122 protein-coding genes, 1 tRNA gene and 1 riboswitch (2 of these 124 running past the window's edge) are annotated in these 110,711 nt (G+C 68.2%); of the genes, 61 read left to right on the top strand and 62 right to left on the bottom strand.

The window, feature by feature from the left end; genetic code table 11:
- Positions 1-432, top strand: the end of a protein-coding gene (locus tag ACWGE0_RS10795) for an FAD-dependent monooxygenase (protein WP_452260678.1). Its footprint begins 657 nt before the window's first position; only the last 432 of its 1,089 coding nucleotides appear in the window; its start codon lies beyond the left edge, outside the window; its stop codon occupies positions 430-432.
- Here the strand turns inward: ACWGE0_RS10795 and ACWGE0_RS10800 are convergent.
- Positions 426-1,988 carry a DUF6461 domain-containing protein gene (locus ACWGE0_RS10800; protein WP_452260679.1) on the bottom strand — a complete coding sequence of 521 codons (1,563 nt, stop codon included), beginning with the start codon at positions 1,986-1,988 and terminating at the stop codon, positions 426-428. The two genes, ACWGE0_RS10795 and ACWGE0_RS10800, sit on opposite strands and share 7 nt — an antisense overlap.
- 90 nt (positions 1,989-2,078) lie before the next feature.
- A riboswitch (adenosylcobalamin-variant (AdoCbl-variant) riboswitch) is annotated at positions 2,079-2,150 on the top strand.
- Between the two features lie 47 nt (positions 2,151-2,197).
- On the opposite strand from ACWGE0_RS10800, the gene ACWGE0_RS10805 reads away from it, so the two are divergent.
- Genes ACWGE0_RS10805 through ACWGE0_RS10830 form a run of 6 tightly spaced genes read left to right on the top strand, consistent with a single transcriptional unit; the run spans position 2,198 to position 7,934 of the window.
- The gene (locus ACWGE0_RS10805) at positions 2,198-3,394 is read left to right on the top strand and encodes an LPXTG cell wall anchor domain-containing protein (RefSeq protein WP_452260680.1); all 1,197 of its coding nucleotides are present in this window, start codon (positions 2,198-2,200) and stop codon (positions 3,392-3,394) included.
- Positions 3,394-3,810, top strand: a complete 417-nt coding sequence (locus tag ACWGE0_RS10810) for a hypothetical protein (protein WP_452260681.1) — start codon at positions 3,394-3,396, stop codon at positions 3,808-3,810. Before ACWGE0_RS10805 ends, ACWGE0_RS10810 begins: the two co-directional genes overlap by 1 nt.
- Positions 3,807-4,580 (top strand): hypothetical protein, encoded by a 774-nt coding sequence (locus ACWGE0_RS10815; RefSeq protein ID WP_452260682.1) that lies wholly within the window; start codon positions 3,807-3,809, stop codon positions 4,578-4,580. Before ACWGE0_RS10810 ends, ACWGE0_RS10815 begins: the two co-directional genes overlap by 4 nt.
- Positions 4,577-5,608 carry a CbiQ family ECF transporter T component gene (locus ACWGE0_RS10820; RefSeq protein WP_452260683.1) on the top strand — a complete coding sequence of 344 codons (1,032 nt, stop codon included), beginning with the start codon at positions 4,577-4,579 and terminating at the stop codon, positions 5,606-5,608. Before ACWGE0_RS10815 ends, ACWGE0_RS10820 begins: the two co-directional genes overlap by 4 nt.
- A complete protein-coding gene (locus ACWGE0_RS10825; RefSeq protein ID WP_452260684.1) occupies positions 5,605-7,161 on the top strand; it encodes an ABC transporter ATP-binding protein in 1,557 nt (518 codons plus the stop codon). The genes ACWGE0_RS10820 and ACWGE0_RS10825 overlap by 4 nt, the downstream gene beginning before the upstream one ends.
- Positions 7,158-7,934, top strand: coding sequence for an ECF transporter S component (locus ACWGE0_RS10830; protein WP_452260685.1), 777 nt, complete (start codon positions 7,158-7,160; stop codon positions 7,932-7,934). The genes ACWGE0_RS10825 and ACWGE0_RS10830 overlap by 4 nt, the downstream gene beginning before the upstream one ends.
- Here the strand turns inward: ACWGE0_RS10830 and ACWGE0_RS10835 are convergent.
- Entirely contained in the window at positions 7,919-8,281 is a 363-nt protein-coding gene (locus ACWGE0_RS10835) for a cupredoxin domain-containing protein (RefSeq protein ID WP_452260686.1), read from the bottom strand. The two genes, ACWGE0_RS10830 and ACWGE0_RS10835, sit on opposite strands and share 16 nt — an antisense overlap.
- Positions 8,282-8,460: 179 nt before the next feature.
- On the opposite strand from ACWGE0_RS10835, the gene ACWGE0_RS10840 reads away from it, so the two are divergent.
- The 3 genes from ACWGE0_RS10840 to surE all read left to right on the top strand — a co-directional run bounded on the left by ACWGE0_RS10840 (position 8,461) and on the right by surE (position 11,885).
- Positions 8,461-10,161, top strand: coding sequence for a family 20 glycosylhydrolase (locus ACWGE0_RS10840; protein WP_452260842.1), 1,701 nt, complete (start codon positions 8,461-8,463; stop codon positions 10,159-10,161).
- 97 nt (positions 10,162-10,258) lie between these two features.
- The gene (locus ACWGE0_RS10845) at positions 10,259-11,125 is read left to right on the top strand and encodes a 1-phosphofructokinase family hexose kinase (RefSeq protein ID WP_452260687.1); all 867 of its coding nucleotides are present in this window, start codon (positions 10,259-10,261) and stop codon (positions 11,123-11,125) included.
- A gap of 4 nt (positions 11,126-11,129) precedes the next feature.
- Positions 11,130-11,885, top strand: a complete 756-nt coding sequence (gene surE / locus ACWGE0_RS10850) for a 5'/3'-nucleotidase SurE (RefSeq protein ID WP_452260688.1) — start codon at positions 11,130-11,132, stop codon at positions 11,883-11,885.
- Here the strand turns inward: surE and ACWGE0_RS10855 are convergent.
- The 6 genes from ACWGE0_RS10855 to ACWGE0_RS10880 all read right to left on the bottom strand — a co-directional run bounded on the left by ACWGE0_RS10855 (position 11,848) and on the right by ACWGE0_RS10880 (position 15,827).
- Entirely contained in the window at positions 11,848-12,177 is a 330-nt protein-coding gene (locus tag ACWGE0_RS10855; protein WP_452260689.1) for a hypothetical protein, read from the bottom strand. The genes surE and ACWGE0_RS10855 overlap by 38 nt on opposite strands.
- 6 nt (positions 12,178-12,183) lie before the next feature.
- Entirely contained in the window at positions 12,184-12,579 is a 396-nt protein-coding gene (locus tag ACWGE0_RS10860) for a DUF5313 family protein (RefSeq protein WP_452260690.1), read from the bottom strand.
- Complete coding sequence (locus ACWGE0_RS10865; RefSeq protein WP_452260691.1) at positions 12,576-13,025, bottom strand: MarR family winged helix-turn-helix transcriptional regulator; 450 nt, start codon at positions 13,023-13,025, stop codon at positions 12,576-12,578. The genes ACWGE0_RS10860 and ACWGE0_RS10865 overlap by 4 nt, the downstream gene beginning before the upstream one ends.
- Positions 13,026-13,086: 61 nt before the next feature.
- Positions 13,087-13,911: an alpha/beta fold hydrolase gene (locus ACWGE0_RS10870; RefSeq protein WP_452260692.1), complete on the bottom strand. Its 825-nt coding sequence runs from the start codon at positions 13,909-13,911 to the stop codon at positions 13,087-13,089.
- Positions 13,912-13,920: 9 nt separating this feature from the next.
- A complete protein-coding gene (locus ACWGE0_RS10875) occupies positions 13,921-15,252 on the bottom strand; it encodes an FAD-binding oxidoreductase (protein ID WP_452260693.1) in 1,332 nt (443 codons plus the stop codon).
- Complete coding sequence (locus tag ACWGE0_RS10880) at positions 15,249-15,827, bottom strand: TetR/AcrR family transcriptional regulator (RefSeq protein ID WP_452260694.1); 579 nt, start codon at positions 15,825-15,827, stop codon at positions 15,249-15,251. Before ACWGE0_RS10880 ends, ACWGE0_RS10875 begins: the two co-directional genes overlap by 4 nt.
- Before the next feature lie 93 nt (positions 15,828-15,920).
- Here ACWGE0_RS10880 and ACWGE0_RS10885 point away from each other — a divergent pair, with 93 nt between their 5' ends.
- Positions 15,921-16,280 (top strand): glycosyltransferase family 2 protein, encoded by a 360-nt coding sequence (locus ACWGE0_RS10885; RefSeq protein ID WP_452260695.1) that lies wholly within the window; start codon positions 15,921-15,923, stop codon positions 16,278-16,280.
- Positions 16,281-16,385: 105 nt separating this feature from the next.
- On the opposite strand, the gene ACWGE0_RS10890 is transcribed toward ACWGE0_RS10885, so the two are convergent.
- From ACWGE0_RS10890 to ACWGE0_RS10910, 5 genes are all read right to left on the bottom strand, one after another.
- Complete coding sequence (locus tag ACWGE0_RS10890) at positions 16,386-17,465, bottom strand: aminotransferase-like domain-containing protein (RefSeq protein WP_452260696.1); 1,080 nt, start codon at positions 17,463-17,465, stop codon at positions 16,386-16,388.
- 30 nt (positions 17,466-17,495) lie between these two features.
- Positions 17,496-18,692 (bottom strand): PI-PLC domain-containing protein, encoded by a 1,197-nt coding sequence (locus ACWGE0_RS10895; RefSeq protein ID WP_452260697.1) that lies wholly within the window; start codon positions 18,690-18,692, stop codon positions 17,496-17,498.
- 273 nt (positions 18,693-18,965) lie between these two features.
- The gene (locus ACWGE0_RS10900) at positions 18,966-19,202 is read right to left on the bottom strand and encodes a hypothetical protein (protein ID WP_452260698.1); all 237 of its coding nucleotides are present in this window, start codon (positions 19,200-19,202) and stop codon (positions 18,966-18,968) included.
- A 22-nt stretch (positions 19,203-19,224) separates the two neighbouring features.
- The gene (locus ACWGE0_RS10905; RefSeq protein WP_452260699.1) at positions 19,225-19,437 is read right to left on the bottom strand and encodes a hypothetical protein; all 213 of its coding nucleotides are present in this window, start codon (positions 19,435-19,437) and stop codon (positions 19,225-19,227) included.
- Between the two features lie 229 nt (positions 19,438-19,666).
- Positions 19,667-19,870 (bottom strand): cold-shock protein, encoded by a 204-nt coding sequence (locus ACWGE0_RS10910; RefSeq protein ID WP_045310287.1) that lies wholly within the window; start codon positions 19,868-19,870, stop codon positions 19,667-19,669.
- A 138-nt stretch (positions 19,871-20,008) separates the two neighbouring features.
- On the opposite strand from ACWGE0_RS10910, the gene ACWGE0_RS10915 reads away from it, so the two are divergent.
- From ACWGE0_RS10915 to ACWGE0_RS10945, 7 genes are all read left to right on the top strand, one after another.
- Entirely contained in the window at positions 20,009-21,109 is a 1,101-nt protein-coding gene (locus tag ACWGE0_RS10915; protein ID WP_452260700.1) for an acyl-CoA dehydrogenase family protein, read from the top strand.
- Complete coding sequence (locus ACWGE0_RS10920) at positions 21,109-22,110, top strand: s-methyl-5-thioribose-1-phosphate isomerase (protein ID WP_452260701.1); 1,002 nt, start codon at positions 21,109-21,111, stop codon at positions 22,108-22,110. Before ACWGE0_RS10915 ends, ACWGE0_RS10920 begins: the two co-directional genes overlap by 1 nt.
- On the top strand, positions 22,107-22,763 hold the full coding sequence (mtnC, locus tag ACWGE0_RS10925; protein ID WP_452260702.1) for an acireductone synthase: 657 nt from the start codon (positions 22,107-22,109) through the stop codon (positions 22,761-22,763). Before ACWGE0_RS10920 ends, mtnC begins: the two co-directional genes overlap by 4 nt.
- The gene (gene mtnB, locus ACWGE0_RS10930) at positions 22,760-23,356 is read left to right on the top strand and encodes a methylthioribulose 1-phosphate dehydratase (protein WP_452260703.1); all 597 of its coding nucleotides are present in this window, start codon (positions 22,760-22,762) and stop codon (positions 23,354-23,356) included. The genes mtnC and mtnB overlap by 4 nt, the downstream gene beginning before the upstream one ends.
- A complete protein-coding gene (locus tag ACWGE0_RS10935; protein ID WP_452260704.1) occupies positions 23,353-23,916 on the top strand; it encodes a 1,2-dihydroxy-3-keto-5-methylthiopentene dioxygenase in 564 nt (187 codons plus the stop codon). The genes mtnB and ACWGE0_RS10935 overlap by 4 nt, the downstream gene beginning before the upstream one ends.
- A 111-nt stretch (positions 23,917-24,027) precedes the next feature.
- On the top strand, positions 24,028-24,705 hold the full coding sequence (locus tag ACWGE0_RS10940) for a polysaccharide lyase family 7 protein (protein WP_452260705.1): 678 nt from the start codon (positions 24,028-24,030) through the stop codon (positions 24,703-24,705).
- An 89-nt stretch (positions 24,706-24,794) separates the two neighbouring features.
- Positions 24,795-25,442, top strand: a complete 648-nt coding sequence (locus tag ACWGE0_RS10945; RefSeq protein WP_452260706.1) for a hypothetical protein — start codon at positions 24,795-24,797, stop codon at positions 25,440-25,442.
- Here the strand turns inward: ACWGE0_RS10945 and ACWGE0_RS10950 are convergent, their stop codons facing one another.
- Positions 25,443-26,456, bottom strand: a complete 1,014-nt coding sequence (locus ACWGE0_RS10950; RefSeq protein ID WP_452260707.1) for a hypothetical protein — start codon at positions 26,454-26,456, stop codon at positions 25,443-25,445.
- Between the two features lie 123 nt (positions 26,457-26,579).
- Here ACWGE0_RS10950 and ACWGE0_RS10955 point away from each other — a divergent pair, with 123 nt between their 5' ends.
- Genes ACWGE0_RS10955 through ACWGE0_RS10965 form a run of 3 tightly spaced genes read left to right on the top strand, consistent with a single transcriptional unit; the run spans position 26,580 to position 29,130 of the window.
- Complete coding sequence (locus ACWGE0_RS10955; RefSeq protein WP_452260708.1) at positions 26,580-27,320, top strand: FadR/GntR family transcriptional regulator; 741 nt, start codon at positions 26,580-26,582, stop codon at positions 27,318-27,320.
- A gap of 4 nt (positions 27,321-27,324) precedes the next feature.
- A complete protein-coding gene (locus ACWGE0_RS10960) occupies positions 27,325-28,260 on the top strand; it encodes an asparaginase (protein WP_452260709.1) in 936 nt (311 codons plus the stop codon).
- A gap of 60 nt (positions 28,261-28,320) precedes the next feature.
- Positions 28,321-29,130: a helix-turn-helix domain-containing protein gene (locus ACWGE0_RS10965; RefSeq protein WP_452260710.1), complete on the top strand. Its 810-nt coding sequence runs from the start codon at positions 28,321-28,323 to the stop codon at positions 29,128-29,130.
- 61 nt (positions 29,131-29,191) lie between these two features.
- Here ACWGE0_RS10965 and ACWGE0_RS10970 read toward each other — a convergent pair whose 3' ends face one another.
- The 16 genes from ACWGE0_RS10970 to ACWGE0_RS11045 form a co-directional block, all read right to left on the bottom strand.
- Positions 29,192-29,737: a hypothetical protein gene (locus ACWGE0_RS10970; RefSeq protein WP_452260711.1), complete on the bottom strand. Its 546-nt coding sequence runs from the start codon at positions 29,735-29,737 to the stop codon at positions 29,192-29,194.
- A 51-nt stretch (positions 29,738-29,788) separates the two neighbouring features.
- Positions 29,789-30,454: a response regulator transcription factor gene (locus tag ACWGE0_RS10975; RefSeq protein ID WP_319967854.1), complete on the bottom strand. Its 666-nt coding sequence runs from the start codon at positions 30,452-30,454 to the stop codon at positions 29,789-29,791.
- Between the two features lie 11 nt (positions 30,455-30,465).
- The gene (locus ACWGE0_RS10980) at positions 30,466-32,277 is read right to left on the bottom strand and encodes a sensor histidine kinase (protein WP_452260712.1); all 1,812 of its coding nucleotides are present in this window, start codon (positions 32,275-32,277) and stop codon (positions 30,466-30,468) included.
- A 41-nt stretch (positions 32,278-32,318) separates the two neighbouring features.
- Positions 32,319-32,543, bottom strand: coding sequence for a hypothetical protein (locus tag ACWGE0_RS10985; RefSeq protein WP_452260713.1), 225 nt, complete (start codon positions 32,541-32,543; stop codon positions 32,319-32,321).
- A gap of 119 nt (positions 32,544-32,662) precedes the next feature.
- Positions 32,663-33,652: a zinc-dependent alcohol dehydrogenase family protein gene (locus ACWGE0_RS10990; RefSeq protein ID WP_452260714.1), complete on the bottom strand. Its 990-nt coding sequence runs from the start codon at positions 33,650-33,652 to the stop codon at positions 32,663-32,665.
- Positions 33,649-34,449: a carbohydrate ABC transporter permease gene (locus ACWGE0_RS10995; RefSeq protein ID WP_452260715.1), complete on the bottom strand. Its 801-nt coding sequence runs from the start codon at positions 34,447-34,449 to the stop codon at positions 33,649-33,651. Before ACWGE0_RS10995 ends, ACWGE0_RS10990 begins: the two co-directional genes overlap by 4 nt.
- Positions 34,446-35,375, bottom strand: a complete 930-nt coding sequence (locus ACWGE0_RS11000) for a carbohydrate ABC transporter permease (RefSeq protein ID WP_452260716.1) — start codon at positions 35,373-35,375, stop codon at positions 34,446-34,448. The genes ACWGE0_RS10995 and ACWGE0_RS11000 overlap by 4 nt, the downstream gene beginning before the upstream one ends.
- Before the next feature lies 1 nt (position 35,376).
- Positions 35,377-36,726, bottom strand: coding sequence for an ABC transporter substrate-binding protein (locus tag ACWGE0_RS11005; RefSeq protein ID WP_452260717.1), 1,350 nt, complete (start codon positions 36,724-36,726; stop codon positions 35,377-35,379).
- A gap of 120 nt (positions 36,727-36,846) precedes the next feature.
- Positions 36,847-37,608 (bottom strand): DeoR/GlpR family DNA-binding transcription regulator, encoded by a 762-nt coding sequence (locus ACWGE0_RS11010; RefSeq protein ID WP_452260718.1) that lies wholly within the window; start codon positions 37,606-37,608, stop codon positions 36,847-36,849.
- A 288-nt stretch (positions 37,609-37,896) separates the two neighbouring features.
- The gene (locus ACWGE0_RS11015; protein WP_452260719.1) at positions 37,897-39,384 is read right to left on the bottom strand and encodes a glycoside hydrolase family 13 protein; all 1,488 of its coding nucleotides are present in this window, start codon (positions 39,382-39,384) and stop codon (positions 37,897-37,899) included.
- A gap of 11 nt (positions 39,385-39,395) precedes the next feature.
- Complete coding sequence (locus ACWGE0_RS11020; RefSeq protein ID WP_452260720.1) at positions 39,396-40,229, bottom strand: carbohydrate ABC transporter permease; 834 nt, start codon at positions 40,227-40,229, stop codon at positions 39,396-39,398.
- Positions 40,226-41,083 (bottom strand): carbohydrate ABC transporter permease, encoded by an 858-nt coding sequence (locus tag ACWGE0_RS11025; RefSeq protein WP_452260721.1) that lies wholly within the window; start codon positions 41,081-41,083, stop codon positions 40,226-40,228. The genes ACWGE0_RS11020 and ACWGE0_RS11025 overlap by 4 nt, the downstream gene beginning before the upstream one ends.
- Entirely contained in the window at positions 41,084-42,421 is a 1,338-nt protein-coding gene (locus tag ACWGE0_RS11030; protein ID WP_452260722.1) for an ABC transporter substrate-binding protein, read from the bottom strand. It abuts the gene before it with no gap.
- A 110-nt stretch (positions 42,422-42,531) separates the two neighbouring features.
- Positions 42,532-43,515 carry a LacI family DNA-binding transcriptional regulator gene (locus ACWGE0_RS11035; protein WP_452260723.1) on the bottom strand — a complete coding sequence of 328 codons (984 nt, stop codon included), beginning with the start codon at positions 43,513-43,515 and terminating at the stop codon, positions 42,532-42,534.
- 210 nt (positions 43,516-43,725) lie between these two features.
- Entirely contained in the window at positions 43,726-44,835 is a 1,110-nt protein-coding gene (locus ACWGE0_RS11040) for a hypothetical protein (RefSeq protein ID WP_452260724.1), read from the bottom strand.
- 126 nt (positions 44,836-44,961) lie between these two features.
- Entirely contained in the window at positions 44,962-45,759 is a 798-nt protein-coding gene (locus ACWGE0_RS11045) for a FadR/GntR family transcriptional regulator (RefSeq protein ID WP_452260725.1), read from the bottom strand.
- A 156-nt stretch (positions 45,760-45,915) separates the two neighbouring features.
- Between ACWGE0_RS11045 and ACWGE0_RS11050 the strand changes: the two genes are divergently transcribed.
- From ACWGE0_RS11050 to ACWGE0_RS11065, 4 genes are all read left to right on the top strand, one after another.
- On the top strand, positions 45,916-46,068 hold the full coding sequence (locus ACWGE0_RS11050; protein WP_452260726.1) for a hypothetical protein: 153 nt from the start codon (positions 45,916-45,918) through the stop codon (positions 46,066-46,068).
- 193 nt (positions 46,069-46,261) lie between these two features.
- Positions 46,262-47,482 (top strand): aKG-HExxH-type peptide beta-hydroxylase, encoded by a 1,221-nt coding sequence (locus ACWGE0_RS11055; protein ID WP_452260727.1) that lies wholly within the window; start codon positions 46,262-46,264, stop codon positions 47,480-47,482.
- A gap of 574 nt (positions 47,483-48,056) precedes the next feature.
- Positions 48,057-48,245: a hypothetical protein gene (locus ACWGE0_RS11060; RefSeq protein WP_452260728.1), complete on the top strand. Its 189-nt coding sequence runs from the start codon at positions 48,057-48,059 to the stop codon at positions 48,243-48,245.
- 186 nt (positions 48,246-48,431) lie between these two features.
- Positions 48,432-49,145 carry an LPXTG cell wall anchor domain-containing protein gene (locus ACWGE0_RS11065; RefSeq protein WP_452260729.1) on the top strand — a complete coding sequence of 238 codons (714 nt, stop codon included), beginning with the start codon at positions 48,432-48,434 and terminating at the stop codon, positions 49,143-49,145.
- On the opposite strand, the gene ACWGE0_RS11070 is transcribed toward ACWGE0_RS11065, so the two are convergent.
- The gene (locus ACWGE0_RS11070) at positions 49,142-49,933 is read right to left on the bottom strand and encodes a phosphotransferase family protein (protein ID WP_452260730.1); all 792 of its coding nucleotides are present in this window, start codon (positions 49,931-49,933) and stop codon (positions 49,142-49,144) included. The two genes, ACWGE0_RS11065 and ACWGE0_RS11070, sit on opposite strands and share 4 nt — an antisense overlap.
- 16 nt (positions 49,934-49,949) lie before the next feature.
- Positions 49,950-50,456 (bottom strand): DUF305 domain-containing protein, encoded by a 507-nt coding sequence (locus ACWGE0_RS11075; protein ID WP_452260843.1) that lies wholly within the window; start codon positions 50,454-50,456, stop codon positions 49,950-49,952.
- Positions 50,457-50,600: 144 nt separating this feature from the next.
- Between ACWGE0_RS11075 and ctaD the strand changes: the two genes are divergently transcribed.
- The 8 genes from ctaD (at position 50,601) to ACWGE0_RS11115 (ending at position 57,819) form a co-directional block, all read left to right on the top strand.
- Entirely contained in the window at positions 50,601-52,391 is a 1,791-nt protein-coding gene (gene ctaD, locus ACWGE0_RS11080) for an aa3-type cytochrome oxidase subunit I (protein WP_452260731.1), read from the top strand.
- Between the two features lie 81 nt (positions 52,392-52,472).
- Positions 52,473-53,687 (top strand): phosphoserine phosphatase SerB, encoded by a 1,215-nt coding sequence (gene serB, locus ACWGE0_RS11085; protein ID WP_452260732.1) that lies wholly within the window; start codon positions 52,473-52,475, stop codon positions 53,685-53,687.
- A complete protein-coding gene (locus ACWGE0_RS11090; RefSeq protein ID WP_452260733.1) occupies positions 53,687-54,364 on the top strand; it encodes a peptidyl-tRNA hydrolase in 678 nt (225 codons plus the stop codon). Before serB ends, ACWGE0_RS11090 begins: the two co-directional genes overlap by 1 nt.
- A 30-nt stretch (positions 54,365-54,394) precedes the next feature.
- On the top strand, positions 54,395-55,774 hold the full coding sequence (locus ACWGE0_RS11095; RefSeq protein ID WP_452260734.1) for a phospholipase D-like domain-containing protein: 1,380 nt from the start codon (positions 54,395-54,397) through the stop codon (positions 55,772-55,774).
- A 22-nt stretch (positions 55,775-55,796) separates the two neighbouring features.
- Entirely contained in the window at positions 55,797-56,375 is a 579-nt protein-coding gene (locus tag ACWGE0_RS11100) for a hypothetical protein (protein WP_452260735.1), read from the top strand.
- Between the two features lie 179 nt (positions 56,376-56,554).
- The gene (locus tag ACWGE0_RS11105; protein WP_452260736.1) at positions 56,555-56,860 is read left to right on the top strand and encodes a helix-turn-helix transcriptional regulator; all 306 of its coding nucleotides are present in this window, start codon (positions 56,555-56,557) and stop codon (positions 56,858-56,860) included.
- Entirely contained in the window at positions 56,857-57,156 is a 300-nt protein-coding gene (locus tag ACWGE0_RS11110; protein WP_452260737.1) for a hypothetical protein, read from the top strand. The genes ACWGE0_RS11105 and ACWGE0_RS11110 overlap by 4 nt, the downstream gene beginning before the upstream one ends.
- A 48-nt stretch (positions 57,157-57,204) precedes the next feature.
- Complete coding sequence (locus ACWGE0_RS11115; RefSeq protein WP_452260738.1) at positions 57,205-57,819, top strand: hypothetical protein; 615 nt, start codon at positions 57,205-57,207, stop codon at positions 57,817-57,819.
- On the opposite strand, the gene ACWGE0_RS11120 is transcribed toward ACWGE0_RS11115, so the two are convergent.
- The 6 genes from ACWGE0_RS11120 to xrtP form a co-directional block, all read right to left on the bottom strand.
- Positions 57,770-59,707, bottom strand: a complete 1,938-nt coding sequence (locus tag ACWGE0_RS11120; protein ID WP_452260844.1) for an ATP-dependent DNA helicase — start codon at positions 59,705-59,707, stop codon at positions 57,770-57,772. The genes ACWGE0_RS11115 and ACWGE0_RS11120 overlap by 50 nt on opposite strands.
- 488 nt (positions 59,708-60,195) lie before the next feature.
- Positions 60,196-60,984: a TIGR04222 domain-containing membrane protein gene (locus tag ACWGE0_RS11125; RefSeq protein WP_452260739.1), complete on the bottom strand. Its 789-nt coding sequence runs from the start codon at positions 60,982-60,984 to the stop codon at positions 60,196-60,198.
- A 22-nt stretch (positions 60,985-61,006) separates the two neighbouring features.
- Positions 61,007-61,669 (bottom strand): nucleotidyltransferase domain-containing protein, encoded by a 663-nt coding sequence (locus ACWGE0_RS11130; RefSeq protein ID WP_452260740.1) that lies wholly within the window; start codon positions 61,667-61,669, stop codon positions 61,007-61,009.
- Positions 61,670-61,679: 10 nt separating this feature from the next.
- A complete protein-coding gene (locus tag ACWGE0_RS11135; RefSeq protein ID WP_452260741.1) occupies positions 61,680-62,252 on the bottom strand; it encodes a biotin transporter BioY in 573 nt (190 codons plus the stop codon).
- Positions 62,253-62,337: 85 nt separating this feature from the next.
- The gene (locus ACWGE0_RS11140) at positions 62,338-63,660 is read right to left on the bottom strand and encodes a glycosyltransferase (protein WP_452260845.1); all 1,323 of its coding nucleotides are present in this window, start codon (positions 63,658-63,660) and stop codon (positions 62,338-62,340) included.
- Between the two features lie 44 nt (positions 63,661-63,704).
- Positions 63,705-64,223 carry an exosortase P gene (xrtP, locus tag ACWGE0_RS11145; protein WP_452260742.1) on the bottom strand — a complete coding sequence of 173 codons (519 nt, stop codon included), beginning with the start codon at positions 64,221-64,223 and terminating at the stop codon, positions 63,705-63,707.
- Between the two features lie 295 nt (positions 64,224-64,518).
- Between xrtP and ACWGE0_RS11150 the strand changes: the two genes are divergently transcribed.
- The 4 genes from ACWGE0_RS11150 (at position 64,519) to ACWGE0_RS11165 (ending at position 67,549) form a co-directional block, all read left to right on the top strand.
- Positions 64,519-65,283: a choice-of-anchor P family protein gene (locus tag ACWGE0_RS11150; protein WP_452260743.1), complete on the top strand. Its 765-nt coding sequence runs from the start codon at positions 64,519-64,521 to the stop codon at positions 65,281-65,283.
- A gap of 16 nt (positions 65,284-65,299) precedes the next feature.
- A complete protein-coding gene (locus ACWGE0_RS11155) occupies positions 65,300-65,503 on the top strand; it encodes an LPXTG cell wall anchor domain-containing protein (protein WP_452260744.1) in 204 nt (67 codons plus the stop codon).
- A 66-nt stretch (positions 65,504-65,569) separates the two neighbouring features.
- A complete protein-coding gene (gene wecB, locus ACWGE0_RS11160; RefSeq protein WP_452260745.1) occupies positions 65,570-66,742 on the top strand; it encodes a non-hydrolyzing UDP-N-acetylglucosamine 2-epimerase in 1,173 nt (390 codons plus the stop codon).
- A 150-nt stretch (positions 66,743-66,892) separates the two neighbouring features.
- Positions 66,893-67,549 carry a hypothetical protein gene (locus ACWGE0_RS11165; protein ID WP_452260746.1) on the top strand — a complete coding sequence of 219 codons (657 nt, stop codon included), beginning with the start codon at positions 66,893-66,895 and terminating at the stop codon, positions 67,547-67,549.
- Here ACWGE0_RS11165 and ACWGE0_RS11170 read toward each other — a convergent pair.
- Together ACWGE0_RS11170 and ACWGE0_RS11175 are read right to left on the bottom strand one after the other, a co-directional pair.
- Positions 67,546-68,085 carry an isochorismatase family protein gene (locus ACWGE0_RS11170; protein ID WP_452260747.1) on the bottom strand — a complete coding sequence of 180 codons (540 nt, stop codon included), beginning with the start codon at positions 68,083-68,085 and terminating at the stop codon, positions 67,546-67,548. The genes ACWGE0_RS11165 and ACWGE0_RS11170 overlap by 4 nt on opposite strands.
- Position 68,086: 1 nt before the next feature.
- Positions 68,087-69,370 carry a nicotinate phosphoribosyltransferase gene (locus ACWGE0_RS11175; protein ID WP_452260748.1) on the bottom strand — a complete coding sequence of 428 codons (1,284 nt, stop codon included), beginning with the start codon at positions 69,368-69,370 and terminating at the stop codon, positions 68,087-68,089.
- A 79-nt stretch (positions 69,371-69,449) separates the two neighbouring features.
- On the opposite strand from ACWGE0_RS11175, the gene clpS reads away from it, so the two are divergent.
- Genes clpS through ACWGE0_RS11195 form a run of 4 tightly spaced genes read left to right on the top strand, consistent with a single transcriptional unit; the run spans position 69,450 to position 71,528 of the window.
- Positions 69,450-69,749: an ATP-dependent Clp protease adapter ClpS gene (clpS, locus tag ACWGE0_RS11180; RefSeq protein WP_319967814.1), complete on the top strand. Its 300-nt coding sequence runs from the start codon at positions 69,450-69,452 to the stop codon at positions 69,747-69,749.
- Complete coding sequence (locus tag ACWGE0_RS11185; RefSeq protein WP_452260749.1) at positions 69,746-70,303, top strand: DUF2017 domain-containing protein; 558 nt, start codon at positions 69,746-69,748, stop codon at positions 70,301-70,303. Before clpS ends, ACWGE0_RS11185 begins: the two co-directional genes overlap by 4 nt.
- Positions 70,300-71,211 (top strand): P1 family peptidase, encoded by a 912-nt coding sequence (locus tag ACWGE0_RS11190; protein WP_452260750.1) that lies wholly within the window; start codon positions 70,300-70,302, stop codon positions 71,209-71,211. The genes ACWGE0_RS11185 and ACWGE0_RS11190 overlap by 4 nt, the downstream gene beginning before the upstream one ends.
- A gap of 17 nt (positions 71,212-71,228) precedes the next feature.
- Positions 71,229-71,528, top strand: a complete 300-nt coding sequence (locus tag ACWGE0_RS11195) for a hypothetical protein (protein WP_319967811.1) — start codon at positions 71,229-71,231, stop codon at positions 71,526-71,528.
- Here the strand turns inward: ACWGE0_RS11195 and ACWGE0_RS11200 are convergent.
- Genes ACWGE0_RS11200 through ACWGE0_RS11210 form a run of 3 tightly spaced genes read right to left on the bottom strand, consistent with a single transcriptional unit; the run spans position 71,512 to position 72,594 of the window.
- On the bottom strand, positions 71,512-71,931 hold the full coding sequence (locus tag ACWGE0_RS11200) for an SRPBCC family protein (RefSeq protein ID WP_452260751.1): 420 nt from the start codon (positions 71,929-71,931) through the stop codon (positions 71,512-71,514). The two genes, ACWGE0_RS11195 and ACWGE0_RS11200, sit on opposite strands and share 17 nt — an antisense overlap.
- On the bottom strand, positions 71,931-72,428 hold the full coding sequence (locus ACWGE0_RS11205) for an SRPBCC family protein (protein WP_452260752.1): 498 nt from the start codon (positions 72,426-72,428) through the stop codon (positions 71,931-71,933). The genes ACWGE0_RS11200 and ACWGE0_RS11205 overlap by 1 nt, the downstream gene beginning before the upstream one ends.
- Entirely contained in the window at positions 72,421-72,594 is a 174-nt protein-coding gene (locus ACWGE0_RS11210) for a hypothetical protein (RefSeq protein ID WP_452260753.1), read from the bottom strand. Before ACWGE0_RS11210 ends, ACWGE0_RS11205 begins: the two co-directional genes overlap by 8 nt.
- 284 nt (positions 72,595-72,878) lie before the next feature.
- Between ACWGE0_RS11210 and ACWGE0_RS11215 the strand changes: the two genes are divergently transcribed.
- Genes ACWGE0_RS11215 through ACWGE0_RS11225 form a run of 3 tightly spaced genes read left to right on the top strand, consistent with a single transcriptional unit; the run spans position 72,879 to position 74,547 of the window.
- The gene (locus ACWGE0_RS11215; RefSeq protein WP_086661214.1) at positions 72,879-73,289 is read left to right on the top strand and encodes a Mov34/MPN/PAD-1 family protein; all 411 of its coding nucleotides are present in this window, start codon (positions 72,879-72,881) and stop codon (positions 73,287-73,289) included.
- Positions 73,290-73,316: 27 nt separating this feature from the next.
- Positions 73,317-73,589, top strand: coding sequence for a MoaD/ThiS family protein (locus tag ACWGE0_RS11220; RefSeq protein ID WP_319967807.1), 273 nt, complete (start codon positions 73,317-73,319; stop codon positions 73,587-73,589).
- 7 nt (positions 73,590-73,596) lie between these two features.
- On the top strand, positions 73,597-74,547 hold the full coding sequence (locus ACWGE0_RS11225; protein ID WP_452260754.1) for a PLP-dependent cysteine synthase family protein: 951 nt from the start codon (positions 73,597-73,599) through the stop codon (positions 74,545-74,547).
- A gap of 133 nt (positions 74,548-74,680) precedes the next feature.
- Here ACWGE0_RS11225 and ACWGE0_RS11230 read toward each other — a convergent pair whose 3' ends face one another.
- Complete coding sequence (locus ACWGE0_RS11230) at positions 74,681-75,541, bottom strand: SMP-30/gluconolactonase/LRE family protein (RefSeq protein ID WP_452260755.1); 861 nt, start codon at positions 75,539-75,541, stop codon at positions 74,681-74,683.
- A 32-nt stretch (positions 75,542-75,573) separates the two neighbouring features.
- Here ACWGE0_RS11230 and ACWGE0_RS11235 point away from each other — a divergent pair, with 32 nt between their 5' ends.
- From ACWGE0_RS11235 to ACWGE0_RS11250, 4 genes are read left to right on the top strand one after another with little or no spacing between them, the layout of a single operon-like run.
- The gene (locus ACWGE0_RS11235; protein ID WP_452260756.1) at positions 75,574-76,185 is read left to right on the top strand and encodes a rhomboid family intramembrane serine protease; all 612 of its coding nucleotides are present in this window, start codon (positions 75,574-75,576) and stop codon (positions 76,183-76,185) included.
- 11 nt (positions 76,186-76,196) lie between these two features.
- Complete coding sequence (gene murI, locus ACWGE0_RS11240; RefSeq protein ID WP_452260846.1) at positions 76,197-76,946, top strand: glutamate racemase; 750 nt, start codon at positions 76,197-76,199, stop codon at positions 76,944-76,946.
- A 1-nt stretch (position 76,947) separates the two neighbouring features.
- Complete coding sequence (locus tag ACWGE0_RS11245) at positions 76,948-77,715, top strand: MBL fold metallo-hydrolase (RefSeq protein WP_452260757.1); 768 nt, start codon at positions 76,948-76,950, stop codon at positions 77,713-77,715.
- Complete coding sequence (locus ACWGE0_RS11250) at positions 77,712-78,128, top strand: OsmC family protein (RefSeq protein WP_452260758.1); 417 nt, start codon at positions 77,712-77,714, stop codon at positions 78,126-78,128. Before ACWGE0_RS11245 ends, ACWGE0_RS11250 begins: the two co-directional genes overlap by 4 nt.
- Here the strand turns inward: ACWGE0_RS11250 and ACWGE0_RS11255 are convergent.
- On the bottom strand, positions 78,086-78,580 hold the full coding sequence (locus ACWGE0_RS11255; protein WP_452260759.1) for a DUF2231 domain-containing protein: 495 nt from the start codon (positions 78,578-78,580) through the stop codon (positions 78,086-78,088). The genes ACWGE0_RS11250 and ACWGE0_RS11255 overlap by 43 nt on opposite strands.
- 49 nt (positions 78,581-78,629) lie before the next feature.
- Here ACWGE0_RS11255 and rph point away from each other — a divergent pair, with 49 nt between their 5' ends.
- Complete coding sequence (gene rph / locus ACWGE0_RS11260; protein ID WP_166047800.1) at positions 78,630-79,394, top strand: ribonuclease PH; 765 nt, start codon at positions 78,630-78,632, stop codon at positions 79,392-79,394.
- Entirely contained in the window at positions 79,391-79,990 is a 600-nt protein-coding gene (rdgB, locus tag ACWGE0_RS11265; protein ID WP_319967800.1) for an RdgB/HAM1 family non-canonical purine NTP pyrophosphatase, read from the top strand. Before rph ends, rdgB begins: the two co-directional genes overlap by 4 nt.
- Here rdgB and ACWGE0_RS11270 read toward each other — a convergent pair.
- The 6 genes from ACWGE0_RS11270 to ACWGE0_RS11295 form a co-directional block, all read right to left on the bottom strand.
- Positions 79,987-82,860 (bottom strand): NACHT domain-containing protein, encoded by a 2,874-nt coding sequence (locus tag ACWGE0_RS11270; RefSeq protein WP_452260760.1) that lies wholly within the window; start codon positions 82,858-82,860, stop codon positions 79,987-79,989. The genes rdgB and ACWGE0_RS11270 overlap by 4 nt on opposite strands.
- A 10-nt stretch (positions 82,861-82,870) precedes the next feature.
- The gene (locus tag ACWGE0_RS11275; RefSeq protein ID WP_452260761.1) at positions 82,871-83,209 is read right to left on the bottom strand and encodes a DMT family transporter; all 339 of its coding nucleotides are present in this window, start codon (positions 83,207-83,209) and stop codon (positions 82,871-82,873) included.
- A gap of 288 nt (positions 83,210-83,497) precedes the next feature.
- A complete protein-coding gene (gene bcp / locus ACWGE0_RS11280) occupies positions 83,498-83,965 on the bottom strand; it encodes a thioredoxin-dependent thiol peroxidase (RefSeq protein WP_452260762.1) in 468 nt (155 codons plus the stop codon).
- A gap of 22 nt (positions 83,966-83,987) precedes the next feature.
- On the bottom strand, positions 83,988-84,515 hold the full coding sequence (locus tag ACWGE0_RS11285) for a hypothetical protein (protein WP_452260763.1): 528 nt from the start codon (positions 84,513-84,515) through the stop codon (positions 83,988-83,990).
- 336 nt (positions 84,516-84,851) lie between these two features.
- The gene (locus ACWGE0_RS11290; RefSeq protein ID WP_452260764.1) at positions 84,852-85,880 is read right to left on the bottom strand and encodes an LLM class flavin-dependent oxidoreductase; all 1,029 of its coding nucleotides are present in this window, start codon (positions 85,878-85,880) and stop codon (positions 84,852-84,854) included.
- Between the two features lie 7 nt (positions 85,881-85,887).
- Complete coding sequence (locus ACWGE0_RS11295; protein ID WP_452260765.1) at positions 85,888-86,640, bottom strand: hypothetical protein; 753 nt, start codon at positions 86,638-86,640, stop codon at positions 85,888-85,890.
- 94 nt (positions 86,641-86,734) lie between these two features.
- On the opposite strand from ACWGE0_RS11295, the gene ACWGE0_RS11300 reads away from it, so the two are divergent.
- Genes ACWGE0_RS11300 through ACWGE0_RS11310 form a run of 3 tightly spaced genes read left to right on the top strand, consistent with a single transcriptional unit; the run spans position 86,735 to position 89,316 of the window.
- Positions 86,735-87,781, top strand: coding sequence for an NAD(P)-binding domain-containing protein (locus ACWGE0_RS11300; protein ID WP_452260766.1), 1,047 nt, complete (start codon positions 86,735-86,737; stop codon positions 87,779-87,781).
- A gap of 27 nt (positions 87,782-87,808) precedes the next feature.
- Entirely contained in the window at positions 87,809-88,915 is a 1,107-nt protein-coding gene (locus ACWGE0_RS11305; RefSeq protein ID WP_452260767.1) for a hypothetical protein, read from the top strand.
- Positions 88,912-89,316: a hypothetical protein gene (locus ACWGE0_RS11310; protein ID WP_452260768.1), complete on the top strand. Its 405-nt coding sequence runs from the start codon at positions 88,912-88,914 to the stop codon at positions 89,314-89,316. The genes ACWGE0_RS11305 and ACWGE0_RS11310 overlap by 4 nt, the downstream gene beginning before the upstream one ends.
- A 601-nt stretch (positions 89,317-89,917) precedes the next feature.
- Here ACWGE0_RS11310 and ACWGE0_RS11315 read toward each other — a convergent pair.
- The gene (locus ACWGE0_RS11315; RefSeq protein ID WP_452260769.1) at positions 89,918-90,538 is read right to left on the bottom strand and encodes a DedA family protein; all 621 of its coding nucleotides are present in this window, start codon (positions 90,536-90,538) and stop codon (positions 89,918-89,920) included.
- Positions 90,539-90,633: 95 nt separating this feature from the next.
- The gene (locus ACWGE0_RS11320; protein ID WP_452260770.1) at positions 90,634-93,246 is read right to left on the bottom strand and encodes a glycoside hydrolase family 97 catalytic domain-containing protein; all 2,613 of its coding nucleotides are present in this window, start codon (positions 93,244-93,246) and stop codon (positions 90,634-90,636) included.
- 127 nt (positions 93,247-93,373) lie between these two features.
- Here ACWGE0_RS11320 and ACWGE0_RS11325 point away from each other — a divergent pair, with 127 nt between their 5' ends.
- Entirely contained in the window at positions 93,374-94,480 is a 1,107-nt protein-coding gene (locus ACWGE0_RS11325; protein WP_452260771.1) for an ATP-binding protein, read from the top strand.
- 129 nt (positions 94,481-94,609) lie between these two features.
- Here the strand turns inward: ACWGE0_RS11325 and ACWGE0_RS11330 are convergent.
- Positions 94,610-94,683 (bottom strand) — tRNA-Leu (locus ACWGE0_RS11330).
- 120 nt (positions 94,684-94,803) lie between these two features.
- Between ACWGE0_RS11330 and ACWGE0_RS11335 the strand changes: the two genes are divergently transcribed.
- Positions 94,804-95,025 carry a DUF3618 domain-containing protein gene (locus ACWGE0_RS11335; protein WP_030469566.1) on the top strand — a complete coding sequence of 74 codons (222 nt, stop codon included), beginning with the start codon at positions 94,804-94,806 and terminating at the stop codon, positions 95,023-95,025.
- Here ACWGE0_RS11335 and ACWGE0_RS11340 read toward each other — a convergent pair.
- A complete protein-coding gene (locus ACWGE0_RS11340) occupies positions 95,022-95,636 on the bottom strand; it encodes a TetR/AcrR family transcriptional regulator (RefSeq protein ID WP_319967788.1) in 615 nt (204 codons plus the stop codon). The genes ACWGE0_RS11335 and ACWGE0_RS11340 overlap by 4 nt on opposite strands.
- A gap of 355 nt (positions 95,637-95,991) precedes the next feature.
- Between ACWGE0_RS11340 and ACWGE0_RS11345 the strand changes: the two genes are divergently transcribed.
- The 3 genes from ACWGE0_RS11345 (at position 95,992) to ACWGE0_RS11355 (ending at position 100,522) form a co-directional block, all read left to right on the top strand.
- Positions 95,992-98,151, top strand: coding sequence for a glycosyl hydrolase family 95 catalytic domain-containing protein (locus tag ACWGE0_RS11345; protein ID WP_452260772.1), 2,160 nt, complete (start codon positions 95,992-95,994; stop codon positions 98,149-98,151).
- A 20-nt stretch (positions 98,152-98,171) separates the two neighbouring features.
- Positions 98,172-99,812 (top strand): NPCBM/NEW2 domain-containing protein, encoded by a 1,641-nt coding sequence (locus ACWGE0_RS11350; RefSeq protein WP_452260773.1) that lies wholly within the window; start codon positions 98,172-98,174, stop codon positions 99,810-99,812.
- 62 nt (positions 99,813-99,874) lie between these two features.
- Positions 99,875-100,522: a hypothetical protein gene (locus tag ACWGE0_RS11355; RefSeq protein ID WP_452260774.1), complete on the top strand. Its 648-nt coding sequence runs from the start codon at positions 99,875-99,877 to the stop codon at positions 100,520-100,522.
- On the opposite strand, the gene ACWGE0_RS11360 is transcribed toward ACWGE0_RS11355, so the two are convergent.
- Complete coding sequence (locus ACWGE0_RS11360) at positions 100,494-101,255, bottom strand: class I SAM-dependent methyltransferase (protein WP_452260775.1); 762 nt, start codon at positions 101,253-101,255, stop codon at positions 100,494-100,496. The two genes, ACWGE0_RS11355 and ACWGE0_RS11360, sit on opposite strands and share 29 nt — an antisense overlap.
- Before the next feature lie 402 nt (positions 101,256-101,657).
- Between ACWGE0_RS11360 and ACWGE0_RS11365 the strand changes: the two genes are divergently transcribed.
- Entirely contained in the window at positions 101,658-102,641 is a 984-nt protein-coding gene (locus ACWGE0_RS11365; protein ID WP_452260776.1) for an RNA-guided endonuclease InsQ/TnpB family protein, read from the top strand.
- A gap of 92 nt (positions 102,642-102,733) precedes the next feature.
- On the opposite strand, the gene ACWGE0_RS11370 is transcribed toward ACWGE0_RS11365, so the two are convergent.
- Positions 102,734-103,858, bottom strand: coding sequence for a carboxylesterase family protein (locus ACWGE0_RS11370; protein ID WP_452260777.1), 1,125 nt, complete (start codon positions 103,856-103,858; stop codon positions 102,734-102,736).
- Positions 103,859-103,968: 110 nt separating this feature from the next.
- On the opposite strand from ACWGE0_RS11370, the gene ACWGE0_RS11375 reads away from it, so the two are divergent.
- Positions 103,969-105,003 (top strand): zinc-dependent alcohol dehydrogenase family protein, encoded by a 1,035-nt coding sequence (locus tag ACWGE0_RS11375; RefSeq protein WP_452260778.1) that lies wholly within the window; start codon positions 103,969-103,971, stop codon positions 105,001-105,003.
- Here ACWGE0_RS11375 and ACWGE0_RS11380 read toward each other — a convergent pair.
- Entirely contained in the window at positions 104,987-106,474 is a 1,488-nt protein-coding gene (locus ACWGE0_RS11380) for a flavin-containing monooxygenase (protein WP_452260779.1), read from the bottom strand. The two genes, ACWGE0_RS11375 and ACWGE0_RS11380, sit on opposite strands and share 17 nt — an antisense overlap.
- Positions 106,475-106,589: 115 nt before the next feature.
- Here ACWGE0_RS11380 and ACWGE0_RS11385 point away from each other — a divergent pair, with 115 nt between their 5' ends.
- Positions 106,590-107,174 (top strand): TetR/AcrR family transcriptional regulator, encoded by a 585-nt coding sequence (locus tag ACWGE0_RS11385; protein ID WP_452260847.1) that lies wholly within the window; start codon positions 106,590-106,592, stop codon positions 107,172-107,174.
- Here the strand turns inward: ACWGE0_RS11385 and ACWGE0_RS11390 are convergent.
- The 4 genes from ACWGE0_RS11390 to ACWGE0_RS11405 all read right to left on the bottom strand — a co-directional run.
- A complete protein-coding gene (locus tag ACWGE0_RS11390) occupies positions 107,140-107,847 on the bottom strand; it encodes a type 1 glutamine amidotransferase (protein ID WP_452260780.1) in 708 nt (235 codons plus the stop codon). The two genes, ACWGE0_RS11385 and ACWGE0_RS11390, sit on opposite strands and share 35 nt — an antisense overlap.
- On the bottom strand, positions 107,840-109,087 hold the full coding sequence (locus tag ACWGE0_RS11395) for a MurT ligase domain-containing protein (protein ID WP_452260781.1): 1,248 nt from the start codon (positions 109,085-109,087) through the stop codon (positions 107,840-107,842). Before ACWGE0_RS11395 ends, ACWGE0_RS11390 begins: the two co-directional genes overlap by 8 nt.
- A gap of 275 nt (positions 109,088-109,362) precedes the next feature.
- Positions 109,363-109,848 carry a helix-turn-helix domain-containing protein gene (locus ACWGE0_RS11400; RefSeq protein WP_452260782.1) on the bottom strand — a complete coding sequence of 162 codons (486 nt, stop codon included), beginning with the start codon at positions 109,846-109,848 and terminating at the stop codon, positions 109,363-109,365.
- Positions 109,849-109,962: 114 nt separating this feature from the next.
- Positions 109,963-110,711 carry the end of an LCP family glycopolymer transferase gene (locus tag ACWGE0_RS11405; RefSeq protein WP_452260783.1) on the bottom strand. It continues 1,036 nt past the right edge of the window, so only the last 749 of its 1,785 coding nucleotides appear in the window; its start codon lies beyond the right edge, outside the window; its stop codon occupies positions 109,963-109,965.

Here is a 110,711-nt window from a genome sequence, read left to right on the forward strand (position 1 = left end):
GGCGAGGTCTCGTTCGACTACCGCGACGTCGACGCACAACGGGCGTTGCTCGCCGAGAAGTTCGCCGACGCCGGCTGGGCGTGGCCGACCGCGCTGAAGCACATGTGGGAGGCGCCAGACTTCCACTTCGACTCGATGAGCCAGATCCGGATGGACTCCTGGTCGCGCGGCAACGTCGTGCTGCTGGGTGACGCCGGCTACTGCGGTTCGCCGTTGTCCGGTCAGGGCACCAGCATGGCGTTGGTGGGCGCTTACGTGCTCGCCGGCGAACTCCGCGACGATCCTTCCACGGCTTTCCAGCGCTACGAGGAGATCCTGCGGCCGTACGTGACGGCCAACCAGGACATGGCGCTGCGCAACCAGGAGCGGGGCGGCGCACCGGGCGACGACTTCGCCGAGGTGGTGAACAGCCTCAGTCTTCCCAGCTACTGATACATGTCCTGGATCGCGGCGGTGAGATCGTCCTCCGGAAGCACCCTGCCGGTGAAGCGGGTGACCGCCGTGATCCCCTTCGCGTTGGTGTGCCGCCAGTCGTCGAAGTCGAGTCCGTCGAGTGCGGCGGCGACCTCCGGGTCGTCGCCGAAGTCGGCTTCCTCCCACGGTTCCTCGGACGAGATCAGCTGCCCGTCGCGGGCGAACGACAGCCGCCTGACGGCGTTGACGTTCCAGAAGAGGCTGGCCGCCTTTCCGTTGCGGGACAAGCGTTCCAGCACTTCTCGTTGGGAGCCGACGTAGTTGTTGCACTCCACCACCACGGTTCCGCCGTCGATCTCCACGGCGATGGAGTCCTCTTCGAAGTCGTCGACCACGTCGTCGACGTCGAGACCGTTGACGACGGTGACGGTCGCTGCCTCACCGAGCAGCGCGGGCAGCCACCGCAGCCCGGCCTCCGGCGGGATCCTGACCTCGGGGGCGGGTTCACCGCGCAGGAGATGGCCGACGCGATCCGTCTTCTTGCGCACCAACGGTTCTGAGTGGGGCTCCGGCCAGATCAACAGCTCGTAGCGTTCCTCGTCGTCCCCGTCCCGTCCACGTGCGTGCACCCGGACGCGGAACTCGCCCGGCCACGGCGGCATTCCGCCATGACCGAGCCGAGCGTCACCCTCCTCGGCCGTGAAGCTCGTCTCGGCCACCTCGTCCCAGTGCCCGATCTCCTCCTCACCGGGGACGTCGAGCACCACCCGGACGGACACCGGCACCGTGCCTTCCTCTATCCCGGTGCGCACCGCGAACCCGGTGCTGATCGCTGCCACGAGTCCGGTGGCCCCGAAGTCCGCATTGTCGAGACTCGGCTGTTCCACGAACACGAACTCGTGGCCGAACACCGGAACGTTCGTCGGCCAGGACGAGCCGATGTACTCGGCCCTCCGCTTCTCCAGCACCGCCTGCTCGTACGCGGGAGGCTTCGGGATCGACGGCAACAGCAGCGCGGTCACGCCGATCGCGACACCGATGATCCCCACCGGGTCGGTCGCGGTCGGCGTGCCGATCGCCCGCAGCACCGCCGCCGACACCGCCACGGCCAGTGCGAGATGCGCTGCGCCGTGCTTGGCGATGATCGAGGCCTCGTCTCCGCTCACCTCACCGAGGTCGAGCAGCCCCGCCATCGACCGCACGTGTTCGGTGACCAGTTCGGTCGCGCCGCGGTGGACCGCCGTGATCATGGAGACCGGTGTCTTGAGCGCGCTCTGGTCGTTGGACGAGATGAGCGAGAAGAGGCTGCCGTCCGGGAGCGGCTGCAGGCCGGCCACCACCGTCGCCGGCGCCGTCAGCGTCAGCCCGGCCACGCCCAGCTCCAGCGCGCCGAGCAACCGCTCCGCGGTCAGCCTCGCGAAGTCGTCGAGCGCTCGCTGGACGGGCGTGCCGTAGTCGGGGCGACCGGTCCACTGGCGCGGTTCGTACCTGCCCAGTTCGGCGGCTGGAGCGGCCGGGATGAGCGCCTCGATCGACGGTACCGCGGCCATGATCATGTTTTCGAATTCCCCCACACCGCGATTGTGCCGGTGGATGGCCCAGCTCACAGCCATTTGACTCGGATTGATCCCTCCCGCACGATCCTGGGTTGACAACAGCATCCGCACGCCGCGGGGGAAGCCGGTGAAATTCCGGCACTGACCCGCAACGGTGATAGTCCGACTGCCCGTGGCGCGCGGTAGCTCCACCAACCCCGTCGAGGACCGCGGGGCAGGGAGGCGTAGTGAGACGGACATCCGTGCTGGTCGCGATCATCGCGGCCGTGCTCGTGGCGACACCGCAGGCGCAGGCCACTGAAGACACCGCGGCCGCGCCTTCTGCCGGTACGTGGCTGACCGGCCAGTTCATCGGCGGCGACCACCTGCTCAAGGGCCCTGATCTCGTCGATCCCGGGCTGACCGCGGACGGCGTGTACGCGCTGGCGGCGGCCGGGGTCGGCAAGTCCACCGCCACCAAGGCCGCTGCCTGGCTGGCTCAGCCCGAGCAGCTGGCGTTCCTGGTCGGAGACGGTGAGGCCGAGTCGTACGTCGGTGGCCTGGTGAAGCTGGCGCTGGTGGCGCAGACGCTCGGCACCGATCCGCACAAGTTCGCGGGCGTCGACCTGCTGAAGCGGCTTTCGGTGCTGCAGGAGGAGTCGGGCCGGTACCGCGACAAGACCGATCCCGAGTGGGACCAGACCAACGCGTTCACGCAGGCGTTGGCGATCATCGTGCTGAAGCGCGCTGCTCTGCCGTTCGACAAGGGGCTGGCGTACCAGGTTTCCACGCAGTGCCCGGACGGCGGGTTCCCGATCGCGTTCGGGCAGCCGACGTGCAAGTCCGATGTGGACGGAACGGCGATGGTGCTGCAGGCACTGCTGGCCGTGGGTGAGAAGTCCGCGTCACCGAAGGCGTTGGCCTGGCTCGTGGCGCAGCAGAAGGCGGACGGCGGGTTCCCGTCGGCGACGGCAGGGTCGAACTCCAACAGCACCGGACTCGCGGTCGGCGCACTGGTCGCCGGTGGCCGGGCAGAGTCGGCGGACAAGGCCGTGGCGTACCTGAAGTCGCTGCAGGTCGGATGTGCCGGACCGGAGGCGCAACGCGGTGCGGTCGCCTACGACAGCGCGGGTTTCGAGCTGTACCCGGCGGTGCGCGCGACCACCCAGGCGATGCTCGGCCTGGCTCGGGTGAGCCTCGCCGACGTCTCGGCGTCGTCGGCTTCCGCTGGTGTGCCGGCGATCGACTGCACGACCATTCCTTCTCCTTCGCCAACTCCGTCGCCCACCGTGCCCGCTCCTGCCGGCCCCAAGGCTCCGGCCGATCCGCCGCTCGCCGTCACGGGTCCCGACAACGCCGTGCCGCTGACCCTGTTCGGTTCCTTCGCGGTGCTCGCCGGTGCCGTCCTGCTCGTCGTTTCACGTCGTCGGAAGGTTGGTGCCTGATGCGCCGCATGCTTGCCGTCCTCGCCCTGCTCGCGAGCACGTTCGTGGTCACGTCTCCCGCCGCCTCCGCCGTTCCCTGCGCGGGTGTGAAGGTGGTGGTGGACTTCGCCGCGCTGGGCGGCGGCGTCCAGACCGGATGCACCACGACCGACCCGGCCACCGGCCTCCAGGCGCTGACCGACGCGAGCTTCACGTACTCGTTCGTGCCGCGTCAGCCCGGTTTCGTGTGCCGGATCAACCTGCTGCCGAACCCGTGCACCGCGCCCACGACCAGCGCGTACTGGTCGTACTGGCACGCCACGCCCGGCGGCACCTGGACCTACAGCACCTCGGGCGCCGGCAGCTACAACCCGGAGCCGGGCACCGTCGAGGGCTGGGCGTTCGGCGCGGGCGTCGCCCCGGCAGCCACTCCGTGAAAAGGCTTTTCGTCGCGCTGGCACTGGTAGCCGCGTTCGTACCGGTGCCGGCGCACGCGGCGGGCTGTGACGGCGTGACGGTCGTCGTGGACTATCGCGGTCTCGGGGGAGGCGTGCAACAGGGTTGTGCGTCGGGTAGTCCGTCGTCGGGGGTGGCGGCGCTGACGGCGGCCGGGTTCGGCTACACCTACGCATCCCGGCAGCAGGGTTTTGTCTGCCGCATCAACGGAAAGCCCGGCGCGGACGCGGACAAGTGCGTCAACACCTCGCCCGCCACGGCCTACTGGTCGTACTGGCACGCGCCCGCCGGTGGTTCCTGGACGTACAGCAACCAGGGCGCGGCGACCTACGTGCCGGCCCGTGGAACCGTTGAGGGCTGGGCGTTCGGTGCGGGAGAACAGCCCGGCATCGCACCGCCCGCTGCTCCGGCACCTCAGCCTCAGCCGCCCGCGCCGCAACCGCCGCCGGTGGGGCAACCTCCGGCCCAGCAACCGCCTGCGGTGACAACAACTACCACTGCACCGCCCAGTTCTTCGGCAGCTGCAACGTCGTCTTCGGTGGCGGCTCCTTCTTCGACACCTTCATCGGCCGTGTCGTCGTCGGTGGCGGCGGGGGAGATGTCGGCGGCTGTGGAGGAGAAGGCGCAGCAGGCGGAAGAGAAGTCCGGATCCGGCTGGTTGTGGACCGCGATCGGTGTGTTGCTGATCGCGGCACTCGTCGTGGCAGGGCTGGTGGTCGCACGCCGTCGGCGTGGTGCGGAAGCCGAGTGAGGCTCCACTCCGGCGCGTGGTGGCTCTGGGCCCTGGGCCTCGCCACCGCCGCCAGCCGCACCACCAACCCGCTGATGCTGGGCCTGATCCTCGCCGTGGCGGGCGTGGTCGTGGTGACCTGCCGGGCGAACACGCCGTGGGCAGGAACCTACGGCGTGTTCCTGAAGTTCGGCCTGCTGGTCATCGGTCTGCGCGTGGTCCTGCACATGTTCCTCGGCGGGATCGCGGGCCCGACCGTGCTCTTCACCCTGCCCCAGATCCCGCTCCCGGACTGGGCCCAGGGCATCAGGATCGGCGGCCCGGTCTCCGCGGAAGGCCTGGTTTTCGCGCTGTACCAGGGTTTGCTGCTCGCGACGATCCTCAGCTGTGTCGGTGCCGCCAACGCCCTCGCGAATCCCAAACGCCTGCTGCGCTCACTTCCCGCCGCGTTGTACGAGGTGAGCGTGGCCGTGGTGGTGGCGCTGACCGTTGCCCCACAACTGGTCGCGTCCGCACGGTCGGTGCGCAGGGCTCGTCAGCTCCGCGGCGACACGGCACGTGGTGCGAAGGCGATCCGCACGATGTTGGTGCCGGTGCTGGAAGACGCCCTCGAACGGTCGTTGGTGCTGGCGGCCTCCATGGATTCCCGCGGCTATGGCCGCACGGCCGGCATCTCACGCCGGGACCGAGCGCTCACCGGGACGTTGGTGCTGGCCGGGCTGTTCGGGTTCTGCATCGGCATGTACGGGCTGCTCGCCGACGCCTACTCCGGCTGGCCGTTGCTCGCGCTCGGTGGTGTGCTGGCGATCGCGGGCCTGAAGGTCGGCGCGCGCCGGGTGCCGCGCACGCGTTACCGGCCGGATCGGTGGACGGCCAGGGCCGTTGGGGTGGCGTTGAGCGGAGCGGTGGGGGCGGTGGCGCTGGTGTTCTCGTCGGATCCGGCGTTGTCGCCGTCGACGGTTCCGTTGCAGGCGCCGGAACTGCCGCTGGTACCGGCATTGGCCGTGCTGCTGGCGCTGGTGCCGGTGGCGATCGTGAGGGAAGCATGATCAGGTTCGAGGACGTCACGATCACCTACGCCGACCAGCCGGTGCTGTCGGACCTTTCGGTGGAGATCCCCGAGGGCGAACTGTGCCTGGTCGTCGGCCGCACCGGTTCGGGCAAGTCGACGTTCCTGCGCGCGATCAACGGCCTGGTGCCGCACTTCAGCGGCGGCACTCTCGCCGGACGCGTGCTGGTGGACGGCCGTGACACCTCGCGGTTCCCGCCCCGCGAGCTGGCGGACGTGGTCGGATTCGTCGGCCAGGACCCGATGGCGGGCTTCGTCGCGGACAACGTCGAGGACGAGCTCGCGTACTCGATGGAGTCGCTGGGCCTGCCCGGTGACGTCATGCGCAAGCGCGTCGAGGAGACCCTGGACCTGCTGGGCCTCGCCTCGCTGCGGAACCGTCCACTCGCGACTCTGAGCGGCGGTCAGCAACAGCGGGTCGCGATCGGCGCGGCCCTCACCGCCCATCCGCGGATCCTCGTCCTGGACGAACCCACGTCGGCACTGGACCCAGGAGCGGCCGAGGACGTTCTCGCTGCGGTGCAACGACTTGTGCACGACCTCGGGATGACCGTGGTGATCGCCGAGCACCGCCTGGAACGCGTCGCCCAGTACGCGGACCGGGCCCTCCTGCTGCCACAGGGCGAGATCGGCGACGTCGGTGAGGTGCTCGCCGCCGCACCGGTCGCCCCGCCGGTGATCCGGCTCGCCCAGCTCGCCGGGTGGTCGCCGGTACCGGTGTCGGTCCGAGACGCACGCCGAGTCGCCGCACCACTGCGCGCACGGCTCCCCGAACCCGCGCCCGAGACGGTCGACATCGCCAAGCCCGTGCTCGAAGCACGAGACGTCGTCGTGAAGTACGGCGATGTGCATGCCGTGCAAGGGGTTTCGCTCACCATCGGCGCCGGCGAACGCGTCGCGCTCATGGGCCGCAACGGTTCGGGCAAGTCGTCGCTGCTCTGGGCGGTGCAGGGGAGTGGCAAACGCACGTCCGGCACCGTCGCGGCCGGCGGCACCGATCCGAAGACGCTGAAGCCCGCCCAACGACGCCGAACCGTGGCGCTGGTGCCCCAGCAGCCGTCCGACCTGCTCTACCTGGAGACGGTCGCGGAGGAGTGCGCCCAGGCCGACAGCGAGACCGGCCAACCAGCGGGAACGTGCCGGAAGTTGCTGGACGGCTTGGCTTCCGTGCCGCAGGACGTCCACCCGCGCGACCTGTCCGAAGGCCAACGGCTGGCGCTCGTGCTCGCAGTGATGCTGACCGGTGCCCCGGACGTGCTGCTGCTCGACGAACCGACGCGCGGCCTCGACTACCCGGCGAAGGAAGCACTCGCCAGGGTTCTCAAAGACCTCGGCAGCGCCATCGTGCTGGCCACGCACGACGTCGAGTTCGTCGCCGAGTACGCGACGCGGGTGATCGTCATGGCCGAAGGCGAAGTGGTCGCGGACGGCCCGGCGCGCGAGGTCGTCACCTCGTCACCGATCTTCGCGCCGCAGGTCAGCAAGATCCTCGGGCCGTGGCTCACGGTCGCCGACGTCGAGGCAGCCCTGTGATCGCGATCAAGAGCCGGTCCGCGGTCGCCCTGCTGGTGTCCGGCGTGATCGGCCTGGCCGCGTTCACCTGGCCGCTGTTCGTCGCGCCGTCCAGCGACATCGCGCACGGCGGTGACGCGCCGTGGACGTTCGCGCTGCTGCTGCCGTTGGTGCTGGCCGTCGTGCTGGCCGAGCTGAGCGACAAGGGCATGGACTCCAAGGCGATCGCGATGCTCGGCGTGCTGTCCGCGCTGGGAGCCGCGATCAGGCCGCTGGGCGCCGGCACCGCGGGCATCGAGACGATCTTCTTCCTGATGGTGCTGAGCGGCAGGGTGTTCGGCCCGGGATTCGGTTTCGTGCTGGGCAACACCACGCTGTTCGCCTCGGCGCTGCTGACCGGCGGCGTCGGCCCGTGGCTGCCGTACCAGATGTTCGGCGCGGCCTGGGTCGCTCTCGGGGCGGGCCTCCTCCCGCAGTGGCGCGGCAAGGCCGAGATCGCGCTGCTGGCGGGGTACGGCGTGATCAGCTCGCTGCTGTTCGGGTTCCTGCTGAACCTGTCGTTCTGGCCGTTCGCGGTCGGCGAGGGCACGTCGGTGAGCTTCGACCCGGACGCGTCCGCGGGCGCGAACCTGGTGCGGCTGGCGGCCTTCACGCTCGCCACCTCGCTCGGCTGGGACCTCGGGCGGGCCGTCACCACCGCGGTGCTCGTGGTGGTGACGGGACCCGTGCTGCTCCGGACGCTGCGGCGGGCGTCCAGGAAGGCCGCGTTCCGGCCGGCTCAGTCGTCCACCTGAACCTCGCCCGTCGCCCTGCACTCGCCCTTGACGGTCGAGTGGTAGACGAAGCGCGTGGCCTCGCGGAACGTGAGCCGATAGGTCTGGCCGGGGCGCTTCAGACCGCTGTCAGGGCCGCTGAGGTACCGGCAGGGCTGCGGCGGGGTGAGGCCCTTGCGAACGCGTCCCAGGCCGGGGCCGCGGAACACCCACTTCACCGTGTCACCGGTCTTGATCGAGACGACCTCGGGCCTGAACTCGTCACCGACGAGCTCGACGACGTGCGTCTTGCCTGGTGCGGCAACCGATGCCGGCGCCATGACCGCGGCGAGTGCCAGTGCGAGTGGGAGAACGAGCAGTGCGCGCATGTGCCTCTCCAACGTCGAACGGGAGCGGCGGACGTCCATGATCCCAAGAAACATCGGAGGTGTCCAATAATTGGCTCAGACCATTGACGGCAAAAGGGATGTTTGAGCAGGCTGAGGACAGGGTCGCCGCCCCCGCCCCATGAGGAGGAGCCGTGAGAACTCGCGTTCTCGCCGCGGTCATCGCTGTCACCGCAGCGCTGTCCGTGAGCGCGCAGTCGCAAGCCGCGGAGCCGTTGCAGAGCCTGGTCCCCGTCCCGGTCTCAGTGCAGGCCAGAAGTGGTGTCACGCACACGCTGACGGCCGCCACGAAGATCTACACCGCCCCTGCCGCGCGCGACGTCGGCACCTTCCTCGCCGGAGTCCTGCGGCCCTCGACCGGCTACGCGCTGCCGGTGTCCGATGCGGCGGGAACCCCGGCGGACGGCATCTCGTTGCTGCTCTCGGGCGCGCCGGGCACGGTCGGCCAGCAGGGTTACCAGCTGGACGTCGCCTCCAGCGCCGTCGTGGTGCGCGCCAACACATCGGAGGGCTTGTTCGCGGGCGTGCAGACGCTCCGTCAGCTGCTGCCTGCGGCGGTGGAGAGCGCGACCACGCAACCCGGTCCGTGGACCGTGCCGGGTGCACTGATCGTCGACCACCCGCGGTTCTCCTACCGCGGCGCGATGCTCGACGTGGCCCGCCACTTCCACCCGGTCTCCACGGTCAAGCGGTACATCGACCAGCTGGCGCTCTACAAAATCAACTACTTCCACCTGCACCTGAGTGACGACCAGGGCTGGCGGATCGTGATCGACAGCTGGCCGCGGCTCGCGACGTACGGCGGCAGCACCCAGGTCGGCGGTGGCCCCGGCGGTTACTACACGAAGGCGCAGTACAGCGAGATCGTGCAGTACGCGGCGTCGCGCAAGATCACGGTGATCCCCGAGATCGACATGCCGGGCCACACCAACGCCGCGCAGGCCTCGTACGCGGAACTGAACTGCAACGGTCAGGCCCCGCCGCTGCGCACGGACATCGAGGTCGGCTACTCCTCGCTGTGCGTGAACAAGGACATCACCTACCAGTTCGTCGACGACGTGGTGCGCGAGATCGCGGCGCTGACGCCCGGCCCGTACTTCCACATCGGCGGGGACGAGGCGCACGCGACCTCCGACGCCGACTACCAGGCGTTCATGAACCGCGCTCTGCCGATCGTGAAGAAGTACGGCAAGACCGTGCTCGGCTGGCACGAGTTCGTGAAGACCACGACCGACACCACCGCCATCCCGCAGTACTGGGGCACCACGACGTCCAACGCCACGGTGCAGGCAGCGGCGGCGCGCGGCAACAAGGTCATCATGTCGCCCGCGAACAAGGCGTATCTGGACATGAAGTACAACTCCAGCACGCCGCTGGGCCTGTCGTGGGCGGGCCTGATCGAGGTGCAGACCGCCTACGAGTGGAATCCCGGCACGCACCTCAGCGGTGTCCCGGAGTCCGCGGTCCACGGCGTCGAAGCTCCACTGTGGACCGAAACGCTGGTGACCGGGCGGGACATCGAGTTCATGGCGTTCCCGCGGCTCGGGGCGATCGCCGAACTGGCCTGGTCGCCGTGGTCCACGCACAACTGGGACCAGTTCAAGGTGCGCCTGGGCAACCAGGGTCCGCGCTGGACGACCATGGGCATCAACTTCTACAAGTCCACGCAGGTCCCGTGGGACACCGGCGGTCCGCCGCCCGGCCCCTGCGCGCAGCCGGCGTGGGAGCGCGACAAGGTCTACACCGGCGGCAACGTGGTCTCGCACAACGGCCGCAAGTGGACCGCGCAGTGGTGGACGCGGGGCGAGGAGCCCGGCACCACCGGCCAGTGGGGCGTCTGGCGGGACGGCGGCGTCTGCTGAGTTCTGATTGATCCAGTGCGGGCGAGTACCGCTCGCCCGCACTGGGTACCAGAGTGTCGTGGATGCCCGAGTTGCCGTATTTGCGCCGTCCCCTCAGTTGACCGTCACCGTCGAGGACCTCAACGGTGAGCCCGACGTGCACCTGCACGCGGGCGGCCAGGGTTTCTGGCAGTCGAGAATGATCGCCGCACTGGGCGTTGAAGCCGTGGTGTGCGCGACGTTCGGCGGTGAGACAGGCCGTGTGCTCCGTACGTTGCTAGAGGGCGAGCACGTCGACCTGCGTGCGCAAGACGTCGCCGCGCGCAACAGCGCGTACGTGCACGACCGCCGTGACGGCGACCGTTCCGAAATGGTCGAGATGCCGCCGGACGCGTTGTCCCGGCACGAGCTGGACGACCTCTACGAGTCGGCGCTGGTCGAAGGCATTCGCGCGGGCACGGCCGTGTTGAGCGGGCCGTCCGACGATCGCGTGCTGCCCCACGAGACGTACTACCGCCTGACCAAGGACCTGACCAGCAACGACTGCCGCGTGATCGTCGATCTGTCCGGCGACCGGCTCGCTGAAGCGGTGCGCGGCGGTCCGCACGTCGTGAAGGTGTCGCACGAGGAACTGGGCGAGGAAGACGTGCCCAAACTCGTGAAGAAGGCCCGGGAGATCGCTTCTTCGTGCGTGCACGGCGTTGTCGTGTCACGTGCCGACGAACCGGCGTTGGCCCTGCTCAACGACCAGTTGTACTTCGTGCGGATGCCTCAGTTGCAACCCGTCGACACGCGCGGCGCGGGCGACTCCATGACCGCCGGGATTTCGGCGGGCCTCGCGCTGGGTATGTCGTTGGAGGACGCGGTGAAGCTCGGCGCGGCCGCCGGTGCGGTCAACGTGACGCGGCACGGCCTCGGCAGTGGCGGGGGAGAAGCGGTGCGCGAGCTGAGCAAACGCGTGGAACTGGAGCCGATCGAGGAATGAGCGGATGCGCGCGCTGATCACCAACGACGACGGAATCGACTCGCCCGGCCTCACGACCCTGGCCTCCGCCGCCCTCGACTGCGGCCTCGAAGTGGTCGTGGCGGCGCCCTCCTCCCAGGCCAGCGGCACGAGCGCGTCGGTCGCAGCTCTCGGCGACAGCGGCCGGGTGCTCAGCGAACGCCGGACGCTGCCCGATCTCGACGTGGAGGCTTATGCGGTAGCCGCACATCCGGGCCTGATCTCGCTGATCGCCTGCCGCGGTGGCTTCGGCGGCAAGCCCGACGTGGTGCTGTCCGGCGTGAACCTCGGCGCGAACGTCGGCCGCGCGATCCTGCACTCCGGCACCGTCGGCGCCGCTCTGACCGCGCACCTCAACGACGTCACGTCGCTCGCGGTGTCGCTCGACGTGGGATTGGACGGGCCCGAACCGTTGTGGGACAAGGCGGGCGAAGTGGTGCGGGTCGTGCTGCCGATGCTGCTCGAGATGCCCGCGGCGTCGATCATCTCGCTGAACGTGCCCAACATCGTTGACGTGCAAGGACTTCGCTGGGCCGAGCTGGCGCGGTTCGGCGCCGTGCAGAGCCGCGTGGACGACGTGGGCGACAACGAGGTCGAACTGGTCCACGTCTACGCCGAGGAATCGCTCGTGCCGGGCACCGACACGGCCCTGCTGGCCGACGGTTTCGCGACCCTGACCGCGCTGCGCTCGGTGGACCGCGACGTCAGTTCGGAGTGCGCTTTGCCGGCCTGGCCAGCGTGATCACCAGCCCGATCAACGCCGTTCGCACCTCGAGAAAGCTCTCGGTGGTCACGTCGTTGAGCGAGAACGCCAGCGTCCCGAACGAAAGCAGCAACAACAGCCCGTACATCCGCGCCAGGTCGTGCCGCCACGCCATCGCGACACCCAGCGCCCCGACCCCGATCTGGATCACGTGGTAGTTCGGGTCCAATCCGAACACGTCGAACCAGCCGAACGCGAGCTGCAACGCCCCCGCTGTCAGGGTGAGTATCTGCGGCCTCGTGAACTGCAGTTCGTCGCTCAACAAGGCCATAGGTCTCTACCCTTCGGATCGCCGCCAGACCGCGTCGTACTTCGCTTGTCGTTCGCGGTCCTGCGCGGCGTTTCGCTCCCGGCGCCCCTGAGTCGCCGACCCTCGTGGGTACCCATATTTCGTGAGCCGGTAATCCACACTTTCAGGTGCGTAGGACAACGCGAAGTACAGTCCTACAACGAAACCGAGCCCACCGCACGCAATTGCCAACGGCCACGGCGAGCCGAGCCCGTACACCAGCGCCAGCGCGATGGCCGTGACCAGCGGCGTGACCTGCACCAAGCTCCTGATCGTGAAGCGCACCAACCACTTCGGACCGGTCACGTCCTCGTAGACGAACTCGCGGTACTCCTGCGGCAGCCTGCCGCCCGCGTAGTACCAGGCCTTCAGCGCGGGGTTCATCTCGTGGCCTTGGCGATCACCTTGTGCAGCACGACGTTGAGCTGCGCGAGCTCCTCGAACGACATGTCCAGCTGCTCCACGACCTTGAAGGGGATCTTCAGCGCCTCTTTTCTGAGCTCCTGGCCGGTTTCGGTCAGGGTCAGGGCCAGCGCGCGCTCGTCGGCCTTGTCGCGCTGACGCTGGACGTAACCGATCGACTCGAGGCGCTTGAGCAGCGGGCTGAGCGTGCCGGGGTCGAGCTGCAGCGCGTTGCTCAGGTCCTTGACGGTGCGCGGGGACCGTTCCCAGAGGGCCAGCATCACCAGGTACTGCGGGTGGGTGAGGTTGAGCGGCTCCAGGATCGGGCGGTACACCGCGATCACCGTCCGGCTGGCCACGGCGAGGGCGAAACAGACCTGCCGTTCCAGCTCGAGCGGGTTCTCCGGAATGCTTGGTGTACTAATCATTTGTGTACACGGTAACTCGTGGCCGTGCTGAGGTCCACTTCGTGTGGCGCACTGCTCAGGGTTACTTCAGGGCCTCGGCGAGCACCTCGGCCACGACGGCGGCGCCGGCCCTGGTCATCACGGTGCCGCCGTGGTCGACCTCGTTGATCAGCACGGGCTCGTGCAGCACCGGGAGTTCGGCGCGGAAGGCCTGCGCCTGCTCGACCGTGTAGGCGGGCGGGGAGTCCGGGCCGGTGCTCCACTCGGCGTGCACGAACCACGTCGGCATGGTCAGTTCGCGCCACCGCGACTCGCCGAAGACGACATCGGTGGCGTCGGCGATCAGGGTGTCGGCGGACAGCCTCAGGTGGCCGTCGTCGGTCAGGTCGTGGGCGAAGTAGTCGCGGATCAGCGGGTCGGTGGCGTCGATCAGCGGGTTCACCATCGCTTGGACGGCGAGGTAGTCGTCGGCGGTCCAGGTGCGTTCGCGGGCGGCCAGCTGCGGGGCGAAGGCGGCCGAGAGCGTTTCCTGGGTGAGTTGGGCGTGCGCGGGCATGGGGAAGCCGCCGTCCACGAGCACGAGCGCGCGCACTCGGTCTGGGTGGCGCACGGCAAGTTCGACGGCCACGTACGCGCCCATGGACATGCCGCACACCGTGACGGAGGCGAGGTCCAACGCGTCGAGCACGGGGAGCATGTCGTCGGCGTGCTGCTTGATGGTGGCGCCGGGGAGGGTGGCGCTGTCGCCGCGGCCGCGCAGGTCGGGGGTGATGAGCGAGAAGTTGTGGGCGGCTACCCAGTTCCACAGTTTGCGGCTGCCGCTGACGCCGTGGATGGCCAGCACTGGTGCGGTGTCGCCGTCGTGTGTTTCAACGGCTAGTTGGCCGCCGTCTACTGGAACGAGCATGCGGACTCCTTAGGCCTTGCCTGGGTTGAAGAGGTTCAACGGGTCGAGGGTGTTCTTGACGGCCTGCTGCACGGCGCACGTGTCGGGGCCGAGTTCGCGGATCATGCCGTCGCGCTTGAGCAGGCCCACGCCGTGTTCGCCGGTGACGGTGCCGTCCAGCGCCAGAGCGTGGTCGATGATGTCCTCGAACGCTGCCTGCGCGGCGATCCGCGCGTTGTCGTCGCCGGGTGGGGTGATCAGCAACGGGTGCAGGTTGCCGTCGCCGGCGTGCGCGATGGTGGCGATCTGGACGCCGTGCTTCGCGCCGATCGCCTCGATGCGGGCGAGCATCTCGGGCACTTTCGAGCGTGGCACGCACACGTCTTCGGTGAGCAGCGGGCCGAGGCGTTCGAGGGCCGGGTAGGTGAGGCGGCGGGCGGCGAACAGGGCTTCTGCCTCGGTCGAGTCGGTCGAGCGTTCGGTCCAGACGGCGCCCGCGTCGGTGAAGGCGGTGACGAGGCCGTCGGCGTCTTCCTCGGAGTCCGTCCGCGCCAGGAGCATGGCTTCGGTGTCCGGCTCGATGCCGAGGTGTTTCCAGTCCTCGACGGCTTGCAGGCAGGCGCGGTCGATCAGTTCGAGCGCGGCTGGTTGGAGACCTCGGCGCGTGCACAGCGCGACGGCCTGACCTGCGTCGACGAGGTTGGCGAAGGCGCCGACGACCGTGCCTGCCGGGCGTGGGGCGGGGCGCAGGCGCAGGGTGATCTCGGTGACGACGCCGAGCGTGCCCTCGGAGCCGACGAGCAGGCTGGTCAGGTCGTAGCCCGCGACGCCCTTGTTGGTGCGCCTGCCCAGTTTGACCGCCGTGCCGTACGCGACGGGGCCGCCCATCACGACCTCGAGGCCGAGCACGTAGTCGCGCGTCACGCCGTACTTCAGGCAGCAGAGGCCGCCCGCGTTGGTGGCGACGTTGCCGCCGATCGTCGACCACGGCGAGCTGGCCGGGTCTGGCGGATACCAGAGTCCTTGTGCGGCAACGGCTTTCTTGAGGTCGTCGTTGACCACGCCCGGCTGCACGACGGCGAGCAGGTTGTCCGGATCGATCTCGATGATCCGGTTCATCCTGCTCAGGTCGAGGACCAGGCAGCCGTCCGTGGCGTTGGCGCCGCCGGACAACCCGGTGCCCGCACCCCTCGGCACGATCGGGATGTTGTTCTCGGCGCAGGCTTTGACGGCCAGCTGAACGTCCTCAGTGGACTGCGGGCGGAACGCGGCGAACGGCGTGCCCGCCGGTGCCCACTCGGCCTCGTCGTGGCTGAGGCCGGCCAGCGTGTTCGGATCGGTGATGAGGTTGGGCAGCTTCATGAACGCTCCAACGCGCCGTGGGCGGCCTTGCGCACGACCCGTTCCAGTTCCGCGCCCCACGCTTCAGGCGTGGTGTCCGCGTGGATCGGCACGACACCGAACCCGGACACCGCGAAACGTGCGAAAAGCACCAGGTCAAACGCCTGTGCGGGGGAGGCGAGCGGTGGTGTGAGGATCGCGGCGATCTGCGCGGCTCCGGTGTTCAGCTCCTGCGTGCCGGTGGCGATGAGGTCCGGTTCGCGGATGATCACGGCGCGGCGGCCCAGTTCGAGCGCCCATTGCTCGGGTGTGATCGTGTCGATCGCCCGGCGCACCGCATTCGCCAGTGCCGCAACGGGATCCGGGTCCGGGGTGAGCGCGCGGACGACCCGGCTGAGGAACGCGTCGAACCAGAAGATCGCGGCCTTGGTGCCGAACGTGCGGAACAACGTGCGTTCGGAGACGCCCGCGCGGTCGGCGATCGCCTTGGTCGACGTGGCGGCGAAGCCCTGGTCGAGGCACAGGGCGATGGCCGCCTCCTGGACGGCGAGGCGGGTGCGCAGGTCCTTCGCGGCGCGCGTGGTCAAGGTGTCCACAGGGCCACGGTAGCGTGAAGTGGCAGTTACTGCCAGATTTTGTGTCAGCTACTGACAAACTGTTGGCGGTGGACGTTGGGGTAGACGACTGGCATGGCTCGCACAACCGTCGTCATCGCCTCGCACAACAGGGTGGACAGCCTGTTGCGGTCGCTCACCCACCTCAGCGAGCTAGCGGCTCCGGTGATCCTGGTGGACAACGCCTCCGCCGACGAGACGGTCGCACGAGTGCGGCAGGACTTCCCGCAGGTCACGGTGCTGGAGTCGGAGGTGAACCTCGGCGCGGCCGCACGCAATCTCGGCGTGCGGCTGGCGCGGACGCCGTTCGTCGCCTTCGCGGACGACGACTCGGTTGCTGTCGTGGGATCTCGCCGCGGCGGGATGGGCGCTCTGCTTCGTCGAGGACGTGGCGGCGCACCATCATCCGGCTGCGCAGCGGGCGCCGGGTGGTGAACTCGTCAAGCGGCGCAACGCGCTGCTGGTCTCGTGGATGCGTCGCCCGGTTGCACCAGGCGCTCCGGCAGCGGCGAACGCTGCCGGAGCACCTGGAAGCGCAGATCAGGAAAGTGAGCGGACAGCCGCGGCGAGGCGGGTGACGCCCTCGTCGATCTGCTCCGGCGTGACGCCCGAGAACGCGAGGCGGATGGCGTTGTCGCCACCCTCCAGCAGGAAGTCCGAGCCCTTCACGAACTCGACCTCGTGCTCCTTGGCGACCGGGACCAGCTTCTCGATCGACACGCCCGGCAGCTCGACCCACATGAAGTAGCCACCCTGCGGCGCGGTGAAGACGGCCTCCGGGAGCTCGCGCTTCAGGGCCGTGACGAGAGCGTCGCGACGGGCGCGCAGGGCGGTGCGGACGTTGACGACCGACTCGTCGAGACGGCCGGAGCGGCAGTACGAGTTCACGATCGACTGCGCCACCATGTTCGGCGAGATGTACGTGGTGGTGGCGATGTCCTGGACCTTCTTGATGATCGCCTTCGGGCCCACCAGGTAACCGCAGCGGATGCCGGGCGCCATGGTCTTCGAGAACGACGACGCGTAGACGACCTTGTCGTTCTTGTCCTGCGACAGCATCGTCGGCAGCGGCTCGCCCTCGAAGCGGACCTTGATGTACGGGTCGTCCTCGAACAGCACGAAGTCGAACTTCGCGGCGAGCTCCAGCAGACGCGCGCGCTTGGCCTCGGACAGCGTGTAGCCGGCCGGGTTGTGGAAGTTCGGGATGATGTGCGCGAGCGAGGGCCGCACGCCGCTCTCGAGCAGCTGCTCCAGGGCGTCGACGTTGATGCCGTCGGTCTCCAGCTCGATGGCGTGGATCTTGGCGCCGCGCTGGCGCAGGTTCAGCAGCGTGCGGTCGTAGGTCGGCGCCTCGACCACCACGTCGTCGCCCGGCTGGACGAACAGTTCGAACAGGAACGCGTCGGCCTGCATCGAGCCGTTGGTGACGAGCACCTGCTCCGGCGCGACACCGTGCTGCTCAGCGATCCAGCCGCGCAACGGCACGTAGCCCACGCTCGTGCCGTACGCGAACGTGCCGCCGGGGTCGTCCGTGAAGGCTTTCTGCGCCGCTTCGCGCAGACCCTCCTGGTCGATGATGTCGAGAGAGGGCGCTCCGCGCGTGAACAGGATCGAGGCCATGCGCGGAGCGTACAACTCCCAGTATTTGGGCTACGGCCTATATACGTAAGCGTTGAGCTGCTGCACCGCCTGAGCCGCGTTGCCCAGGTGGTAGAGATCGACCGCCAGGAAGTTCGGCTTCTTCCTGGCCGCCGGCTGGCAGAACTGCTGGGCACGGTTCAGAAGCTTCCCGTTGTCCGTCGTGGCAGTGCTCGTGAACGGAACGTCGCGGAAGTGGTTCATCACGAACAACGGCTGGAACGCGCCCGTCGCCGTGAGCGGTTTTTCATCCCATCGGCTGTAACAGGACCAATCGGAGTTGCCCAGGCCCGGACCCATCGACCAGTAGTTCTCGACCGTCCAGTCCTTCTGGTACAGCACGCCCGAGTCCTCGCGGCCGTCCTTGCCGTGGTCGGTGAAGATGATCAGACGCTTGTTCGTGCTCTGCAGCTGGCTGCGGGTCGGCCACCCGTTCTGCTGCACGCCTTCGGCCTTGTAGAGGACGTCGTTGAGTCCCTGCACCTTGCGCAGCTCAGCCCGCAACGTGTTCGCGTCGACGTAGTCCTCCAGGAAGACCGTGATGATCTCGCTGCGGTTGTTGCGCAGGAAGTCCACGATCCGCTGGACATCGACGTTCAGCGCCACCGGCTTGCTCACGAGCGTGCAGCTGTTGTGGCAGAGGATCGCGCCGTCCGGGGTCTGGTGAATGTCCAGCATGAAGCCCCGCACGCCGTCGTTCAGCTGCTGCACGATGCCGCGCGTCTGGTTCTTGGCGAGGTTGATGAACGGAGGCGCGAACCCGCCGTCCACCCCGTTCGCATAGGCGTTGTGGGCCGTCAGGAACGTCATCTGATCGAGCCGCGGATCAGCCGGCATCGCATCCGTCCGGGCCTGCGTCGGCGTCAGGTACCAGCGGGACTCGCCGTTCAGGTTGAAGAATTCCCATTGATCACCGAACTGACGCGGCTCGTGAACCGTATCCCCTTGTGAACACGAACCCATGGTGAGCTGACGGGTGATGCACTGGCCGGGCGAGTCGGTGTTCTCGAACCTCCCGTCGCTCAGTCGCCATTGCTGGCGGCCTTCGTTGCCCTTGGGCCGGTTCAGCGCCAGTCCACTGCCGCTCTGGGCGACGTTGAGGCCGGTCCTGACACTGGTGAGGTAGTACGTGCCCGACGGAGCCGCGTGGGCGGCCGTGGGCACCAGGGGAAGTAGCAGCAGAGCTGCGACGGCAGGGAGGTATCGCACGGTGACCAGAGTCACCCACTTGAGTGAGACATGAAACGTCCTCAGCCGTTTGGACGTTTAACACTGTGGGTATCCCCGGTGACGTCGGGGCCTCCTGTAGAGCAGAACAACTCCAAGGCAGCCGTCGCCCAACCGAAGGGTTAGGGCCGGTATCCGGGCGCCGCCTTCACAAGCCGCGCAGGGTTCGACTCCCTCGGTTGCCACGTTCGCTCCGTCCGTTCCCGCGGCGGAAGCGCAGGCGTCGCGGTCGACGGGCCGCGGCGCCGGCTTCGTTCAGAACGGCGGATCGCCACCCGAGGCGAAGTCGGCCTCCTCGGCGGCGGGACCGCGTGGATTCGCTTCGTTTCGCTGCTTCCCCAAGGCGCGCAGCCGGTCGCCGGCGTACTTCAGCGCTTCCCGCAGCTGGTCCTTGGACGCTTCAGCGCGGCGATCGACACCCATCACGTCGTTCAGCTCCTTGTTGACCGAGCCCGGATGACGGCTGGTCGCCTTGGCCAGGACGAAAGCCATCTTGTTCAAAGAACTCCGCAACTCAAGTGGGTCGGACCGCGCCATCACCGCGTTCCCCACCCGCCTGGGACACGGCTTCCTTCAGCCGCTCCCGCACGTACCGCAGCGCGGCCGCGAGCTGCTCGTCGGTGGCCGTCCGGCGGGTGCGGACGCCGATCTGGCGGTTCACCTCGAGGTTCACGTCCCGCTGGTGCCGCCAGGTCCACCGGGCGAGTTGGGTTACCTGAGCGTTCACCGCGGAACGAAGCGAGAGAGTGCACGGCACTACCAGCCTTTCGATCATCGTGAGTCTCCAAACGAGCGATGTGACCACGATGACAGACAGGTCTGACAGTTTTCGGAAGCCCAGTTCAGGGGCGCTTTCAGGGCTCGGAGCCACGGGGGGAGAAGCCGCCGCCAAATCCGTCTGGGCGCAAAAGAAGCCCGCCCGGTACTAAGACCGAGCGGGCCCCGAGAAGCTCAAATCAGATGGCGCGAACAGCCTGTGCCTGCGGTCCCTTCTGACCCTGGCCGATCTCGAACTCCACGCGCTGCTGCTCTTCCAGCGACTTGAAGCCGTTGCCCTCGATCTGCGAGTAGTGCACGAAAACGTCCGGACCGCCGCCGTCCTGCGCGATGAATCCGAAGCCCTTCTCGCCGTTGAACCACTTCACGGTGCCCTGCGCCATACGAATTGCTCCCTAAGTTCGTCCCCCGTCGCGCGGGGGTGCGCGGGCAGTCTGCCAGTCGCGGGTCTCTCTCACATCGTGGTTAGCCCGGTGGGGTGACGAAGTAAGTTGAACCGGGTACCACCGAGAGGAGCAGGGATGAGCAACTGGCTGGCCGTCGCGCACGAAGTGGCGGCGACGCTCAGGTCCGACGCGGCGGACCGGGATCGGGCCAACCAGCCTCCCACCAAAGAGGTGGAACTGCTCCGACAGAGCGGCCTGCTGAACGTCAGCGACTGGGCCGACCAGCAGCGCGTCAACCGGATCGTCGGGGCCGCCGACGCCAACGTGGGTCACCTCCTCGGGTATCACTACCTGCAGATCTGGCGCAGCGGCCTGTTCGACGCCCAGTTCAGCAAGTCGCCCGACCAGTTCTGGGCAGGTGTCAGCAACCCGCTCGACGCGGCGCTCGAACTGACGCCCGTCAACGGCGGATTCGTCCTCAACGGCCGCAAGACGTTCGCCACCGGGGCGAGCGTGGCCGACCGGATCGTGGTCAGCGCGACCCGCACCGACAACGGCGAGAAGCTCACATTTCTGCTCGACGGCAAAGCGGACGGAATCACCTACCTGGACGACTGGGACAACATCGGCCAGCGCCTCACCGCGTCGGGTGGCGTGCAGTTCGAGAACGTCGAGGTGACCGAGATCCTCGGGGTGCAGCCGGCGAACGAGGACCCGCGGCTGAGCCTCGCCGCGATCGGGTTCCAGCTCGTGCTCGCCCAGGTCTACGTCGCGCTCGCGGAAGGCGCGCTCCAGGAAGCCGCCGACTACACCCGCACGAAGACCCGCCCGTGGTTCGTCAGCGGCGTCGAGCAGGCCACGGACGACCCGTACATCGTCGTCGCGTACGGCGAGATGGTCGCGCAGACGAAGGCCGCCGGGCTGCTCGCGGACGAGGCCGCGAGGCAGCTCCACGAAGCCACCGAACTCGGCCGGCACCTCACGCCCGCCAAGCGCGGCGAGGTCGCCGTCACCATCTCCGAGGCCAAGGTCGTCAGCACCAAGCTCGTCAACGACGTCACCAGCCGCATCTTCGAGCAGATCGGCGCGCGCGGAACGGCCGGCAAGTACGCCGTGGACCGCTTCTGGCGCAACGCCCGCACGCTCACGCTGCACGATCCGGTCGTCTACAAGGCCCGCGAGGTCGGCGAGCACTTCCTGACCGGCGCGCGCCCCGCCTACACCGGGTACAGCTGATGCAGCCGGTGCTCGCCGACTCGGTGCGGCTCACCGACGACGGCGTGCTGATCCTCGACCGCCGCCAGTTCCCGTTCGAACGCAACTGGGTGCTGTGCCGCACGGCCGAAGACGTCGCGCGGGCGATCGAGGACATGGTCACCCAGTCCTCTGGCCCGTACTTCGCGGTCCTCTACGGCATGGTGCTCAAGGCCCGCACCCTCGAGCACCTGCCGTACGAACAGGCTCGCGCGGAACTCGCGACCACCGCGCACATGCTCGAGAACACCAGGCGCACCAACAACGCCCTGCGCAAGGCCACCAAGATCGTCCTCGAAACGGTCGACAACGCCCAGGACATCACCAAGGCACTCGAAGGCGCCCGAGAAGGCGACCGCAGGTACCGCGCCAAGAGTCAGGCGTTGGGCGAGCACACCGCGAACCTGTTGCACGACAACGCCACGGTGATGACCCACTGCTGGGCCGACCTCTACCTGACCGAAACGGTCAGAGCAGCCCAGGCCCAGAACAAGACCCTGCGGTTCTTCTGCACGGAAACCCGGCCCTACCTGCAAGGAGCCCGGCTCACCGCGGAAACGTTGATCGAGATGGGCGTCGACACCACGCTCATCACGGACGGCATGGGCGCCGCGGTTCTGCAAAGCGGTGAGATCGACGCATTGGTCACGGCGGCCGACAGGGTCACCATGGACGGGCACGTCGTCAACAAGGTCGGCACACTGGGGCTGGCCGTGGCCGCTCATGCGTTCGGCGTACCGTTCCACGCCCAGGTGCAGGCACCCGATCTGCAGGCGCCCACGACGCAACACGTGGAGATCGAGTACCGCGACGGCGCGGAAGTGCTGCACGTGCTCGGCAGGCCCAGTGCCACGCCGAGGGTGAAAGGGCTGTACCCGGCGTTCGACGTGACGCCGCCGCGGTTCGTGACGGACGTGGTGACCGACCGGGGTGTCTACGGCGCCGGGGAGCTGGACAAGTACTACGAGGGAGAACAGCGGTGAGCAAGTGGGTCGTGCTCGACATCGAGGGCACGCTGAGCGCGACGGACCAGGTGCTGGTCGTCCTCTACGACTACGCCCGCCCGCGGCTCGGGCCGTGGATCGAGCAGCACGGTGACGACCCGGTGGTCGCCGACGCGGTGAAGCAGATCAAGGAACTCAGCGGCCACGACGACGTTGTCAAAGCGCTGCACGACTGGATGGACGCCGACCAGAAGGTCACGCCCCTCAAGACGTTGCAGGGCCTCATCTGGCAGCAGGGCTACGCGCAGGGCGACCTCGTCGCGGAGTTCTTCCCGGACGTCGTCCCCGCCCTGCGCAAGTGGCACGACGACGGCGTGAAGCTCGCGATCTTCAGCTCCGGCTCTGTGGCCGGCCAGATCGCGTTCTTCCGGCACACCACCGACGGCGACCTGACCCCGTTGCTGGAGCACCACTTCGACACCGTGAACGCCGGGCCGAAGCGTGAAGCCGCGTCGTACCACAAGATCGCGGAAACGCTGCGGTCCGACGACATCACCTTCTACAGCGACGTTCCGGCCGAGCTGCACGCCGCGCAGGAGGCGGGCTGGAAGACGGTCGGCGTCGCGCGCGCCGGTGAGCCGTACGGCAACGCCGACTTCACGCCCCACCCGACGGTCTGGGAACTCTCGTGACGGCAGAGCTCGCCCGCGAGTGCGCGCGCTACGCCCAGATGGGCTGGATGCGCGGCACGAGCGGCAACCTTTCCGTTGTCCTGCAACGTGATCCGCTGCGGCTCGCGGTCACGGTCAGCGGCGTCGACAAGGGCGAGATCACCGCTGAGGACAGCGTGATCATCGACGTCGACGGCAACGCTGTCGACTCGCCGAAGATCCCGTCCGCCGAAGCCGGTCTGCACGCCAGGATCGCGCGAGTCGCAGGGGCGGGCGCGGTCGTGCACGTCCACGCGCTGGCACCGGTCGTCGCGGCCGAGCACTGGCCGGACGGCGTCGTGCTCAAAGACCTCGAAATGCTCAAGGGATTCGGCCGGTACGACCACGAAGAAGTCGTGATCCCGGTCGTGAAGAACTCGCAGGACATGCTCGAACTGGGCAACGCCTTCGAAAAGGGCTTCGACCCGAAGGTTCCGGCGCTGCTCGTCGCACGGCACGGCGTGTACGTGTGGGGCGACGACCTCGTCCAGGCCCGGCACCGCCTGGAATGCCTGGAGTGGTTGCTGCGCTTCAAGGTGGAGACGCGAGACATCTTTACGGGGAGGCACTCATGACGCTGCTGACGGTGTGGCCGGACTCCGGCCCCGAGAAGACCGTCCTGCGCACCACTGACGCCGAGGAGATCGCCACCGCGCTCAAGGAGCACGGCGTGCGGTTCCACCGGTGGTCCGTTGTGGACGGTGTCACGGCCGAGAACGCCTTGCAGATCTACGAAAAGGACGTCGCCCGCGTCAGTGAGACGGAGGGTTACACCTACGTCGACGCGATGGAGATGACCCCGGCGGACACCGACGAGTACCGCGCGAAGGCCGTCGAGTTCCGCAACAAGTTCCTCGCCGAGCACACCCACGACGACGACGAGGACCGCTACTTCGCCCGTGGCGCAGGGGTTTTCTACCTGCACATCGGCGACAAGGTCTACGGCGTGTTCTGCACGGCGGGCGACCTGCTGAGCGTTCCGGCGAACACGACGCACTGGTTCGACATGGGCACGACCCCGGACTACGTGTCGATCAGGTTCTTCCACGACGACGACGGCTGGATCGGAAACTTCACCGGCAGCGACATCGCGACGAAGTTCCCGACCTTCGACGAGCTGCGTTCAGGAATGTGAAAAGTTCAGCTATCTGAACATTGTTCCGGAAACTGAACGAAGTATTGATTCCCTCCGTCTTCTGACCTCACAGTGGTACAGACCACTTATCGAAGGTCGGAGGGATTCAACGTGGAAACCCCTGCTCTCCACACACGACGCTCCATGCTCGCCCTCGCGCTGACCGCGCCCCTGCTCGTGGCCCCGGCGGCTCAGGCCCTCGCTCAGCCGCCGTCCGCGCAATGGACCTCGGCGCCCTACACCTACACGATGCAGAAGCCGTACAACCTGGCGCTGAGCTCCAGGTACACGTTCTCCGGCGGCGTGCACACGATGTGGGTCTACGACTACGACCAGCCCCACACCCAAGGCAGCCCAACGGATCCGCGCACCGAGATGCGCTTCAACCAGGAGTACTCCAGCGGCCAGCGCGCCTGGGAGGGCGAGATCTACATCCCTGCCGGCGTCAGCGGTCCGACCGTCGTGCAGATCCTGCGCGGCAGCCGCCCGGACGGCACCCGCGCCACCGACGTGATGCTCAACGTCGCCAACGTCAACGGCGGCAGCCTGCGCAAGGACAGCAACCAGGTCATCGCGACCGGCATCTACAACAAGTGGTTCAAGATCCGCGTCGAACACACCGCGGTCGCGGGCGGCCGAGGCACCGTGAAGGTCTATTACAACGGTGCGCTGAAACTGACGCACGCCGACGAAGGCCCGGCGACGCGGTACTTCAAGAACGGCGTCTACCACCACGGCAGCGGCCGCGCGGAGGCCCGTTTCCGCAACATCACCTACTGGCGCCAGTGATCGGAATTTCGGTGTAGTCCAAGCGTTGCGGTGCCCGGCCTCGGTGTGGTGATTCTGGTCCAGACCACTAACCGAGGCCGGAGGCCCCAGTGACCCTGCCCCGTCGTTCCCTGTTCGCCCTGCCCGCCGTCGCCCTGCTCGCGACGCCCGCCCACGCGGCACCGGCCTGGACGCAGACGCCGTTCACCTACAAGATCCAGAAGCCGTGGAACCTCCCGCAAAGCGCCCGCTACAAGTTCGAAGGCGGCGTTCACTCGATGTGGGTCTACGACACCGACGAGCCAATGAGTGAAGGCAGCAGCACCGACCCGCGCACCGAAATGCGCTGGGAACAGGAGTACACCAGCGGCCAGCACGCCTGGCAGGGCGAGATCTTCGTTCCCAGCGGCGTCAACGGCCCCACCGTCATGCAGATCCTGCGCGTGCGCGGCGGCGACCCGGGCACACCGGCCACCGACTTCATGCTCAACGCCACCAACGCCAACGGCGGCACGCTCCGGTACTACACGAGCACGGTCATCGCCCAGAACATCTACAACACCTGGGTCCGCATCCGTGTCGAGCACTCCGCCGTCGCCGGCGGTACCGGCAAGATCAAGGTCTACGCCAACGGAGTGCTGAAGGCGACGGTGTCCGACCGCGGCAAGGCCACCCGCCACTTCAAGAACGGCGTCTACCACCACGGCAGCGGCCGCGCGGAGGCCCGTTTCCGCAACATCACCTACTGGCGTCAGTGATCAGTGCTCGATCGCCTTCTGCGCCAGTGAGATCAGGCTCTGGTCGGTGACCAGCGTCCCGTCCCACACGGCGGTGAGGCGAGTGATCTTGCCGTGGCTGTCGAGCTCCAGGGCGTTGAGGCCACGAGGAACAGCCTTGCCGGCGGCGGTCCATTCGTAACCGCCGCCGGCGGAGCTGCCCACGACGTGCCGCACGGCGACGTCGTTGCCGAGGTAGGGCAGGACTCCGGCGGCGCTGGTGACGTAGGCGCCGATGCTGCGTGGCCCGACGATCTGCAGATGAGCGGTCACGTCCTCGAACACGGCGTCGCTCGCGAACAACGCGGCCGCCGCGGGTCCGTCACCGTTGCGCAGCGCGGTGTTCAGCCTGCCGGCCACGCGCCGGATCGTGCTCGACGCGGTCTCGCCGACCGTGGATTCCTTGAAGTCCTCGGGAAACTGGTCCGCGGGCAGGCGGGACCTGTTCAGGTTGTCGGTGCCGAAGTGGCGGCCGTCCCAGTAGTCGACCCAGCGGGTGATCCTGCCTTCGCGGTTGAAGTTCACCACGCCGGCGGCGCGCATCTCCGACGGCCCGAACAGGTTGACGCTGTTGGTGAAGAACACGACCGCACTGGTCGAGTCGCCGAGGATCCGGACGGGCGAGGACGTCCCGTCCTTCGGCCACTCCGGCATGTACTTGGCGAACAGGTCGTGCAGCTCCTGCCAGCTGTAGAACGGCCAGCCCAGGATCGCGTCGATGTAGTTCATCGGCTGCTTGGCGAAGAACGTCATCAGGCCTTCGACGTTCTTGGCGCTCTTGGTGCGGAAGTACTCACTGAACCGCACGGCCACGTCGTGGGTGGCGTGCGAGGTGTCGATGACGGTGGTGATGCCCGGAACCTGCCGCACCTCACTGCTCGCGACGGCCAGGCCGGACGGCAGCAGAGACGTGGTCGCGAGCGCGGCGCCGCCGAGAGTCGCTCTGCGCAACAGGCCGCGCCGCGACAGGTTCTCCGGTTCGTCGGTGGTGCTCATCGTGTTTCCTCCAAATTGGTCAGGTGGCATAGCCAATTTAGCGCCAATCACTCGAACACTGTCAAGATGCGCTACGATTTTGGTCAGGCCAATTGGCCAGTTTGGCTGGATGAGGGTGGTGTCGTGGGGGACTCGCAGGATTTGGCGCGTGCGTTCCAGATCGAGCCGGTCAGCAGGATCGCCGACCGGGTGGCCGCGCAGGTCCGCGACTACATCGTCGACAACGACCTCGCCGAAGGTGCTCGCCTGCCCAGCGAACGGCGGCTCGCCGAGCTGGTCGGCAGCTCACGTCCCACGGTGAGCCAGGCGCTGCGCGGTCTCGCCGTCCAGGGCCTGATCGACATCCGGCCGGGCGCAGGGGCTTTCGTGCTGCGCAGGCCGGACGCGGTGGTCACCGAGAGCTTCCAGATGAGGATCATGCTGGAGCCGGACTCGGTGGACGAGCTGATCCGGCTGCGCTACCTGCTCGAACAGGGTGCGACCAGCGACATCCTGTGCATGACGTCCGTCGACACGACCGCGTTGGAAGCCGCGCTGGAACGGCTGCGGAGTGCTCGCAGCAGTGCGCCGGAGTGGATCGCCGCCGACACCAACTTCCACGTCGAACTCGTCAGGCTGGCCGGGAACCGGTACCTGACAAGCCTCTTCCAGAGCGCGCACGGGGCCGTGGTCAACAAGGCGTACGAACGGTGGATAGCGGCTGGCGAACTGCCGCACTGGCTCCAGGGCGCCGAGTTCGAGAAGCAGATCGCCCTGCACGAGCCCGTGGTCACCGCACTGTGCGACGGCGACCGCGACGCGCTGCTCGTCGCGTTGAGGACCCACCAGGAAGCACTCGTCGCGCACATGGCAGTCCTAGAGTGAGCCCATGAGCTCACAGGTGGCGGTGGCATCGCTCGGCGGAACGATCACGATGACCGGTTCCGGAGCGGTGTCACCGACCCTGGGCGCGAAAGACCTCGTCCAGGGCCTCGAAGTAGGTGAGATCGCCACCCTGGCGACCATCCCCGGCGCCTCGCTCACGTTCACCACGCTGCTGGAAGCCTTCGACTGGGCCGACAAACAGGTCTCCGAGGGCGCCGCCGGCGTCGTGATCATCCAGGGCACCGACACCCTCGAGGAGACCGCGTACTTCTTCGACTGCCTGTGGCCGCACGAGGAACCCGTCGTCGTCACCGGCGCGATGCGGCACCCCGGCCTCCCCGGCGCCGACGGCCCGGCCAACCTCGCCGCCGCTGTCGCCGTCGCCGCCGCCCCGAACTCCTGCGGCCGCGGCGCACTGCTCGTGTTGAACGACGAGATCCACGCCTCCCGCTGGGTTCGCAAGACGCACAGCAGCCTCCTGAACGCCTTCGAGTCGTTCCCCGGCCCGCTGGGGCTCGTCATCGAGGGCGCACCGCAGTACTTCCACCCCGCGCACCAGCTTCCCGCGTTGCCACGGCCGTTGGACGCGCCGGCGGTTCCGCTCATTGAGGCCACTTTGGACGATGACGGCTCGATCCTCGACTGGCTCAACGTCAAGGGAGTCGTCGTCGCGGCAACGGGCGTCGGGCACGTGTCGGCCGGCATGGCGGAGGCGATCTCGCGGGCGCGGTTCCCGGTGGTGGTGGCGACGCGAACGGGCGCGGGTACGACGTTCCGCAACACCTACGGGTTCACCGGGTCCGAGTCGGATCTGCTCGAGCGCGGTGCGGTCATGGCCGGGTGGCTGTGTCCTCGTAAGGCACGCGTGCTGCTGCGGCTCGCTATCGGCGCGTTGCAGCCTGTTGGGGAAGTTTTCGCAGCTCGCGGGGGCATTTTCTAGCCCGTTTTCACCCGGACGAGTCGATGCATGGACTTCCTCCAAGCCCTAGCGTCGAAGGGTATGACCGCGATCATTTCCACCCCCTACAGCCGGTATCTCGGGGACGAGCTGCGCCAGTTGCGGGAGTCGTGCACCTCGTTCACTGGCCGTGCGATGGCGATCCACCTCGGCTGGGATCCGAGCAAGGTGTCGAACATCGAGCACGGCAAGGTGCGCGCCACCGAGGTCGATCTGGTGCAGTTCATGGCGACCTGCGGCAAAGACCTGCACTACTACGAGGAGTTCCGCGACCGCTACTACAACGCCTTCGACCTCTACTTCGCGCCGCGGATCGACAACCTGCGCACACTCGCGATGGCGGAAGCGATGGCAGAGAAGATCTTCTCCTTCGAGATCGTGAACGTCCACGGCCTCCTGCAGACAGAGGGTTACGCACGGGAGCTGTTCATCGACTCCCACATCGAAGCGCCGGACGACATCGAGAGGCACGTTCAGGCGCGCATGGAACGGCAGACGATCATGAGGCGGCCGAACCGCCCGGAGTGCGTGTTCTACGTGCACGAACTCGTCCTGCGAACGCGCTTGGGTGATGCCCAGCTCATGAAGGAGCAGTACCTGCGGCTTCTCCACCGCACGCACACCTTCCGGATCGTGCCTGCGGAGATCAGCACGTTCCGCTCCTCGTTGGCGTTGTTCGAGTTCGGCAAAGCCGCGCCGGTGGTGTACACCGAATCCGACATGCTCCAGCTGTGGGCGCAGGACACCGTTGCGATCGCACGGACGAAGAGGCACTTTCAGCGACTGGATGCCGTCGCCCTGGATGAAGAGCAGTCGCGGCACAAGCTGTTGGAGTACATCAACGGCCTCTAAGACACGAAGAACGCGAGTGGTGACGTTCTCGCGTTCTCCACCCCTGCCTGGCGCGCCCTGATCAACTCGCTCTGACCACCGAGGTGTTCGCGGTCTCCACGGTCACCCGCACGCTCTGCGGCGCGAGCGACTGCAGGTACTGAGCGTGGTCGGCGCCGAGCGTCTCGCTGAACGCGATGAAGCCGAGGCGCGGCAGCTCGAACGCGGTGGTGGCGCAGAACTCCTCGAGCCGGTCGAAGCCGCGCCGGATGCCGGTGGCGTCGAGGCCGAACACGGCGTGCTGGTCGAGTTTGGCGGCGCCGATATCCAGCAGGTGCAGTGCGTGCATGGCGTGGGTGAACGCCATGGCGCACACCTCGATGCGTGCGCAGCAGACCAGCAGGGTGCGCACCATTGACGGGTGCAGTGACTTGCCGGACGTGCGGAGTACCACGTCGATGTCGGCGGCGCGGAACTGCTCGACGATCTCGAACAGGCCCGGCACGCTGAGAGGCTCTCCTCCGCCCAGTGTGACGGTCTCCGGTCGCATCGAGATGAGCGCCTGAGTGATGTGCAGCATTCGTTCGTGGCTGAGCCGCGCGTGTGCGACGTCCCAGGTGATGTCCATTGGGCCCCCTTCGGCGGATGCGCCGATCCAATCGGGGGAGAAGTCCCGTCGTCAGGTGACCGTTGTCCCGAGTTGGCCGGGACTTCCCAGCCCCGCTTCACGGGCGCGCACGATCGCTTGCGCGCGGTCGGCCACCTGGAGCTTGGTGAAGATCTCGGACACGCGGTTGCGGACGGTCTTGCTGGACAGGCTCAGTTTGTGCGCGATCGAGGTGTTGTCGAGGCCGGACGCCATCAGCTCCAGCACGTCCCGTTCGCGGTCGGTGAGCTGCGGGAACAGCACGGCCTTGGACGACGAGATGGCGGTGAAGTAGCCCATCATCCGTTGCGCGATGGTGGCGCTGAAGATCGCCTCGCCGGCGCCTATCGCCTGTACGGCGCGCACGATCTCGTCGTCGTCGGTCGTCTTGACCAGGTAGCCGCGTGCGCCGGCCTTCATCGCGGCGAACACGAGTTCGTCGTCCTCGTGCATCGTCAGGACCAGGACGCCCAACGTCGGCAACGCCGCCAGGATCTGCTTCGCGGCCTCGACGCCGCCCAGGACGGGCATGTGCAGGTCCATCACGACGACGTCCGGTTCGAGGTCGAGGACGACGGAGACGGCTTCCTGGCCGTCCGCGGCGTCGCCGACGACCTCCAGGCCGTCCTCGCCGTCCAGCAGCGCCTTCAGCCCGCGCCGGAACACCGGGTGGTCGTCGGCGATCACCACGCGCGTCACTGTGCCTCCACCTACTGGGCCTCCAGAGGTATCCGCGCCACCACCCGTGTCCCGTGTGGTTGCGCAGGTCCCACTGTGCACGATCCACCCAGCTCCGCGCAGCGTTCCCGCATCGAGTCGAGGCCGACACCGGGCTTCGCGTCCGCCGCCACGCCGCGGCCGTCGTCGACGATCTCCACGACCAGGTCGCCATCGGCCCGAACGCTGATCACGCACGTAGAGGCGCCGGAGTGGCGGGCGGTGTTGGTCAACGCCTCCGCGACGATCCGGTAGGCCGCGACCTCGACGGCGGCGGACAGTCCGTCGATCTCCTCCGCCTCGACCTGAACGCGCAGGTCACCGTTGAACCGCGCGGCTTCATCTCGCACGGCCAGCGCCAGACCCTGGTCGAGGATCGGCGGTCGCAACCCGTCCACGAGCCTGCGCACCTCGCCCGCGGTCGAGTCCACGTCACCCAGAACAGGATCGAGCACGTCGCCCAGCGACCGGCGCAAAGCCCTGAGCTGCAACCGAATCCCGACCAACGCAGGTCCGACGCCGTCGTGCAGGTCTCGCCGGAGTCGCAGCCGTTCTTCTTCGCGCGCACGCACGAGCCGTTCGCGCGCGAGCTGCAGATCGGCGGTCAGCTTGATGGACTGCGCGGCAGGTGCGGTGGAGCGTGCGAGGTCAACGAGCAGACTCAGCTCTTGGTCGCTCAACCGTTCGTCAGGCGCACGCGGCTCAACGACGAGGTCGCCCACCAGAGAACCGCGATAGGTCATGGGAAAGCGCAACTGCGGCCACCCACGACTACGCCCGTGCTCGGCCAGCACCGACCCACCGCGAATCGCCACGTACGGCAGCTTCAACGACTCGGCCACGGTCTGCGCGACGGTCGGCAGCACGTCCTGCGACCGTTCGAGCCTCTCGCTCAACGTCGACAGCGCCGCATGAGGATCGTTGCGCTCTCCGAACAGCCACCGGTCGAGCTTGCGCTGCAACCAGCTGCGAATCGGCGCGAACACCAGCCCCGCCGCGACCACGCCGATCACCTCGGTGTCGTTCGTGAGCAGCGAGCCCGCCCCGACCATCACGCCCAGGTAGACCAGCAGCAGCACGACAGTGAGTGAGCCGTAGAGCAACGACCGGTGAATCAGCAGGCTGATGTCGTACAACCCGTACCGCACGATGGCGATGACAGCAGCAGCCGGAAACGCAAGCACACCAACGACCCACGCGACGTGTCCGTCCGTCGTCTCCACAACGGTCGCCACGAAAGCCAACGCCAACAGCGCGACAGCCCACACGAGCAGACGGCGCTCATCACCTTCAGCCCGTCGCCACCGGATGAACAACGACACCACCGCCGCGATCACCGAGACGAGAGCCGCCAGCACAGCGACCAGCGTGATCGTCTTGGCGAATCCACCGCCGGGCATCTGCCAGAAGTCAGCGGGATTGCCCCACGACGCCCAAGCGATCCCAACGGTGCCCGCGAGAGCGCTGAACAACGACGCACCGATGGCGATCCACCAGCGGTTGCTCAACGGTTTGCCGTTGGGGAAAACCAGTGCCACGGCAGGCAACAGCGCGTAGGTGGGCCACCAGACCCACGCCTCGACCCAACGGGCGGGGTGCGTGACCGGCTGGCCGGCGACCGCGACGGCCACCGCGCCGAACACGCCCATGGCCAGCAGCAACCACCCGACGGCCGACCTGCGGACATGACCGATCACCCGCACCCCGAGCAGGGTGCAGGCGAACGCGACCAGCCAGTTCCGCGGATGTGAGACAGCGCCGGTGACCGCTGTGTGCACGACGGCGTAGAGCACACAAGCGGCCACCAGCGCGCCAATGACTCGGGCGAGGCTGACCTCGCGCCGAGTCAGTCGCTGAGCCAGTGCCACAGGTTGTGAAACGGCGAACCGGCATCGAGCGTGGAGAGGCCACCCGGCCAACCCTGGAAGGTCATGATCCGATGACGCAACTCCTCAACGGACACCGGCTCGGCAGCCTTGTGGACGTGATCGAAATCGACGTCCCCAGACTGCGGGTTCATCGCCCGCGCCTGAAGCTCCGCGTACCACGACAGGAGCTCTTCGTCGGACATGTGCGAAAAGTACGGCGGTACCACTTTCTGCCCGGACTTCGACATGTCTGGAAGGAGTCGTGGGCACTCGTCTGGATACACGAGTGCCCACGATCGTTTCGCCCAATTGCCGGACTAGCTCACGGCAGGACCTGGATCTTGCGTCCCTTACCGGCCTTGAACTGGTCCAACGCCCCCGCGTAGTCGCTCAGCGGCACCCTGTCACTGATGAAGATCTCGGGGTCGAGTACTCCGGTCGCGAAGAGATCCGCCGCCCGTTCGAACGAGTGCAGCACCGCCATCGAGCCGGTGATGGTGATCTCCTGGTTGTAGATCTTGTACGGCTCGATGGTCACGCGCGCCGAGTAGTCGGAGACGCCGAACTGGAGGAACGTGCCGCCCTTGGCGACCCGGCCCAGGCCGTCCTGGATGGCCTTCTCGTTGCCGGTGGCGTCGATGACGACGTCCCAGCCCTGCGGCCGGTCCAGCTCGTCCGCCGACCCCGCGACCGCGGAGACGCCCAGCTTGACCGCTGTTTCCAGGCGGTCCGGGTTCAGGTCCACGACCTCGATCGACGACGCGCCGGTCAGCTTGCCGAGCTGCAGCATCATCAGGCCCATCGTGCCCGAGCCGTAGATCAGCACCCGCGACGCCATCTGCGACCGCAGCACGTCGTACCCGCGCACCGCGCATGACAGCGGTTCGATCAACGCCGCGTCCTCGGTCCGCACGTGGTCGGGCAGCTTCACGCAGTTCGCGACCGGTGCCACCGCGTACTCGGCGGCACCACCGGCCGTCGTGACGCCGATCGCGGCCCAGCGCTCGCACAGGTTGTTCTTGCCCGCACGGCACATCCGGCACTCGTAGCAGTAGAGCGACGGGTCGACGGCCACACGGTCGCCGACCTTCAACTCGTTGACCTGGGAGCCGATCTCGACGATCGTGCCGGCGAACTCGTGACCCGGCACGACCGGCAGCGTCGGCGCGAACTCGCCCTGCAGGATGTGCAGGTCCGTCCCGCACAACCCGCAGGCCGCCACGTCGACGACCACCTGGCGCGGACCGCACTCAGGATCGTCCACAGTGGTCACTTCGACGGACCCGACGCCGGTGATCACTGCTGCTTTCACTTGACTGCTCCCAACGAAAGGCCCTGGACGAGCTTGTCCTGAGCGGCGAACCCGGCGATCAGCACCGGCAGAGAAACCACGACCGCCGCGGCGCAGACCTTGGCCAGGAAGAGGCCCTGCGACGTGACGAACCCGGTCAGGTACACGGGAGCGGTTCCGGCGACGACACCGGTCAGCACCCGTGCGAAGAGCAGCTCGTTCCAGCTGAAGATGAAGCAGATCAACGCCGTCGCCGCGATGCCGGGCATCGCGATGGGCGCCACCACCCGGCGCAGGATCGTGATCAGCCCGGCGCCGTCGATCGAGGCCGCTTCGAGGATCTCCTTGGGGACCTCGGAGAGGAACGACCGCATGAGCCACACCGCGATCGGCAGGTTCATCGAGCAGTACAGCAGCGTGAGGAACGAGATGTTGTCGAGCATCCCGGCGAACTGCGCGATCAGGTAGATCGGCAGCAGCGCCGCGACGACCGGCATCATCTTGGTGGACAGGAAGAAGAACAGGACGTCGGTCCACTTCTCGACCGGCTTGATCGACAACGCGTACGCGGCCGGGATCGCCAGCAGCAGCACGATGATCGTCGACCCGATCGAGGCGCTGAACGAGTTGATCAACGGCGGCCACGCGCCGGAGTTGAAGAACTCCGCGTACCCGTCGAACGTCAGCGGCGCCGCGATGGACGGCGGGTTGGTGGCCGCGTCCGTCTCGCTGTGCAGCGAGGTCAGGAACATCCAGGCCACCGGCGCGAAGAACACGATGCCGGCGAACCAGGCGAGCACACCCCAGATCCGGCTCATCGCGTCTCCTCCTTGAACAACGAGGACACCACGCGCAGCGCGAACGTCGCGATGGCGATCGACCCGGCGACCACGATCACGCCGGCCGCGGAGGCCTCGCCGTACTCGTGGGCCTGGTAGAAGGTCTGGTAGATCATGTACGGCAGGTTCGCCGTGCCCAGACCGCCGGACGTGATCGTGAAGACCGCGTCGAAGTTCTGCACGATGTAGATCGAGCCGAGCAATCCGCCGAGCTCCAGGTACTGCCGCAGGTGCGGGAACGTCAGGTACCGGAAGATCTGGAACGACGAGGCGCCGTCGATCGTGGCCGCCTCGACGGGTTCGATCGGCTTGCTCTGCAACCCCGCCAGCAGGATCAGCATCATGAACGGCGTCCACTGCCACACCAGCGACAGCACCACGGCGCTCATCGGCATGGTGCTGATCCAGTCCGGCTGGGCGTCGAAGCCCAGCCAGTTCAGGATGCCGTTGAACAGGCCGTACTCCGGGTTGTAGAGCACGTGCTTCCAGATCAGCGCCGCCGCCACCGGAACCACGAGGAACGGCGCGATCAGCATGGTGCGCACGAACCCGCGGCCCCGGAACTTCTTGTCCAGCAGCAACGCCAGCCCGAGCCCGAGGACGAGGCTGATCAGCACCACGGACGCGGTCAGCACGATCGTGTTCACAATGGACGATCGCAGGTCGGGATCGGTGAACACGTTGATGTAGTTGTCGAACCCGGCGAACCCGCGGTTGGTGGGGTCGAGCGAGTTCCACTTCATGAACGAGATGACCAGCGTCGCCACGAACGGCAGCTGGGTGACGATGATCAGGAAGATGAGGGCGGGCAGCAACGGCGCCCGCCGCGCCCACTTCGGATACTTCTTGCGGGGGACGGGAGGCGGCCGGTCGACGACCGACCGCTCCCGGGTGATGACCGCCATGTCACTGCCCCTTGTACTTGGCTGCGACCTTCTCCGCGAGCCCCTGGCCGTTGTTCAGCGCGTCGTCCACCGACGTCGCACCCGCGATCGCCGAGCTGATCTGCTGCGACACCTGCGTGCCGAGGTCGGTGAACTCGGGGATGCCGACGAACTGGATACCGGGCGCCGGACGTTCCTGCACACCGGGGTTCAACGGCTTCGCGCCCTTGATGGCGGCCTCTGCCTGCGCGGAGAACGAACCGGAGGACTGCTTGTACTCGGCGCGCTGGTAGGTCGAGGAACGCTTGCCGTCCGGGAGCTTCGACCAGCCGAGGTTCTTGCCCACCAGCTCTTCGTAGCCCTTGCCGGACGCCCACGAGATGAACTTCCAGGCCGCGTCCTGCTTCTTCGACGCCTTCTGGATGCCGAACGCCCAGGTGTAGAGCCAGCCGGAGCTGTCGGTCTTCACGACGGGTGCCTGGGTGAAGCCGAGCTTGCCCTTGATCGGGGAGTCGTTGGCTTCCAGCAGACCGGCGGCGACCGTGGCGTCGTACCACATCGCGACCTTGCCCTGCGTCATGTTGTTGAGGCACTCGGCGAACCCGGCCTGCGGAGCGCCCGCCTCACCGTAGTTGCGCACCAGGTCGACGTAGAACTTGGTGGCCTCCTTGAACTCCGGCGCGTTGACCTGCGCCTGCCAGTCCTTGGTGAACCACGTGCCGCCGAAGGTGTTCACGACGGTCGTCAGCGGCGCCATGACCTGGCCCCAGCCCGGCTGGCCGCGCAGGCAGATGCCGCGGACCTCCGGCGTGGCGACCTTCGCGGCGGCCTCCGCGACCTGCTGCCAGGTCGGCTTCTCCGGCAGCGTGACGCCCTTGGCCTCGAAGATGTCCTTGCGGTACATGAGGAACGACGACTCGCCGTAGAACGGCTGCGCGTACACCTTGCCGTCCGCGGCGGTCAGCGACTGCCGGATCGGCTCCAGGATGTCGGCCTGGTCGAACGCGCTGTCCTTGGACACGAAGTCGTCCATCGGCGCGAGCCAGCCGTTCTTGGCGTACATCGGCGTCTCGTAGTTGGAGATCGTCGCCACGTCGTACTGCCCGGCCTGGCTGGAGAAGTCCTGGCTGATCTTGTCGCGGACGTCGTTCTCGGGCAGCACGGTGAAGTTCACCTTGATGCCGGTGTCCTTGGTGAAGTTGTCCGCGGTCAGCTTCTGCAGGTCCTGCATCTGCGGGTTGTTGACCATCAGGACGTTCACCGAGTCGGCGCCACCACCCCCGCCGCCGGCACCCGAGCAAGCGGACGCGAGCAGCAACACGGCGGTGGCGGCCCCGAATGTGCGGAGGAGTGGTGTGCGAATCGACGACATCGTCGGTTCCTTTCAAAGGGTTTTCGGGCGCGTCAAAGAGGGGGGATGGCGCCCAAAGGTGGGGTTTGCTGGCGTCTGCAAGTACCGCCAACTCCGAGTTGGTAGTACTTGCAGACGCCTTCAGGCTCTGATGACCTTGGGGCCCAGAAGGGTGTAGCGGTGGGCCTCGTGTGCGGAGAGGCCGGAATCGGTGACGATCGCCTCCAGATCGGAGACCTCGGCGAACCGGTGGAAGCTCGAGACGCCGAACTTCGTGTGCGTGCCGACGAAGATCTTCCGCCGGGACGCGCCGAGCGCCTTGGCCTTCACCGCGCCGACCGCCGGATCGGGCGTCGTCAGGCCGTGCTCGCGGGAGATGCCGTTGGCGCCGATGTAGGCGAGGTCGATGACCATCTCGCCCAGCATCCTGGTGGTCCAGTGGTCCACCGTGGCCAGTGTGTGGCCCCGGACGCGACCGCCCAGCAGCAGGACGGTGCACGACGGGTGTTCGGACATCGCCGCCGCGGTCGGCAGCGACGCGGTGATGATCGTGAGCGGGTTGGTCGTGGGCAAGGCCTCCGCGACGAGTTGTGGCGTGTAACCCTCGTCGATGAAGACGGTCTCGGCGTCGTCGATCCGTTCGGCGGCGGCCTTCGCGATCCGCCGCTTCTCCGGCACGTGCGATCCGGCGCGGAACCGGAGTCCTGTCTCGAAGCCGGCGCTCTCGACCGGGACACCGCCACCGTGCGTCCGGCGGACCAGGCCGTGTTCGTCGAGCACGCGCAGGTCACGCCGGACCGTTTCGGGCGCGACGCGGAGTTCCTGCGCCATCTCCACCACGTCGACGCGGCCGTCGGCGCGGGCCCTGGCCAGGATGCGCCGCTTGCGTTCCTCGGCTCGCATGTCACCTGCCCACTCGGCTCTCGGGTTGCCCGTTCGGGCCGTGCATAGATGAAACACCCTGGAAACACTGTGGTCGGCACCACAACTGAAGAAGATCCTGCCCGATATTCGCCCGGTTCGCCGTGTGTAACGGCATGTTCACGCAGGTCGCCGAGACCGGGCGCGCCCGAAACCGGGTGGCGATCTGCCCGTATCGCCCCCAGTTGGGCAGAAACGCGAGAGCGGTTGTGGTCGAACGTTCGACCACAACCGCCCTCGACCCCTCGGTCGGTCCAGCTCAGTTCACGCTCAGGTCCGGCTCAGCCAGGCGGCCGCGTCCCTCGGCAGTTTGCCGTCCTCCAGCGGGATGCTTGACAACGTTGGCACCCCCGGCAGGTCGATCGGCTCGTCGGACAGGTTGACCACGCACGTGTGGTCGCCGCGCCGGAACGCCAGCACGTTCTCGCCGAGATCGAGCCATTCCAGGTCGCCGTCAATCGCCCGGCGTTGTGCGAACACCTCGCGGTACAGGGCGAGCATCGAGTCCGGGTCGTCCGACTGGGCCGCGACCGAGAACTGCTGCCAGCTTTCGGGCTGCGGCAACCAGCTCGGGCCGTCGTCCGCGGACCAGGGGAGTGGCACGCGGCACCCGTCGCGGCCCCGGTCGGTGAAGCCGGAGCGGTGCCACACCGGGTCCTCGCGCAGCTCGTCCGGCAGGTCCTCGACCTCCCAGAGGCCCAGTTCCTCGCCCTGGTAGACGTACACGCCGCCGGGCAGCGCGGCCGTGAGCATGATCGCCGCACGGGCCCGGCGGGTGCCCAGTTCGAAGTCGGTCGGGGCGCCGTGTTGCCTGTCCGCGAAGGAGAAGCCCGTCTTCTCGCGGCCGTAGCGGGTGACGTGCCTGGTGACGTCGTGGTTGGAGAGCACCCAGGTCGGTGGCGCGCCGACGGGTTCGTGCGCGGCCAGTGTGCTGTCGACGACACTGCGCAGCTCCTGGGCGTTCCACGGGCAGCAGAGGAAGTCGAAGTTGAACGCGCTGTGCATCTCGTCCTGGCGCAGGTACCTGGCGAACCTGACCGGGTCCGGCAGCCACATCTCGCCGACGAGGATGCGGTCGCCGTCGTACTCGTCCACGATCTGCCGCCACCGGCGATAGATCTCGTGCACGCCGTCCTGGTCGGAGTAGGGCAGGTCGACGTCGGGCTTGCTGAAGTCCTTGACCAGCCCGTCCGCCACGTCGATGCGGAACCCGTCGACGCCGCGGTCGAGCCAGAACCGCAGGATGTCCTCGAACTCGTCGTGGACGATCTGGTTCTCCCAGTTGAAGTCCGGCTGCTCGGCGGCGTAGAGGTGCAGGTACCAGCGGCCGTCCGGCAGCTTGCTCCACGCAGGCCCGCCGAACCGCGACTGCCAGTCGTTCGGGATCTCTTCGGAGTCGCGGACGTGGAAGCGGTCCCACAAACCGTCCTTGAACCACGGGTGCTGGTCGCTGCTGTGGTTCGGGACGAGGTCGATGATGATCCTGATGCCGAGCCCGTGCGCGTCCGCGATGAGCTTCTCGGCATCGGCGAGCGAGCCGAACACGGGCTCGATGTCGCGGTAGTCGGCCACGTCGTAGCCACCGTCGGCCAAGGGGCTCGGGTACCACGGGTTGAGCCAGATCGCGTCGAACCCGAGGCTCGCGATGTGCTGGAGCTTGGCGCGGAGGCCGGCCAGGTCGCCGATGCCGTCACCGTTGCCGTCCGCGAAGCTGCGCAGGTAGACCTGGTAGATGGATGCGTTGCGCCACCAACTCATCTGGTGTCCTTTCAGCCTTTTACGCCGCCCGCGGTGAGCCCCGCGAGGATGTGCCGCTGGAACGCCAGGAACAGCGCCACCATCGGCAGGCTCGCCAGCACGAGGCCCGCGAGCAGGAGGTTGATCGGGGTGTCCGGAGCGAAGCGTTGCAGCGCAACGCTGAGCGTCTGCTTCGCCGGATCGGGGAACACGAGCAGCGGCCAGATGAAGTCCTTCCAGGCCGCCACGACCGCGAAGATCGAGACGACGGCGAGGATGGGCCGCGAGATCGGCAGGACGATCCTGATCAGCGTCGTCCAGGTGTTCGCGCCGTCGATCCTGGCCGCCTCCAGCAGTTCCTCGGGGATCTGGTCGAAGAACCGCTTGAGCAGGTAGACGTTCAGCGCGTTCGCCGCTGCCGGCAGCCAGATGCCCGCCGGGTTGTTGAGCAGGTCGAGGTCGACGAGCGTGAGGTACACCGGCACCAGCAGTGCCGTCGCGGGCAGCATCAGCGTGGCGAGCATCAGGCCCATGATCACGTTGCCTCCCCACGGCCTCAGCTTGCTGAGCGCGTAGGCGGCGGGCACGATCACGGCCATCTGCACGGCCCACGCGCCGATCGCGACGACGAACGTGTTGAGGAAGAACCGGCCGAGGTCCATGTAGTTCCACGCGTCGGCGTACGCGCTCGGCTCCCACGTCTCCGGCAGGATCGTCGGGGGCTGCTGCGCGAGTTCGGCCGGTGGCTTGAACGCGCCGAGCAGCACCCAGACCAGCGGGAGCAGGAACGCGGCGGTGAACAGGACCAGCGTGCCGGTGAGGACGATCCAGTAGACGGTGCCGGTGCCCTTGGTGAGAGTTCTCATGCGTCCGCCTTCCTGGTGATCTTGAGGTACAGGAAGGAGAAGACGCCGAGCACGGCGAACAGGATCAGGCTCAGCGCGCTCGCCGTGCCGAAGTCGTTGTAGTAGAAGGCGTACCGGTACAGCAGGAGCAGCACGGTGACCGTGGACTCCTCCGGGCCGCCGCCGGTCATGACGAACGGCTCGGTGAAGATCTGCATGGTGGCCACGACCTGCAGCAGCAACAACATGAGGATCACGAACTTGGTCTGCGGGATCGTGACGTGCCAGATCTTCTTGAGGATGCCCGCGCCGTCCAGGTCCGCGGCCTCGTACAGCTCACCGGGGATGGTCTGCAGCGCGGCCAGGTAGATCAGCGTCGCCGAGCCCATGTTCGCCCAGGTGATCACCAGGACGAGGCTGACCATGCTGGTGCTGCTGGAATCCAGCCATTGGGACGTCGGCAGGCCGAGTCCTCGCAGGACCGAGTTGAACAGACCTGGTCCCGGGTCGTAGAACCACTTCCACAGCAGGGCCGTGACGACCGGTGGCAGCATCACCGGCAGGTAGACGAGGAGCCGGAAGTAACCCTTGGCGTGCCGCAGTTCGTTGAGCACCACGGCGGTCAGGAACGGGACGCCGAATCCGAGGATCAGCGCCAGAACCGTGAAGTAGAAGGTGTTGCGCCACGCCACCGCGAACAGCGGGTCCGCGAAGAGCCGCTCGAAGTTCTCCCACGCCACCCAGTCGGGGCTCGTGACGAAGTTGACCTGCTGGAAGCTCAGGACCACCCCGCGCACGATGGGGTACCAGGAGAACACCGCGAAGACGACCAGTGCGGCACTCAGGAAGCCGTACGCGGTGACGTGACGCCGCACTTACTTCACCTGCGCCAGAACAGCGTTGACCTTGGTCTCGGCGTCCTTGAGCAACGCCGCGTGGTCAGCGTCCTTGTTCGTCAGCACGGCCTGCACGACGGTGTCGAGAATCGCGTAGACCTGCTGCGCCTGCGGCGGTTCGAGCGAGCCCTTGGTCTTCTCCGAACCGTCCACATAGGCCTGGAAGTTCTTGACCGGCATGGTGGCGTACTTGGACTTCAGGTCTTCCTGCTGCTTGCGCGGCTCACCGGTCCAGATGTCGGCGATCGGCGGGATCGGCAGACCGACGGGCTGGCCGCGGTCCTTGTACTTCTGCAGGTTGCCCTCGAGGCGGTCCGGGTTCAGGTACTTCCACTGGATCCACTTCAGGCCGGCCTTGATCTTGTCCGGCGTGGCCTTGGGGTTGATCATGTACCCCTCGCCGCCGAGCAGGGTGCCCTTCTGGTCCGGGATCGCGGCCAGGCCGTAGTCGTCGTACTTGCCCTTGAACTGGTTGACGATCGCGGCGACGTTGTCGGGCGCGGCGAGGTACATGCCGAGCTGACCCGCGCCCATCATGTTCTGCACGTCGCCGATCTCCAGGAGCTGCTTCTCGCCCATGGAGTTGTCGTCCCAGCGCATCTCCTTGAGCCGGCGCAGGACTTCCTTGCCCTTGTCGTTGTTGAAGTCGGCCTTGTAGGTGTCGCCGTCCTTGCGGGCGATGTCACCGCCGACGGACTTCATCCACGTGGTGAAGTGCCAGCCGCCCTGGTTGCTCTTGCTGTACTCGGCGAACCCCGTGACGCCGGCGTCCTTGAGCTTCTTGGCGGCGGCGCGCACCTCGTCCCAGGTCTTCGGCGGCTGGTCCGGGTTCAGGCCGGCCTTGGTGAAGTTGGTGCGGCTGTAGAGCAGGCCCATCGTGTAGTTGGCGGTGGGCAGGCCGTAAACCTTGCCGTCGACCGTGAAAACGTCCTTCAGCTCCTGCTTGAGGTCGCCGTAGTGCGGGACGTCCTTGACGTAGTCGGTGAGGTCGGCGGCCTGTTTTCTGGCGATGAGCGCCGCGGGATCGGTGAAGTAGACGTAGAAGACGTCCTCGAGCTGTCCGCCGGCGAGCTTGGCGCTGAACGTCTTCGGGTCCATGAACCCCTCGTGCGGCACGAGGTCGATGTCCTGGTTCTGCTTCTCGAACTCCGCGACGTCCTCGTCGAAGACCTTGCGGTCGAACGCCTGAGTCTGCGGCGGCTGACCATTGATGTTGATCGTGACCTTGCCACCGGGCTCAGTCGTGGAACCGCTCCCACAGGCGGCGGTGCTCAGAACGAGGACACCGCCTAGCAGCACGGCAGCGGACTTCTTCATGGTGGGGCCGCCCTTCTCGCGAGCGCGTCGATGTGACGGCGACCATAAGTCCCCGTTACATCTGAACGCAATATCCAGACGAAAACTCGCAAGAAGACGACTGCGCTTCGTTACCTCACCGGCGCACTGGACGCCCGCACCACCAACTCCGGCTCGAACAGCAACTCGTCCGGCGCCACCGCGTTGCCGGAGATCTGGTTGGCCAGCAGCTCCACCGCGGCCCGCCCCATCGCCTCGATGGGCTGCCTGACCGTCGTCAGCGGCGGATCCGTGCAGGTCATGAACGCGGAATCGTCATACCCGACGATCGACACGTCCTTCGGCACGTCCAGCCCAGCCCGCCGGACGGCCCTTATCGCACCCAGCGCCAGCGGGTCACTGGCGCAGATGATCGCCGTGACCCCGCGCTGCACGAGCTTCGTAGCCGCCGCCTGCCCACCCTCCAGGCTGAACATGGCGTGCTCGACATCCGCCCCGCCGCACTTGGTGATGGCCTCGAGCTTCCGCAGGCTCGGCACGTGATCCGGCGGCCCGAGCACGGCCCCGATCCGCCGGTGGCCCAATGAGGTCAGATGCCCGTACGCCTGCTCCACCGCCACCGCGTCATCGCACGACACCCTGGGAAACAACAGGTCGTCGATAGCAGCGTTGACCAGCACCGCAGGGAGTTTGCGCGACATCATCTGCTGGTAGTGCCCGTGACTGGCGTCCTTCTGGGCGTACAGCCCGCCCGCGAACACGATCCCCGACACGTGCTGCTCCAGCAGCAGCTCCAGGTACTCCGCCTCCGTCACGCCGCCGGCCGTGCGCGTGCAGAGAACCGGCGTGAAGCCCCTTTGCGCCAGCGCGTTGCCCACGACATCCGCGAACGCCGGGAAGATGGGGTTCTGCAACTCGGGCAGCACCAGCCCCACCAGCCGGGCCCGCTCGCCCCGCAGCTGGGTCGGCCTCTCGTATCCCAGCACGTCAAGCGCGGTGAGCACAGCACTGCGCGTGGCGTCCGAGACGCCCGGCTTGCCGTTCAGCACCCGGCTGACCGTCGCCTCGCTGACCCCGACCTTGGCCGCGACCTCGGCCAGCCTCCGTTGCGTCATGGCGCAAGTGTACGCAAGTTCTTGCGCTCGCTTGCAGCACCACGCTCACCCTCTCGGCAGGCGCCCTGCGGTGCCGGCCACCGCGACCGATGCGCGGTTTCGACTGGTTCCGCCGCATGCCCAACGGATGCGGCACGGTTTACGTGCGGCCGACCGACTGACGCTGGATGCGGTCACGCGCAGACGCGGGTAGTACCTGAAGCCGCTGACTTAGCGGGTCGCTTCCCGCCACAGCAGCGCCACCCCGTGCCCCGGCAGCAACCACGACCGCACGTCCAGGTCGTCGAGCTCGCTCGCCTCCAGCCACTGCGCGGAAGCCGTCGCCGACCGGAACGTGAACGGCATGACCCGGAACTCGTGCCTGGGGGACTGGTCGACCGCGAGGCCGGTGGCGTCGAAGCTGATCGTGTCCACAAAGGACGGATAGGGTGACTGCCAGTAGCAGAAGCCGTCGTTGGTGCGCTGCAAGGTGCGCGACCAGACGGTGAGGCCGCGGATGGCGCGCACCACGTGGTCGTCGGCGATGCCGTTGAGGTCGCACTCGAAGATCCGCAGATCGCTCATGTGGTCGAGCGGGCTGAGCTTGCCGAGCGGGCCGGTGGACTCGCGGAAGAACGTCAGGTAGTTGCTCCACTGGTCGAACCTCACCTCGACCGGCGGGATCTGGCTGGGTTCGGCCGAGCGGCGCTGGCCGTCGTGGTCGAGGTAGTCGATGGCGATCTGGGTGGAGTGGCGCAGGTCGTCCACGGAGTCGAGGAACAGCGACGAGTCCGGGATGAAATAGAGCTCGAACAGCGGGTAGCGGCAGGCGGCGCTGATGGTGTCGCGCAGGGTGGCGTTGGAGGTGGCGAAGATGACGAAGCGGTCGGCCGGGACGCTGTTGCGGAACTGGTACCGCTGCGTCGTCATGAGGTGGTACGTCTTGGTGTCGATGCCCTGCAGTTCGAGCTTGACCGTGGTGCCGGTGCTGATCGTCAGGTCGTCGCCGCGCGGGCGCATGCCGTCGCCGCCGAGAACACCTGCCACCACGTCGTCGTTCGCGGCGTTCGGGCCGTACACGTACGCGAGGAACGTGCGCAGCACCTCGGAGGGCAGCAGGTGTTCGACGATGCTCGGCCCGGAGATCCGCCCGATCTCCGCGACGAGGCGCTTATGCAGGAACAGTTCGTAGACGCCGAGGAGGAAGCCCGCCAACGCCGGCAACGGCCAGAGCACCACCAACGCGTCGTGCAGCACGCTTCGTGAAGTGGGTTGCCACAGCAGCACGGCGGTCAGATCAGCAGCTGCGACGGCCAACAGCAGGATCGCGACGGCCAGCACTTGTTTGTGCCTGCGCGCTATCACCACCTGGTCGCCGCCCCCTCACTCCACCGGTCGTCCATACATGGTGGGAGTGATCTCGGGTCAGCGCCAGACCCTTTCGGTCAATGCCGTACCAGCGCCGGATCAGCGGGGCTTGTTCCAGATGGGGTTGTCCGACACCCCGACGTAGGTGCTGAGCGTCGCTTTCGGCTTCGTGTCGTCGGTGGCGAGGTCGTTGTACAGGCCCAGCAGGTGCATGGTCATCACGCTCTTCGCACCCACCTCGTCGTGCCGGCGGAGGAACCAGACGACCTGCTCGTGTTCGTTCGCCGAACGGTTGTGCACCTCGCGGGACGGGTGCGCGTGCCGCTTGCAGTCCTGCAGGCCGGGCACGAGCGTCTGGTACATCTGCTCCAGCAGCTCGTTGTGCGACGCGCGGATCAGCGCCGAGTGGAACTCCTCGTCCGACTCGATCACCTCCTGCATGTCGTCGACGGGTGCCCGCTGGTAGCGGCGGTTCAGCTTGGCGAGCTCGTCCAGTTCGCCGTCACCGGCGCGCACGGCGGCGAGGCTCGCCGCGGTGGTCTCCAGTGCGATGCGCACTTCCAGCAGGTCGGTGAGGGAGAACTGCCTGGCGGCGAGCCTGCCTTCGAGGTGCTCCTCGACCGCGGCGAGATCGGTGCGGCGCACGTACCAGCCCAGGCCGCGGCGCACCTCGACGATGCCCTGGAGTTGAAGTCGCTGCAGAGCTGTACGCAACGACGACCGCGCGACATCTAGTTTGCGAGCCAGTTCGGGTTCGGTGGGGAGTCGATCACCGGCTTTGAGGGTGCCCCCGATGATCTGCTCGCGGAGCTTCTGCTCGATCAGTTCCGGGAGGGGTCGTCGCGAATCGGGCGAGAGCGACCAGCTCTCGCCGAGATGTGCGTCGTCGGCGGGCATTGGTTCAGCTTAAGCCTATCGCAGTCTGGTTGCAACTTGTCTGGCAACCTGGCGACCGTTGACAGACAACCTACAACACGAGATCCTGTTGTCAGGCGAGGCGCCCAGGACCGCCCACACCTGGGAGCACGTACTCGCTAGTCGGGAGGGAACGAGATGTCCGCAGGGAGTGCACTCGGAATCGCCGCCGCCGTCGCAGTAGCCGTCACCGCGATCGGATGGCGCACCGTGATCATGATGATCGCCGTCTCGGTGGTCGCGCTTGCCGTCGTCGGCTTCGTGAACATCAGCAGCATCATGTTCAGCTAATGAGCAAAACCCGCTGATGAACAGAACCACGGTGCCCGGACCGCAAAGCTCGCGGTCCGGGCACCGGTCCGTTCGGCCTGTCCCGCACGTAGTCCAGGTCATGAAGTCAGTAGAGTTGTCCGTCATCACGGCGCCGCTCGGGCGGTGTCGTGACTCCATGGCGTCGGGGGACGTGAGTACGGGGTCTTCGGTGATGAGTTCACCCACCGCGAGCGCACATGCGTTGCATGCCGCGATCGCGCCTGCACAGACATTGGTCGACGAGCGGCGCGCGTTGTACCGCCTCGCGGTCCGCCTGTTCGCGCCCGGCACGCAGTTGTCGGACAACCTCCTCGACCATCCGATCGTGCGCTACGAGATCGGCAGGGCCCTCGCGGGCAAGGGTGATCTCGATCTGCAGCGGCTGCACCAGGTCGCCGCCCTGCGCGTGCGCGACGCCGGACTGCCGGTAGCCGCGGATCCGCAGGCCGCGGACCTGCTCGAGGCGCCGTTGCGGATCATCGCCCCGCCGGGAGCGTCCCCGCGGCCGTTGACCGAGGCGGACGGGGAGCGGTTCGAGGCGGCGCTGGAGATCGTGGCCGACGGGATCCGGCTGCTGCGCCGGCTGGCGCCGGAGACGGCTGACGACCTGCTCGCGCACGTGTCGATGCTCGCCGTGCTCAAGAGCGAGACTTCCGGCGGCGTGGTGTCGGCCTCGTCGCGTTATGTGCCCGGCATCGTGCTGATCGACGAGCCCGCCACCCCGATGGAGGTGGCCGAGGCGCTCGTGCACGAGGGCGCGCACGAGAAGTTCTTCGACCTGGCCATCACCAGGGAGTTCCTCGACGCGCACGCCGAGGAGGCGGACTTCTTCGAAACCTCGTGGTCGCACGCGCGCTGGCCGCTCGAGCAGACGTTCGCCGCCTGGCACGCCTACAGCTGTCTCGCCCAGTTCTCCGATTCGTGCGGTGACGAACCGCTCGGCCCGTTCTCCCTGCTGCCCAAGGCGCGGGAGCGGGCCGACGAGATCGGCGGCTGGCTGATCTCCCACGAGGACGACCTGCGTCTGGACGCGCGGTGGCTGCTGGGGGCGCTCACCGGTCAGCGGACCGGCGCCGGGCCCACCGATCGGGGCCGGGGCCCGGCGATCCGCCGGAACCGCCGGTTCCGCCTGCTCCCGGACGTGCGGTTCGAGCGCTCTGCCTCCGGGCGCTCGGTGGTGGGCCGGACGGCGCACCCGACGGCGATCTACTGGCTCGACGCCGACGCCGGCTGGGTGCTGGCGCTGCTCGGCGACGGGCGAACCACGTCGTTCGACCCCGTGCTGGAGACCGCCGCGCAGGACTGGGGAGCGGAGTCCGGCTCCGCCGCCCACCGTCTCACCGTCGCACTCGACTCCCTCGAGGCGGCGTCGATCATCGAGCCGACGCCATGAGCGCCGGCTCCACTTCTGGGGGAATCTGATGATCAAACCAACCCGGCCGGCACGCCTGACGGGTTCCAGAACGGGCGCTGTCGTGCGGTTTCCCGTCCCCCTTACGGGTGCGCCCGTGCAACGTCCAGTGGTTCCGGTGGACTGGTTCCGGCGTATGCCAAATGGCGGCACCGTCTACACGCGACTTTCCTGAACGCGGAAGTCTTCATGCTTTTTGCAGCTGCCGGATTGAAATTACCTATACTTGAGGCAGCTTGGCAGAAGTGTTTCCGGAACGCTTGTACTGTGCGGTGATTGGCGCAGTCCGATGTAGACTGCCGCATCCCGGCTTGCCGGGATGCCTGCTGGCCCGCCAGTTGCACATGAGTTCGCCTGGATCGCTATCGTCTGCTCTCGACGCGCGCCCAGGTCGCACTCGTGGTCGGCGCGTCACGATATTGATCAATCTCCATCGGTTCGAGCTCGTACTTTCAGGCATCCGGGAATCAGCAAGTCGTCGACGCCGTGCTGTGGGGCTCGCGCAGAATGCTCCGGCTGTTGTGCGTTCTCGGACTCCCCACGTCGAGAAGGAACCATGACCACCCCGAACCAGCCTCTTCGCCTGCCTCAGTCCCCCCAAGGCGTCGGCGTTCCTGTTCCCCACCTCCCCACCGGGGTGGGCCCGGTGATCGGCCAGCCGGTCACCCCCGTTGACTGGTTCCGGCGCATGCCGAACGGTGGCACGGTGTTCGTCCGGCCCTCCGAGGTCGAGCAGAACGACTGACCGTTGCTTTTGTGTTGCCGAAGGGGCCGGTTCGCCGGCCCCTTCGGCGTTTGGTCGTTTGGGGATGCGACCTCACGGACGGGTAACAACTCGGCCACAAGGCCGAAGTTGATCGTCATCTAGACCGTTCGGGGGACGTCGATCGTCTTAGATCGCCGCATCCGCCAACCCTCACGGAGTAACCCGATGCACCTGACGCCCCTGAGAAGATCCGGCCTGCTCGCCTCGGCCGCCATGGCTGCTGTGGCCACGCTCGCCCTGGCGACCACGTCGCTGGCTCAGCCGGACGCGCCGGTCACCGACGACCCACGTGCGACGGCGTACCTCAAGAACGTCGACATCAACCACCCCGAGGCCTGCACGGTCGGCGGACTGACCGGCTCGACCATCCACCCGAACCTGTTCGAGTACACGGGTGGCGACAACCAGCAGTACCTCAACATCACCGGCCTGCCCGACGGCGTCAAGGTGACGGGCATCGTCGTGAAGGGCGGGGACAGCTTCAACGTCTACCTCGCCGACAAGCTCGGTGCGGCGCTGCCGTGGGAGAAGCTGCGGTCGCCGTTCAACAACGGTGGGCAGCTCCCGCAGATCAGCCACTGGTACGGGTGTGGCGTCAAGGACACGACGACCACCACCACGACCACGACGACCACCACCACGACTTCGACGGTGACCCACTCGTCGACTCCGACCTCGACTTCGAGCACCTCGCCGTCGTCGTCGTCCTCCGAGGTCGCGCCGACCACCACGACCACCACCGTCGCGCCTGTGCCGGTCGCTGAGACCGACGACCTGGCTTCGACCGGCTTCGGGTCCGCGTGGTTGCTCGGCCTCGGTGCCGCGCTCGTGGCCGCTGGTGCCGCGGTCATGCTCGTGATGCGCAGGCGTAAGGCTTAAGAACGTTCCATCAGCACGCCCCACAGCGTGCCGAAGAGGATGCGTGTTTCGACGTGGAACTCCACGTCTGAAGGAGCCGCCCCGCCGCCGTAGATCTCTACGGCGCGTTGGGCGGCTTCTTTGCCTTTGGCGCCGGCAAGGCAGGCGAGGTCCCAGGCGATCGGGCCGCGCCAGGTGTCCTCGAAGTCGTTCCAGACCGGGCCGGTGGCGGTCATCAGCAGGTTGCCGTAATGCGAGTCGCCGTGCAGCGGCTGGACGTCGTTGTAGTGCGCGTCCCACTCCGGCAGCAGCTCGTCGCGCCGTTGCCGGAAGGGCTCCAGCTCGGGAACGCCGATGCTCTCCAGGAACGCCAGCGTGTTGTCGACGTCGTCGAGAGGGCCGCGCTCGGGCAGTGGGCCGTCGTAGAGGCGCAGCTCGGCGTGCAGGTCGGGCAGCAGCTTGAGGACTTCCGGGCGGCTCAGCTCCACGTTGGGGTCGTGTGGGACGTAGGTGCTGAACGTCATTACGAACCCGTCGGACACGTGAGGCCCCGCAGGCAGCTCTCTGGAAGGCGTGACGACCGGGACGCCGCGGGAGGCCAGGAACGCGGACACCGACAGGTCGCGGGCCAGGTGATCGGCCACGGAGGGGCGCACCAGGGCCGTGCGTGCGGCGATGCGGGCGACCACCGGCGCCGGGCGCAGGTGCACGATGATGTTGCTGCCGTCTTTCAGCACGACCGGGTCGGTGCACACCACGCCGTGCGAGGAAGCCAGCGATACGGCGGCGCGCACGGCAGCTGAGGTCATGCGGCTCAGGCTGGCATCAGCCCTGCGGGAGAAGCGACTCCATTTCCGCGATCTCCTTCTCCTGGTGGCTGACGACCTCCTGGGCGAGCTTGCGGGTCTCCGGGTCGGTGCCGGCGGTCAGGTGCTTCTGCGCCATCTCCACGGCACCGCGGTGGTGCTGGATCATCAGCGAGAGCCACTGGCGGTCGAACTCCGTGCCGTCGAGGTCGGCCAGGTTGCCCAGCTCGACCATGCCGTGCGTCTCGGAGTGGCCGTGCGAGGTGTGCGACGACGCCTGCACGGGCGCGCTCCACGTCTTGAGCCAGCCGTTCATGCGGTCGATCTCGGGCTGCTGCGCCGCCGAGATGCGCTTGGCCAGATCGATCACGTGGGGGTTCTCCGTGCGGGAGGCGACCATCTCGGACATCTCGAGGGCCTGCTCGTGGTGCGGCACCATGCCCTGGGCGAACGCGACGTCCGCCGAGTTGTGCGTGGCGGGCGAACCACAGGCGGCCAACATCAGGACAGCGGCGACAGCGGACATTCGGAGCACGGCGGCAGGATACGTGTGACGTGCGCTACGCCGCTGGCCACCGGCCATGGCCCACCCGAATGGAGCTGATCGGCTCCGTCTAATATCCCGTGGAGTTTCCCGAACGAACTGGTCCCACCAAGGCCTGGAGGCACCGTGACGGCCGTAGCCCCGCAGCCGATCGCAACGCGTCCTTATCCGACGCGCACTGCGGTCAAGGGGTCCTTCCTGCTGCGGATGTTCCGCACCACGGACCACAAGCAAATCGGCATCATGTACCTGGTCACCTCGTTCGCCTTCTTCATGGTCGGCGGCGCGATGGCCATGCTGATGCGGACCGAGCTGGCCCGGCCCGGCATGCAGTTCCTCTCGCAGGAACAGTTCAACCAGCTCTTCACGATGCACGGCACCGTGATGCTGCTGCTGTACGCGACCCCGATCGTCTTCGGCTTCGCGAACTTCGTGCTCCCGCTGCAGATCGGCTCGCCCGACGTGGCGTTCCCGCGGCTCAACGCCTTCTCGTACTGGCTCTACCTCTTCGGTGGCCTGATCGTGATGGCGGGCTTCGTCACCCCCGGTGGCGCGGCTGACTTCGGCTGGTTCGCGTACACGCCGCTGTCGAGCGCCATCCACTCGCCCGGCGCTGGTGCCGACCTGTGGATCTCCGGCCTGGTGATCGGCGGTCTCGGCACCATCCTCGGTGCGGTGAACATGATCACCACCGTGGTCTGCCTGCGCGCGCCCGGCATGACGATGTTCCGGATGCCGATCTTCACCTGGAACATCCTGGTGACGTCGGTGCTGGTGCTGCTCGCGTTCCCGATCCTGACCGCGGCCCTGCTGGGCCTGCTGGCGGACCGGCATCTCGGCGCTCACGTGTTCGACCCCGCCAACGGCGGCGTGATCCTGTGGCAGCACCTCTTCTGGTTCTTCGGGCACCCGGAGGTCTACATCGTCGCCTTGCCGTTCTTCGGCATCGTGTCGGAGATCTTCCCGGTGTTCAGCCGCAAGCCGATCTTCGGTTACAACGGCCTGGTCTACGCGACGCTCGGCATCGCGGCCCTGTCCGTCGCCGTGTGGGCGCACCACATGTACGCGACCGGCGCCGTGCTGCTGCCGTTCTTCGCCTTCATGACGTTCCTCATCGCTGTCCCGACCGGTGTGAAGTTCTTCAACTGGATCGGCACGATGTGGAAGGGCCAGCTGACGTTCGAGACGCCCATGCTGTTCAGCATCGGCTTCATCGTCACGTTCCTCTTCGGTGGTCTGTCCGGCATCCTGCTGGCCGCGCCCGCGATCGACTTCCACGTGTCTGACACGTACTTCGTCGTCGCGCACTTCCACTACGTGCTGTACGGCACGATCGTGTTCGCGACCTTCGCCGGCATCTACTTCTGGTTCCCGAAGATCACCGGCCGGTTCATGGACGAGCCGCTCGGCAAGCTGCACTTCTGGACGACGTTCATCGGCTTCCACGCGACGTTCCTCGTCCAGCACTGGCTGGGCAACGAGGGCATGCCGCGCAGGTACGCCGACTACCTCGCGTCCGACGGCTTCACCACGCTGAACATGGTCTCGACGATCGGTGCCTACATCCTGGGCGCCTCGACGCTGCCGTTCATCTGGAACGTCTTCCGGTCCTACCGCTTCGGTGAGGTCGTGACGGTGGACGACCCGTGGGGCTACGGCAACTCGCTCGAGTGGGCCACCTCGTCCCCGCCGCCGCGGCACAACTTCACCGAGCTGCCCCGGATCCGTTCGGAGCGCCCGGCGTTCGAGCTGCACTACCCGCACATGATCGAGCGCATCCGGAACGAGGGTCACGTGACCTTCACCGGCAAGATCATCGCGCACAAGGACGCCAAGCCCGCTCCCTCGGAGCTCGCCGCGGCCGCGATCAAGTCGGGTACGGCGTCCGAGAAGGACGACCCGGACCACGACAAGTAACCTGCACTTCACAGGTTCAACGACGAGCCCCGACTGCCTCGCGCGGTCGGGGCTTGCCGCGTCTTACGAGGAGACGACGACGTGAAAACGCCCGTGCTGATCACCGTGACCGGTCCCGACAAGCCCGGTGTCTCCTCGGTGCTCTTCGCCGTGCTGACCAGGCACGGCGTCGAGGTGCTCGACGTGGAGCAGGTCGTCATCAGAGGGCGGCTGGTGCTCGGCGCGCTGGTCTCGACCGACCACGACCCCGAGGGGCTGCAGGAGTCCGTCGAGCAGGCCATGGCGACCGTCTCGATGCACGTGGAGATCGAGATCGGCGCGGACTCGAAGCGCACCGCCCGCCTGGAGTCGTCGCACGTGCTGATCGTGCTGGGCCGCCCGGTCACGGCGAAGGCGTTCACCGAGGTCGCGCGCCGGCTGGCGTCGCTCGGCGTGAACATCGACGCGATCCGCGGCGTTGCCGACTACCCCGTCACGGGCCTCGAGCTGCGCGTTTCGGTCGCGGACGACACGCTGGAGAACGACGCGGAGCTGCGGTCCGCGCTGGCTGACGTGTCGGTGCGGGTGGGTCTGGACATCGCGGTCGAACGGGCCGGGCTGACCCGCCGGGCGAAGCGCCTGGTGGTGTTCGACGTCGACTCCACGCTGATCCAGGGCGAGGTGATCGAGATGCTGGCCGCGCACGTCGGGTGCGAGGAGCAGGTGCGCGAGATCACCGAGGCCGCTATGCGCGGTGAGCTCGACTTCGCCGAGTCGCTGCGCCGCCGGGTCGCGTTGCTGGAGGGTCTCGACGCGAAGGTGCTGGACGAGGTCGGTGCCTCGCTGGAGCTCACGGCGGGTGCGCGCACGACGATCCGGACGTTGAAGCGCCTCGGTTTCTACTGCGGTGTCGTCTCCGGTGGCTTCACCTCGGTGATCACGGGCCTCGCCGACGAGCTCGAACTGGACTTCTGCGCGGCGAACACGCTGGAGATCGTCGACGGCAAGCTGACCGGCCAGGTGATCGGCGAGATCGTCGACCGGCCGGGCAAGGCCGTGGCGCTGCGGAGGTTCGCGCAGGAAGCGGGCGTGTCGCTGGCGCAGTGCGTGGCTGTCGGCGACGGCGCGAACGACATCGACATGCTGGGCGCCGCCGGGCTGGGCATCGCGTTCAACGCCAAGCCGGCGCTGCGCGAGGTGGCCGACACCGCGCTGTCGCACCCGTTCCTGGACGCGGTGCTGTTCATCCTCGGCGTGACGCGGGCCGAGGTGGAGGCCGCGGACGCCGCGGACGGCCTGGAGCTGACCCGGCTGTGATGATCCTCGACCTCATCGCCTCCCGGAACTACGCGGAGGAGTCCGAAGTCCGCGCGATGCCGATGGTGTTGCGCATCGAACGCGTCGATCCGCCGTCCAGGACGGCGTTGCTGGAGGCCGCGGCCGCTTCGGCGGTCGCGGTGTGCCTCGACCCGCGGGCCGACGTCGGCGGCGAGTGGCACGAGGCCGTGCGCGCGTGGGTGGCCGGGCGGATCCGCAAGGTGTCGCGGCGGGCCCGTGGCGTGCAGTGGGACGCCGTGCAGGAGCTGCCGGGCGTGACGATCACCGTGGACGGTGCGTCGGTCCGTTCGTTGCTGCCCGTGCTGGTGTCCGAGACGCCTCGGGAGGTCGCGAAGCTGCAGATCTCCGGCTCTGACCTGCCCGTTGACTCGCCGGGCGCCGTTCCTGAAGGTGCGCGTTTGTTGTACGTGAACCCGCGGGTCGAGATGTCCGCTGGCAAGCTCGCGGCGCAGGTCGGGCACGCGTCGATGCTGCTGGCGCCGCATCTGTCGGTCTCCGAACTGAAGGCGTGGGCCGAGTTGGACTACCGGTGTGCGGTGCGGACTCCGTCTGTGGCCGAGTGGGACTCGTTGATCCACCGCGGTGACGTCGTGGCCGTGCGGGACGCGGGCTTCACAGAGGTCGAGCCGGGCACCACGACGGTACTTGCTGTTTGAGATCGGTCTAAACGGGTAAATCCGCCTCTCGTGGGCTTACTCGACGTTCTCGATGCCCGGCTCGGTGACGGGCTGGAGAACCTGCTGTGCTCTCACCACGCGCGAAGACTGCGCCGGCTGGGGTGGGGCGAGGTGCTGGACGGTGACGCGACGGGGTGGTTCACCCCGCGGCGAACCGTCCAGCGCGGCAACAAGATCGAGGTGCTGATCGACGGCGCCACCGCGTTTCCCGTTGTGGCGGAAGCGATCGAGAACGCGCAGAAGTACGTTCACATCGCGAACTGGCACGCTTCGCCGGACTTCCAGCTGACCCGTGAGCCGGGCGCACCGCAGCTGCGCGAGCTCCTTTCGGCTGCCGCGGAACGGGTTCCGGTGCGCGTGCTGCTCTGGGCCGGCCCGCCGTTCCCGATGTTCGAGCCGACCAGGAAACGTGCCGCGGCCGCGCAGAAGGCCTTCCTCGAGTGCGGCGCGGTCCGGTGCGAACTCGACGCCCGCGAACGAACCCTGCACTGCCACCACGAGAAGATCGTGATCGTCGACGACGTGGCGTTCGTCGGCGGACTCGACATGACCGCCGTCGAGGGCGACCGGCACGACTCGCCGGAGCACCCGCCGCGCGACCTCGGCTGGCACGACCACATCGCGCGAGTGGAAGGCCCGGCGGTGGCGGAGGTGGCCGGCCACTTCGCCGCGCGGTGGCTGGAGATCGCGGGGGAGACCCTGCCCGCGCCCGAGGTGCCGCCTGAGGCCGGGTCGTCGTCCGTGCAAGTCGTGCGGACGATTCCGGAGGACACCTACGGATTCGCGCCGCACGGGGACTTCAGCCTGGTCGACTCGTACCTGCGGGCGCTGCGCTCGGCCCAGTCGCTGATCTACGTGGAGAACCAGTTCCTGTGGTCGCCGGAGATCACCGAGGTGCTGATCGAGAAGCTCTGCCGGCCGCCGACACCGGAGTTCCGGATGGTGCTGTTGCTGCCGCAGAAACCCAGCAACGGTGCCGACACCACGCGCGGACAGCTCGGCCGGTTGATCGATGCCGACGTCGATCGGCGGCTGGTCGCTGCAACGCTTGTCTCACACGGCGATGCTCCGGTCTACATCCACGCCAAACTGACCATTGTGGACGATCAGTGGCTCTCGGTCGGTTCGGCGAACCTCAACGAGCACTCGTTGTTCAACGACACCGAGGTCAACGTGGTGACCGATGATCCAGAGGTGGCTCGATCGACCCGGCTGCGGCTGTGGACGGAGCACCTCGGGGCGGACGTGTCGGGGCCGATCGACGACGTGGTCGACAAGGTCTGGCGGCCCGCTCTGAAGGGGCACTCGCGGGTGACGGAGCTGCCCGGGGTGTCGCGGCGGTCCGGAAGGCTGCAAGGACCGTTACGTGGATTGCTGGTCGACGGCTGATCTCTGGGGCTAGTTTGGCGACGTGGCCAACGAGGTGACGATCCCGCTGCTGCCGTGCGCCTCCATCGACGAGGTCGCCGAGTTCTACGTGATGCTCGGCTTCACGGTCACGTATCGGCAGTACCGGCCGAACGCGTACCTCTCGGTGCGCCGCGAGGAGATCAACCTCCACTTCTTCGGCATCCCGGGCTACGACGTGGAGCGGTCGTACAGCTCGTGCCTGGTGCAGGTGGACGACCCGCGGGAGCTGTACGAGGCTTTCGCCCACGGCATGCGCGCGGTCTACGGCCAGGTGCTGCTCACCGGCATTCCGCGGATGACCCGGCCGCGCCGCGACGGGTTCCTGTTCGTCGATCCCGGCGGGAACTGGATCAGGGTGGTGCCGGCGGTGCGGGAGCGCGAGCCCGGGCCGGGACGCAACGGGCTGACGCGGGCGTTGAGCAACGCGGTGACGCTGGCCGGGTCGCACGGGGCGGAGCGGCAGGCGTTGCGGATCCTGGAAGGGGCGTTGGCACGGGAGGTGCACGCCTCGGAGGAGGAGCGCGAGTCGGCGCTGGAGTTCCGCGCCGAACTGCTCGAGCGGCTGGGCCTGCACAGCTGACTTCGGCGTGTGCAAGTACCGCCAACCCAACGTCAACAAGCAATTTTCCGCACCCAACCTGTTCGGTGCTCGCCGAACAGGTTGGGTGCGGTTAGCGGCGATTCGATCAAGAGATGGTGGTACTTGCAGACGTCAAAGCGATCCTTGACGGCTTAATCTACATAGGTAGTATTGGTGGCGTGGAGCCACTGCAACGCATCGGCAAGGCCACCGTGGACGTGCTCGAGGTGCTGCTCGGCACCGACGAGCCGCGCTGGGGGCTGGAGATCATCAAGCTGACCGGGCGGCCGTCGGGCAGCGTTTATCCGTTGCTGGACCGGTTGGAGCGGGCCGGCTGGGTCACGTCTTCGTGGGATGACGACGCGGAACGGCGCGGGCCGCGGCGGCGGATGTACCGGTTGACGGCGGACGGGGCTGCGGAAGCTCGTCGGGTTGTGGCGCGGGCTGCTCCGGCACCCCGGTTCGTGCCTCGGGCGGCGCAATGAGGGTCGCGTTGTTGTTGGTGCGGTTCGCGGCGGCCGTGGTGGGTGATGACCGCTATCGCGAGCAGTGGGAAGCGGATGTTGCTGGGGCGCGTGAGCTCGGCATGTCGCCGTTGAGGGTGGCGTTCGGGGCTGTGTGCGCTGTCGTTGCCATGCCTTCGGAAGGGGCTGTTGTGGCTGGGATTGGTCCGTTGGGAATTGCGTTGAGACACGCTGGTACTCTGCGTGGTCGTGTGCTCGCTATCGCCGTTGTGTCGGCGTTGTTGTTGCTGGGCGGGATCGTCATGTTGTTTGCTTGAGCAAATTGCTCCGTGTCGTTTCGGCGGTGCCGGGCTTAGCTTCGGGCGGTGGCAAACGAACTGACCATCCCGCTCCTGCCCTGCAAGTCCATCGACGAGATCGCGTCGTTTTACGAGATGCTCGGCTTCTCCATCACCTACCGGCAGACGCGGCCGAACCCGTACGTCGCGCTCAAGCGTGAAGACATCAACCTGCACTTCTACGGGATGGACGGCCACGTCCCGGAGCAGTCGCACAGCACGTGTCTGATCATCGTGCAGGACACCGGTCCGCTGTTCGAGGCGTTCGCGGCAGGGATGCGGGCTGTGCACGGGAAGATGCTGATCTCCGGCATTCCGCGGATGACCCGGCCGCGGCTGCGCAACGACAGGTACACCGGGTTCACCGTCGTCGATCCGGGTGGCAACTGGATCCGGATCAACAAGGCCGCTGCAGAACCCGAGGCGACTACGAAGCTCGCCAAGGCCATGGAGAACGCCGCGCGGCAGGCCGACGCGCACGGGGATGAACGCCAGGCGTTGAAGATCCTGGAAGGCGCGCTGAAGCGGGCCGACGGGTCCGAGCCCGAGCTGCCGGAGGTGCAGGCTTTCCGCGACGAGCTGGTCGAACGGATCAAGGCGTCTTCTTCGCCCCAGGAGTCTGGGCCGCGTCCAACCGCGTGAGCGCGGCCCTGACCACGTCGGGGTCGTAGGTCGTCCAGAACGGGGGGAGTGAGGCGCGCAGGAAGCCGCCGTAACGGGCCGTGGCCAGCCTCGGGTCGAGGACGGCCACCACGCCCTTGTCCGACATCGACCGCAGCAACCGACCGGCGCCCTGGGCGAGCAGCAGCGCCGCGTGGGTCGCCGCGACCGTCAGGAAGCCGTTGCCGCCACGCGAGTTGACGGCTTTCTGGCGTGCGGAGGCCAGCGGGTCGTCCGGGCGGGGGAACGGGATCCGGTCCATGATCACGAGCTGCAGGCTGGGGCCGGGCACGTCCACGCCCTGCCACAGCGACAGCGTGCCGAACAGGCAGGTGCGGTCGTCCTCGCTGAACTTCTTGACCAGCAGGCCGGTCGAGTCGTCGCCCTGACAGAGGATCGGGTAGTCGAGCTTGTCCCGCAGCGCTTCCGTGGCCTGCTTCGCCGCGCGCATCGACGAGAACAGCCCGAGCGCCCGGCCGCCTGCGGCGTTCACCAGGCCCTCGATCTCGTCGAGGTACTCCTGCGGCAGTCCGTCGCGTCCCGGCTGCGGCAGATGCCTTGCCACGTAAAGGATACCGCTCGACCCGTGCTGGAACGGGCTGCCGACGTCGAGCCCCGACCACTTTGGGCCGTCGATGTCCTTGTCCGTCGCCGCGCCCTCGATCTTCTTGACCTTTTCCGCCGGCGGCAGCCCCCACTGGCGCGCCATGGTGTCGAAGGCGCCGCCCAGCGTGAGCGTCGCGGACGTCAACACGGTGGTGCGCTTGGCGAACAGCCTCTCTCGCAGCAGCCCGCCCACGCCCAGAGGTGCGACACGCAGCGTTGGCGCCTTCTGGTTGAAGTCGCCCGACACCCACACGACGTCGCGTTCCTCGTCGAACGCCTCCAGCACCCGCACCGCGCAGTCGTGGACCTCCTCCAGCAACGCCAGCGCGAGCTTGCGCGCCGTCGCCCCTTCAGGGTCTTCCTTGCGCTCCGGCCCCATCGCCGACACGCAGTTGTGCGCGGCGTCGCGGGTGGCCGCGAGTGCGCCCGCGAGCGCTCGCGGCAACGCGTCGAGCCGGCCTGAGGGCATGTCCTCGAGGATCATCGCCAGCCCGTCGCTGGCCTCGGCCAGCCGGTCCGCGATGTCCTGGTCGATCAGCCGGCCGCACCGCCGTGCCGCGATCGCGATGCTCGCGCCGCTCAGCTCCTCGGTCGCCACCGACGTGACGCGGTCGACGAGGTCGTGCGCCTCGTCGATCACCACGACGTCGTGGTCCGGCAGAACCTGGTAGCCCTCCAACGCGTCGATGGCGAGCATCGCGTGGTTCGTGACGACCACGTCCGCCTTGCCCGCCTCGGCCCGCGCCCGTTCCGCGAAGCAATCAGCCCCGATCGGGCACTTCGACACGCCCAGACACTCCCGCGCCGTGACGCTGACCTGCCGCCACGACTGGTCGCTCACGCCGGGCACCAACTCGTCCCGGTCGCCGGTCTCGGTGTCCGACGACCACTCGTGCAGCCGCTTCACCTCACGCCCGAGCCGCGACACCGCGAACGGGTCGAACAGCCCGGCCTCCTCCGGCTCCTCGGGCGCGCCGTTGTGCACCCGATGCATGCAGAGGTAGTTCCTGCGGCCCTTGAGGATCGCGTACGTGGGCTCGCGCCCGAGCTCCTTCTTCAACGCCTTCGACAGCCGCGGCAGATCCCGGTCCACGAGCTGCCGCTGCAACGCGATCGTGGCCGTGGAGATCACCACCGTCTCGTCCTCGGCCACCGCGTGCCGGATGGACGGCACCAGGTACGCCAACGACTTGCCCGTGCCCGTGCCGGCCTGCACGGCGAGATGCTCGCCGGTGCGGATGGAGTGGTCGACGGCCTCGGCCATCTCCACCTGACCGGGCCGCTCCGCACCGCCGACGGCGTGGACGGCGGTTTCGAGGAGGCTCAGGGTGGGGGGAACTTCAGGCACGAGACAGACCGTACCCGGCAGGTCCGACAGTCTCCGCCAGACACCGCGGACTCACTGGTCGGCGCTGTCGGAGTGCGGGTCGGGCGGGGACGGGGCGCTTTCCGACGCGGGTGGGGTTGGCACGGCACGGGTGGACTGCCAGGGCACGGGTGGGCTAGCCGGGCGCGGTGGGCTGCCAGGGCACGGGCGGGGTTGGGACGGCGCGGGTGTGTTGTGGGCGTGGGCGTGGGTGGTTTGGCACGGCGCGGTGGGTTGGCAGGGTGCCGCGCGGTTGGCAGGGCGTGGTTGTTGTGGGCACGGCTGCTGGTGTTAGAGCGTGGAGCCGCTGGAGCTGTGGTGGGCGCCGTTGCGGGTTGTTGGGCGGCCGTTGCTGTCGTGCGGATGGGCCGCTGTGGTCGCCGGGCTCAGTCGCCGCCGCCTCCGCCGCACCCGCCGCCACAACCGCCTCCGCTGTCACCGCCGCCGTCGCTGCCGCACGAGCTCGACGAACAGCCACCGCCGCAGCTGCTGCTGCTCGACGTGTCACGGTCCGGCAGCGTCGCGACCACGATCGCGCCGAGGCCGAACATCCCGGCTACCGCGAGGCCGCCGACCCTGCCGCGCAGGCCGCGCACGGCGACGGCGCGCAGCGGGTCCTGTGGGGTCACGCGGCGGCTGGCCCGTTTCAGCAGGACGTAGCCGGACCTGGTGCGCAGGCGGCCTGGGTCGCGGGCGCGCAGCACCGAGGCCCAGACGAACACCACTGCCGCGGCCGCGAAGAAGTACCAGAACGGCAGTTCGGTCAGCTTTTGCGGCAGGTCCTCCAGCAGGTCGGGGGCCACGGCGACGCAGACGCCCGCCACCATGAGCAGCGGTGCCAGCAGGAACAGCCACGGGTAGAGGCGCGGGCGCAGGGAACGGCGGCGGCGCAGCAGGCCTCGGCCGATCAGGTGGGCGCGCAGGCCTTCCGCCTCGGCCGAGCTGAAGGTGCTCAGCAGGAGGTCGTTGAGGTGCCGCGGGGTGCGCAGGCCGTTCAGGATCTGCGCTTCCAGCGGGGTGGAGGGGCGGGCGCCGGGCACGTGGACGGCGCTCAGCACGCCCTCGCGCGAGACCCGGACCACGCCGGTCTGGATCAGGCGGGCCAGGGCGACCTCGGCGGCGCGGGCCGGGCCGCCGGCGAGGCAGCCCAGCTCTTCCGGGGTATGCGTCGTCACGCGGATTTCTCGGCCGCGGACCTCACGTCGTTACGTCGGCCATGATCCGGTCGAACAACTCGAGGGCGGCCTGGCCGTGCGCGACCGTCAGCGGCACGTCCGAACCCCGCCGGGACGCCACCAGGTCCAGGATCGGCAGGTCGGGCCAGCGGGCAGCGGCGAGTTCACCTGCACGCGACTTGCTGACGATCTCGCCGGTCCGGATCGTGTGCCACAACCGGGCAGGGCCGAGGCCCACCCACAGCAACGCGTCGCGCGGTATCGACGCCTGGGGGTCCAAGGACGGAAGCACCTCGCGGAAGCGATCGAAGTCCAGCTTCCAGTAGCTGACCAGGTTGTCGCGGCAGTACGCCTCGACGTCAGCAGCGGTGCCAGGGCAGGTGGGGCGTGTGCCGCGCACGGTCTGACCGACGGTCCGCAGCTGTTGCCACAGCACAGGCGTGACTTCACCCGAGAGAGGCGTCACGTCGAAGACAGGCAGTTCCAACGAACCTGCCAGCACCACGGCCACATCCGCACCGTCCGCGGCAGGCAGCTCAACGGGCGAGGAAACCTCGATCACGATGTCGAGGTCCGAGTCGGCGACGACGTCGTCCAACACCCGCGAGCCATAAACATGCGCGCCCACCACAACATCAGGCAGGCGCGCATCCAAGAACGACAAGTACTCCCCAGGCGTGATCACCTGGTCCAAGCTACCGACGGCGCACGAGTGCCCAGGCTCCCGGCAGCACGCCCGCGGCCAGCGCGATCTTCAGCGCGTCACCGATCAGGAACGGCAGCACGCCCACGGCCAGGGCCTTCGACAGCGACATGCCGGTCATCGCCATCAGCCACGGCACGCCGACCGAGTAGATCGCCAGGTTGCCCAGCGCCATCGTGCCGACGACCCGCAACGGCGTGCGGTCGCCGCCGCGTCCGGCCAGGTAGCCCACCAGGGCGCCGGCGAACACGAAGCCGACGACGTAGCCGAGCGACACCGGCACACCGGACGTGCCGCCCTGGAACCACGGCACGCCGGCGACGCCCGCGATCAGGTACAGGAGCATCGAGGTGGCGCCGCGTTGCCAGCCGAGACTGGCACCCACCAGAAGCGCGGCGAAGGTCTGGCCGGTCAGCGGAACCGGGCTGCCGGGGATCGGCAGCGCCACCTGTGCGGCCAGGCCGGTGAGGGCGGCACCGGCGACCACGAGGGTCAGGTCGCGGACGAGGGCGCCCGGCACGAAGTCGGCGAGCACGGTGCGACGAGGCGCGAGTGCGAGAGTCACGTTCCCTCCCAGGCGGAATCGAGTGAACCGAGGTTAACCAGGGAAACTCGAGAACGTCTTTGTTCGATCTCTACAAAGTGACCGGTCACACATCCAGGGCGACCTTGCCTGCCACTCTGTCCTCGTTGCGACGCGTTTTGGTCCAACCGTTGTTGCCGCGCACCAAGCGGATCAGTGCGCGCCACGACGTGATGTAGAAGGTGTAGATGTACAGCGCGTAGCCGAACCCGTACGCAATGGACTTCCAGAACCCGACGGGCTCACAGCGCGCGCGGTAGACCGGTCCCCACAGGACGAACGGCAACAGGCCGAACGCGCCGTAGACGGTGAACAGGATCCACGCGCCGTCGAAGAACCACGCCACGACTTCAGCGGGTGACACCGCGAACCGGTACGCCATCATGGCCATCGGGATCGGGTAGATGAGCGTGCCGAGCAACTGCATCCACGGTTGCGCGAGGTAGTACATCATCTCCGCGGCACCGAGAGTGGTGAGGTGCTCGGAGTCCCAGATGCGCCTCAGATAACGCATGCACTGCATCGTGCCCTGGCCCCAACGGGTGCGTTGGGCCAAGAAGCGGCGCAACGAGTACAGCGCCTCCTGGTTCACGTGCGTGTCCAACGAGAAACCGGTGTGCCAGCCCGCGGTCAGCAGGTGCACGCCGAGTTCGAAGTCCTCCAGCAACGACCCGCGCCACGGGCTGCCGGTCGGCCCGGCGATCGAGTCCAAAGCGGACAGTCGGGTGAACTGACCGTTGCCGCCCATGGAGATCGTGCCGGTCGCGCCGCGCGACATCTGGATCGCCGCGATGGCCGTGCGGAACTCCAGGTCCTGCATCCGCACCAGCCCGGCACCGAACGCCCGGCGCCACGCGGACACTCCCGGTTGCCGCTGACCGGCGTTGATCATCCGCACGTCCACCTGTACGGCACCGATCCGCGGATTGCCGAAGAGATGGGCGGCCGCACAGACTTCCAGGCAGTTGGCAGCAGGACGTCCGTCAGCGTCAACAACAACGACGACCGCACGGTCGGTGTCCGCTCGTCGACCCATCCACAGCTTCAACGTGCGGTAGGCGTCGTTCAGCGCGTTGCCCTTGCCGGTGCGGGCATACGGGCGTTGGCGCTGCACGAGATGGATGTTCGGATCACGAACACCGCCGTTGCGCTTCAACATTCGCACGACTCCGGCAGTCCGGTCGTCGGAGTCGTCGTCGATGACCCACACGTGCGCGATGGGGAACGTCCCGCGCAAGTAACGGATCGTGTCGCCGATGACGGCCTCTTCGTCGCGGCACGGCACGAAGAAGTGCCACTCCAACGAGCTGGGCTCTCCCACGGGTGCGGGTTTGCGCCGCAGGTACGGCACCACGATGAACAACACGTACGTCACGAAGGCGACGCTCATCGTCAGCGCGAGCGCCTGCGTGAACCCGAGAACGAGGTCGAGGCTCACTTGCGCGTGGCCAGCCAGACGAACACCACGAGTGCGGCCGCGCCACCGAACACGCTGACCATCGACCCGAGCAGTGTGTGACCCCAGTAGTAGCCGGTGTCGACGCCCAGCCACTGCACCAGGCCGACGAGCGTCAGCACCCGGAACTGGTTCACGACCACGACCGCCAGCGCCGCGATCCCCAGTGCGAACAGCACGCGCGACTGGATCCGCGGCCGCAGCGCGATCATCACGGCGCCCACCACGATCAACGGCAGCACGAGGAACGCGGACGTGCACTCCGGCGTCATCCGCAGGCCCAGCGGCGTGTCCGAACCCAGTCCGAAGTAGACGGTCTGGCGGTCGGGAACCACGTCCACGCCGTACGAGCTGACGACGCCGAGGATCGCGCCGGACAGCGAGATCTCCGCCGTGCGGTACAGGCGGTGTGCGAACACGAGTCCCGCGGCAACCGCGAGCAGGACGACCACCGTCACCCGGCTCGGGAATGCGGTGCGGCGCACGGCAAGCGTCACCCGAGGATCCTTTCCACCGATGAGGGAGCGCCCAGACGGGCTACTTGACGTTCCATCGGTAGACGCAACGTCAGCCCTCACCCCCGGATCGGGTGACGCCGTAACCGGAAATTGATCAAAAAACCCACGATGAGTGGCGCCGATTGGGCGAACCGAGTGGTCGTGTCGCCCGATACGGGGAGTAACCCTCAGTTCCCTCGAAAGAACGCCGATGCCGGTAATTGCCCCCGGAAAGCGTGAAACCACATTGGTATCAACGTGCCTTGGGGCCGGAGGAATCAAGGGAAGGAGTTTCATGCGTGTCCGAATGACGGGACTGGCTGGAGTCATCGCGATTGCCGCGCTCCTGGTCGGTGCCGCACCTGCTTCGGCCGCTCCGGGGGACGCCTCGGCTTACGGCGCGAGGCTCAACGTGACGCTGCTCGGCAGCCCCGCGGTCAACGCGGAGCCGTTCGCCGCCGCCAACGCGAACGGGCCGACGCAGAACACGTTCGCCGGCGTCGACCTCACCGGGATTCTGAAGACCGGTGTCATCAACGCCTCCGCGTCGCGGGACGAGAAGTCCGGTGGCGTGTACTCGCGGGCGAGCACCGCGGACGTCCGGGTCGACCTGCTCTCCAAGGTCACCGGCAAGATCTCCGCCGAACTGGTGGAGGCGGAGTGCGGGGCCACCCAGAAGGGGCTGACCGGCAAGTCCAAGCTCGCGGGCGTGAACCTCGGCAAGCTCGGCCAGGTCAACGCCGATCCCGCCGCCAACACGAAGCTGGACGTCCAGCTCGCCGGCGTCAAGATCGCTGAAGTGATCTTCAACGAGCAGATCAAGAACGACGACGGCAGCCTCACCGTGAACGCGATCCACATCAAGCTGCTGCAGGGCGTGCTCGGCGCCATCGGCACGGGCGACGTGATCATCTCGTCGGCCACCTGCGGTCCCGCCGGCCTGCCCATCCCGATGGCGTCGGGTGCGGGTTTGTGGATCGGTCTCGGCCTGCTCGGTGTCGTCGCCGCTCCGGTCGCTTTCGTGGCGCTGCGCCGTCGCGCGTCGCTCAACGCGGCCTGACCTAGGAGAGCGGCAGATGTACAAGGTCCCCGGTACCGGCATCGGTGTCGGCACGGGCGTGGGTGCCCTCGCGGTCACCGGCGCGGACGTGACGTGGTGGATCGTCGCGGGAATCGTCCTCCTGCTCGCTGGTGCGTTCCTCATGCACAGCACGCGCAGGAAGCGCCTTCCCGCAGCAGTCGCGGTCCCCGTCAAGACCAGACCGAACCGAGCCGGCTGACACGGCCCGCCTGGGATTGCCCCCGGTCCCAGGCGGGCCTCCCGGTCTCCCCGAGAGAGGACAACGGTGCGCAAAGAAGTTCTGCTGGTGGCCGGCACGAGGCCAGAAGCTGTGAAGATCGCCCCCGTCGCGATCGCGTTGAAGGGGCATCCGGGCCTCCGTCCCACGATCGTCCACAGCGGACAGCACGCCGGCATGGTCGAGCAGGCGCTCAGCGCGTTCGACCTGGTGCCCGACGTGCGGCTGGACGTGCCCCGGCACACCGGGACGCAGGCCGAACTGGTCTCCCGGTTGTTACCCGAGTTCGACGCCCTGCTGGAGGAACGCGACCCCGCGGTCACCCTCGTGCAGGGTGACACCACCACGACCCTGGCCGCGGCGCTTGCCTCCTTCTGGCGCGGAATCCCCGTGGCACATCTCGAAGCCGGTCTGCGGACCGGTGACCTCTACGGCCCGTTCCCCGAGGAGGGGAACCGGCAGATGATCTCCCGCATCACCTCGCTGCACCTCGCGCCGACCGACGACGCCGCCAACGCGCTGAACACGGAGTCCCTGCCGGACAGCCACATCGTCGTCACCGGCAACACCGTCGTGGACGCCGTGCAGCGCGTCGGGGACGCCGACGCCCCCGCGTCCAGCCCGGACGTGATCGCCCTGGAACGGACCCTGGAGGCCACCGGCGGCCGGCTCATGCTGGTCACGGTGCACCGCCGCGAGTCGTGGGGCCGTCCGCTGATGCGCGTGCTCAACGCCGTGCGCGCGATCGCCGACCGGCACCCCGACCTGCACGTGCTGATCCCCGCACACCCGAACCCCGGTGTGCGCGAACAGGTCGTGTCGTTGTTGGGCGGACACGAGCGCGTCGTCATCACCGACCCGTTGGACTACCCGGACCTGGTGCGGGTCCTCAAGCGCGCGGCCCTCGTGCTCACCGACTCCGGTGGCATCCAGGAGGAAGCACCGTCGTTCGGCGTGCCGGTGCTGGTGCTGCGCGAAACCACCGAACGCATGCTCGCCGTCGACGCCGGGTGCGCCTGGCTCGTCGGCACCGACACCACCCGCATCCTCGCCGAAGCGGGCTGGGTGCTCGGCTCCCGGTTGCGGCTTCCCCTGGGGCGCAACCCGTTCGGCGACGGGCGTGCCGCGGTGCGGGTGTGCACCGCGCTGGAGAGGCTGGCGGGCCTGCCGACGGCTCTGCCGCGCCGGGAGCCGTTCGCCACGCTGGTCGGTGTCCGGTGAAATTCTTTTCAAGCTGACCAGATCGCCTGTCACTCGGTCGGGCAATTGAATACACGAACGAGTGACATGGGGTGCCGAGCTGTTATCAGCGCCACGCAACACAACCATTATCGGGCGGTGGGAAACGAGACAAAGGGGAGAAGAGCAAAAGTGCGCAAGAGGTGGATCGCCGGGGCTGTGGCCGCGTTGACGCTGGCAACCGGGGCCCCCGCGCTCGCAAGCAACCCGCCGGGCACCGCCGCGTCAGGTTCCGCGGACTTCGCCAAAGCGGACCAGACGTTCAAGGTCGAGCCGCTCGCCGTGTGCAACGTCAACCCGGACGCGGCCGGCACCGTCACCGGCTCCAGCCCCGCCGTGAGCAGGACCGGGCTCAAGATCGGTGAGACCAGTTCCGCCTGCACGACCGAGGTCGTGAACCCGGACGAGTTCCTCACCAAGACCAGGTCGGTGGCCACGGGCAAGGCGTTCGAGCTGTCCGCGCTCACCGCGGCGAAGGGCCCGCGGCTCAAGATCGCCGAGTGGTCGGTCAACTGCGCCGCCGACGACAAGGGCACGCAGGCGGGCTGGGAGCTCAAGGGCATGTCCGGCTGGACCGGGCTGCCGCAGCAGATCCCGTCCGGTTACGTGCACGACATCAAGGCGGGCAACGGAACCGTGCTCGCCAAGGCCAAGTTCACCGACACCGTGTTCCCGGTGCCGAACGACGGCAGCATCAGCATGACCCTGTTGAAGATCACGTTCGAACCGTCGTCCGGCTACACCGGCAGCATCACCATCGGCAGCGTGGCCTGCTCGCCGACTCCTTAGGCGACAGCGACACCCGCGGCGACCAGCTCCTCAACGGCGGCGTCGCGGGTGGTCGCGGCGACCGCCGCCGTGAGGTCGACGAGCACCCTCGTGCGGAAGCCGTTGCGTTGGGCGTCGAGAGCGGTGGCGCGCACGCAGTGGTCGGTCGCGATGCCGACGACGTCCACATCGGTCACGCCCCTGTCGGTCAGCCATCCCGCGAGGTCGTTCTCCGCCTCGAAACCCGAGTAGGCGGCGGCGAAACGGCCCTTCGAGAACACCTGCTCGATGCCGGACACGTCCAGCTCGGGGTGGAACGACGCGCCGGGCGACCCCGCCACGCAGTGCACCGGCCACGAGTCGATGAAGTCCGGCGTCAGCGAGAAGTGCGAGCCGGGATCCACGTGGTAGTCCCGCGTCGCCACGACGTGGTCGTACGCCGAGGTGGCGATGTGGTGCGAGATGGCCGCGGCCACGGCCGCACCACCCGTCACGGCGAGAGAACCGCCCTCGCAGAAGTCGTTCTGCACGTCCACGACGATCAGCGCCTTGGTCATGTCAGCCCTCCAGGTAAGTCGTCGGGATCGCGGGCTCACCGCGTGAGAGCTTGAGGCCCTCCCACGGCACGCTCACCAGAGCCGCGCGCAGGCGTTCACGGCTCTGCTCCAGCGTGGGTACCTCGTCGGCGACCTGTCCACCACGCATCAGCGGGATCTGGACGAGCTTGTCGTACTGGCCGAGCTCCGGTTCCGCGGACACCTGGAACACGACCTCCTCCAGCGCCGTGCCGGTGTCCTTGTGGCGCCGCAACGCCTTCTTCCAGCCGCCGCGCGACTGCTTCGACGTGCTGCGCTTCTCGACGTGCCTGCCGTCGACCTCGACCAGCTTGTAGACCATGCCCGCGGTGGGCGCGCCGGAACCGGTCACGACGGACGTGCCGACGCCGTACGCGTCCACGGGTTCGGCGCGCAGGGCGGCGATCGCGTACTCGTCGAGGTCGCTGGACACGACGATCCGGGTGTTGCGGGCGCCCAGCGAGTCCAGCAGGTCACGTGCCTGCCTGGCCATCACGCCCAGGTCGCCCGAGTCGATCCGGATCGCGCCGAGGTCGGGACCGGCCACCGCGATGGCCGTCTTGATGCCCTCGGTGATGTCGTAGGTGTCGACCAGCAACGTCGTGCCGACGCCCAGCGCCTCGATCTGGCTGCGGAAGGCCTCTTCCTCGGAGTCGTGCAGCAGCGTGAACGCGTGCGCGCACGTGCCGGCCGTCGGGATGCCGTGCCGGCGCCCCGCTTCCAGGTTCGAGGTCGCGGTGAAGCCCGCCAGGTAGGACGCGCGGGCGCACGCCACGGCGGCTTCCTCGTGCGTGCGGCGCGAGCCCATCTCGATCATCCGGCGGCCGTTCGCCGCCGTGACCATGCGAGCCGCGGCGGACGCGATCGCGCTGTCGTGGTTGAGGATCGAGAGCGCGAGCGTCTCCAGCACGACACCCTCCGCGAAGGATGCGCGCACCGTCAGCACCGGCGAACCGGGGAAGTAGAGCTCGCCCTCGGGATAGCCGTCGATCTCGCCGGAGAACCGGTAGTTCGCGAGCCATTCCAATGTCGAATCGTCGACCACGGCGTTGCGGCGCAGTTGGTCGATCTCCTGCTCACCGAAGCGGAAGTTCTCGATCGCTTCGAGCAGCCTGTTCACCCCCGCGACCACGCCGTACCGGCGGCCGTCCGGGAGTCTGCGAGCGAAGACCTCGAACACGCACGGACGGTCACCAGTGCCGTCACGCAGCGCGGCCGCGAGCATGGTCAGCTCGTAGTGGTCGGTCAGCAACGCCGTCGAGTCCATGGTCGCCAACCCTAAGGTCGCATCCGGTTTAGCCGCATGCGGTCTCCGCCACTGCGGCGAACATGACACCATTGGCGGTATGACCACGCCCGTCGAACAGGAACGGACGCAGGCCGAGCCGATCGGTGCGGAAGTCGTCGCCGAGGACTCGCCATGGCAGACCGTGGTCTGGAACGACCCGGTCAACCTGATGTCCTACGTGACGTACGTGTTCCAGAAGCTGTTCGGGTTCAGCAGGGACAAAGCGACCAAGCTGATGCTCGACGTGCACCACAAGGGCAAGGCGATCGTGACATCGGGCACCAAGGACAAGGTCGAGGCCGACGTGGCGAAGCTGCACGCGGCCGGCCTCTGGGCGACCATGCAGAAGTCCTCGTGAAGCGGTGGATCCGCGACGGTGACGTCGTTGTGGGCAGGCTCGACCGCCAGGAGGCCGCTGTCGTGCGCGGTCTGGTCAGCCAGATCCAGGACATGCTGCTGGCCCGCGCCGAGGAAGCCCCGCAGGACGAGCTCGCCGAGCTGACCGGCATCCGGACCGGCTCGTCGGAGGCCCCCGACGACCCGATCCTCGGCCGGCTGCTCCCGGACTTCCACCGGCTGGACGACGACGCGCCGGACCCGGACGAGGTGAACTCGGCGGCGGCGTTGCGCTCGCTGCACGAACCGGAGCTGCTCGACCAGAAGACGGGCGCGGCCGAGATCGTGCTGAACACGTGCTCGCCGGACGGTGGCGAGATCCGGCTGTCGGTCGGTGAGGCCGAGGCGTGGCTCTCGTCGCTCAACGACGTGCGTCTGGCCCTCGGGACAGCGTTGGACGTCACCGAGGACATGCCCGACGAGCTGCCGCCGGAAGACCCGCGCTCGCCGCACCTCGGGGTGTACCACTGGCTCACGTGGGTGCAGGACACGCTGGTGGAAGCGATGATGCCGTGATTCCCGGCGTCCTCGTCGGTCACCACCACCGCGTCGAACCGGGCTGGGCCACCGGCACCACGGTCGTCCTCGTGCCCCAGGGCGCGGTCGGGGCGGTCGACGGACGCGGTGGCGCCCCCGGTACACGCGAAACGGACCTGCTCGACCCGGCGAACCTCGTCCAGCAGGTGCACGCGATCTGCCTCTCCGGCGGCTCCGCGTACGGGCTCGCGGCGGCGGACGGCGTCATGCGGTGGCTCTCGGAACGCTCGATCGGCTTCCAGGTAGGCGCTCAGCCGCACCACGTCGTGCCGATCGTGCCCGGCGCGGTGATCTTCGACCTGCCGATGTCCGAGTGGGGCAACCGGCCGGACGCGTCGTTCGGCTACGAAGCTTGTGCCGCCGCTTCAACGGAATTCGAGCTCGGCTGCGTCGGTGCGGGTGCGGGTGCGCGCGTCGGTTCGCTCAAGGGCGGCGTCGGCGTGGCGACCAGGAAGGTCGGCGACCACAGCGTCGGCGCGCTCGCCGTGGTGAACGCGGCGGGCGAAGTCGTCGACCGCACAACGGGTCTGCCGTGGTTGCCCGCGCTCGGGACGTCGGCCGTGGCGTTGCCCGAACGCAAGCCCGACGGTCTCAACACGACGATCGGCGTGGTCGCGGTGGACGCGGATCTGTCCAAAGCGGAGTGTCAGCGGATCGCGATGGCGGCGCAGGACGGTCTGGCGCGCGCCGTGCGGCCTGCTCACTCCATGTTCGACGGTGACACGGTGTTCGCGCTGGCCACGGGTGCCGTACCGCTGCCGGAGCCGCGGGTGTTCGCGCTGGACGCGTTGTGCGCCGCCGCTGCCGAGGTCTTCGCGGACGCCGTGGTGTCCGGTGCGCGCGAGGCGACGTCTTTGAACGGCGTGACGGCTTTCCGCGACCTCTGAGTGGGTAGCCACCAGGTATGTCGGATGTCATCGATCAGGCCGCAGGTGTCGTTTCCGAGCTCGTGCCGCCCGGAGTGACCGGGCGCGAGGTGCCCGGCAGGGAGCTGGCGGTGGTCGCGCCCGCCGGGCTGTTCGTCGCGTCGTTCCTGGTGCCGCCGGGCCTGGGGCGGGTGCTGATGAAGCTGGGCGTCGCCGTCACACCGTTCGCGGCGTGGGCGGAGCTGGCCGCGTGGCGTGGGCTCGACCAGGCGCAACGGCGGCGCGGGGTGGCGTTGCTCGCCCTCTACCTCGTGGTGGTGCTCAGCAGGCGTCGATGAACGCCTTGAAGTTCTCGACGTTGCGTTCGACCTGTTCGCGCAGCGACTTCTCCAGCACCCGCCGGCCTAGCTTCAGCAGTCCGGACAGCTGGAACTCGTTGTCGCACACGAGCAGCGTGTGCTGGTCGTCGATCGCGGAGTACCGGTTGGTGATCGTATGCACCATCCCGGTCGTCTCATAGCGGGAGACCCGCTCGTCGGCGGTCGCGGACAGCACCGTCTCCTCCAGCTTGAACTTGCGGTACGTCAGCGTCGCCGTCGCTCCCGCCGCTCCTGGCGTCTCGCTGTGCTGGGTGATGCCGACCAGATCCGGCTGCCACTCGTGCAGGTGCGCGGGGTCGGAGGTGAGCACCCGCACGCGCTCGATCGGCTGGTCGAGCACGATCTCCTTGGTGAACCGCATCAGAGCACCTTCACCCATTCTCCGGCGAGCTGCTCCGCCAGTGCGTGTGCCGCGGCCAGGTCCTCCGGCGCGGATGCCGCGATCCAATCGACCGCGCGTCCGTCCGGCAGGTCGCCGGCCAGGTACTTCTCCAGTGCGACCAGACCGAGCTCCCACCCGACGCCGGTGCCGGGGACGAACTCGCCGGGCATGGGGGAGTGCGTGAGCGTGAGGATGGTCGAGTCGCCGTCCGCTTCCAGGCGCACCAGCACGTCGGTGTTCATCTCGCCGATCTCCCAGGTCAGGCCGATCTCGCTGGGCCGGTCGCAGCGGACGATCTCGCCGCCCGCGTTGCCCTCGAGCTGGTAGCGGCCGCCGATCCGCAGGTCGCCCGAGATCGGCAGGAACCAGCGGACCAGGCGTTCCGGCGTGGTGATGGCGTCCCAGACGTCCTCACGATCGGCCTTGTAGTGCCGCCGGATGACGAGTTTTTCGTCCTCGTAGCCGCGGTCAGTCATCTTCTGCCTCCTCCTGGAGCCTGCGCTCACGCCTGCCACGGGCGAGTTCGGTCTCGAGCGCGTCGAGGTGCGGTTCCCAGAACCGCCGGAAGTGGTCGAGCCAGGAGTCGATCTCTGCAATGGCTTCGGGCGCCGCACGTACGGCCGCGCGTACGGCCCCGCCCACCCAGGGGGCAGACCACCAGCACCGTTCAGCCTATTCGCGACGAGGCGCTGTCAAGGGGGCGGCGACAGATCTGTGGACAACTCGGCGGCCGCACCCGGCTTGTCCACAGATCGCCGGACGGGGGCTTGACAGCGCGTTTTCGCAGCTAGGGTTGAGGGGTGTGGCGGTCTGCCCCCTGGGTGGGCGGGGCCTCGGTGCGGCCTCGGCGGCGCGCTCGAACGACCTGCCCACGGCGGGTATCTCGCATACCGAGACAACTTTCTCCAGCCCGTAGGATTGAGCGCGTGCTGGTGATTCGCCGTGACCTGGTGGACGCGATGGTGGCCCACGCCCGCCGCGACCATCCCGACGAGGCGTGCGGGCAGATCGCGGGGCCTGAGGGCTCTGATCGGCCTGAGCGCATCATCGAGATGGAGAACGCGGAGCGGTCGCCCACGTTCTACCGGTTCGACGCCGCCGAGCAGCTCAAGGTGTACCGCGAGATGCAGGCCAACGACGAGGAAGCGGTGGTCATCTACCACTCGCACACCGCGACGGAGGCCTACCCGTCCCGCACGGACATCAAGTTCGCGAACGAGCCCCAGGCACACTACGTGCTGGTCTCCACGCGTGACCCGATCGAGCACGAGCTGCGGTCGTACCGCATCGTCGACGGTGTCGTGACCGAGGAACCGGTCAAGATCATCGAATCCTGAGTTAGTTTCCGCGGAGGTAGAACCATCATGGCCGTCACCGTGTCGATCCCGACCATCCTGCGCACCCACACCGGGGGCGAGAAGTCGGTGTCCGCCACCGGCGCCACGCTCGCCGAGATCATCGACGACCTGGAGAACAACCACGGCGGCCTCAAGGCCCGCCTGGTCAAGGAAGGTGCGCTGCACCGCTTCGTCAACGTCTACGTCAACGACGAGGACGTGCGCTTCGCCGGCGGCCTCACCGCTCCGGTGAAGGACGGCGACAACGTCACCATCCTCCCGGCTGTCGCGGGCGGCTGATCTTCCGATGGCCCGTTACGACTCGCTCCTGGACGCGCTCGGCGGGACCCCGATGGTGGGCCTGCCCCGCCTGGCGCCGTCCGAGAACGTGCGGATCTGGGCGAAGCTCGAGGACCGCAACCCGACCGGCTCGATCAAGGACCGGCCAGCGCTGGCCATGATCGAGGCGGCGGAGCGGGACGGCATCCTGCGTCCCGGCGCGACGATCCTGGAGCCGACGTCCGGCAACACCGGCATCTCGCTCGCCATGGCCGCGAAGCTCAAGGGCTACGGCCTGGTGTGCGTGATGCCGGAGAACACCTCGACCGAGCGCAAGCAGCTGCTGCAGGCCTACGGCGCCCGGATCGTGTTCTCGCCGGCCGCGGGCGGGTCGAACCAGGCCGTCGCCACGGCCAAGGAGCTCGCCAAGCAGAACCCGGACTGGATCATGCTCTACCAGTACGGGAACCCGGCGAACGCGGAGGCGCACTTCCGCGGCACCGGTCCGGAGATCCTGGCCGACCTGCCGACGATCACGCACTTCGTCGCCGGGCTGGGCACCACCGGCACGCTGGTCGGTGTCGGCCGGTTCCTGCGCGAGGCCAAGCCGGACGTGCAGATCATCGCCGCCGAACCGCGGTACGGCGAGCTGGTCTACGGGCTCAGGAACCTGGATGAGGGCTTCGTGCCGGAGCTGTACGACGAGTCGGTGCTGACCGGGCGGTACTCGGTCGGCTCCTACGACGCGTTGCGTCGCACCCGGCAGCTGCTGGAGACCGAGGGGATCTTCGCGGGCATCTCGACCGGCGCGATCCTGCACGCCGCGCTGGCCGCGGCGCAGAAGGCGGAAGCGGCGGGGAAGGCGGCCGACATCGTGTTCATCGTGGCGGACGCGGGGTGGAAGTACCTGTCCACCGGCGCCTACGCGGGAACGCTGGACGAGGCGGCCGCCAGGCTCGACGGCCACCTCTGGGCGTGACACCTCGGGCATGACAGCTCGACGATCTCGTCTGGACGATCTTGTCGGGGTGGCCGAGTACGTTGAAACGCAGGGGTTCCCAACTCGGGGGACCCCTGCGTGAGCGTGCGCAGGCCGTGGCGGGGCCCCTGCGTCAGCCTGCGAAGGCTGTTCCGGGCACCCCTGCGCCGGCCCCCGGCAGCACGAGCACCGACCCGTTCAGCTGCCTGTCCATCAGCGCCTGGTCCGACAGCCCGACGCGCGCGGACGTGACATAGAGGTCGGTGAAGTCCTGGCCGCCGAAGCAACACGCGGTCGGCTGGTCGACCGGCAGTTCGATCTCACGGTCGAGCTCGCCCTCAGGCGTGTATCGGCGCACGGCGTGGCCGCCCCACAACGCGACCCACACACACCCGTCCGCGTCCACGGTGAGCCCGTCCGGCCAGCCGTCGGTGTTGCCGACGTGGGTGAGCGGGCGGCGGTTCGAGAGGGTGCCGGCGGCGTTGTCGAAGTCGAACACGTCGATCCGGCGGGTCGGGGTGTCGATGAAGTACATGAGCTTGGAGTCCGGGCTCCAGCCGACGCCGTTGCTGGTGTTCACCTTGTCCACCATGACCTTCGCGGCACCCTCGCCGGTGATCCTGGCGAGCCAGCCCTCGTCAGCGGCCTGGTCGTAGCGCATCGTGCCGGCCCACAGCCGGCCGGACGGGTCGATGCCCGCGTCGTTGCCCCGCACACCGTCGCGCGCCCAGTAGACGAGCCAGCTCTTGGTGCCGTCGCGGTCGACCAGCGCGATGCCGTCGCGCAGGTTGCAGACGATGCCGCCCATCGCGCGCGGCTTGGCGGCGCCCACGTGCTGGGGGAGCACGAGCACGGCGTCGTCGTCCCGCGCGGGGGCGTACCGGTGCACCTCGGAGGCGAGGATGTCCACCCACAGCAACGTGGAGCTGCTGTGGTCCCACGTCGGCCCCTCGCCGAGCTGGGCCGATATGCGCACCGCTACTTCGATCGACACCAGATCAGCTTATGGCCACGTACTCTGGGAACGTGGACCGCACCGCCATCGCGAAACGGGTAATTCCGCCGCACCCAGTGATTTCGCTGCTTGTCGTGGCCGGGTTCGTGGGCTTCCTCTACGTCGTGGAGGCCTTCGACGTCGCGACCGGTGGCTCGCTGGAGGGCGACGGCGTCCGGCCGCGCGACTTCAGCGAGTGGGACAACCTGCTGTGGATGCCGTTGATCCACGGCGACTGGAGTCACCTCACCGGCAACGCGGTTCCGTTGCTGTTGCTGGGGTTCCTCGCCACCTCGGGCGGTCTGAAACAGTTCTTCCAGGTCACCGCCGTCATCTGGTTGACGAGCGCGCTGGGCGTGTGGGTGTTCGGCAGCCCCGGCAGCCACATCGGCGCGTCCGGGCTGGTGTTCGGGTTCCTCGCGTTCCTGCTGGTGCGCGGGATCTTCGCCCGGTCGTGGCTCCAGCTGGTGATCGCGGTCGGCGTGTTCGCGCTCTACGGCGCGGCGTTGTGGGGCGTGCTGCCCGGCCAGCCCGGCGTGTCGTGGGAGGGCCACCTGTTCGGCGCAATCGGGGGAATTCTGGCCGCGTGGGGTGTTTCTCGCGACAACCGCCGCAGCACCGCACCGGCTACATTCACGGCGTGACGATCGGGATCATGGACTCGGGCGTCGGCGGCCTGACGGTCGCCCGAGCGATCATGGACCAGCTGCCCGGCGAGTCGATCCACTACATCGGCGACACGGCCAACGGTCCCTACGGGCCTCTCCCCATCGCGCAGGCGCGCAAGCACGCGCTGGAGATCTGCGACCGGCTGGTCGACGAGGGCGCGAAGATGCTCGTCATCGCGTGCAACACCGCGTCCGCGGCGTGCTTCCGCGACGCCCGTGAGCGTTACGACGTGCCGGTGGTGGAGGTGATCCTCCCGGCGGTGCGCCGTGCGGTGCGGACCACCCACAACGGACGCGTCGGCGTGATCGCCACGGTCGGCACGATCAACTCGCACGCCTATCAGGACGCTTTCCAGGCGGCGCGCGACGTCACGGTGACCGCCGCGGCGTGTCCCCGGTTCGTCGACTTCGTCGAGCGCGGCATCACCTCCGGGCGGCAGGTGCTCGGACTGGCCCAGGCCTACCTGGAGCCGTTGCAGCGCGCCGAGGTCGACACCGTGGTCCTGGGCTGCACGCACTACCCGTTGCTGACCGGCGTGATCCAGATCGTCATGGGCGAGGCCGTGACGCTGGTGTCGAGCGCCGAGGAGACGGTGAAGGACGTGGTGCGGTTGCTGACCGAGCGCGACGAGTTCGCCGCCGAACCGGCCGTCCATCGGGTGACGTGCACTGGTCCGCCCGAGCGGTTCGCGAAGCTGGCGGCCAGATTCCTGCCTACCTTTGAACAATGGGGCTGATGTGCTGCTGACCGTGCTCGGCTGCTCCGGCAGCATTCCCGGACCCGGCGCGGCCGCGTCGGGGTACCTCTTGGAGGCCGACGGGTTCACGTTGGCGCTGGAGTTCGGGAACGGGGTGCTGTCGCGGTTCCAGGAGGAACGCCCGCTGTTCTCGATGGACGCGTTGGTGTTGTCGCACCTGCATCCGGACCACTGCATCGACGTGTCGTCGTTGTACGTGGCGCGGAAGTACCACCCGACGCCGCCTTCGTCGGTGCTGCCGGTCTACGCGCCCGCCGAGGCCCCGTCGCGGTTCGTCGCCGCCTACGCGCCCAACGAGGCCGAGCGGTCGTCGTTGGACTTCAGTGACGTCTTCGCCTTTCACGGCTTGGGGTCCACCGTCCAGATCGGACCGTTCACTGTGGACTCCGCCGTGGTGGCGCATCCTTGCGAGGCTTACGGGTTCCGGATTTCCTGCGGTGGCGTGTCGCTGGCCTACACCGGGGACAGCGGGCCGTGCGACGCGTTGGACTCGCTGGCGGCCGGTGTCGACGTGCTGCTGAGCGAGGCGAGCTGGACGCACTCCCCGGAGCGTCAGACCGGCCTGCACATGTCCGGGCTCGAGGCAGGCGAACTGGCCGCCCGAGCGGGAGCTGGTCGCCTGTTGATCACGCACGTGCCGCCGTGGACGTCGCGCGAGGACGTGCTGAGGGAAGCCAAGTCGGCGTTCGGCGGGCCGTGTGAGCTGGTCGTAGAGGGCGGCCGGTACGAGGTGGGGGAGCGGGCATGATCAATCTGGAGCGCGTGGGCGAGCACGAGTTCGTCGCTTCCAACGGGCGTGGCGCGTCGGTGCGGATCGGCCGCAAGGGCCAGGAGGGCTCGTTCAGCCCGGTCGAACTGCTGGTCGCGGCCGCCGCGGGCTGTGCTCTCGTGACGTCGGAAACCCTGATCCTGCGCCGCACCGGTGGCGATCAGCTCACCGCCGTCGCGGACGCGGTCCAGTCCGAGAGCGGCAACGAGGTGATCTCCATCCCGGTGACGCTCTCGTACGACCTGTCCGCCGTGGACGACCCGGAGGCGCTCGAAACCGTCGTCCGTCGTGCCGTGGAACAGTTCTGCACGGTCACGCGGACGCTGAAGCAGTCGGCGACGGCGCCCCTTCAGCTCCCGGCGCCGCTCCAGACCGCCTCCGACCCGCTGTGACCGGCGCGCACGGTCTGCACCGTCGTCCCGACCGCGAGCAGCACGACCAGCACGGACACCACGACTGAGACCACCCGCCACGTCTTCGTGGTGGGTGCCTCCGCCTGGCGCTCCCGGTCCGCGAGCCTGCCCGCGACCAGCAGCGCGATCACCGCGACCCCGAATCCGAGGGCGATGGGCAGCAGCATGGTGCCGAGGTCCGCGTGCGTCTGGATGGCGGGGTTCTGCACACCGTTCTTCGCGAGCGCCGCCTGGAAGTCCTCACCGGCCTGCTTGGCCACCGGAACCGCCGCGACACCGGCCAGCGTGACGCCGAGAACAGGCCACGCGTATCGGCGCCGCCAGGCCGGGACCAGCGCGATCGCGATCGAGCTGAGCGCCGCGAGGGGCAGCAGCACGACCACCGCGTGCACCAGCAACGGGTGAAGCGGAATACCGTCGATCGTCAGCATGTCTCTCCCTACGCCATGGCGCTCCGCAGGGTTCATTAGGGTAGGCCGCGTGGTGCGAAGCGATGGCCGAAACGACGACGTGTTGCGTGACATCCGGATCACGCGTGGATATCAGACCTGGCCCGCGGGCTCGGTCCTGATCGAGTTCGGGAACACCCGCGTGCTGTGCGCCGCGAGTGTCACCGAAGGCGTGCCCCGCTGGCGTCAGGGCTCCGGCCTCGGCTGGGTGACCGCCGAGTACGCGATGCTGCCCTCCGCCACGCACTCCCGCAGCGACCGCGAGTCCGTGAAGGGCCGCATCGGTGGCCGCACGCACGAGATCTCGCGCCTGATCGGGCGTTCGTTGCGTGCCTGCATCGACTTGGCGGCGTTGGGCGAGAACACCATCGTCATCGACTGCGACGTCATCCAGGCCGACGGCGGCACGCGCACCGCGGCGATCACCGGTGCGTACGTGGCGCTGGCCGACGCGGTGACGTACCTCGGCGCCGCCGGTCGTCTCGCCGACCCGTCGCCGCTGTCCTGCGCGGTGTCCGCCGTGTCGGTCGGTGTCGTGGACGGACGCGTGCGGCTCGACCTGCCGTACGAGGAGGACTCGCGGGCCGAGGTCGACATGAACGTCGTCGCCACCGACGCCGGCACGTTGATCGAGGTCCAGGGCACCGGCGAGGGCGCGACCTTCGCCCGGTCCACTTTGGACCGCATGCTCGACGTGGCGCTGCTCGGGTGCGCCGAGCTCAACCGCCTGCAGGCCGCGGCGCTGGCCGAGCCGTACCCCGGCGTGCTGCCGGAACCCAAGGCGAGCAAGCGATGAAGCTGCTTCTTGCTTCGCGCAACGCCAAGAAGCTGCGCGAGCTGCAGCGCATCGTCGCCGCCGAGGGACTCACGGGTATCGAGGTGCTCTCGCTGTCCGACGTGCCGGAGTTCCCCGAGGCGCCCGAGACCGCCCCCGACTTCGAGGGCAACGCGGTGGCCAAGGCCCGTGACGCCGCGCTGGCGACCGGGCTCGTGTCCATCGCGGACGACTCCGGGCTCGCGGTCGACGAGCTGAACGGCATGCCCGGCGTGCTGTCGGCACGGTGGTCCGGCAAGCACGGCGACGACGACGCCAACCTCGACCTCCTGCTCGGCCAGCTCGGCGACGTGCCGGACGAGCGCCGTGGTGCGGCGTTCGTGTCGGTCGTCGCCCTCGTGGTGCCCGGCGGCGAGGAAGTGGTCGTGCGCGGTGAGTGGCGCGGCACGTTGTTGCGTGCGCGGCGCGGGACCGGCGGTTTCGGCTACGACCCGATCTTCGTGCCCGAGGGCTACGAGATCACCTCGGCGGAGATGACCGCCGAGGAGAAGGACGCGGAGTCGCACCGCGGCCGCGCGCTGAAGCTGCTGGTCCCGTACCTGCGCAAACTCGGCTAACCGATCCAGTCGACCGTCACATCGGGGCCGAGTTCATCGACCCCGATGTGGGTGTTCCGCCGGTGCAGTTTGAGACGCAGTTGTCGATCTCTGAGTGGTCGGACGTCGATCGGGACGTGTTCGGTGCGTCCCAGGAACACGTGGTCGAGCTGTGGCAGAGCAGGAAGAGCCGCGAGGTTCTGCCAGTCGGTGCAGGTGAGCGAACGCAGACCAGCTACCTCAACGAGTGGGCTCAGGTCGCAGTCAGGTGCGACCCTGCTGAGGTGAAGGCGCTGCAGTGCCCTTCCGCGCAGGAACTCCAGGCTGCTCCACGGTTCGCGTTGGAGCAGCCCGAGCCAGGAACGGATCGAAGGCAGCCGGTCCAGGTTCGTGAACCGCTGGGCCCAGGTCAGGTAGACGAAGCTTGGTGTGGTTGAACCGAGCAGGCTGACATCGACCTCGCCCGACATTCTCGCGTCAAGTCGTCGGAGACCGATGACGAGCTCGACGAAGCCGAGGTCCCGCTGGGCCTCATGGGGCGGTATCTCGACGTCGGTACCGATCAGCCGCCGCAGGCAGTGCAGGTGCGGGATCAGGCGGGCTGACTGCACAAGGGCATAGCCTCGGTCGAGCGGGGCATCCGCCAGCACCTCCTCCGCATAGCGTCGTGGATCGAAACGCACCCACGCGTCGAGCAACTCCTTCTGCACGCCGGTTCGGCCATCACGCGCGTAACCGGCCAACCGGGCTAACGCTTCAGGTGAGCCGACCAGGGCTGTGCTGCGGATCGTCGCGCGCGCCGCGGCCTCCGACAGTTCCGCCAGATCGGCGGGAAGGTACCGCAGCACGCGATGGCCGATGCTCGCCAGCGAGGACGTCTCCTTGGTGCTGCGCGGCGGTACCAGGGAGTTCTTGATCATCGAGTCGACTCGCTCGTGCACCTCCGCGTCGACGTCCTTCACGGTTTCCAGGCAGGCGGCGGCCAGCAGCCGCAGCCGGCGGCTGTGCCGCGGTTCGTGATCAGCCCGGTCGAGCACCTTGGTCAGCAGGTCGTTCACGTCGGCCCGCCGGCCGTGACCACACGCGAGCACGATCGTCTCCGCCCAGGAGTCGAGGTGTGCGTGGCAGACCAGCGTGTCCACCTGGTCGTCCTCCATCGCCTCCTCGCCCGCGAGGTACTCCTGGAAGGTCCTGTGCACGAAGTCGACCCGCCCCAGCACCGGTTCGCGGATGACACCACTGCGCTCCAGCAGGTGCGTGACGATGGTGTCCGGCTGCTCGTCGACGTTGGGCATCGCGCGGACCTTTCGGGCCACGTGCTCGCGGACCTTCGCCGTCGGCAGCTGGCTGCGGCCGCCGAGCGTCAGCCGCCAAGCCAGGTCCCGGAGCAGAACCGTCTTGTCCGAGGTGGTGAGAATCCGGGCGATGCCGCGCTCCGCGTCCCTCAGGTCCAGGAGCATCGTGAGCGCGGCCGCGTACAGCTCCATGCGGTTGTGCGGCAACTCGGACACTCGCTCGAGGTTCAACGCACACAACATCGCGCACAGCAGGGGTGACGAGGCCAGCGCGCGGAGGTGTTCCCTGCTGTCGAGCTGGGTGACGAGCCGTCGTTGTGCTTCGTCGGGCGCTTTGGCGGCTTCGTGCCAGCGCCGGATGAACGCTTTCACGTCGGCGGAACTCATCTGCTCGAGCACCACAGAGGAGAACGCCTGCTCTTCCAGCCACTTCTCGTCGGCTGCGGCGGGGCGAGCGGTGACGACGAACTGGGAGTCCGGGAAGGCGTGCACCAGTTCGCGCAGCCACTCGCGGACCTTGAGGCGCTTCTGGGGCGGTACCTCATCAACGCCGTCGACGAGCACCAGGCCACGACCCTCGCGCAGGACACGGTGGACCCAGCCCGGTGGCATCAGGCCGGCGAGTGGCCCCGTCACGAACTCGTCCGGTCGTGGCAGCGGGGAGTCGGCGTAGGCGCGCAGCCTGACGGGGAGCGGGATGAGACCGTTCCACCCGCGCAGGTCGTCGACGAACCCGCCACGGGCAGCGGTGACCGCGAGCCAGTCGAGCAGAGTCGTCTTCCCCGAGCCGGCTTCGCCGCGCACGAAGGTGCGGCCGCTCAGCGCGGACTCGACGCGCACGCCGGAACGTGCCCGGTCAGCCTCGCCGAACCACTCGCGCCGCTGCCGTTCCCTGCCTGACACGGTGAGACTCAGGTACGCGACGCTCAACGCGAGCCTGGGCTTGTCCTTCATGGACAGACCGAGAAGTTCCAGGCGGTCGAGGTTCGCGGCGATGTAGCGCAGGTACTCGTCGCGGAACTCGTCGTCGTTGTCCGTGCCGGCGGGTGCGTACAACGAGGTCCGAGGCAGGCGGGCCAGCACGTCTTCCAGCAACGCCGTCTGGGCGGTGGCCAGAGACAGCACCTCGGCCAGTGCGCGCGGCTGGAACGACGGCAGGTGTCTGATGATCTGCACGATGTAGCGGCACGACTGGTCCAGCGCTATCTCGTAGCACCGGCCCAGGTCCTGGCGCGGCATCGAACGACGGATGCGTTGCGCCAGGACCTCGGGGTCGATGTCGTCGGCGAGCAGGGCTTCGTCGGACAGGTCGATGGACGACAGCGCTGCCTCCACCGCGGCCAGCGAAGCGGTGACGTCCTCGTCGGCGAAGCGTTCGAGGACCGGTTCCAGCTGCTCGGTCACCTGGTGACCGATGTGCTGGACCAGCGTCTCGAGCTTGGCTCGTTGGGTGGGCTTGTCGAGTTGCGTCGCGGCGAGGTCGGTCAGCGACGAGGTCCGGGTGTCCTGCTCCGTGTGGGAGGCGAGCCATTCGGTCGCGGCGCGCATCGCCACCGACTGGCCCAGCTTGGAGACCGCGACGATTTCTAAGCCCACCCAAACGAGGTTAGACGCTGGCGTGGGCGTGGGACGCGACCGACACCACGCACACGCCCGCCGCGATCAGGGCCATGCCGCCCAGCATCGCGAGGTTCAGCGGGTCCTCGAACAGCACGCGGCTGGTGACCGCCACCAGCGCGATGCCCGCGCCTGCCCAGATCGCGTACGTGATGGCGACCGGCAGGCCCATCCGGATCACCACCGACTCCAGGTAGAGAGCGGTGAGGAAACCGGCCCCGAGGCCGACGGTCGGCCAGGGTTTCGTGAAGCCGTCGGAGTACTTCAGACAAAGGGTCGCGAAAACTTCCGCGCCCACGGCGACGGCGAGCAACATCCACTTGAGCATTGAATTTTCCCAGCACGAAATGCACGCAGCGCGAGGCATGCGTGTTTGCTTACGAACGGATGGTCGGGCTTAAAAGCCCAGGTCAACCGCCGCGCGTGGGAAAGTGGACGCACAAGACGAAATCAGACGGGATGTCGGGGCCGCGAGGTGCCGTCAAGCGACACACGGTGTATCACCCTCACCGGAACAAGGGGCGGCATTTGTTGCACACCCTCGTACCGACCATACCCGAAGAACGGGCCGCCGCCGCAAGACCTGCGGCGGCGGCGTCACATTCGGTGCCGGAATTCAGGCGGGCAGTTCGCGCAGCAGTTTCGCGACGTGGCCGGTGGCGCGGACGTTGTACATGGCCTTGACGATCTTGCCGTCGGGGCCGACGAGGAACGTCGAGCGGATCACGCCCTGGACGGTCTTGCCGTAGTTCTGCTTCTCGCCGAACGCGCCCCACTCGACCAGGACGGACTTGTCCGGGTCGCCGAGCAGCGGGAAGGTCAGGCCCTCCGCGTCGCGGAACTTGGCGAGCTTCTCCTGCTTGTCGGGTGAGATGCCGACGACGGCGTAGCCCAGGTCGTTGAGTTGGGCGAGGCTGTCGCGGAAGTCGCAGGCCTGCTTGGTGCAGCCCGGCGTGCTGGCGGCCGGGTAGAAGTACACGACCACGGACTTGCCGAGGTAGTCGGACAGGGACACCGGCTTGCCCTCGCTGTCGGGCAGCGTGAACGCGGGCGCGGTGTCTCCAGGCTCGAGACGACTGGTCATGCTCCAGAGCCTATGCCCGAAGCTAGGCCTGGCCCTCGAAGACGGTCGCCGCGTCCTGGCCCTGTCCGCCGGGCTGGATGGACAGCCGCATCTGCACGGCCGACTCGGGCACCGCGAACGCCAGCTGGAACTGGGTGTCGCGGCCCGGCGGCAGCTCGGCGACGGCGGCGGCGAGGCCGTTGAGGCCCTGCACGGAGTCGACCAGCTCGGACGCCTGGTTGCCGTCGGCTGTCGCGCGCACGGACAGCTGGGACGGGTGGTAGGACGACTTGGAGCCGTTGTAGACGGTGATGGTGAAGACCGCGGTGCGCTTGGCGCGCGGGATCGCCGTCTCGGACGGCGCCAGCGAGCGGGGAGCGGACACCACGACGGAGAGGCCCGAGGCCCACACGCGCTGGGTGCCGAAGGCGGCGGCGCCGGACGCGCTGGGCGTCTCGGCTCGCTGTTCGACTGTCAGGTTCTCGTTCGGGGTGACGGCGACACTGGGGCCCGCACATCCCGCCACGGCCAACAGCAGGCACAGGCCTGCGGCCGATTTGGCGAACTTCACGAACTCCCCTTTCCCACCCCGGCGGTGGGTGTTGACGACTCCCGTCAACTGTGACGGTGCCGCAGGGGTGGTGGGGACCGAAAAGAGGCCTTGACGCGGACCTGGTGCCAGGCCGTGGCCGTCTCGTGATGGGCGGCGTGGGCGGCGCCACACAGTGCGCCGGCCCCACGCCGTCCTGGCGGCGAACCGCCGGGTCACGCTAGGGAGCGCGTCGGGGGGCGTGCGCGCTCACTCCGATCATCGCCCACGGTGTGTCTGGCGCTACAAGCGGAGCTGTTTATCACCCGTTCAGACCAGTGGCAGTCGTACGAAACGTGAAGGTCACGCCTGGCCGACTCACATATGTGCGGCTGAACGGCCCATCGACGGCGTCCGTTCGGCAACTTCGCTGAGCAGTTGGAAGGAACGGAGGCGGTCTTCGTGCCCGTGCACGATGGTCGTCACCATGAGCTCGTCGGCGGCCGTCGACTCCATCAACTCGTCGAGTCCGGCGCGGACCGTTGAGGGGGATCCGATGATCTGGCTGGACATGCGGTCCTCGATCACCAACTCGTCGATCTCCGTGTACGGGTAGTCCGCGGCCTCCTGCGGCGTGGCCAGCGGCGCCGGACGGCCCTGGCGCAGCCGTACGAACGAGAGCGCTCCCGGTCCGGCGATGTAGCGGGCGTGCTCGTCGGTGTCGGCCACGATCACCGAAGCGCACACCATCGCGTACGGCTCGGACAGGACCTCGGACGGCCGGAAGTTCTGCCGGTACAGCGCCAGCGCGGGCAACGTGTTCTGCGCGCTGAAGTGGTGGGCGAACGCGAACGGCAGGCCGAGCATGCCGGCGGCCTGCGCGCTGTAGCCGGACGAGCCGAGCAGCCAGATCGGCGGCTTGTTGCCGGCGGCGGGCACGGCGTTGAGCTCCGCGGTGCCCTCGAAGTACTTGATCAGCTCGGTCAGCTCCTGCGGGAAGTTCTCCGCCGAGAGACCGGCTTCGGTGCGGCGCAACGCCCGTGCGGTCTTCTGGTCCGTGCCGGGCGCGCGGCCGATGCCGAGGTCGATCCGGCCGGGGTGCAGCGCTTCGAGCATGCCGAACTGCTCGGCGACCACCAGCGGCGCGTGGTTGGGCAGCATCACGCCGCCGGAGCCGACGCGGATGGTCGACGTGGCGGACGCGATGTGCCCGATCAGCACGGCGGGCGCGGAGGACGCGATGCCCGGCATGTTGTGGTGCTCGGCGAACCAGTAGCGGTGGTAGCCGAGCCGTTCGGCCTGCTGAGCGAGCTCCTGTGAGTTCCGCAGTGCGGTCGTCGCATCCGATCCCGAGGTGATGGGAGCGAGGTCGAGAACGGACAGGGGAATCTCACTGAGGCGGCTCATACATCGATCAACACCGATACTTGGTGACTTCTTCCGTGACGCGGGTAACTCGTTTCGCGGCCTGCTCGTACGTGGTGCCCTGGGGGTGCAGCGTCAGCACCGCGACGATGCTGAACAGGCACGTCCCGGACGTGTGCATGGCAGGCGACTTCAGGTCCAGGTCCCACTGGATGCGCGGGCGCGGCCTGTCGACGCACGGCTTCTCCGGGGCGCCGAAGCCCGACCAGCCCTGCTTGAACGCCGGCTTCCAGGTCGCCGACGGCAGTCCGAACGACTGGTCGAAGCCGTCCGAGGCGCACTTCGTCGCCCTCTGCAGATGACCCATGATCGTGCGCCGGACCGACGGCTTCGCCTTCTCCAGCACATAGCGGTAGGTCTTCACGACGTCGTACGCGCTCACGGCCGTGTAGCCCCACATACCGCGGTTCTCCGGCGGGCGCGTGTCCTCGAGGCCGATGCGGTCGGCGGTGCGGACGACGAGCTGTTCCCAGCCGTTCTCCACCCACAGCTCGCTCGCCGCGGTGTCGTCGCTCGAGCGCAGCATCGGCTCGATGCGCGGGTCGTTGCCGCGCGTCTCCAGTTGTTCGATCGCGATCAGGATCTTCACCAGAGAGGCGGATCTGATCGGTTTGTGCACGTCCTTCCCCATCACGCGGTGGGTGATCCGGTCGTAGACCGCGTAGGACTCGGACGGGGTGGGTGCCGGTTCGGCCGGTGCGGGCGCTCCGGTGATCATCGCCAGCGTCAGAAGTAGGTGCACCCCACCGGAAGCTAGCGGTAACACGATCATTTTGTCCGATGTTTTGTCAGTCACACCTGAGAAGGGCCGGCCCGCGCACGTCGTTGGACCAGGCGTGACGGATGTCGTGGTGATCGGCGCGGGGCAGGCCGGGTTGTCTGCCTCCTACTTCCTGCGTCGGCGCGATGTCGACCACGTGGTGCTGGACGCGAACTCCTCGCCCGGCGGCGCCTGGTCGCACCGCTGGCCCTCGTTGCGGATGCGGACCGTGCACGGCATCCACGAACTGCCCGGCATGCCGTTCGAGCAGCCCGCGCCCGACGAGCGCGCCAACGAGGCGATCCCGTCGTACTTCGCCCGCTACGAGCAGCTGTTCGACCTGCCGGTGGTGCGTCCGGTGAACGTCACGCAGGTGGTGGACGACGGCGCGCTGCTGAAGGTCGAGACGTCCGACGGCGTCTGGACCACGCGCGGCCTGATCAACGCGACCGGGACGTGGCGGCGCCCGTTCTGGCCGTACTACCCGGGCCAGGAGACGTTCCGGGGCCGCCAGGTGCACACGGCCGACTACCAGGGACCCGAGTCGTTCGCCGGCAAGCGGGTCGTCGTGGTCGGTGGCGGTGCCTCCGCGACGCAGCTGCTGATGGAGATCGCGCCGGTCGCCGCGGAGACGCGGTGGGTGACGCGCCGCGAACCGGTGTGGCGCGAAGGTCCGTTCAACGAGGACTACGGCCGCCGGGTCGTCGGCCTGGTGGAGGAACGCGTCCGCGCCGGCCTGCTCCCGCACAGCGTCGTGAGCGTGACCGGGCTGCCGTTGAACGACCAGACGCGCGCCGCCATCGCGTCCGGCGTGCTGGACCGCAAGCCGATGTTCGAGCGCATCACGCCCACCGGTGTCGCGTGGGCGTCCGGCGAACACTTCGACGCCGACGTCATCCTGTGGGCCACCGGTTTCCGGCACGACCTGGACCACCTCGCGCCGCTGCACCTGCGCGCGGCCGGCGGCGGCATCCAGGTGGACGGCACCCGCGTGGTCGCCGATCCGCGCATCCACCTGGTCGGCTACGGCCCGTCCGCCAGCACGATCGGCGCGAACCGGGCCGGTCGCAGCGCCGTCCGCGAGCTGATGGGCTACCTGGGTCAACGCGTTTCCGCCACCTGACGCCATCCGGCGTGTCAGGATGCCCCGGTGGGTTCCTTCAAGGTCGTCCCCGCCGACGTCGCGGCGCTGGGCGAACTCGTGCTGCGGCAGAGCTCCGGCATCGCCAGTCACCTGGCGGCGCTCGAGCACAACGCGGTCGACGACCAGGGTGACGGCTTCTTCGGGCTGATCAGCCATCAACTGGTGCGGCTGCGCTACTACGCCCACTCGAACACCAGGCAAAGCCTCACCCTCGCCGGCTCGTCCTCCATCGAGCTCCGGAAGTCCGCCGAGTTCTACGCCGCCACCGACAACGCCGCCGAGGCTCGTCTCGACAGCACGTACCGGGCGGTCGGGTCGGTGGACCGGGTGCGGTCCGAGCTGCCCTGCGAGGTCACCCAGGCAGGCTTCGGGGATGTGGCCGAGGTCGGGAACTACCGGCCGCCGGTCTCCGTCGACCTGGAGGACGACCTCGCCTGGCCGGTCGACCTGGAGAAGATCCTCGGAGCCCTCGGCGACGCCGTGTCGGCCGGCGCGAAAGTCGGCGGGTTCGTCAAGAAGTTCACCGGCTGGAACCCGTTCGAGCGGGCGGCCCTGATCGTCGCCGGCGACTGGAACGCGATCTACCTGGAAGCTCGTATCCTGGCCGACACCGGCAAGGCGTACGAGTCGATCGCGGCCAACATCGACCACGGCCGGTTCAACATCCAGTCCAGCTGGGACGGCAACGCCGCCGCGGCCGCCGAGAACTGGCTCGACGACTACGCCCGCGCCTGCCGCGAACACGCCAGGTACTGCCGCGAGGCCGCCGAGAAGATCACCGCGCTGGCCAAGGCCGTCTACCACCGCGCCAAATCGCTGGAGATGGCGCTCAACACCGTGATCGACATCGTCGCCGAAGTCGTCCGGATCAAGAAGCTCGAGTCCGTCACCGAGATGTTCAACAAGGCGTTCGACCTGCTGCGCGGCAACGGCGACCTCAAGGACCTCTTCAAGGCCCTCAAGGAGTTCGCCGGCCGCGCCACCGCCCTGACCGACGTCATCTTCGCGACCGCCCACGAGTTCAACGGCATCGTCGAAGCCGCTCGGGGCCAGGGCGAGGTCGTCGCCGCGACATGGCCCTGCGCTCCCTACGACCATCCGGGGGTCTCGTGAACCCGTTCGACACTCCCTCCGGCCGCCAGGCTCAGCTGGCCGAGTACCGGTTGCTGGCGGCCGGTGAGGGACCCGTTGCCGACTTCGCCAAGGAGGTCGTCGCCGGGCGTGCCGATCCGCGGGACCTGCTGACCGTCGGCTGGGTCGTCGAGGACTGGATCGACCAGTTCGAGGACATGGAGCCGGCCGCGGAGTCGGCCGCGGACGCGGAGTTCACGGCCGAGGAGGCGGAGGCGTTCCTGGAACGCCACCTCGCCGGGGTCGCCTCGCTCGACGTGGACGCGATCGAGGCTGAACTGATGGCCGCACTGATGGCCGCGCGTCCTCGGCCGCCGGTGGAGGCCGCGCCGGACGAGGACGACGAAGGCGACGGGCCGCCGTTGCTCAAGGACGCTTGGTAGGGCTGGTTTCGCGGCCAGGATGAGCACGAGAACTGACCGCCGCCTGGCCGCCTGACCGCGGACGAGTGCGGGGTGCCCGGCCTGTGGCTGCGGTTGGGCGGCGATGGACGGTTCACGGTTGTTCGGGATCGGCGGGTGGAACCCGGCATCACCGGCGACGCCGTTGCCGCGGTTCGGGTGTGCCTGGCTGTTCGCTGATCTCGTCGACATCGCCGGTGCGGGAGCCGCGGTTATGGCGGATCTGCCCGTTCACGTCGATGTTCGGGATGGGTGGGTGGAACTGGCATCATCCGCGACGCCGTTGCGGCGGGTTCGGGTGTGCCTGGTCGTTTGCCGATCTCGTCGACATCGCTGATGCGGGAGCCGCGGTTATGGCGGATCTCCCCGTTCACGTGGATGTTTTGGACGTCGTACCCGCCTGACTGCGGACGAGTGCGGGTGCCCGGCTCGTGGGTGTGGTGGGCGGGCGATGGATGGTTCACGGTTGTTCAGGGTGGGCGGGTGGTACCTGGCATCATCCGCGACGCCGTTGCGGCGGTCCGGGTGTGCCTGGCCGAGATGAACCGGCTCGGCGTGCCGTCGCCCGCGGCATCCGCGTGATCTATTGCCGGGTTGTGGTGTCACGCTTCGCCTTCGACAGGCGGGTGACCACGAAGACGGCGGCCACGATCACTGCCAGGGCGAGCACGGCCTTGGAGACCAGGCCCACGTATTGCTCGACCAGGTGCCAGTTGTCGCCGAGTAAGTAGCCCGCGAGGATCAGTGCGGTGTTCCACAGCAGGCTGCCGGCGGCCGTGTAGGCGAGGAACGGGGCCATGCGCATGCGTTCGACGCCGGCCGGGATCGAGATCAGGCTGCGGAAGATCGGGATCATGCGGCCGAAGAAGACGGCGCGGTAGCCGTTGCGCAGGAACCAGGCCTCGGTTTTGTCCACATCGGACACTCGGACCAGGGGCATGCGGGAGGCGATGCGGCGGACTCGGTCGCGGCCCAGCAGGGCGCCCAGCCAGTACAGGACCAGGGCGCCTGCCACGGAGCCGAAGGTGGTCCAGAGGATGGCGGCCGGCAGCGACATCTTGCCCTGGGCCGCGGTGAAGCCGGCCAGGGGCAGGAAGACTTCGCTGGGCAGGGGCGGGAACAGGTTTTCCAGCGCGATGGCCAGAGCCGCTCCGGGTGCGCCGGCCGTTTGCATCAGGTCGGTGACCCAGTCGACCAAGTTCATGGGGTCCAAGTTACGGATTGGGTGCGGAGAGGACATTGGGGTGAACCGCAAGGTTGGGGTGGGGGAAACCCCACCCCAACCTCCGGGGAAAACCACTAGGTGCAGCGAATCCTTGCGTCGGCCCAAGAAGCGTGGTCGTTCTGGGTGCCGTCGCCGCCGTCGAGAACGCGCAGGGTGAGAGTGCTCACGCCGGTCACGTCCACGGCCAGGTCGCGGGCGGGAGTGCGGACGCCCAGCAGTCCGGTGTCGGCCAGGACCATGCCGTCGCCGAGCACCTGGAACGACACCGTGCCGCCGGCGCGTTGCCTCGCGACGTCCAGACCGGCCTCGTCGTCGACGCCCACCGAAGCGGCGAAACCGGTGCAACGAGAGCTCAGCGCATAGGTGATCTCGGACGACGCGTGTGTGCCGAGGCCCTTGCCGTAGGTCGCACGGCGGATGGCGATGCCACGGCCGTCACCCGCGGCAGCGCCACCGTTTGTGAGGTCTTTCTCGACCGGACCGTCGCCGCCGACCGCGGAGACCCACGACCGGTCACTCAGGTACGACCAGGAATCCGACAACGGCCGTACGAGGTGCACACGTGCGGTCTTCTCGGACTCCACACCGCCGTTGAACGACGCGACGACGGGGATGTCGAAGTAGCCGAACGACGAAGGCTGAGCGGGCGGCACGACGGTCCAAGTGCCGGACAACGCCTGACCCGGACGCACAACCCGTGCGGAGACAGGAGAACCCTGCACTGACCAACCAGCAGGCACGCGTGGTGCCAGCGTTACGCCACGCACGTCCGTGCGCGTGGTGAACAGTCCGGTCACGGAGAACCCACGAGCAGAAGCCGACACCGAAGTCGAAGGCACAGCAGACACCGGACGCTCACACGTGCGTGAGCCCGCACGGCAAGCGATAGCGGCGAAACCGCCGTTGGCTGCCACGTCCAAAGTCAGCACGTCCCCCGAACGCACGGTCCGTGACTCGCGCACGAGCCCAGCAGGACCATCACGCGTGATCTCCACGAGCCACCGCCCGGACGGCAGCGTGAAAGGCACCGAAACGGTCCGAGCGGCGCCCGAGTACCCGCCACCGATGAACCACCGATCCCCGGACCGCCGAGCGAACACCGAGTGGTCAGCGGGACGGCCGGACAGCAACCGGGTCTCGTCCCAGGCAGTCGGCACCTGGTCGATGAAGCGTTCCGCGGCAGGCCGCGCCGCGTAGTCCTCGGGACGCCCGGCGAGGTTCGCGAGACCCGACTCGTAGATCACCGTCAGCGCGAGCTCGTGCGCGTCGGAGGTGGTGCGTGACGGGCGGTGCCAGGCCAACGGCGTGTAGTCCATGCCGCCGACGACACCGCGGGTGAACGGCAAGGCGGTCAGGTGTGCGCCGGTGAGGCCTGAGGACTTCTCACCGCCGTGCACGGCTTCCATCGTCATGACGTGCGGCCATGTGCGGTGAATGCCGTGCGGGATCGTCGAGCCGTGGAAGTTGACCAGCAGATGGTGCTGGGCGGTCTCCGCGAGGATCCGGTCGTACCAGCGGTAGCGCTCCTGGCCGTCGGAGTCCATGAAGTCGATCTTCACGCCCGCGATGCCCCACTTCTCGAACAACGCCAGCCTGGCAGCGCTCTCCGCGGGCGTGTCGAGCTCGTCGTAGTGGATCCAGAGGTGGATCTTCACGCCACGCGCGCGAGCGTAGGAGACCAGCGACGGGATCCACGAGGTCTGCTCCCACGTCGGGTCGTAGTCCCAGTTCGGGTCGAAGTACCAACCGGCGTCGACCAGCGCGTAAGGCCATCCGTGCGCGGCCGCGTAGTCCACGTACTGCTTCTGCATCGCGAGGCTCTGACCCGCCTCACGGCCACCGGCGAGCCAGCTCCAGAACACCTTGCCCGGCTCGATCCACGACGTGTCACGCACCTTGGACCGCGGCGCCAGGTCGTCCACCAACGTCGAAGACGACACGTCTGCCAGGGAGCCGACTACGGCCGTGCGCCACGGTGACTGCCACGGGCCGTCCACGAGCAACTTCTCGTCCCAGTACTTGATCGCATACGACGGTGAACCCGCGGTGTGCACGAGTCGCGCACCCGAGTGGCGACCGTCCACAGCGGACTCGGTGATCAGCGAGTACACACCGTTCGTCTCGAACAGTGCTGGATTCAGGTACTCCGCGGTCTCGGCGGAGGCGGCATTCGTTTCCACGAACGGGTTCTCGTAGTCACGCCGGTACTTTGCGATCCACGCGGTCGCGGCGGAAGGAACCACGAACGCCGAGGTCTCGCGCAACACGTTGCCCAAACCCGCAGGCAGCTCGTACCGGTACGCGACGCCGTCGCGCGCGGTCCGCACGACGACATCAAGGCGGGCCGCACCAGTGAACGAGTAGCGCTCCTCCTTGTGCGTCACGGTCCGTTGCCGCTGCTTGCCCGACGACGCGGTGTAGTGCTCGACCACGCGTCGTTCGGTCCGCGCGGTCAGCCGCAGACCGGTGGAAAGATCCGCTCTTTCGGTGACCACACCCAACGGGCTCGGCTCCAGCACGGTGGTGCCGCCACGGGTCACCGACAGCGTCGGCACCCCGTTCGACAGCTGCACGACAGCCTTCGGCACTACGCCGGTTTGTGCTGCCGCTACTGGGGTTGTGACGCCCGCTGTCAGGGCGATGACGAGTGCTCCCGCCGCGCGCCAGCGCACGGTAGACAATCGCATGTCCAGTCCTCCAAGACGTCGGTCGCGGCGGCGACAGATCCGATGTATACGCGGTGTGGCGCCATTGGTCTACAACGCGGCCGGAAAGGCTTTTCCGGCCGGTGGCCGCGTGACTACGATGCTTCCGATGGCCGAATCGGTGGGGACGTGTGCGAACTGCGGCGCCGCGACCGCCACCTCCCGGCGCAAACACGCGCGGTACTGCTCGAACGCCTGTCGTCAGCGGGCGTATCGGCAACGGGTGAACGAACCCGTTACGGCACTGGACAGTTTCGTCGGCCGTGACGACGAACTGACCTGTCTCACCACGCTCCGCGACAACCGCGTGCTGACGCTCGTCGGACCGGCCGGCGTCGGGAAGACCAGGTTGGCCAAGGAGTTCACCGGTGGCCAGGACGTGGTGTGGGTCGAGCTCGCCGAGGAGTCGGACGTCGTCCTGGCGTGCGCGACGGCCCTCGGCGTCGGCGAACCGGCGCTCAGTGCCCTGGTGTCCGCGCTGGCCGGCCGGACGACGGTGCTGGTGCTGGACAACTGCGAGCACGCCGCGGCGGAGTGTGCGGCGCTGCTGGAGCCGTTGCTGCTCGGCTGCCCGGGAGTGCGGGTGATCGCCACGAGCCGGGAACCGCTCCGGGTGCCGGGCGAGGTGCTGTTCGCGGTGCGGCCGTTGCCGCTGCGACGCGCGGTGGAGCTGTTCGCCGACCGGGCCCGTGCGAACCAGCTGGGCCTGCGGATCGACAACTCGGAGGTGCTCGCCGCGTTGTGCGCGCGCCTGGACCGGCTACCGCTGGCCATCGAGCTCGCCGCCCGGCTGGTGACCGTGCTGCCCGTGCCCGAGCTGCTGGCGCGCCTGGACGACCGGCTGGAGCTGCTCAACCGCGGCAACCGCACCGCCGCCGAACGGCACCAGAGCCTGCGCGCCGCGATCGCGTGGAGCTACGACCGCCTCAGCGCCGACGAGCAGCACGTGCTGCGGTGCCTCGCGCCGCTGCCCGGCGACTTCGGGCTGGACGTCGCCCTGGCCGCGTGCGACCTGCCGGCGGACCGGGTGCTCGCGTTGCTGTCCGCGCTGGTCGCGAAGTCGCTGCTCACGTTCTCCGGAGCGGGTCGTTTCGAGCAGCTGGAATCGGTCCGGCTGTACGGCCGCGAAAGGGCGTTCGCCGGTGATCGATCCGGTGTTCCGGCGGCTAACTCGGACGCGGTTCCGCCGCGGGCCAACCCCACTGCGAACCACTAAACGCGCGGGCGGGCTCTGGGGGTCCGGGGGCGGCGCCCGCCGGGTGGGGTGTGGGGGCTTCGCCCCCACAAGACACTACGAGTGACCTGGGCGAATGTGCTCCATGAGCACACTTTGCCCAGTCGCGAGTGAGGTCGGGGGGACTCGAACCCCCACTGGCTGGGACCTAAACCCAGTGCCTCTGCCAATTGGGCTACGACCCCTCACGTGGAAGCCTATCGGCCTGCCATGGACTCGCTCTCTCGGGTCGCACGTGGGTCGCTCGAAGCCGCGGCCGTGACCGTCCACTACGGTTGCGGGCAGAACCGCTGCTAGGAGGACATGTGGCTCGCGATCCCGACACCATCCAGCGCGAGATCGAACAGGCTCGTACCGCGCTGGCCGCCACCTTGGACGAGCTCAGCGAGCGCGCCAACCCGCAGAAGCTCGTCGAGCAGGGCAAGTCGTCCGTGCTCGACGTGCTGAGCCAGCCCAAGGTGAAGTACACGCTGATCGCGGTGGGCGCGGTGGTCGGCTTCGCGCTGGTCCGCAAGTTGTTCCGCTAGGACACCCGCACCAACGGCAGGAGCACCTGCTCGACGACCTTCTCCACGAACGGCTCGTCGAGCGGGTCTCCGGTCAGCATCAGCCGGTAGATGAGCGCGGCCCCCGCGATCTCGACCGCCATGCCGCGCGGGGCGTCTGCCTTGAGCTCGCCCCGTTCGGCCGCGCGGTCCAGGATCCCGCGCAGCACGTCGCGCTGCGAGATCAGGAACGTCTCCCGGAACGCCGCCGCCAGCTCCGGCTCGTGCGGCAACTCGCCGACGAGCGCCTGAGCGGCCTTGCCGATCGGTCCTGACAGGAACGCGGCGAACGACGAGAGGAACTCGCGCAGGTCGCCGGCCAGTGAGCCGGTGTCCGGTGCCGCGAGGTTCTGCGTGGCGAGCTGGGTGCACGTGTCGATCACCAGATCGAGCTTCGACTCCCAGCGCCGGTAGATCGTGGCCTTGCCCGCTCTCGCGCGAGCTGCCACGGCGTCCATGGTGAGGGCCCGGTACCCGACCTCGGCCATCACCTCGAGCGCTGCCTGACGTAATGCGTCGTCCCTGCTGGCGTCGCGAGGACGGCCCCGCTGGGGGACCCTGCCCTCGTTGAACGCCGTTGTCGACACGGCCATGCCACCTCCTCGTACAAGGGCACGGCGCATGCGTGTCTCCCCGCCCCTTTGGCGGGACATCCTAGGCGTCTTACCCATCTCGCAGGGTGAGCAGCACCCGGTTGTTGCTTCGTGTTGCGGTTGGTTGGCTCTTGCGCGATGTGGTCCAGAACTCCTACCTTTCGGACTTGTCTGGACCAAGCTGCCCCGCCGCGCAGCTGAACGTGAGGGTTCGTCATGCGCGGGCGAGGAGCGGGTAATGGTCTTTGGTAGGAGGGGTTTCATTGGCGGCACCACGGCGGCGGTGGTCCTCGCCCAAACGGGCGTAGCGACCGGGACAGCGACCGGGCCATCGGATGTCTTCGGCTGTGAAGGCATGTCGGAACGCGAGTGGGAAAAGTTCATCGGGGCGCAGGATCTTGTTTGGCAGAAACCCCCGACCCAGTACGGGCAGGCGCCGTTCCTCGGTGACGGCCGGCTCGGCAGCGTCGTGTACGCCGAGGCCAACACCGTGCGGTTCACCGTGCAGCACGCCGATGTGCAGGACCACCGCACGTCCGGCGGCAGCCAGTTCGGCGTGTGCCGGCTTCCTGTCGGAAACCTGAAGATCACCGCGGCGGGCACCGTCACGGCCGTCGACTGGCGCCTCGACCTGTGGAACGCGGAACTGCGTGGAACCGTGACCACGTCGCTGGGCGCGATCTCGTTCGTCGCCTACATCCACTCCGAACGCTCGGTGCTGTCGCTGAACGTCACCGCGACCGGCACCGAGAAGCCGGTGCTGGAGTTCGTGCCGTCCAAGGCGATCCCGCCGCGCGCGGACTTCAACCCGCTTCCGGAGGGGTACGTCTTCAACCCCGATCCTGTGACGAAAGCCGACGGCCGCGAGACGGTGGTGACGCAGGCGCTCAACGCGGGCGGTCAGACGGCAACCGCTTTCCGGATCATCACGAACGGCCGTGTGCAGCGCCTGCTGCTGTCGGTCGCGCACACCTATCCCGAGGTCGCGGCGGACAGGATCGTGCTGAAGGCGGTGCGCGAGGCCGCGGCGCTCGGCGGGCTGCTGACCAGGTCGCACCGGAGGTGGTGGAACGCTTTCTACCGGAAGAGCTTCCTGTCGTTCGGGGAGCAGCGGCTGCAGGCGTTCTACTGGATTCAGCTCTACAAGGTCGCGTCCGGTTCCCGCGCGGGCAGCCCGGTGATGGCGACGACCGGCCCGTGGCTCGAGAAGACGCCGTGGGCCGCGGCCTGGTGGAACCTCAACGTGCAGCTGGAGTACTGGCTGGTCCACGGCTCCAACCACCTGGAGCTGGACTCGATCACGTCGACCCTGAAGAACAGCCAGGACCAGCTCGTCCGCAACGTCAAGGAGCAGTACCGGCACGACTCGGCGGGCGTCGGGCGCAGCACCGACCGGACGACGTCCAACGCGGGCACGTTGTACGAACCGGGCACGGGCGGCACCGGTGTGAAGGAGCTCGGCAACCTCACGTGGGGCCTGCACAACGTCTGGCTGTCCTACCGCCACAGCATGGACGCACGGATCCTGTCCGACGTCGTGTTCCCGCTGCTGCGCCGGTCGATCAACTACTACCTGCACTTCCTGAAGAAGGGCAACGACGGGAAGCTGCACCTCGACGTCACCACCTCGCCGGAGTACGGCGACGCGCCTGACTGCAACTACGACCTGCAGCTGATCCGGTGGGGCTGCCAGACGTTGATCGACTCCGCGAAGCTGCTGAAGATCAAGGACCCGCTGGAGCCGAAGTGGGCCGAGGTGCTGCGCGACCTCGTGCCGTACCCGGTCGACGAGAACGGGTTCATGATCGGCGCGGGGGTGCCGTTCGTCGTGTCGCACCGGCACTTCTCACACCTGCTGGCGACGTTCCCGCTGATGACGGTGAACTGGGACCAGCCGGAGAACCGTGCGTTGATCGAGAAGTCGTTGCACCACTGGATGTCGCTGGAGCCCGCGCACCGCGGTTACAGCTACTCCGGTTCCGGCTCCATCGCGGCGCGCATGTTCCGCGGCGACGAGGCTTACGCGTACTTCGTGAAGATGTTCGACACCACGAAGCGCTACCCGGTGCTCGAGAACACCATGTACACCGAGGCCGGCCCGGTCGTCGAGACCCCGTTGTCCGGCGCGCAGACGATCCACGACTTCGTCTGTCAGAGCTGGGGCGGCGTCGTCCGGGTGTTCCCGGCCGTGCCGTCCGCGTGGCCGGACGTCGTGATCGCCGACCACTCCTGTGAGGGTGGGTTCTCCGTCACGGCGAAGCGCTCCGGTGGCAAGACCCAGTTCGTGCTCGTCCGCAGCCGCGCGGGCGAGCCGTTGGTGCTGCGGCACGGAATCGCGGGCCCGGTGTCCGTCGTGAGTCCGGTCCGGTACCACGACCGCGGCGACGGGACGCTGGAGATCCCGTTGCGCCGCGGGCAGGAAGTCCTGGTGCACCCCAGGGGCCGCCGCCCCGACCTGGCCGTGAAGCCGGTCGCCATCACGACCCCCGGCAAGCCGTGGGGTCTTCCCGCGTGATGTTCGGAAAGGAAAGCCCCATGCGCATCTTCACCCTGGCGGTGCTGTCCACAATGGTCAGTGCGGTCCTGGTCGCTCCTGCCGCACAGGCGTTGCCCGATGGTCTTGCCCTGACCCCGCCGATGGGCTTCAACAACTGGAACACCACCGCCTGCCGCGCGGAGTTCAACGAGGCGATGGTCAAGGGCATCGCCGACATCTTCGTCAACAAGGGCCTCAAGGACGCCGGCTACGAGTACGTCAACATCGACGACTGCTGGGCCGAGAAGTCCAGAGACGCCAACGGCAAGCTCGTCCCGCACAAGACCCGCTTCCCCAACGGCATCAAGGCCGTCGCGGACTACGTGCACTCCAAGGGCCTGAAGTTCGGCATCTACACGAGTGCCGGAACCAAGACGTGCAACAAGGACAACGGCTTCCCCGGCGGCCTGAACCACGAGGAGTCGGACGCCCAGCAGTTCGCGTCCTGGGGCGTCGACTACCTCAAGTACGACAACTGCAACAACCAGGGCGTCGACGCCAAGCAGCGCTACCGCAAGATGCGTGACGCGTTGAAGAAGACCGGACGCCCGATCGTCTTCTCGTTGTGCGAGTGGGGGCAGAACAAGCCGTGGGAGTGGGCCTCCGACACAGGCCACCTGTGGCGCACGACCGGCGACATCAACGACACCTGGCCACGCACGATGGACATCTACGAGAAGAACGTCGTGCTGGACTCCTACGCAGGTCCCGGGCACTGGAACGACCCCGACATGCTCGAGGTCGGCAACGGCAAGATGTCCGCAACGCAGTACCGCAGCCACTTCTCGCTGTGGGCGATCATGGCCGCACCGCTGCTGATCGGCTCGGACCTGCGCAAGGTCAGCGCCGACACGTTCACCATCCTGGAGAACAAGGACGTCATCGCGCTCGACCAGGACAAGCTCGGCAAGCAGGGCAAGCGGATCAGGACGACCGGCAAGACCGGCGTCGACGTGATCGTGAAGCCGCTGGCCAACGGCGACAAGGCCGTGGCGCTGTTCAACAAGTCCGGCTCCACGCAGTCGATCTCGACCTCCCTGTCCGAGATCGGCTTCTCCGGCCCGGCGACGTTGAAGGACCTCTGGACCAAGTCCACGCGCACGACGACCGGTGCGATCTCGGCCTCGGTCCCGTCGCTGGCCACCGTGGTCTACCGCGTGTCGAAGTCCGACGGCGGCCCGCGCCCGACCCCGCCTGCCGGAACGACCGACCTGTCCGCGTTCGAGGCGTCGTCGTCCACGAACGGCTGGGGCCCGGTGGAGATCGACAAGTCCGTCGGCAACCAGGCGGCGGGTGACGGCAAGACCCTGACGATCAACGGCGTCACGCACCCCAGGGGCTTCGGTGCGCACGCGGCCTCGGCGATCGAGTTCTACCTCGGCCGCAAGTGCTCCTCGATCACCGTGGACGTCGGTGTCGACGACGAGGTGGCCGCGGGCAAGGGATCGGTGATCTTCCAGATCCTCGCGGACGGTGCGAAGGTCGCCGACTCCGGGAAGCTGACCGGCACCGACGCGGCGAAGAAGCTCACCGCGTCGCTGACCGATGCCGAGAACCTGTCGCTGGTGATCACGGATGCCGGTGACGGGATCAACTCCGACCACGGCGACTGGGGCTCGCCGCGCATCACCTGCGCGTAGTCCTCTGAGGACGGCCTGTGACCTCGTGTAACGCGGGTCACAGGCCGTCGTATAAGTCGGGTATGAAAGCAACTCGGCTCCTCCCTGCCCTCGTGGCTGCCGCCGCGCTGGCGATGGCGCCTGGACTGGCGCTCGCCGACCCCGGCAACGGCAAGGGGAACGGGATCACGAACAACCCGCAGGTTCCGCCTGGACAGTCCACCGAGGACACCTCGGTGCCGCAGCCGCCGTCGAACGCGGACTTCAGCGGCAACGGCGCGAACGTGCACGGCCCGTACGACTCGACCCGCGACGGTTCGCCGTCGCTGAACGGGAACGGCACGGGCGAGGCGACCGGCAAGCCGTGCGCCGGCTGCGTCGGCAAGGCCGACAACAAGAACCCGAACGGCCAGCAGCCGGGCGGATCGGACGCCAACTCCGGCTACGAGTGCGACACCAACCACGGTGTCGGCCGCGGCAACCCGGCCCACACGGGCTGCACGCCCGCCGAACAGCCACCGGCGACCTCCACGCCACCGGCCACCCCGACCCCACCGGTGGTCCCGCCCGGTGGTGGAGCGCCGCCCGCACCCCAGGCGGCACCCTTCGGTGAGGCGGCCGAGGTCGACGAACTCGCGTTCACCGGCTTCGACGTGCTGCCGCTGGGCCTGGGCGGCCTCGCGCTGGTGGGTGCCGGTGTCGTCATGTCCCGGCGGGCTCGGAAGCCCTGACCCGCGCCACGGCGAGCTGGGCCATGAACCGCTTGACGACCCGGCCGTCGTACCGCGTGTCGACGAGCTGCCGGATGTCCGCGATCAACTCGTCGCGGCGAGGTAGCGCGATGTGGTTCGAGTAGGTGAGGAGCAGGTCGGCGTACGCCTCGGTGTCGTAGGCCTGCTCCCACTCGTACCGATGGAACTCCGGTTCGTCGAAGAGCTCGCTGTCGTCGAACTCGCGCGGGATGTCGTCTGCGTGCGACAGCCTGACGTTCGGAGGCGTGGAGGGATCCCAGCGCTCGTAGATCTCCTGCACGTCGACGAAGAACTGCTCGGTGCCGCCCGCGATGTGGTGGGTGGAGATCACGGCCAGGGCGCCGCCGGGCTTGAGCGCCCGCGCGCACTTGGCCATGCGGGTCACCGGGTCGAGCCAGTGAAACGCCGTCGCGGACACCACGAGGTCGAACGGCTCGGGCAGCGGCCACTCGTCGAAGTTCGCGACGACCAACCGCGCTTGCGGTGCGTACGAGCCGGCGACAGCGGCCAGCTCCGGGCTCAGCTCGACCGCGGTCACGTCACCGATCTGGGTCAGCGGGAGCGTTGCCTGGCCGGTGCCAGGACCGATCTCCAGGATCCGCGGGCCGCTGAGGTGGGAGAACAGCTGCGGGGGATAGGTGGGACGGGCCCGGTGGTAGCGGGCCGCGTCCTCGCCGAACGTGGTGCGTAGACGCTCTCGGTCGGTCACCATGTCCTCCGAAGGATGCTTTGGTCTTCAGGCCGGGGCATCCTTCGGACTCCGGCAGCAGCGGTCCGGAGGGGCCGAGGCGGTCCGGGCCCGTCGCGCGTTGGCAGCGGTATTGGCTGGTGGTGTGATGTCCGCGACCGCCTGCCAGGGGTGAACATCTGTTCGATAGGGTCGTCGGTATGGCGGTTGAGGCGGGTGTGGCCCGGTATTCCTACCGGCTGCGTTTGTCGTCGTCGGCCTGTCGTGTGTTGCTGGTGGAGTGGGATCGCTGCCGGTGGGTGTGGAACCAGTGCGTCGCGCTGTCGCGGGAGACCTATCGGCACAACAGCGAGAATCCCGGCGACCCGCGCACGTGCGGCCCGGCGCAGTTGGACAGGCTGCTGACGGGGCTGGCGTGCCGGGCAGGTGTGGTTGCGGGCGGGGTCGTCGGTGGCGCAGCAGCAGGTCATCCGGGATTTCGGCGCGTCGCGTGCCAAGGCGCTCAAGGATGTGCGGGAGCGGGTGCCGCAGCAGCGGCGTGCCGGGATGCCGCGGTTCAAGAAGCGGTCGCTGGCCGTGCCGAAGCTCAACTACACCCGGCGCGGGTTCCGGTTGCGTGACGGCGTGCTGCGCCTGGCGGGCGGGATCGTGGTGCGGCCGGTGTGGTCGCGGGAGTTGCCTGCCGTGCCGTCGCCGGTTCGCGTGTACCGCGACAGCCTCGGTCATTGGTACTGCTCCTTCGTCGTCCAGACGCAGGTCCAGACCTTGCCCGTGACGGGCCGGGTGATCGGTGTCGACTGGGGTGTGAAGCAACTCGCCACCACTACCAGCGACGCGCACGACTTGCCGCACCCTGAGCACGGCAGGAACGCCGCGAAGGGCCTGGCGAGGTATCAGCGGATGATGGCCCGCCGCCGCCCGGCCAAGGGCCGGCCCGGTTCGAAGGGTTACCAGCACGCCAGGCGGCAGTCGGCGAAGATCCAGAAGAAGATCGCCCGGCTGCGGCAGGACACCGGCCGCAAGTGGGCCAAGCGGGTTGTGCGCGACTATGACGCGCTTGCGGTGGAGGACTTCCGGCCGAAGTTCCTGGCCAAGTCCACGATGGCCCGCAAGGCCGCGGACGCCGCGATCGGCGCCACCAAGCGTGAGCTGATCGCGATGGCCCGCAAACACGGCCGCGACCTGCGACTGGTGGACCCAAAACACACCACGATGGACTGCGCGGCATGCGGTGCGAGAACCAAGCACGCATTGCCGCTGTCCGAGCGCACCTACACCTGCACGTCGTGCGGAACCGTGTCCCCCAGGGACAAGAACTCCGCGGCGGTGATGCTGGTCCGGGCAGGTTTGAACCCGGTCGGCGCTGACGGCACAAGACCTGCTCGTCCGCCGGACGAGCGGGCAGCCTGAGCCGAAAATTCCCACACAGCTCATGCGGGGCGGGCACCCTCTTTCACGCCGCGAGGCGCGACGGAATCCTTGCCCTTCAGGGCGGGGAGCATTCAATCGCCGAATTCAAGCGACCGCGACGGCAGCGCGTCCATCCCGTTTCGCGCGAACTCGGTCCAGGTGCGCCGCATGACCTGCGCCAGCTTCGGATCCGGCTCCTGGCCCGCCAGCATGCCCGCGCTCGCCCACGCGTCCGGGTCGAACAGGAACGGCAGCTCCATGCAGTGGCACGCGCCCAGCGGAGCGCCCTCTGGCCGCCACCTGAAGGTGTAGGTCGCGGCCTGCCCGCCCGCCTTCGTCCAGTCCTCGGCGAGCTGACGCGACGGTCCGGCGAAGACCAGTTCGGTCGCCATCTCCCAGTACTCCTGGTCCGGCACGTACGGGCTGCCGTCGTCGGCCGTGTGCCCGACGAGCAGCTCGACGCGGGACGCCGCCGCGGCGAGGTCGATCTCGCCCAGCAGAGGCGCGAACGGCATGCCGCCGGACGGGGAGAACCGCGGTCCGATTTCGGCGATGGCGGCGTTCTGGGCCACCAGCACGTCGTCCACCGAGGTGGAGGCGTCGACTGCGACCGACGAACGCAGCGCGGCCGCCATCTCCGCCCGCTCGGGGCCGCGGGTGCCCAGCGGTGCGCTCTGCAGGATCGCGCGATGGAACAGGTTCTCGGTGTCGGTCAGCATCAGCGCGTAGACGGAGTCGGCGCCGGCGGACTGGCCGAACGCCGTCACGTTCGCGGGATCGCCACCGAACGCGGCGATGTTGTCGCGCACCCACCGCAGCGCGACGAACTGGTCGAGCAGGCCGAGGTTGTCCTGGAGGTAGCCGAAGATGCCCAGCCGGTAGCTGACGCTGACGACCACGACACCTTCCGAGGCCAGCAGCCCCGCGTCGTACTTGGTCGACTCGCCGCTGCCCGTGACGTAGGCGCCGCCGTGGAACCAGACCATCACCGGCAGGCCGGACGCGCCGGCCGGGGCGGTGACGCTCAACACCTGGCAGTCCTCGTCGAAGGAAAGGCCGTCGACCGAGCTGCCGACCACCGCGGCCAGCGTCGACGGCGGCTGCGGGCAGGCAGGGCCGCGCTCGGTGGTGCCGACCACTCCGTCCCAGGTGAGCGGTTCGGGTTCGGCGAAGCGAGCGGCTTTCGCGTAACGGACACCGCGGGTGTTGATCAGCACGTTCTCGATCCTATGCATGCGTAACCAATTCCACAGCGTCTCGATTCGGCGCGAAGTCCGGGACAGGAGCACGATGTAACGGTTGAGCATCGACCACGAGGAGGCGCCCGGTGCGGGCTACGACGATCTACGGCACCCGAGACATCCGCGTTGAGGAGGTGCCGGACGCGGCCGTCGAGGAGGCCACCGACGTCGTCGTCCGGGTCGAGCTGTCCTGCATCTGCGGCAGCGACCTCTGGGCGTACCGCGGCGTGGCCAAGCGCGAGGGCGGGCAGCGGATCGGGCACGAGTTCCTCGGCATCGTCGAGGAGGTCGGCAGCGAGGTCCAGTCCGTCAACGTCGGCGACCGCGTCATCGCGCCGTTCGTGTGGAGCGACGGCACCTGCGCGTACTGCCAGGCCGGGTTGCAGACGTCGTGCCGTTCGGGTGGCTTCTGGGGCAGCAAGGGCAGCGACGGCGGCCAGGGCGAGGCGGTCAGGGTGCCGCAGGCCGACGGCACGCTGGTCCGGGTCCCCTCGGACGCGCCGGCCGGGCTGCTGCCCGCGTTCCTGAGCCTGTCCGACGTCATGGGCACCGGCCACCACGCGGCCATGGGCGCGGGCGTGGGTCCCGGCGCGACGGTCGCGGTCGTCGGTGACGGCGCGGTCGGGCTGTGCGGCGTGCTCGCGGCCAAGCGGCTCGGCGCCGAGCGGATCATCGCGATGGGACGGCACGAGGACCGCGCCAAGATCGCGAAGCTCTTCGGTGCCACGGACCAGGTGTCCGAACGCGGTGAGGCCGCGATCGAACGCATCAAGGAGATGACCGACGGGCTCGGCGCGTCGGCCGTGCTGGAGTGCGTCGGCACCGAGCAGTCGTGGGAGACCGCGATGGGCATCGTGCGCGACGGCGGCAGGATCGGGTACGTCGGCGTGCCGCACGAGATGCCGGGGCTGCCGCTCGGCAAGCTGTTCGGCCGCAACATCGCCATCGGTGGCGGCGTGGCTCCGGCGCGGGCGTACCTGCCGGAGCTGCTGGCCGACGTGCTCGCCGGGCGGATCGACCCCGGACCGGTGTTCGACCGGACAGTCTCGCTCGACGACGTCGCGCTGGGCTACCAGGCGATGGACGAGCGGACCGCCCTGAAGGTCATCGTTCAGCCGTAACCCGTGGCGCGGTGGTCAGCACGTAATCCTCGGCGCGCACGCGCTTGGTCCGCATCCAGTACCGCCAGGTGAATCCCGGCCACACGGTGCGGTTCACGCCCTGCGCGTCGAGGTACCAGCTCTTGCAACCACCCTGGGTCCAGACGCCCTTGGTGAGCTTGTGCTGGATCTCCGTGTTGAACTCCTGCTGGGCCTCCGGTCGCACGTCCAGCTCCGCTGCGCGGTGTTTGTCGAGGAGCTGGAGGCACTGCGAGATGTACCGGATCTGCGACTCGATCATGAACACGACCGAGTTGTGGCCGAGCCCGGTGTTGGGGCCCAGCAGGAAGAACAGGTTGGGGAATCCCGAGACCGTGATGCCGTAGTAGGTCTCGATGCCCTGCTGGCGCCACTGCTTCGCGAGGTCGACGCCGCCCTTGCCCTGGATGTCCAGGTAGTCGAACGAGTCGACGACGTGGAACCCGGTGCCGTAGATGATGACGTCGACCTCGTGCTCGACGCCCGCACCGTCCACGATGGACTTCTCGCGCACCTCGGAGATCTTGTCCGTCACCAGGTCCACGTTCGGGCTGGCCAGCGCGGGGTAGTAGTCGTTGGAGATCAGCACGCGCTTGCAGCCCATGGTGTAGTCCGGCTTCAGCTTCTTGCGCAGCTTCGGGTCCGGCACCTGCTTCTTCATGTGCTTCAACGCGATGCCCTGCGCGAAGCGCATGATCTTCGGATTGATCGCGAAACCCAGCGCGGACGACTCGCGCACCCAGTAGACGAAGTTCCGGTAGAGCCGTTGCGTGAAAGGCAAGGCGCGGAACAGCTTCTGCTCCCGGCCGGTGATCTCGCGGTCGGCCTTGGGCATGATCCACGGCGGCGTGCGCTGGAAGATCTTCATCGAGCCGACCTGCCCGGCGATCTTCGGCACGAACTGGATCGCGGACGCGCCCGTGCCGACCACGGCGACGCGCTTGCCGGTGAGGTCGTAGTCGTGGTCCCACTGCGCCGAGTGGAACGTCTTGCCGCCGAAGTTCTCGATGCCCGGCAGCTCGGGGACGTTCGGGATGTGCAACGCGCCGACGCCGGCGACCAGTGCCTGTGCCGTGTAGGTGTCGCCCTGCTCGGTCGTGATGTGCCAGCGCTTGGCCTCGTCGTCCCACTGAGCGCCGGAGACCTTGGTGTTGAAGCGGATGTGCGGCCGCAGCTCGTACTTGTCGGCGACCCGCCGCAGGTAGTCCCAGATCTCGCCCTGCTGCGCGAACATCCGCGACCACTTGGGGTTCAGCTCGAACGAGAACGAGTACATGTGCGACGGCACGTCACACGCGCAGCCGGGGTAGGAGTTGTCGCGCCAGGTGCCACCGAGGTCAGCGGCCTTCTCGAGCACCACGAAGTCGTGCTCGCCGCGGCGCTTCAGCTCGATGGCCATGCCGAGGCCGGAGAAGCCGGTGCCGATGACGAGCACTTTCGTCTCTCGGTGCATGGGGAAGTCCCTCCGCTCGCGGTGGCTACTTCGCGGTAGGTTACTCGAAGTAAGTTACGAGCGGTAGACTCCATTCGTGACTGCTCCGCGCCGCCGCATGCCCAAGGCCCAGCGCATGGCGCAGATGCTCACCGTCGCCGAGGAGATCTTCGCCGAGCAGGGGTATCTGGCCACGTCGATGGATGAGATCGCCGAACGCGTCGGCGTCTCGAAGCCGATGCTCTACGAGTACTTCGGCTCGAAGGAAGGCCTGCTCATCGGCTGTATTCACCGTGCGCGCACGGAGCTGCGCGAGAAGACCGCGGCGGCGATCGCGGGCGCGGGGAGTCCTGAGGAGTTCCTGCGGCTCGGCCTGCTGGCGTTCTTCGAGTTCATCGACGAGCACCGCAGGTCGTGGGCGTTGCTGCGGCAGGAGGCGGCCGTGGCCGTGCCGTCGGCCCAAGAAGAGGTGGAAGGCATCCGTCAGCAGCAGACGGACATGATCGGGGCCGTGCTGGCGTCGTTCACGCCGGACATCGACCCGCTCGAAGCGGAGGCGTTCGCGGAGATCGTCGTCGGTGCGACGGAACGCCTCGCGGTGTGGATGGAGCGCAGGCCCTCGGTGGGGCCCGCGCTCGCAACCGACTACGTGATGGCCGTGATCTGGCCGGGTGTTTCCGAACGCGTTATGAAGCTGCCTTCATCCGCTCAGCCCGCATAGCGGAGACGGCGGGAAGGTCCAGCGGGGCGAGCTTCGTGCCGGTGGCCCACTCGATCAGCATGTCCGCGAGCGCCGGGTTGCGCGGGAGCACCGGGCCGTGCAGGTAGGTGCAGACGATCCTGCCCTGCACGGCGCCCTCGACGCTGCCGTCGTTGCCGGTGCCGACCTTGACGTGCGCGAGAGGCCGGGCGGCCGGACCCAGCACGGTGCGACCCTGGTGGTTCTCGAACCCGGTCAGAGGTCCGGCGAACATGCCGTCGGCCGGCTCGGCGATGACCTCACCGATCGCGCGGCTGCCGCCGGCGTGCGAGGTCGAGTCGATCAGGCCCATGCCGGGGTGGGTGACGTTGTCGGCACGGGTGAAGCTCTCGCCGAAGATCTGGATGCCGGCGCACACGCCCAGCACCACGGCGTTCTTCGTGACGGCGCGCTGCAGGCCGGGGTGCTCCCGCAGGTGCTTCACGGCCAGCGTCTGCGCGGTGTCCTCACCGCCGCCGACGACGTAGATGTCGCACGAGTCCGGTACCGGCTCGCCGTAGTTGATCGGCACGATCTCGGCTTTCATGCCGCGCCACGTCATGCGCTTCTCGAGGACCACGGCGTTGCCGAAGTCCCCGTACGTGCCGAGGAGATCCGGCAGCACGAGCGCGATCTGGATTGTCGACTCACTCATCAGCGGCAGCCCTGGCATTCAAGTCGCGGAACGCGGTGTAGTTGGCGATGACCTCGACCGCCCCCTGCGGCATCTGGTCGATGGCCTTCAGCGGGTCGGGCACGATCGTGTGCTGGACCTCGGCGTAGGTCAGGCGGACGGCGAGATCGGTCGCCCGTTCGCCGGACGCGATCACCGTGCGGCCCTGCAGCCGCTCGAACGGGACGTCCCACAGCCAGCTCAGATCGCGGCCGTCGGCCTCGTTGGCGTTGATCACCAGGACGGCCGGGTGATTGGCCTCCTTGACGACCGTGAGGGTCTCGCTCCAGCCGGCGGGGTTCTTGCTCAGCAACAGGCGCGCGCTACGGCCGTTGCGCTGGATCGTGCGGTAACGGCCGCTCACGTTGGAGACGCCGCGCAACCTGCGCACCGCCTCGTCCGTGGGCACACCGAGAGCGTGCGCGGCTGCGGACGCCATGACGGCGTTCGCCTGGTTGAACTTGCCCGGCAGCGTGAGGCGGAGCTCCAGCTTCTGGTGCTCCGGGGTGATCATCGCCTCGTCGGCGGTGATCCAGTTCGGGTGTGGACGCGCGAGGTCGCAGCCGGTGCAGTGCCAGTGCTCGCCCTGCCAGCGGATCGGGTTGCCGCAGCGGGGGCAGCTCGCGGAGTCGTGGTGCCAGCCGGTGCCGGTGGCGACCCAGATGACCTTCTGGGCGTTCCAGGCCGCGCTCGTGACCATCACGTCGTCGCAGTTCGCGACGATCGTGCAGTTCGGCAGCTTGGTGACGGTGTCGCGCAACGCCCGTTCGATGGTCCGGACCTCACCGACGCGGTCGAGCTGGTCGCGCGACAGGTTCAGGATCACCGCGACGGCCGGGTTGCTCGCGCCGGCGACGGCGGGGAAGTAGCCCTCGTCGCACTCCAGCACCGCGTACGGGGCGTCCGGCTGCTTCGACAGCGCCGTGACGTGCCCGTCGGGCATGTTCGCGCCACTGTGGTTCGTGGCGACCTCGCCCAGCGCGCCCACGGCCCTGGCGAGCATCATCGTGCTGGTGGTCTTGCCGTTCGTCCCGGTCACGACGGCGACCTTGCGGCCGTGCGTGAGCCGGGCGAGCGCCTGCGGGTCGAGCTTCAGCGCCACCCGGCCGCCGATCATGCCGCCGGCGCCGAGGCCCATCTTCTGGGACAGCGTGGAGCTCAGGTTGCCCAGCTTCACGGCGGCTGCGGTGCGCAGAGGGAGGCGGGCGGGGGAATCGTTCACCCCGGCGATGCTACCGGCGGTGGAGAAGTGACCTTTTCGGGCGGTCGTTGCGTTGGTGTGAACCGGGTTCGGTACAACTAGCGACTCGGCACCGGTGGTTCGAGACGCGCGGAGACCGGGTCGAGTCCGGCGGTGGGGGAGTCGGCGGGTCGGGGCCGCGCGGGATGCGGATCGGTTCGGCGGTGGGAGTCGGCCGCGGGTGGGTCGTGTTCTCTGGCGCGAGCTGGTCGGGGCCGCGCGGGATGCGGCTGTTCCGGCGCGCCAGGCCGCCTGTTCTAGCGGGCCAGGCCGCGCAGGATGCGGATCAGTTCGACGGTCGGCAGCTGGCAGAGCTGCGCCATGTTCTCGAGCGCGGGCAGGTCGAGGTGCACCTCCGGCGAGAGGCCGGGAGGCAGTGCGTGCAGGCGTCCGGCGGCCCAGCGCTTGAGCGGCACCAGGCGCGGGTTGTCGGTGGCGGCCACGGCGGTGAGGCTCAGCGTCAGGTGGCCGGCTGGGGTGTCGCCGAAGAAGCGTTCGTGGACGCGGGCGAGCACCTCGTGGGCCGGCACGTCGAGGGCGTGGCAGATCTCCACCAGGCGCACCACGGAGCATTGCCGGGTGCCCAGTTCGTAGGTCGCGAGCGTCTGCAGCGAGATCTCCGTCTGCAGTCGCTTGTTGAGCTCCTTGCGGGTCCAGCCGCGCTGCTTGCGAAGGCTGCGGATCTCATCACCGAGCACGCGCTGGTACGCCGCTGTGTCGATTTGGCCTGTCGCAGTCGTCACTGGTCCTCCACCCCGTGAGCGGGTCTCACGGTGATGGAAGGCGCCAGAGCTTCGCTGCTTACGCAACTTACTGCTGGAATCCCCCGAATGGGGTACTCGGCTCTACTCTGCGTATCAGTTTACGCAGCGCACGTCGCCTGCGGTGATAGGTGCGGGGGGCGCGGGGTCAGCCGGTTGCTGACGTGCACCGTCCAGGGCGAGTACTCCGGAGCCCGCGAAACCCTGCGCTCCGGGGCCCGAGTAGTCGGATCCCAGGAAGACGCGGACCCGGCCGGCCGGGGTGTTCACGTCCTGTTCCGTCTTCACGCCGCCGAGCGCCTTCTGGACCGCTTCGGCGCCCGCCTCGCCGCCCTTGCCGTAGCGGACGACGGACTTCGCCATGGCCTCGGCGTTGCCCGTCTGGCCCTCGCCGAAGCCCTTCGCGACGAGTGACTGCAGCACCGTGCCCGCGAGGCCGGGCTGGCCGGAGGCGTTGCGGACGTCGACGATCACCGAGGCGTTGTTGAACTTCGGGTCCGGCGCGGTCGACGACGCGGGCGCCTTGCCGAGGTTCTTCACGAAGGTGCGCACCTCGCCCTCGTTGACCTCGACCGCCGAGCCGTCCTCGGGGGTCTGCAGGTCGGGGTTGCCGGTCGGGATCGTCTGGAACGTCATGTTGCCGCCCGTCAGGTCCTTCATCTGCAGGGCGAACTTGGCGATGTCCCAGCCGTCGTCGAGCACGATGGCGCCGCTGACGGCCTTGATCGTGTCGTTGCGCTTGGTGCTGTCGGTCAGCACGCCCGCGGAGAGCATCTTCTTGGCCAGGCCCGCCATGAAGACCTGCTGGCGCACGACGCGGTCCAGGTCGCCCATCGGCAGGCCGT

The sequence above is a fragment of the Lentzea sp. NPDC054927 genome, from assembly GCF_053610285.1.

Coding starts and splice junctions, on each gene's coding strand:
- ACWGE0_RS11390 (WP_452260780.1), bottom strand. CDS start 107,847: ATGAGTGAGTCGACAATCCAGATCGCGCTCGTGCTGCCGGATCTCCTC.
- ACWGE0_RS11385 (WP_452260847.1), top strand. CDS start 106,590: ATGGCGCAGATGCTCACCGTCGCCGAGGAGATCTTCGCCGAGCAGGGG.
- ACWGE0_RS11070 (WP_452260730.1), bottom strand. CDS start 49,933: ATGACCTCAGCTGCCGTGCGCGCCGCCGTATCGCTGGCTTCCTCGCAC.
- ACWGE0_RS11290 (WP_452260764.1), bottom strand. CDS start 85,880: ATGAGCCGCCTCAGTGAGATTCCCCTGTCCGTTCTCGACCTCGCTCCC.
- ACWGE0_RS11110 (WP_452260737.1), top strand. CDS start 56,857: ATGAGGGTCGCGTTGTTGTTGGTGCGGTTCGCGGCGGCCGTGGTGGGT.
- ACWGE0_RS11120 (WP_452260844.1), bottom strand. CDS start 59,707: ATGGCCGAGGCCGTCGACCACTCCATCCGCACCGGCGAGCATCTCGCC.
- ACWGE0_RS11170 (WP_452260747.1), bottom strand. CDS start 68,085: ATGACCAAGGCGCTGATCGTCGTGGACGTGCAGAACGACTTCTGCGAG.
- ACWGE0_RS11155 (WP_452260744.1), top strand. CDS start 65,300: ATGTACAAGGTCCCCGGTACCGGCATCGGTGTCGGCACGGGCGTGGGT.
- ACWGE0_RS11150 (WP_452260743.1), top strand. CDS start 64,519: ATGCGTGTCCGAATGACGGGACTGGCTGGAGTCATCGCGATTGCCGCG.
- ACWGE0_RS10970 (WP_452260711.1), bottom strand. CDS start 29,737: ATGGACATCACCTGGGACGTCGCACACGCGCGGCTCAGCCACGAACGA.
- ACWGE0_RS10960 (WP_452260709.1), top strand. CDS start 27,325: ATGAGCTCACAGGTGGCGGTGGCATCGCTCGGCGGAACGATCACGATG.
- ACWGE0_RS11005 (WP_452260717.1), bottom strand. CDS start 36,726: ATGTCGTCGATTCGCACACCACTCCTCCGCACATTCGGGGCCGCCACC.
- rdgB (WP_319967800.1), top strand. CDS start 79,391: ATGAAGCTGCTTCTTGCTTCGCGCAACGCCAAGAAGCTGCGCGAGCTG.
- ACWGE0_RS11020 (WP_452260720.1), bottom strand. CDS start 40,229: ATGAGAACTCTCACCAAGGGCACCGGCACCGTCTACTGGATCGTCCTC.
- ACWGE0_RS11255 (WP_452260759.1), bottom strand. CDS start 78,580: ATGCTGACGATCGACGGTATTCCGCTTCACCCGTTGCTGGTGCACGCG.
- ACWGE0_RS10995 (WP_452260715.1), bottom strand. CDS start 34,449: ATGAGCCGGATCTGGGGTGTGCTCGCCTGGTTCGCCGGCATCGTGTTC.
- ACWGE0_RS11055 (WP_452260727.1), top strand. CDS start 46,262: ATGAGTTCACCCACCGCGAGCGCACATGCGTTGCATGCCGCGATCGCG.
- ACWGE0_RS11275 (WP_452260761.1), bottom strand. CDS start 83,209: ATGCTCAAGTGGATGTTGCTCGCCGTCGCCGTGGGCGCGGAAGTTTTC.
- ACWGE0_RS11200 (WP_452260751.1), bottom strand. CDS start 71,931: ATGCGGTTCACCAAGGAGATCGTGCTCGACCAGCCGATCGAGCGCGTG.
- ACWGE0_RS11045 (WP_452260725.1), bottom strand. CDS start 45,759: ATGCCCGCCGACGACGCACATCTCGGCGAGAGCTGGTCGCTCTCGCCC.
- ACWGE0_RS10885 (WP_452260695.1), top strand. CDS start 15,921: ATGGCTCGCACAACCGTCGTCATCGCCTCGCACAACAGGGTGGACAGC.
- ACWGE0_RS11065 (WP_452260729.1), top strand. CDS start 48,432: ATGCACCTGACGCCCCTGAGAAGATCCGGCCTGCTCGCCTCGGCCGCC.
- surE (WP_452260688.1), top strand. CDS start 11,130: ATGCGCGCGCTGATCACCAACGACGACGGAATCGACTCGCCCGGCCTC.
- ACWGE0_RS11075 (WP_452260843.1), bottom strand. CDS start 50,456: ATGTCCGCTGTCGCCGCTGTCCTGATGTTGGCCGCCTGTGGTTCGCCC.
- bcp (WP_452260762.1), bottom strand. CDS start 83,965: ATGACCAGTCGTCTCGAGCCTGGAGACACCGCGCCCGCGTTCACGCTG.
- ACWGE0_RS10870 (WP_452260692.1), bottom strand. CDS start 13,911: ATGCTCGTTCCAGTAGACGGCGGCCAACTAGCCGTTGAAACACACGAC.
- ACWGE0_RS11195 (WP_319967811.1), top strand. CDS start 71,229: ATGTCGGATGTCATCGATCAGGCCGCAGGTGTCGTTTCCGAGCTCGTG.
- ACWGE0_RS10810 (WP_452260681.1), top strand. CDS start 3,394: ATGCGCCGCATGCTTGCCGTCCTCGCCCTGCTCGCGAGCACGTTCGTG.
- ACWGE0_RS10865 (WP_452260691.1), bottom strand. CDS start 13,025: ATGATTAGTACACCAAGCATTCCGGAGAACCCGCTCGAGCTGGAACGG.
- ACWGE0_RS11010 (WP_452260718.1), bottom strand. CDS start 37,608: ATGCGAGCCGAGGAACGCAAGCGGCGCATCCTGGCCAGGGCCCGCGCC.
- ACWGE0_RS11315 (WP_452260769.1), bottom strand. CDS start 90,538: ATGAACTTGGTCGACTGGGTCACCGACCTGATGCAAACGGCCGGCGCA.
- ACWGE0_RS11220 (WP_319967807.1), top strand. CDS start 73,317: ATGGCCGTCACCGTGTCGATCCCGACCATCCTGCGCACCCACACCGGG.
- ACWGE0_RS11090 (WP_452260733.1), top strand. CDS start 53,687: ATGATCCTCGACCTCATCGCCTCCCGGAACTACGCGGAGGAGTCCGAA.
- ACWGE0_RS11325 (WP_452260771.1), top strand. CDS start 93,374: ATGGCCGAATCGGTGGGGACGTGTGCGAACTGCGGCGCCGCGACCGCC.
- ACWGE0_RS10965 (WP_452260710.1), top strand. CDS start 28,321: ATGACCGCGATCATTTCCACCCCCTACAGCCGGTATCTCGGGGACGAG.
- ACWGE0_RS11050 (WP_452260726.1), top strand. CDS start 45,916: ATGTCCGCAGGGAGTGCACTCGGAATCGCCGCCGCCGTCGCAGTAGCC.
- ACWGE0_RS11035 (WP_452260723.1), bottom strand. CDS start 43,515: ATGACGCAACGGAGGCTGGCCGAGGTCGCGGCCAAGGTCGGGGTCAGC.
- ACWGE0_RS11340 (WP_319967788.1), bottom strand. CDS start 95,636: ATGGCCGTGTCGACAACGGCGTTCAACGAGGGCAGGGTCCCCCAGCGG.
- ACWGE0_RS11225 (WP_452260754.1), top strand. CDS start 73,597: ATGGCCCGTTACGACTCGCTCCTGGACGCGCTCGGCGGGACCCCGATG.
- ACWGE0_RS11345 (WP_452260772.1), top strand. CDS start 95,992: ATGTCGGAACGCGAGTGGGAAAAGTTCATCGGGGCGCAGGATCTTGTT.
- ACWGE0_RS10900 (WP_452260698.1), bottom strand. CDS start 19,202: ATGGCTTTCGTCCTGGCCAAGGCGACCAGCCGTCATCCGGGCTCGGTC.
- ACWGE0_RS10915 (WP_452260700.1), top strand. CDS start 20,009: ATGAGCAACTGGCTGGCCGTCGCGCACGAAGTGGCGGCGACGCTCAGG.
- ACWGE0_RS10985 (WP_452260713.1), bottom strand. CDS start 32,543: ATGTCCGACGAAGAGCTCCTGTCGTGGTACGCGGAGCTTCAGGCGCGG.
- ACWGE0_RS10860 (WP_452260690.1), bottom strand. CDS start 12,579: ATGAACCCCGCGCTGAAGGCCTGGTACTACGCGGGCGGCAGGCTGCCG.
- ACWGE0_RS11015 (WP_452260719.1), bottom strand. CDS start 39,384: ATGAGTTGGTGGCGCAACGCATCCATCTACCAGGTCTACCTGCGCAGC.
- ACWGE0_RS11140 (WP_452260845.1), bottom strand. CDS start 63,660: ATGAGCGTCGCCTTCGTGACGTACGTGTTGTTCATCGTGGTGCCGTAC.
- ACWGE0_RS11250 (WP_452260758.1), top strand. CDS start 77,712: ATGATCAATCTGGAGCGCGTGGGCGAGCACGAGTTCGTCGCTTCCAAC.
- ACWGE0_RS11320 (WP_452260770.1), bottom strand. CDS start 93,246: ATGCGATTGTCTACCGTGCGCTGGCGCGCGGCGGGAGCACTCGTCATC.
- ACWGE0_RS11380 (WP_452260779.1), bottom strand. CDS start 106,474: ATGCACCGAGAGACGAAAGTGCTCGTCATCGGCACCGGCTTCTCCGGC.
- ACWGE0_RS11360 (WP_452260775.1), bottom strand. CDS start 101,255: ATGGTGACCGACCGAGAGCGTCTACGCACCACGTTCGGCGAGGACGCG.
- clpS (WP_319967814.1), top strand. CDS start 69,450: ATGACCACGCCCGTCGAACAGGAACGGACGCAGGCCGAGCCGATCGGT.
- ACWGE0_RS11175 (WP_452260748.1), bottom strand. CDS start 69,370: ATGGACTCGACGGCGTTGCTGACCGACCACTACGAGCTGACCATGCTC.
- ACWGE0_RS11355 (WP_452260774.1), top strand. CDS start 99,875: ATGAAAGCAACTCGGCTCCTCCCTGCCCTCGTGGCTGCCGCCGCGCTG.
- ACWGE0_RS11350 (WP_452260773.1), top strand. CDS start 98,172: ATGCGCATCTTCACCCTGGCGGTGCTGTCCACAATGGTCAGTGCGGTC.
- murI (WP_452260846.1), top strand. CDS start 76,197: ATGGACTCGGGCGTCGGCGGCCTGACGGTCGCCCGAGCGATCATGGAC.
- ACWGE0_RS11000 (WP_452260716.1), bottom strand. CDS start 35,375: ATGGCGGTCATCACCCGGGAGCGGTCGGTCGTCGACCGGCCGCCTCCC.
- ACWGE0_RS10910 (WP_045310287.1), bottom strand. CDS start 19,870: ATGGCGCAGGGCACCGTGAAGTGGTTCAACGGCGAGAAGGGCTTCGGA.
- ACWGE0_RS10855 (WP_452260689.1), bottom strand. CDS start 12,177: ATGGCCTTGTTGAGCGACGAACTGCAGTTCACGAGGCCGCAGATACTC.
- ACWGE0_RS10950 (WP_452260707.1), bottom strand. CDS start 26,456: ATGAGCACCACCGACGAACCGGAGAACCTGTCGCGGCGCGGCCTGTTG.
- ACWGE0_RS11030 (WP_452260722.1), bottom strand. CDS start 42,421: ATGAAGAAGTCCGCTGCCGTGCTGCTAGGCGGTGTCCTCGTTCTGAGC.
- ACWGE0_RS11060 (WP_452260728.1), top strand. CDS start 48,057: ATGACCACCCCGAACCAGCCTCTTCGCCTGCCTCAGTCCCCCCAAGGC.
- ACWGE0_RS10935 (WP_452260704.1), top strand. CDS start 23,353: ATGACGCTGCTGACGGTGTGGCCGGACTCCGGCCCCGAGAAGACCGTC.
- ACWGE0_RS10920 (WP_452260701.1), top strand. CDS start 21,109: ATGCAGCCGGTGCTCGCCGACTCGGTGCGGCTCACCGACGACGGCGTG.
- ACWGE0_RS10835 (WP_452260686.1), bottom strand. CDS start 8,281: ATGCGCGCACTGCTCGTTCTCCCACTCGCACTGGCACTCGCCGCGGTC.
- ACWGE0_RS10890 (WP_452260696.1), bottom strand. CDS start 17,465: ATGGCCTCGATCCTGTTCACGCGCGGAGCGCCCTCTCTCGACATCATC.
- ACWGE0_RS11205 (WP_452260752.1), bottom strand. CDS start 72,428: ATGACTGACCGCGGCTACGAGGACGAAAAACTCGTCATCCGGCGGCAC.
- ACWGE0_RS10875 (WP_452260693.1), bottom strand. CDS start 15,252: ATGAAGCTGCCCAACCTCATCACCGATCCGAACACGCTGGCCGGCCTC.
- ACWGE0_RS10825 (WP_452260684.1), top strand. CDS start 5,605: ATGATCAGGTTCGAGGACGTCACGATCACCTACGCCGACCAGCCGGTG.